This window comes from Streptomyces sp. NPDC005435 (assembly GCF_040703155.1).
Taxonomy (GTDB): domain Bacteria; phylum Actinomycetota; class Actinomycetes; order Streptomycetales; family Streptomycetaceae; genus Streptomyces.
This window is the reverse complement of sequence record NZ_JBEXEQ010000005.1, coordinates 136,894-252,236: the sequence shown is the minus strand read 5'-3', so window position 1 is coordinate 252,236 and position 115,343 is coordinate 136,894. Positions and strand designations below refer to the sequence as shown.

Sequence of the window (115,343 nt, the reverse complement as noted above, 5' to 3'; positions counted from 1 at the left end):
TTTTGAGAGTTACTCTCATTTCATGGCTACTGTCACTCCCGCACAGGAAGCGCGCCCCGATCCCCGGCGCTGGTGGGCCCTCGGGGCCCTGGTCGCGAGCATGCTCACGCTCGGTTTCGACACGACGATCCTCAACGTGGCGCTGCCGACCATGGCCGCCGACCTGGGCGCGACGACGGGTCAGCAGCAATGGATGGCGGACGCCTACGTCGTCGTCTTCGCCGCGCTGATGCTCCCGGCCGGGCTCATCGGCGACCGGTTCGGGCGGCGCCGGATGCTGATCACCGGGCTCACGCTCTTCCTCGCCGGCTCCCTGGCGGGCGCGTTGGCGGAAGACGTGCACTGGGTCGTCGCGGCACGGGCGTTCATGGGCGTCGGCGGCGCGCTGGTCACCCCGCTGGCGCTCTCGGTGCTGCCCTCGCTGTTCGGCCCCGGTGAGCGCACCCGGGCCGTCGGCGTCATCTCCGCCGCCTCCGCGCTCGGCCTGCCGCTCGGCCCGGTCATCGGCGGCTGGCTGCTGAACCACTTCTGGTGGGGCTCGGTCTTCCTGGTCAACGTGCCCATGGCCGCGCTCGGCATCGCCGCCTGCGTCCTCCTGCTCCCCGAGACCCGCGACCCCGCCTCCCCGAAGGTGGACGTCCTGTCCGCCGCGCTCACCGCCGCCGGGCTCGGCGCGCTGGTCTACGCGATCATCGAGGCCCCCGGCCGGGGCTGGACCGACGCGCTCGTGCTCGCCATGTCCGGCGCGGCCGTCGTCCTGCTCGGCGCCCTCGTCCTGCGCGAACGGCGGGTCGCGCGCCCCATGCTCGACATGACCCTGCTCGCGCACCCCGGCTTCCTGTTCAACACGCTCGCCGCGACCCTGGTGATGTTCGTCCTGTCGGGCCTGCTGTTCCTGCTGCCCCCGTATCTCCAGGCCGTCCTCGGCCACGACGCCCTGGGCACCGGCGTACGGCTGCTGCCGATGATGGGCGGCCTGATCGTCGCCGCGCGGGCGGGCCAGCCGGTCGTCGCCCGGTTCGGGCCGCGCGCCGTGGTCAGCGCGGGCCTGGTGGTGCTGGCCTTCGCCGCGCTGCTCGGCAGCCGTACGACGGTCCACTCCGGCTACGGCTTCACCGCGCTGTGGCTCTCCATCGCCGGAGTCGGCTTCGGCTTCTCCGTGGTGCCCGCGATGGACGGCGCCCTCGGCGCGCTGCCCCGCGACCGGGCGGGCAGCGGCTCCGGGCTCATGATGACACTGCGCCAGGTCGGCGCCGCGATCGGCATCGCCCTCCTCGGCAGCCTGCTGGCCGGCACCTTCCGCGACCGCCTCGACGTCACGGGGCTGCCCGCGCGCCTGGCCGACACCGCCGGGGACTCCGTCGTCGCCGCGCATCTGATCGGCGAGAAGCTCGGCTCGGCCCCGCTGGTGGCCTCCGCCGACAGCGCGTATGTCCACGGCATGAGCGTCGTCCTGCTGGTGTGCGGGATCGCCGCCCTCGTCGCGGCCCTGCTGGCAGCCGCCTTCCTGCCGAGGCCGGCGGCCGCGCCGGGCCCGGACGGCGACGCCCCCGGCCTGGCCGCCCCCGTGGCGGATGCCCGACAATGAACCCCATGACGGCCGCACGCTCCCCTCTCTCCCCCGCCGAAGGCCCCCGGCTCGGCCTGCGCGAACGCAAGAAGATCAAGACCCGCGAGGCGATCCGCACCGCGACGTACGGGCTGATCAGGGAGCAGGGGTACGACGCCACGACGGTCGAGCAGATCGCCGAGCGGGCCGAGGTGTCGCCGTCGACCGTCTTCCGGTACTTCCCCACCAAGGAGGACATCGTCCTCACGGACGAGTACGACCCGCTGATGCTGGAGGAGCTGCGCGCGCGGCCCGCCGACGAGCCGCTGATCGACTCGCTGCGCCATGTGATGCGCCGGGCCCTCACGGCGAGCGAGGCGGAGGACCCCGAGGTGCTGCGCCTGCGCACCCACCTCGGGGCACGGGTCCCGGCGGTCCGCTCCCGGATGTTCGAGAGCATGTCGGAGACGGGACGGCTGCTGCGCCAGGCCCTCGCCGAGCGCCTCGGGCTCGACCCGGACGGCCTGGAGGTGCGCGTCTACGCGATGTCCCTGATCGGCGGTCTGATGGAGGCGTCCCTGTACTGGGCGGAGGGCGGCTGCGAGGGCGATCTCCACGCTCTGGTGGAGCGGGCGCTTGACGTGCTGGAACAGGGTCTGCCCAGCGGAAATCCCTGAGCCGAGGGCGCCCCGGCCGTGTCATTCTGGCGGGGTGAACGCCTCTGGGATCCACGTCGAAGTCGCGCCGGAACTGCGCCTGTTCCTCCCCTCGGGACGGCGCGAGGGCCTGGCCGAGGTCGCCGTCGACGGGGTCTCGACCCTCGGGCATCTCGTCGAGTCCCTCGGCGTCCCGCTGACCGAGGTCGGCGCGCTGGTCGCGGACGGCCGCGAGGTGCCGCGCTCGTACCTCCCGGCGCCGGGCGAGCCGGTGCGCGTACGTCCGGTCGTACGCCCCCAGCGGGTGCCCGGCGCCCCGCTGCGCTTCCTGCTCGACGTGCACCTCGGCACCCTGGCGCGGCGGCTGCGGCTGCTCGGCGTCGACGCGGCGTACGAGTCGACGGACATCGGCGACCCCGCCCTCGCCACCCGCTCCGCCACCGAGCAGCGGGTCCTGCTCAGCCGCGACCGGGGCCTGCTGCGCCGCCGCGAGCTGTGGGCGGGCGCGTACGTCTACAGCACCCGCCCCGAGGACCAACTCCGCGACATCCTGGACCGGTTCGCCCCCGAACTGCGCCCCTGGACCCGCTGCACCGCCTGCAACGGCCCGCTCCACCCGGCCACCAAGGACCAGGTCGCCGACCGCCTGGAGTCCGGCACCCGCCGTACGTACGACGTCTTCGCCGCGTGCGGGGAGTGCGGGCGGGCGTACTGGAAGGGGGCGCACCACGAGCAGCTGGAGGCGATCGTGGCCGAGGCGATGGGCGGGCGCGCGCCTGAGTACCCCGGGAGTCCCGGCTGAGTATCCGCGCCGATACGGCGGACCCGGCCCGCGCGGTGTGATCGGTGCATGGACCTCACGCCCGCACAGGAGCCGGCCGCCGCGCGGAACACCCCGGCGGCCCGGCAGGACTCGCCGGACCCCGTCCTGACGGGGTTCACCGTCACCGGACTGATCGGCCTGCTGCCGACGGTCGTGGTGAGCTGGCTGCTCGTGCTCTCCACCGACCGCGGCACCAGCTGCCTCATGTACGGCGAGCAGTGCTCGCCCGTCCCCGGCTGGGCCCTCTACGACGCCTTCGCCCTGGCCCTGGTCGCCGGGATGGCGGCGCTGGTGTGGCCGAGGGGACGGCGGACCGGCGGCAGGGGCTTCACCGTGCTGGTGCAGTGGGGGGCGCAGTGCGCGCTGGCGGGGATGATTCTGAGCGGGGCGTGAGGGGCGGAGGGATCACCGGGGGACGCGGGCACCCCGGACCGGTGGTGGTGATCCGGTCCGGGACGCCCGCGTCCCCCTCGGTTCTCCGTCTTACGCCTGGCCGGACTTGAGTTCCGTCCGCAGCCGGGCCGGGTCCGTCGTGGGGGCGTCGCAGGTGAAGTGCCGGCAGACGTAGGCCGCCGCCGCGCCGTCCACGAGCGGCCGGCCGGCCAGGAGCGGCAACTCCTCGCTGCCCACGGTGCCCACCGCCACGACCGTGCCGGGCAGCGTGCCGAGGAGCGCCGCGCGGCGCAGCGCGGTCGTGCCCGCGTCGGTGGGCGAGGGGCCGACGACGGCGACCTCGCGGGGCCCGTCGAGCAGCGCCTCGGCGGCGGCGAGCCCCCAGCCGATGAACCTCGGCACGCGGGGCCCGAGGGTCGTGACGATGCCCAACGCCCGTTCGGCGGCGGTGCGATGGGGCTCGGAGCCGGTGTGGGCGGCGTAGCTGAGCAGGGCGGCGGCCGCGGCGGACCAGCCGGAGGGGGTGGCGTTGTCGGTGGGGTCCTGCGGGCGGCGGATGAGCTGCTCGGCGTCGGAGGCGGTGTCGTACAGCGCGCCGGTCTCCGGGTCGGTGAAGCGGGCGAGCACCTGGTCGAGGAGCAGGCCCGCGAAGTCCAGCCAGACGCCCTCGCCGGTGACGGAGGCGAGCGCGAGAAAGCCCTCGGCGACGTCGGCGTAGTCCTCGAGGACCCCGGCGTTGGCGCCGGCCCGGCCGTCGCGGCTGGTGCGGGTGAGGTGGCCGTGCTCGTCGAGGTGCAGCCGGACCAGCAGGTCGGCGGCGGCCACGGCGGCCTCGATCAGGTCGGGGCGGCCGAAGTAGGCGCCGGTCTCGGCGAGCGCGGCGATGGCGAGCCCGTTCCAGGCGGCGACGACCTTGTCGTCCCGGCCGGGCGCGGGGCGCAGCGCGCGCTCGGCGAGCAGCCGCTCCCGTACGGAGGCGACCTGGTCGGCGTCGAACACGCCCTCCGTCTGCGGGAGTTGAAGCACCGACCGGCCGTGCTCGAAGGTGCCCTCCTCGGTCACGCCGTAGTAGCGGGCGGCGAGTTCACCGCCCTCGTCCCCGAGGACCGCGCGCAGCTGCTCGGGTGACCAGACGTAGTACGCCCCCTCGACGGAGCGGCCGGTGCCGTCGTCGCTGTCGGCGTCCAGCGCGGAGGCGAACCCGCCCTGTTCGGTGCGCAGTTCACGGACGAGGAAGTCGGCGGTCTCCAGCGCGACGCGGCGCGCGAGGGAGGAGCCGGTGCCGCGCCACAGATGGGCGTAGACCCGGCAGAGCAGCGCGTTGTCGTAGAGCATCTTCTCGAAGTGCGGCACCACCCAGTCGCGGTCGACGGAGTAGCGGGCGAAGCCGCCGGCGAGCTGGTCGTAGATGCCGCCGCGCGCCATGCGCTCGCAGGTGTCCTGCGCCATCTGCAGGGCGCCCTCGGAGCCGGTGCGGGCGTGGTGGCGCAGCAGGAACTCCAGCGCCATGGACGGCGGGAACTTGGGCGCCCCGCCGAATCCGCCGCGCTGCGGGTCGTACTCCCGGGTGAGCCCGAGCAGCGCCTGCGCCTGCTCCGCCTCCCCCGGCGGCTCGGTCCCCTGCTGGACGATCTCGCGCTGCGCGAGATCCCGCACGATCTTCCCGGCGACCTCCCCGACCTCGTCCCGCCGGTCGTCCCACGCCAGCCGCACCCCCTCCAGCACCTGCCGGAAGGACGGCATCCCGCCGCGGGCCCGGGGCGGGAAGTACGTCCCGAAGTAGAACGGCTCGGCATCCGGCGTCAGGAACACGGTCATCGGCCACCCGCCCTGCCCGGTCGCCGCCTGCACGGCCTCCATGTACACGGCGTCGATGTCCGGCCGCTCCTCCCGGTCGACCTTGACACTCACGAAGTTCTCGTTGAGAAAGTCGGCGGTGTCCTGATCCTCGAAGGACTCGTGGGCCATGACGTGGCACCAGTGGCACGCCGAATACCCGACACTCAGCAGGATCGGCACATCCCGCCGCCGCGCCTCCTCGAACGCCTCCGGCGTCCACGGCCACCAGTCGACCGGGTTGTCAGCGTGCTGCAGCAGATAAGGGGAGGTCACACCAGCGAGCCGGTTCATGCGATCCAGCCTCTCACAAGGGCCGGTACCGCCGGTGGGAGCGCACAGGCCCTGTCTCGGCCGGTTCCGGCGTCCGGGGGTGGCCGGTGGGCCGGCGCCGGAGGCGCCGGAAGCGGGCGGCCGGAAGGGCCGGAGGCGGGTGACGGGAAGGGCTCCGGACGGTCACCGGCTGACGGGCTGCCGTTCGCCGTCCGGCTTCCGGCCGGCCGGGGCGGGTTCGCCGGTTCGCGCCGTGGGGATCGCCGTGGCCACCAGCGCGGCGACGCCCGCCACGGCCAGGCCGATGATCAGGGCGGTGCGGAAGCCGCTTTCGGACGTCAGCGCGGCGCCCTGGGCCGTCGTGGTCATGTGCGCGAGGACGACACCGATGACGGCCGCGCCCACGGAGGTGCCGAGGGATCGCATGAGGGCGTTGAACCCGTTGGCGGCGGCCGTCTCCGAGAGGGGGACGGCACCCATGATCAAGGCCGGGACGGCGCCGTAGACGAGGCCCACCCCGCCGTTGATCACGAGTACGGCGATCATGATGCCCCAGGTCGAGCCCATCAGGGCCAGGGAGGCCGCGTAGCCGAGCGCGATGACCAACGCCCCGCAGATCAGCGTGGTTTTCGGGCCCCGGGCGTCGCTGAGCTTTCCGCCGTAGGGCGAGATCAGCATCATCACGATGCCGCCCGGGGCCATCCACAGGCCCGCGGCGAGCATCGACTGCCCGAGCCCGTAGCCGGTGGCGGCGGGGAACTGGAGCAGCTGCGGGAGGACCAGCATGCTGGCGTACATCGCGAAGCCGGCGAACACCGACGCGGTGTTGGTGATGAGCACGGGCCGCCTGGCGGTGGAGCGGAGGTCGACCAGGGGGTCCTCGGTCCGCAGTTCCCAGGCGCCCCAGGCGGTGAGGAGGACGGCCGCGCCGGCGAAGAGGGCGACGGTCACGGTGGAGCCCCAGCCCCAGTCGGCTCCCTTGGACACGGCGAGCAGCAGGCAGACCAGACCGGCGCCCAGTCCGAGGGCTCCGGGCAGGTCGAAGCGCTGCCCGCGCGCGGTGGGGGGCACAGGGGGGATCAGGAGGTGGACGAGGAGGGCGATCAGGGCGGCGAGGACGGCCGAGCCCCAGAAGAGGGCCCGCCAGCTCGCGTACTGGGCGACCGCGGCGGCCAGGGGAAGGCCGAGGGCGCCGCCGATGCCCATGGAGGCGCTGACGAGGGCGATGGAGGAACTGAGCCGTTCCACCGGGACGACGTCGCGCAGGAGGGCGATGCCGAGCGGCACCATGCCCATCCCCATGCCCTGGAGTCCTCTGCCGACGACCATCGGCACCAGGGAGGAGGACAGCGCGCACAGCACCGACCCGGCGATCAGGGGGACGGAGCAGACGAGGAGCATGCGCTGCTTGCCGAGCATGTCGCCGAGCCGTCCGGTCACCGGTACGCAGACGGCCGAGACGAGCAGGGTGGCGGTGACGACCCAGGCGGCGTTCGACGGGGTGGTGGACAGCAGGTCCGGCAGGCGCGGCAGGAGCGGGGTGACCAGGGTCTGCATGACCGCCGCGGTGGTTCCCGCGAGGGCGAGGACGGCGATCACCGCTGTCGCGCCCGAGGCGGGTTCCGCCTGTTGCCGTGTCACTTCTTGCTGTCGCATCACTTCTCCTGAAGGTGGAGGGATCGCCGGCCATGGCGATCCCTCGTCCGGCTGACGGGGGCGGGGCTTGCACGGACGGCGGGACGACGGGGCGGCGGGGCGGCGGGGTGTGTGCGGGTGCCCTGCCGCCCCGCCGTCCGCCGGGGTCACCAGGTGACCGGCAGCTCGTGCAGGCCGTAGATCACCGCGTCGTACTTGAACTTGACGTCTTCGAGGGGGACGGCCGCGCGGAGGGTGGGGATGCGGCGCAGCAGCGTCGGGTAGAGGACCTGGAGTTCCAGGCGGGCCAGCGGCTGGCCCACACAGTGGTGGGTGCCGCCGCCGAAGGCCTGGTGCTGGCGGGCGTTGCGGGTGATGTCGAGGGTGTCCGGGTCGTCGAAGACCAGGGGATCGCGGTTGGCCAGTTCCCCCAGGAGGATGACGCCGTCCCCGGCGGGGATGGTGCGGCCCGCGATGCTGATGTCCTCCAGGGCGGTGCGCCGTCGCCCCAGGTGCACGATGGAGAGGAACCTCAGCAGTTCCTCGACCGCGTCGACGACGACCTGGGGATCGTCGGTGTCGCGGATCGTCTTCAGCTGCTCGGGATGCCGGAGCAGCGCGAGGGTGCCGAGGCTGATCATGTTGGCGGTGGTCTCGTGACCGCCGAGCAGCAGGAGGACGCCCATGGTGGCCGCCTCACGGGCGGTGAGTTCGCCCGCCTTCACATGGCTGCCGAGTTTCGAGATCAGGTCGGGCCCGGGTGCGGCGATCTTGCGGGCCACCAGGTCGTCCAGGTAGTCGGCCAGCGCGTTGTGCGCCGTGGTCCGGTCGGCCCGGTCGGCCGTGGCGGACACGATGACCTTGCTGTTGGCCTGGAAGAACGCGTGGTCCTCGTAGGGGACTCCGAGCATCTCGGAGATCACCAGGGAGGGCAGCGGCAGCGCGAGCGCCTGCACGAGGTCGACCGGCTTGGGGCCGGCCAGCATGCGGTCGATGAAGTCGTCGGTCATGCGCTGAACGGACGGGCGCATGGCTTCGACTCGTCTGATCGTGAACGTGCCGCTGATCATGCGGCGCAGCCGCAGGTGCTCGGGGTCGTCCATGCCGACGAAGCTGAAGTCGGAGGCCGCTCCGTGGCCGTGCCGGGGGTCGATGGGGCTCGGGAAGTTGGGGGCGGCGAAGTCGACGCTCAGCCTGGGGTCGCCCAGGAGCTGCCGCTGCTCGGCGTGGCCGGTGACGACCCAGGGCGTCGAACCGCCCCACGAACGCACCTGGGTGACGGGGCCGTACGCGGCCAGCGCCTGCATCTCGGGCGACGGGGCGAAGGGACACGCGGCGGAGCGGGCCGGGGGGAAGTCGGGGACGGTTTCCTTCGATGCGCTCGTGGCGTTCACGGGGGGGGTCTCCTCGTCGGGTGGGGGGCCGCGGGTTCGTGGGCGGGCGGGGGTGCCGGCGGCGGGGCGGGTGCCGGCGGCGGGGCGGGTGCCGCCGTGGGCGGGTGCCGCCGTGGGCGGGTGCCGCCGTGGGCGGGTGCCGCCGTGGGCGCGGGTGCCGAACGGGCCTGCGGGCGAGGATCAGGCGGTCGCGGTGACGGTGACAGTGGCGGTCGCGGTCGCGGTGGACGGCTGGTGCGTGTAGTGGTCGAGCAGCGACGTGCGCCGGAGCCGGGCCTGCTTGGGCATGTTCCAGCCGACGACGCACTCGGGCCCCGACGGGCCGTCCAGACGTACGACGAACCGCCCGGTCCCGGCGTCGCCGTCCACCACCGTGGCCTCGGCTTCGGGCGGGACGAGGCCGTGGACCTGGATCTTCGTGTCGAACTGGTCGGTCCAGAAGTACGGCACGGGGGTGTACGGCCTGCCCTGGCCGAGGATGCCGGCGGCGACGGCGAGGGCCTGCTCGGACGCGTTCGTCCGGTTCTCCAGGCGCAACAGCCGTCCCAGTCCCGGGTGGTACCAGCGGGCCACGTCTCCCACGGCCCAGACGCCGGGAGCCGCGCGGCAGTGGGCGTCGCAGACGACACCGTCGTCCACGGTGAGGCCGCTCCCGTCCAGCCAGCCGGTGGCCGGAAGGCTGCCGATCGCGGTGATGACGACGTCGGCCTCCGGTTCCGTCCCGTCGCTGAGCCGCACTCCGGTGACGCGTCCGTCCCGCGTGTGCAGGTGCTCGGGGAGGACGCCGCCGCGCAGGTTCACCCCGTTGTTCCGGTGCAGTGCGGCGAGGTGCCGGGCGGCCGTCGGGCCGAGCTGCCGGGTCAGGGGCGCGGGCTGCGGGCCCGCCAGGGTGACCTCGGCTCCCGACTGCCGCGCGGTGGCGGCGGCTTCGGCTCCGAGCACTCCGTCGCCGAGGACGACGACCCGCCGGGCCGCGACAAGTTCGGCGCGCAGGGCCAGGGAGTCCGCGAGGGTCCGTACGGCATGCACCCCGCGTATCCCGCGCTGACCGGGCAGCAGCCGTGCGCCGACACCGGTGGCGATGACGACGGCGTCGGCCGCGAGGGCCCGGCCCGCCTCGGTGGTCACCTGGAGACGGTCCGCGTCGAGGGCGACGGCCTGGTCCCCGAGGACGAACTCGGCATCGAGCCGTGCCAGCGCCTCCGGGGAGCGCAGCCGGGCACGCTGCGGTTCCCAGGCGCCGCTGAGCACTTGCTTCGACAACGGCGGTCTGTCGTACGGCGTTTCGGCTTCGGCGTCCACCAGGGTGAGGGCTCCGTCGAAGCCTTTGCGTCGCAGCGCCTCGGCGGTCGCCAGCCCCGAGGCCGAGGCCCCGACGACGAGGACGCTCCGCACGTGGCTCACGCGGTCTCGTCCAGGTGGATGCACGCGCCCGGGCACACACCCGCGGCTTCGCGCACCTGCTCGTGCAGTTCCCGGGACGGTGTCTCGTCGAGCAGCACCACGATCCCGTCGTCGTCGCGCTGGTCGAAGACCTCCGGAGCGAGCACCACGCACTGACCGGCACCGCAGCACTTGTCTTCCTCGACAGCGATCTTCATCGGGTTCCTCGGATTCCGTGAGGGTGGGGGGAGGGTAAGCGCGGGGCGGGGGCGTGCACGGCCCCGGTGGGCTCGGTGGACTCGGTGGACTCGGTGGGTGCGTTCACGCGTCGTCCCGGCGCGTGGTGGGGGCGGTGAGCAGGCCGATGAGCGCGTCTTCGAGGTCGGTCGCCGTGCGCTGCCACGAAGCGTCGGGGTGGGACGTCCCGTCGGCGATCGCGCGCTCGTGGTCGGCGCAGGTGTGGATGAGCAGTTGCCGCGTCATGTCACCGCGTGCGCGCCGTATTCCGGCGGAGACGGCCGGCTCCAGGCACCGGCCCAGACTGCCGAGCGTCTGCTGCAGGCTGTCCCGGGTCAGCGCGTCCCTGACGACCAGCTCCCGCATCTGCGGGTCGGCGAGCACCTGGCCCGCGAACCGCGCCTGCCAGGACGGGACACCCAGGGACGCGAGGTGATCGGTGACCGGCCGGACCAGACACCGGACCCAGTCCCGGACGTCCTCACTGCCCTCGGCCTCGGCCACATACGTCCGCCGGATCGCCTCGACCGCCTCCCCGTGCCGCGCCATGACCGCCTGCACGAGCTCCGTCTTGCTCCCGAAGTGATAGCTGACCGCCGTCGTATTGCCCTGCCCGGCCGCCTCCCCGATCTGCCGGTTCGACACGGAGGACAGCCCGTGCTCCGCGTACAGCCGCTCGGCAGCCGCCATGATCGCCTCACGCGTCCCGGCCCCCCGGCCCCCCTTCCGCGCCCGGGCCTGCGCAACACCGCTCTCCATCCCACCGCTCCCTTCACACCGCACCACTCCTGCGGCAGCGCACATGCTCCAGTGAACCCGATCACCCGAATTAAATCAACCGACTGACTTAAATGGCCCTGCCGGCGGTGCCGGGTTCGACAGGACGGCAGCAGGACCGCCGAAGACCGAGCCACCCGACGAAGCCCACCGCCGACGCGCCCGCGCAGCCCCTGTCTCACTCTTCGAATCGGACGCCGCAGCATCACGGGCCAGTACCCTGAGCCCAGCAGTGCTGGAACTTTCGAGGCCCCTCGAAGGAGGTCCGCCATGACCGCCGAGATGGTGGCGCCCGCCTGGATGCATACGCAGATCAGCGCGGAGGAGTACGACACCTGGTCCGAGGAGCAGTGCGCCGGCATCGAGATCGTCGACGGGATGGTCGTGGTGAGCCCGAGCGCGTCCAAGCGACACAACCGACTGGCCCGAATCCTGGCCAATGCCCTGGACGCCGCCGCAGGCCCGGACTGGAACGCCGACACGGACTTCGACGTCCGTCTGCAGGACGTTCCGCTCAACAACCGCCGTCCGGACGTCATCGTCTACCGCGCGGAGACCATCGACCTCACCCCCACCCGCCCCGAGCATGTACTCCTGGTCGCGGAGGTCGTGTCGCCCGGCTCGGAAACCACCGACCGGATCGTGAAGGTGGACCAGTACGCCAAAGCCGGCATCCCCTTCTACTGGCGGATCGAGCAGGCCGCCACCGGCGTACCCATCACCTACACGCACGTCCTCGACCCCGCCACCGGGTCCTACCGGGACGGCGAGATGTTCACCGGCGCGATCAAGACTGCCGTGCCTTTCTCCGTCGTTGTCGACCTGGGAGCCATCTGACGGTGCCGCAAGATCGCTCCCTCGGGACCGGACACAAGGGAAAGCGGAAGTTCCAGGAGCACCTGGACGCGCTTTTCGCTGCGGCCGGATCTCCCAAGCCGGCCGCTGTCTGCGCTGCGAGCAGGGATCGCCTCGGGAAGACCACTCTGTCCGTCCAGCGCATCAGCGACTGGCGAAGCGGGAAACATGTCCCGTCGAACAAGCTCTTTCGAGAGTTTTTCCATTCAATCAATACCTTGGCCCGGCAGCGAAGCATCGCCCTGCCCGCCACACTGGCCGACCCGGCAGTGTGGGATCGCCTACTGCGCGCGGCACGGGCCAGGACTCCTCCTCCGGCGCAGGAAGAATCGCGTCATATAACGGTGGGAGCAACCCGGATCCCGATCCGTCCGGTGGCAGACGCCAACCCCCTGGAACTGGGTGTCCACCGAACCAGTCGCTTGGAGGGTGCTCCTCCGCTACCGGCTTATGTGCCACGAGACGCGGACGAATCGGTCTCGGCCCAACTGGTGAAGGCCAAGGAGAAAGGTGGCCTCGTCCTGCTGGTCGGCGAGTCCACGGCCGGAAAATCACGCTGCGCCTTCGAGGCCGTACGACGCGAAGTGCCGGACCACTGGATCATTGCACCGCCTGCGGCGAGCGAGCTGAGCCCCGTGTTGTCGCACATATCGCTAGCCGGTTCCGGCCGACGGAAGTTCGTGCTCTGGCTGGACGACCTCGACCGCTTCCTCCTCCCTGGCGGCCTCGACCAAGGCATGCTGTCCACGCTCCTCGAGCAACGAGTTGTGGTGATGGCCACCATGCGTGCCGAGGCCTACGGCAATTACAGCGAACGTGCGCTCAGAGGCGCGGAAACCGCAGTGGCATCTGTGCGACGTCTCGGGTCGAGCGTCCTGAATCTCATCGAGCCGGTCCTCCTGGGACGGCAGTGGTCCGAGGCAGAAATGGGCAGGCTCCGCGCGCACCTTGCCGAGCCGCAGCCCGACACACGTCTCGTCGACGCCGCTCACCACCACGGCGTTCACGGCATCGGAGAATACCTCGCAGCCGGGCCGAAACTGCTCGCCGAGTTCCTGACGACGAGGCGTCAGCCGAAGGGGCACCCCCGGGGTGCGGCCTTGGTCCAGGCAGCCATTGACCTTGCGCGAGCGGGTATCTCCACTCCTCTGCCCGCCGAGACTCTGCTGGAGCTGTCTACGTGTTATCTCACCAGCGGGGATGCCTCCCGTCTCCGAGCCGAAAGCCCCGAGCAGGCTCTGATGTGGGCGACCGAGATCCAGTTCGGTGTCGCGGGGATGCTGGTCGCCACAGAGACCGCGGAAGCCTGGCGGCCGTTCGACTACCTCGTGGATGCCACTGCTCGCGCCGCCGAAGTGGCGGACATCCCTGACGAAGTGTGGGAGGCGGCAGTCGCACACGCCGATGGCGGTGGCGAACTACTCGCTGTCGGACGGTCCGCCTTTCGCTTCGGTCGTCTGGCCCTCGCTGAGCGCTGCTTCTCTCCTCTGGCAGCCAGAGGGAACCAGGCCGCCATGCACGACCTCGGGTTCGTGCAACGCGAACGACGCCCGGAGCGCACGTGGCCCTCGTGGTACCGAACGGTTTCCGAAACAGGAACTCCCTTGCAAGCCCGCGCGCTTGGCGCCCTGCACGACATCGAAAGACGATGGGACGAAGCAGCGGCTTGCTACGAGCGGGCCGCGGCCCAGGGGGACGCTCTCGCCATGCGCCTCCGGGGCGTGATCGCACAGCGGCACCGGCAATACGACGAAGCACACGAGTGGTACGTCCGCGCCGCAGAAGGCGGAGACGCGGTAGCGATCGCATGCTTCAACGAACCAAGAATCTGTCAACCCGAAGAGGGTCACGAGCTAGGTTCGAAAACCTGGCATCCGGACGCCGAATGGGATGAAGAGGAGGAGGAGCCGTGGCAGATGACGGCACGTACGTCGCGCATCCTCAGCTGCAACCTGGAGATCCTCGCCGATATGGCGCATGCAGAGCTGAATGAACTGGGTGATCAACCAGTATCACCGGACAGCTTTGGAGTCTTCTTCGCGTGCTTGCCGGCATCCACTTGGAGCCAGCCACGATCTTGGCGGCGCAGGATGCTGAGAGCGTTGGACGATCTCAACGAAGACATCGCTCTCGGCCGTGCTCCCGAACCACGCTGCGCGGCAGAAGAGCTGGCCCTCCACTTCGCCCTGGAAAGCGCCTCGGCAATGACTTGCGACCAACCGGAGCTGGTGGCTGAGTTCACCGAAGGGATTCCTGAGCAGCAGGGCGACTACGACTGGTCCGTTTGCTCGGATCTGCTCTTTCAGGACCACGATGTGCTTTTCCTGTACGACCCGATAATGCGGGGATTGGAACATCCTGATGACCCCAACAACCAAAGGGTGGGCATCGGAGATCCGCAGTCCGAGAGATGGTTCAAGGAGTTCGGGAACGTGCCGCCTCGCGATCCGACCCGCGGGTTCGTCCATTGATACGGCTCCGGCGGCAGCCCTCCGGACCGGAACTCCGGACATCATCCTCCTGACCAGGCACTTTGAAGTGTCCTGGTACACAACGCGCCTCGGAGTTCCCGCACCACGCAGCCTTGTATGAGCGTCAGCGCACCAGCCGGTGCGCCGTCACTCCGAAGGGCTCTCATCGTGACCGTTCCCCTGCTGACTACCGTGATCTGCGCCGGTGTGCTCACCCTTCAGCGAGTCATCTACCCGCTGGTCCTTCTCGCCGGCTTCTTGTCAGCGCTGCGCGGCCTGAGCAACCGTGAGCGGGTGGCGACCTTCCGCGCTTTTTCCCAAGCAGTCGCAGCCGTGAGCCGAGACGCCACGCGCTATCCCGCACGCTCGACTCCACGCTCTCCTGTGGCTTCCCCGCATCGGTAGAGCAGCCACTCGCTTTCGACCTCGTCGGACACCGCTCCAGCAGCGCACGCACCTCGTCCACGGCCGTACCTCCAATGCGCCGGCCTTCAGGCGCCGCGTTGTGTCCCTCTTGATCCAGAGGGACACAACGCGGCGCCTGAAGCTCGGTCAGGGGTGACCCCGTGGGTGCGGCGGATGTGCGGGCGTTCGCGGGGGCCGGGTGGGCGATGATCGCGTCGGACCACTGCGGGCGTTCGGGCGCCCGGCGGGTGGGCCTCGGTCACGATGAGGTCGGACGGGTGCGCGGATTCCGGCTCGTGGGCGGGCTGGCCCGGGACGGTGTCGGGGAGGACACCCGGGTGGCGCTTCCGGCGGACGCGCCGCGAACATACGTGGGGTTCTCCGATGGCGGCCACCTCGGCATCGTCGCCGCGACTCGTGTCCGGCGGCTGGGCGATCGGCGGCGGCATCCTCCTGGCCCCCTGAGCAAAGGCGGCGCCACCGCGATCGGTCGCCACGGCACCCGCGTACTCACCCTCGTCGGCGCCCGCGACCACCTGATCGACGCCGACGAACGCGGTGGCATCGACCGGTGCCTGAAGGCGGCCAAAGTGCCCCATGAACTGCGCGTCTACGAAGACGCCCCCACGGATTCCTCTGCGAGGAGCGGCCGGAGACGTGCGACGCGTTCGGGCGTTGGAGGGGGCCGTTTCCGCGTCAGGCGTGCGGCCGCCTCGCGACAGCGCTGGCGAGGCTGTGCGGACCTGGGAGTCGTCCGCCAAGTACCGCGCCGTTCAGATCAGTTCGGCCACCCTTCGCCCCGGACGGTTCCGGCGCCAGCCCACGGTGAGGAAGGTGAGCATCGCCACGGGCGGGACGGCGCAGACGGTCCAGCTGGCGGCCAGTGGGGGGCCGGGCTGGTGCAGTACGTCGATGGCGTGGAGCGTGCCGCGGCCGTGGCCGGCGGGGCCGTCGAGGGCGAAGGTGAAGTCCCATTTCCCGGGTTCCGGGAGTGCCGCGACGTCCAGTCCCCAGACGTCCAGTTTGCGGGGGTGGCGGGAGAGGGGGGAGGTGCGGTCGTCCGGGTCGAGGCCGGGGCCGTCGATGGTGAGGGTGCCGGACTTGTTCGCGATGCCGCCCTCGGGGGCGAACGTGAAGTCGAGGGACTGCATGGCGCGCAACGGCCACTGGGAGAAGCCGACCGTGACCTGGTAGGGACCGGCCTGCACCCGCTCGGTGTGGACGATGCCGACGGGGGCGTAGGCCGAGGCCGGGGCGACCGGGACGAAGAGGAACGCGAGGACGGCGGTCGCGGCGGTCGCGGCGGCACGGAGGTGTGAGCGTACGGAGCGCATGGGTCAGCGGCCCTTCGTGGTGGCTGTCGTGATGGCTGTCGTGGACTGCTCGCGCAGCAGGACGGCGAGGCGTGCGGCGAGGAAACCGGCGAGAGCTCCGGTGACCAGTCCCGTGACGGCCATCGCCGGCAGACCGGCGGGGGCCGGGCCCGCGTCGCCGAGCAGGGCCTCCTGGACGGGCATGGACACGGCGATCACGGCACCCCCCGACGCGCCCATGAGCTGCGGCGCGATACGGCCGGACCAGCCCCGCCGCCGGCTCAGCCACAGGACCCCGGTCAGCGCCGCCGCGCCGAGAATCGCGAACACCGGTATGTCTGAAGGCAGTTCGGGCGGGCTGTCGCCCAGGTTGTCGCGCAGCGGGAGGCCGACCGCGGCGGCGTAGACATGGGCCGCCCACGGGGAGAACCACCACAGGACGCCCTGCATACCGCCGAGGACCACCGCGATGACCAGGGCGGAGCGTGGCCGGCCGAGGAGGAACTGGCCCAGGATCAGCAGGAGGGTGGCGAAGAAGACGGTGCCGACGACCTCGGGATCGACCGGCAGCGGAAGGGCGGAGAAGGCGTTCGCCGTGATCGGGCTGAAGACGATGAGCACGGGGACGCCGAGGACGAGGCCCACCCTCCCCCACCGGGTCTCCCGCGCGGCGGCGAAGACGATGACACTGCCCGCCATGGTGAGGGAGATGGCCACGAAGAGCCCGATGTGGGGCGGCGAGTCCAGCACGGCGTCGAAGCCGTAGAGGGAGTGCCACCACAGGTCCAGGAGTCCGAAGAGCAGGAACAGGGCCGCTCCCGTACCGGTGACCAGATAGCCCAGCGGGGCGCGGAACATCCCGCCGAAGACGCGTACGGGCCTGCCTCCGACGACCTGGTCCACGGGCTGTCCCGCGCGCTGGGCGGCGGTCGCGAGCAGCACCACGACGAGGCTGGTGACACCGGCGATGGCGCTGCCGGAGTACAGCATGAGGTGCGAGAGCGTGAAGAAGGTGTCCGGGCCCACGTCGACATGCCACTGGATGTCCCAGCTGAGGCCGAGCAGCGAGGTCAGGGTGCCGGCCAGGACGAGGTGAGCCGCGAGCGGCCCGGCCCGCCCGCTGCGGGACAGCCGGGCGGCGGGGGACGACGGAACCGGCTGAGGAGCCGTGATTCCGGGGAGGGGCAGTCCTGTGCTGCTCATGACGATGCCTTTCTCGTGGGGGCGTTGGTTCTCATGGCGCGTTGGTCTCATGGGTGCGTTGGGGTCATGGGTGCGTTGGGGTCATGGGTGCGTTGGGGTCGTGGGTGCGTTGGGGTCGTGGGTGCGTTGGGGTCATGAGTGCGGTCGGCGGTGCGGGCGCGGGAGTCGGTCCGGGTCAGCCGGAGACCGCCAGCGGGAAGTCGAGCCGGTCGCCGCGCCTGCCGTCGTCGACGCCGACGCGCAGGACCCAGCGGCCCGGCGTCATGAGGTGGACGGAGGCGGAGTACCGGCCGGAGCCCAGGAACCGCGCGTACACCGTCGGCGTCGTGTGTCCGGCGGTGGGCAGCACGGCCTGGAGCGTGACGGCGGGAGGGGGAACGCCTTCGGTCTTCCGGCGCGGGGTCACACGGATGGCGGCCGTCACGGCACCGGCACGCGGACCGGTCACCGTCAGCGTCACCACCTCGGTGGCGCTGCCCCCGGTCAGTGAGACGGAGTCGTCCGTCCAGCGGGGCGCGAGGCCGACGGCCACGAGAGCGACGGTCACCGCCAGCAGGGTCGCGGCCCCCGCGTACAGGAACCGGACCGCCGGGACGCGGGCGCTCACCGCGCCCCTCCCGTCGGCGGTGCGACGCGGAGGAGGTACGGGACCGTCAGGACGGCGTCGTCCCGCTCCGCCTGGATCCACACCCGGTAGTAGCCGGCGGCGGGGAAGGTGTACACGAAGGAGACGTCCGGTCCGTAGGCGGCGACCGTCTCGTCGGCGGGGCTGTCACCGTTGACCGGCATCAGGCCGCTCATGGAGCCGGAGTCCATGGTGTCCATATCGTGGGTGGGTGTGTCCCCCATGTCGTGCGCCGACCCCATGTGCCCCTCCATTTCCATGGGGGCGGAGCCCATAGAGGCGGAGCCCATGGGGGCGGAGCCCATAGAGGCGGAGCCCATAGAGGTTGAGCCCATGGGGGCGGAGCCCATAGAGGCGGAGCCCATAGAGGTTGAGCCCATAGAAGCCGAGCCCATAGCGGCAGCCCCCATGGATGCCGCCCCCATCTCCCCACCCATGGAATGCGCATGGGCCCACACAGGCGCCCCCTGTGCCGCCTCCCCGAAACGCGTCCGGCTCGTCGCGGCCCCCTTGCCCAGCGGTCCGACCACGATCATGTGCCCGACCATGCCGAGCCACGGCTGCAGCGTCGCGGTGTCGCCGATCCGCGCGTTCAGCACGCTCGCCGCGCCCGCTCTGGCCGACCCGGCCGACAACCGCACCCGTACGCCGTCGACGGTCCGCGTACCCGGCCCCTGCGGGACGAGCGAGGCAGACCGGTCCGGGACCGCCCCCGCACCCGCGCCCGCCCGGGCCGCCCCCGTGGCCGCCCCCGCCGTGCCCGCCCCCGCCGTGCCCGCCCCCCTGACCGTCAGCCCGCTCGCCGAGCGGAGCTGCTGCACCCCGCCGCCCCGGCGGGCGACCTCGGCGGCCACCGCGTAGTGGCCCGCGGCAGCCGGCCGCAGCCGGACCTCGTAGGCCCCGGGGGCGGTACGTACGGGGTGCAGATGCCAGAGGCGCCCCGTGGGCCCGATCACCACCAGGTGCATCAGCGCCCCGTCGTGCACGACCAGGTCGTCCGCCGGGAGGCCGGTGGAGCCGTCGCTCACGTGCAGCCGGAGCGTGACCGGTCCCCCCGCGGCGGCCGTGGCCGGCGTCAGCGTGAGCGCGGCGGGCGGCCGGGAGTGGTCGCCCGACACCGGCCGGACGACCGCGTAGGGGTCTGCGGCGTTGTCCTGGGTGGCGTCCACCTCGCGGCCCGGTTCGGGCGGGGCGGGCAGGGAGGCGGAGAGCAGCGCGGCGGTGACGGCGGTCGCCAGCGCGGCCACGACACCGGCGGCGGGCATCAGCACCCAGCCGCCGCGCCGGGCCCGCACGGCGACGAGCAGGGTGACCAGGATGAGCACTCCGGCGGCCACGAAGCCCGCGAACACGGTGAGTTCGGGCGGCGAGGTGCGCTGGGCGGGCACCACGAAGGGGATGCGCGCCGTACGGTTCCCGTCGTCCACGACCAGTTCCCAGGGCCCCGCCCGGTCGATGCGCAGGGCGCCGCCGTACGAGCCCGGTGCGGCGCCGAGTGCGACCGAGGTGCTGCTCGTGGTCGTCCCCGCCGAGGCACCGGCCGCCCGGTCCGTCGAGACGCCCGTCGGGACGGTGCCGAGGCGCAGGGTGCCCGGGGCGGTGCCCCGATGGGTGAGGACGTCGACGCGCAGGGGGCCCGGCAGTCCGGTGACGCGGCGCAGGACGAAGGTCAGGTCGCGGTCGCCGAGCGTCTGCGCGACCTGGAGGTCGCCTCCGGCGGAGGAGTCCGCCCGCGCCGGGCCGGGTACGGCGAGGGAGATGCCCAGCGCGCAGAGCACGGCGACGAGTGCGCCGACGGCGCGCGAGCCGCCCGGCGCGGTGGTCCCGGCCCCGGGCGCACCCCGGACGGCGTGTGCCCGACGGGCGGGTAGGGAAGGTGCGTTGACTTTCACGCGGCAGACAGTAGGAACCGCGCCCGCACCGCGTCGTCACGCGGCCGGGGCACTCGTGGTCCCCCGCGCGGGGGACCTTCCCTCCTCCGGCAGCAGGAGCTGCCGCCCCCGTGCGGCCCATGAGAATGGTGCGGGACATGTGTGCGTCCAACATGGCGGGCCGTCGGCCGGGCCGGCACGACGAGGGAGGGGCGGTGTCCGCTCGTACGGGTGGCGTGAGCGGGTCCCTGACCCGCCAGTCGATCATGGTGGCGGGGTTCTGCCTGCTCGCGGACGTGTTCGCGTTCTGCTACGAGGCCCGGGACGTGTACTCCCCCGTGGCCTTCTGGTGTCTGCTGACGGGGGTGGTCCTCGCGGACGCGGCCCTCGCGAGTCCGGCCCGGCTCTCGGGAGTCGTGGCCTTCGCGCAGGGGGCGCTGGCGGTCGCCGGCGCGCTGGCGCTGCCCGGCGGCACCCCGGTGCCGGACGTCAACGACGCGGGCCTCCTCATCGCGGCCTACCGGGCCGGGGCGTGGCTGCACGGGCCGTCCGCCGTAGGGGCCCTGCTGTCCCTGACCGCCGGATCGCTCACCGCGCGGGTGCTCGGCGGAACCGACGTCACCGAATGGCGTCTCCTGCTGCTGCACGCGGTGAAGGACACCCTGCTCGCCTGGCTGGTCGGCCGCTACACCACCGCCCGGGGCGCGCACATCGCCGAGCTGCGGCAGCGAGCCGTACGGGAGCGGGAGCGGGCGCGGCAGGACCTCGCGGACGCGATCGCCGGGGAGCGCAGCGCCATCGCCCGCGACCTGCACGATGTCATCGCCCACCATGTGAGCGCGATCGGCGTCCACGCGGGCGCCGCCCGGCTGGGACTCGGCACCCAGGAGAAGTCCCCCGTGTCGACGGCGCTGACGGCGGTGGAGACCTCCAGCCGCGCGGCCCTGCTGGATCTGCGCCGTCTGCTCGACTTCCTGCACGACCGTCCCGTGGAGGGCGCGCGGCAGCCGGGCCTGGACAACCTCGACGAGCTGACGGAGGCCGTGTCCGCCGCCGGGCTCCGGACGAGGGTGACCGTGGAGGGCGTCCGGCGGGAGCTGGCGGACTCCCTCGACATCGCCGCCTACCGCGTGGTGCAGGAGATGCTGACCAACGCCCTGCGGCACGGCGACGGCAGGGTGGAGGTCGCGCTGCGTTTCGAGCCCGCGTCCCTCACGATCGCGGCCGTCAACCCGGTGTCCTCCCCGGCGCGGCTCGTGACCGGCTCCCCGCACCGGGGGCTCGACGGCATCGGCAGCCGCGCCCGGATGTTCGACGGCTTCGCGGCCTACGGTCCCGTGGCGGGCGGCGCCGCCTGGAAGACCACCGTCACCTTTCCCCTGGACGGCACATGAGCCTGCGCATCCTCCTGGCCGACGACCACGTCGTGTTCCGTTCGGGGCTCAAGGCGGTCCTGAGCACCCAGCCCGACCTGTGCTGTGTCGCCGAGGCGGACGACGGTGTGGCGGCCGTCGAGGAGGCGGCCCGGCTGGCGCCCGACGTCGCCATCCTGGACATCCGCATGCCGCGCCTGGACGGCCTGCGCGCGGCCGAGCGCATCCTCGCCCGGCCGGGGAACACCACCCGGGTCATCGTGCTCACCACGTACGACGACGACGGTTACGTCCACCGGGCCCTGCAGCTGGGAGCCGGCGGTTTCCTGCTGAAGAGCGCCTCGCCGGAGGAGACCATCGCGGCCGTGCGCATCGCCGCGCGGGGCGACGCCCTGATCGACCCCTCGGTCACGCGCCGTCTGCTCTCCCGCTTCGCCGGGAGCATCGCGCCGCCCGAGTCCTCCGCCGAACTGGACCGGCTGACGGCCCGGGAACACGACGTCCTGCTGCTCCTGGCCCGGGCGCACAGCAACGGGGAGATCGCCCGCAGGCTGGGCATCGGCGACGAGACGGTCAAGACCCACGTCTCCCGCATCCTGGCGAAGCTGGGGCTGCGCGACCGTACCCAGGCCGTCGTGTACGCGGCCTCCCACCGGCTGACGGACCCGCCTCCCGGTACGGGCGACACCGCCCGGCCCTGGGGAAGGGGCGGGCGCCGCGCGCGGTGACCGCTCGCCGCGCGAGACCCCGCCGCTCGCCGCGCGAGACCCCGTCCCCGGCCTCCGCCCCCTCGCGCCAACTCCCCCGCCGAAGGACACTCATACGCGACGGAGTTGTCGCCGGAGGGGGACGGGACGTGCGGGACGGGCATCGGGTGGAGGCGGAGCGGCTGTTGGTGCGGGCCGTGGAGGAAGAGGTGCGGAGGTCGGCGGGACGGGCCGACGGACAGGTGCTGTTGGCGCGGGCGCGGGACGGGCTGGACTCGATGGCGGGCGCGGCGCAGGAGGAGTACGCGGCGTACACGCGGGCGCTGGACGCGTACGAGGCCGGGGTCAGTTTCCGACAGCGGTACGCGAAAGAGGGGGCCGGAACTCCCTTGGTGGTGGCGTCCGTTGCCGCCGTCGCGGCCGCCGTGGCCGATCTGTCGCTGGGTACCGGCGCGGGTACGGCGCTCGGCGCGGGGGTCGTCGTGGGGGTGGCCGGGGCCGCCGCGACCGTGGTGAAGGTGGCCGGTGTGCATCTGCCGGCCGCGCATCACCGCAAGGGCGCGGCCGGACAGCCGGGCGGACCAGAGCAGTTGCGGCTGCAGTGGCTGACGGCGCTGGAGGTGCGCGGCATCCGGCCCTTCCTGGATCAGCAGCGGATGCTCAGCGCGGCCCAGGGCGCGCGGAAGCCGAAGCAGGGCGCCCCCTCGCTGCGCGGCGCGGACAAGAGCGCGGCGGCCAGGCGGCGTACGGTCCTTGAGCAGTCGTTCGGACAACTCCCCGAGAAAGAGGGCGTGTTCGCGGGGCGGCGGCAGGAGCTGGCGCGGATCGCGCAGTGGGCGCAGGCCGCCCGCGCGGCCACGGAGACCCGGCCGACGGTGGTCGTGCTGCACGGGGAGCCCGGTTCGGGCCGCAGCGCGCTCGCGGTGCGCGCGGCGCACGAGTTGCGCGACCACTTCCGGGGCGCGGTCGTGGTGGGCCTGCGCGGCGACGGCCGCCAGACTCCCCCGCTGTCCACCCGGGACGCCCTGCTGCACCTGCTCAACCGACTGGGCGCGCCCCGCGAGCAGTTGCTGTTCCGCGAGCACGCCTCCACCGAGCAACAGGTCAGACGGCTGGCCGAGTTGTACCACCGGCACCTGACCGGTCTGCCCGTCACGATCGTCCTGGACGACGCCTCGGACCCCGGGCAGGTGGCCGCGCTGCTGCCGGAGCGCTCCGACAGCCTGGTCCTGGTCACCTCCCGCACCCCGCTCACGCTCTCGGACGAACTCCCCGCCTGGGTCCATCAGTTGCCGGTGCGGGCACTGGACACCGCTGCCTCCGAAGAGCTGCTGAACGCGGCCGCACAGAACGGCACGCAGCCCTACGACGCCGAATCCATCGAAAAGATCGGGGAGTTGTGCGGCGGCCTCCCCCTGGCCCTGCGCTGCGCGGGCTCCGCCCTCGGCCCCCGCACCCCGCATCAACTGGCCGCGGATCTGGGGGCGTACGGCCCGGTCGAGCCGGTGGAGCGGGCGCTCTGGCTGCGCTACGCCGACCAGTCCGAGGACGCCCGCAAGCTGCTGCGCCGTCTCGCACTCGCGGGGCGCGCCTCGCTGGGCGCGGCGGCGGCCGCCGCGCTGCTCGCCACCGACGAGGAGGAGGCCGGACGGCAGCTGGCCGCGCTCACCCGCGCGGGCCTGATCGACCATGTGCGCGGCAGCCGCTACCGGCTGCACGACCTGGTGCGCGCCTTCGCACAGGCCCGCCTGCTCGACGAGGAGGACCCGGCGGAGCGTACGGCGGCCCAGGAGCGGCTGATCGTGAACTACGCGGAGCTGGCCGACTCGGTGCTGCGCCTGGTCGACGGCAACATGTCGACCCGCTCGGACCGCTTCGGCTCGCACGGCTTCACCTCGCTGGAGGAGGCCCTGCGCTGGCTGGACGACGAGTCCAGCTTCATCACGGCCACCTTGCGCCGCGCCGAGGGCGTCGACCAGGGCGCCGTCCTGAACCTGCTCGGCGCCCTGTGCGACTACTGCCTGCTGCGCGGCGACCTCTACCGCCTCGGCGAGATCAACGACCTCGCGCAGGCCGTCGACGAGGGCCTGCTCGTGCGCTCGGTGCAGTGGCGCACCGGCATCGCGGCCCGTCAGCTCGGCGAGCTGGACAAGGCGCGCACCACGCTGGCCTCGGTCGTGGACCTGTACCGGGAGGCCCACCACGACGCGGGCGCCGCCCGTGCCCTGTGCTCGCTCGGCATCACCCTGCACCACCAGGGCAACCTGGCCGAGGCGGCGGCCCGGCTCCAGGAGGCCCTCGACCTCCAGGCGGCTCCGCAGCTGGCGACGGACCGCGCCTGGACGATGCACGCGCTCGGCGCCGTACAGCGCGACCGCGCCCGGCTGCCCGAGGCCCTGGACCTGCTGGAACGCTCCCTGGTGCTGCACCGCGCGGGCGGCTCCCTGCACGGCGAGGCCTGGGCCCACTACCAGCTCGGCCAGCTCGCGCTGCGCCTGGGCGACGTACCGCGCGCGGAGCGGGAGCTGCGGGCCGCCCTGGAGCGCTACGGCCGGACCCGCGACGCGCGCGGCGAGGCGTGGGCGCTGACCCAGCTGGGCCGGGTCCGGCTGTTCGACGGGGACGCCTCGGCGGCCGTGGAGGCGCTGCGCCGGGCCGCCGCGCGGCACGTGGAGAACGAGGACGCGCGCGGTGAGGCGTGGACGCTCTTCCACCTCGGCCAGGCCCTGGAGGAGACCGGCGACCTGGACCGGGCGGTCCGCGAGCTGGAGCGCTCGCGCACGATGTTCTCCCGGATGCGGGACGTGTACGGCCTGGCCTGCGCCCGGCATCACTCGGCCCGGGTCACCCGGGACCAGCGCGCCGCGCAGACCGGCTCGCTGCGCAACTCCGGCTTCGCCCGGCAGCTCCTGATGGACGCCCGCGCCGACTTCCAGCGCATCGGGGTCGCCCACGGCGAGGCGTGGACCTGCCTGGAGCTGGCGGTGGTGGACGCGGGCAACGGGCGTACCCAGCAGGCGCTGACGCTGTGCGACGAGGCGCTGACCCTGTTCACGTCGTACGGCGACCGGCGCGGCGAGGACTGGGCGCGCTTCCTGCGCTGCACCCTGCTGCCGTACGCGGCGCCGGGCGGCGTGGAGGTGGGTACGGCGGTGGCGCAGGAGGAGCTGTCACGCCTGATCGGCGCCGCGCACCCGCTGCGCGACGCCAAGCTGGCCGAGTGCGCCCCGGCCTACGCCCTGCTGCTGGAGCGCGGGGTCACCCTGGAGACGGGCTGGCAGGCGTGGCCGCTGCGCATGACCCCGGACCGCCACGCCCGGGAGGTGATGGGGGTGACGGTGCCGGAGAAGAGGCGCTAAGCGGCGCTGCCGCCCTCGACGCCGCGCTTGACGCCGCCCTTGCCGGATTCCTCCGGCGCGGGGGCCTCCTTGAAGTCGACCTTGCCCATGTGCTTGCTCATGGACTTCATCAGGCCCCACACGGCCAGGGCCATCACCGCGAACACGATGAAGCCGAGGACACCGGGGGTGACCTTGTTCTCGTCGACCTCCTTGGCGAGGGGGACGAGATGCGCCACTGCCAGGCTCACGCTTGCACTCATGTCAGGCATTGTCGCGGATGCCCGCGAAGAGGTCGTCCTCGGGGAGGGAGGTGTCCACGAGCGACTTCGCGAGCTCGTACTCCTCCGTCGGCCAGACCTCCCGCTGGAGCTCCATCGGGACCTTGAACCAGCCGCCGTCGGGGTCGATCTGCGTGGCGTGGGCGATCAGCGCCTTGTCGCGCACCTCGAAGAAGTCCGCGCACGGAACATGCGTGGTCAGCGTGCGCTCGACCCGCTCGAACTCCTTCCAGCGCTTGAGCCAGTCCCCGTACGGCGACTCCAGGCCGCGGTCCAGCATGGCCTCGTGCAGGGCCTCGGTGCGGGGGCGGTTGAAGCCCTGGTTGTAGTAGAGCTTCAGCGGCTGCCAGGCGGGGCCGAACTCGGCCTCGGGGTACTTCTCGGTGTCCGCCGCGCCCTCGAACGCCACCATGGTGATCTTGTGCGTCATGATGTGGTCGGGGTGCGGGTAGCCGCCGTTCTCGTCGTAGGTGGTGATCACCTGCGGACGGAAGGCGCGGATCCTGCGCACCAGCTCGCCGGCCGCCTTGTCGACGTCCTCCAGGGCGAAGCAGCCCTCCGGCAGCGGGGGCAGCGGGTCGCCCTCGGGCAGACCGGAGTCGACGAAGCCGAGCCAGTCCTGGCCCACGCCGAGGATCTCGCGGGCCTCGTCCATCTCCTTCTTGCGGACCTCGTGGATGTGCTCCTCGATGTACGCGTCGCCCTGGAGCTTGGGGTTGAGGATGGAGCCGCGCTCTCCACCGGTGCAGGTCACCACCAGCACGTCCACCCCCTCGGACACGTACTTCGCCATGGTGGCCGCGCCCTTGCTCGACTCGTCGTCGGGGTGCGCGTGGACGGCCATCAGTCGCAGCTGGTCAGTCAAGACTCGTTCCTTGTTAAGTCGGCGCCCCGCGTCATGGGGGCTGTCAACAGGTGCCGTCCCCCCGGGGGACGACGGCCGGGGGCGGCGGTCGGTCGGCGTGCGGGCGGCTTCTATAGTGACCGAATCGGGGGACGAATAATTCCGCGGAGAGGACGAACATGGGTACGGCGAGCGCGGGGCTCCCCCAGGGCCGCTACGGCCGCTCCTCGGACGAGCGCGCCGACCGCACGCTCAAGGTCGTCGGCGCGGTCCTCGGCGCGCTGGTGCTCGCCCTGGTCGGCTATTTCGCGTACCACTATGTCGCGCAGAACGAGATCAGCGCCCAGGTGATCACCTTCAGGACCGAGGGCGACACGGTCAAGGTGCATCTGGAGGTTCACAAGAACTCCGGCGTCGACGGCTACTGCACCCTGCGCTCCCAGTCGGCGGACGGCGCCGAGGTGGGCCGGGCGGACTTCCCCTTCACGGGTCCGGACACACGCGTCGACAAGGTCGTCACCCTGCGTACGACGGCGAAGGGCACCACGGCGGAGCTGCTGGGCTGCCACGTCCGCTGAGGGACGTCCCGCTTCCGGTCGTTCACCCGGAATGAGTACGGGCTGAGCTGGGGCGACGCGATTCTGATGGCTTATGTCCTCCCCCTTTCGCCCCTGAATTGTTAGGCTCGTGGTTTCGCCCATCCAACAGGGAACATTCTTCTGGGTAGGGCGATGCTTTGTATTCCCAGTACCGACGAGGAGCACCCTGTGACCCAGACCAGCGAGAACGTCACCTGGCTGACCCAGGAGGCGTACAACAAGCTCAGGAGCGAGCTTGAGTACCTTACTGGTCCTGCGCGCACGGAGATCGCGGCCAAGATCGCGGCGGCGCGCGAGGAGGGCGACCTGCGCGAGAACGGCGGGTACCACGCGGCCAAGGAGGAACAGGGCAAGCAGGAGCTGCGCGTCCGCCAGCTGACCCAGCTCCTGGAGAACGCCCAGGTGGGCGAGGCCCCCGTCTCCGCCGACGGTACCGTCGCGCCGGGCATGGTCGTCACGATCGCCTTCGACGGCGACGAGGACGACACCCTGGAGTTCCTGCTCGCTTCGCGCGAGTACGCCAGCTCGGACATCGAGACATACTCCCCGCAGTCCCCGCTGGGCTCCGCGGTGACCGGCCACAAGGTCGGCGAGGACGCCCAGTACGAGCTGCCGAACGGCAAGAAGGCCTCGGTGAAGATCCTGAAGGCCGAGCCGTACACGAGCTGACCCCGGCCACTTTCCGACCGGCCCCCGGCGCCTGATCGCGCCGGGGGCCCTGTCGTGTCCGGGGCGGGGACGCGGCCTACTTCAGGTAGACGATCCCGTCCGTGGTGACGGTGGGCCGGCCGGCCGTGGCCTTCACGACGATCTTGAGGGTGTGCTGCGCGGAGGCGGACCAGGACCTGGTCCACACCGCGTTGCGGTAGGCCGTCACCGACGCCTTGAGGTCGGCGGTGGTGACCTTCTTGCCGTCCACGTAGACGTCCGCCTGGCCGGAGGCCGCCGCCCGGGAGACCACCCAGGACACGGAACGCCCGGTGAACGTCCAGGTCAGCGAGGCGTTCTTGGTGCCGCTGGACAAGGACTTGCCGCCGAGGTAGCTGCCGGAGGACTTGGCGGTCCAGGTGCCGGTCCGCTTGGCCGAGGTCTCCTGGAGGATCACCGGGGTTCCCGAGGCCGAGGCGGCGGCGGAGTTGCCGACCGTGTCGTACGCCCGCAGCGTCCAGGTCGTGGCGGTGCCGGACTTGGCGGTCTGCGCGGCGCTGGTCACCGTCGGGCCGTAGGTCTTCGTCAGCGGTGCGGTGAGCCGGGTCTCCTTCAGGGAGACGTTGTCGGCGGCCTTCCAGCCCAGCGTCAGCGGCACGGCCGTGGTGCTCACCGTGCCGGTGCGCAGGGAGAGGTTCGGCTTGGTGGTGAAGGTGGGTGCGGTGGTGTCGGCGACGACGGTCCGCGCGGCGCTGGTGACGGTACGGCCGGACTGGTGCACGGCCTTGACCTGCACCTTGTGCGTCCCGGCCGGCAGGGTCACCTTGGCCGAGGCCGCGCCGCCCGCGACGGTCGCGGCCGTCTTGCCGTCCACGAGCACCTGGAACGACGAGATCAGCGCGGCCGGGGTCGCGGCGGACCAGTTCACCGTGAGCGGGCCGTTGGTGTACGGCGTCGTGCCGACCGTGCCCGTGCCGGTGACCGTGCCGAGGGTGAGGCCCGTGACGGGGCCGGCGGCCAGGGCGCGGACGGTGCCGAGCGCGGCGTAGAAGGCGTCGCCGGGGCACAGGGTGTTGTAGCCGTCGCGGTGGCCGTGGATCGCGGGGAGGGTCATCTCCTCGCCCGGCTCCCAGGTCCGGCCGGCGAGGTTCTGCCCCGCGAGGGCGGTGGTGAGGGTGACGGTCGCGTCCGGCTGGACCCCGTACTGGCCCAGCTTCCACGCGGCCAGGCGCGCGACCGAGGTCATGGCGGCCAGCGGGGGCGGGGAGTCGACGTAGGTGCCGAGGACGGCGATGCCGGTGGTCTGCGAGTTGAAGCCGTACGCGTGCGCGCCGACGACCGGGAGATCGACCCCGCCCTTGCGGCCCTCGTAGATCGTGCCGCACTTGTCGACGACGAAGTTGTAGCCGAGGTCCTTCCAGCCCAGGCCCGTCACGTCGTACGTGTAGATCGCGTTGATGATCGACGGCGCCTCGGCGCAGGTGTAGTCGTTGGTCGAGGCGGTGTGGTGGACGACCACCGCCTTGATCTTGCCGTCGATGTACGCCGGCGCCTCGGGGCTGATCGATTCGTCCGCGTTCCAGCCCGAGCGGGGGACGATCGGCGGCCGGGGGACGGTGGAGGTCGGGGCGGTGGGCACGGCCTGCGAGGGGGAGGCGGACTCCGGCGCCGACTCGCCGGGCGAGGTGCTTTCGGTGGCGGAGGGCGCCTCGGAGGGCTGCTCCGACGGCTCCTCGGGCGTGGATGCGGAGTCGGTGGGCGAGGGCTCGGCGGGGCTCTCCTCGGCCGGTGCGGACTCCGTAGGAGTGTCCGTCGGCTCGTCGGACGCCGGTGCCGGCGGGTCGGATACGACGGGCTCCTGCGTGTCGTCGGGGCCGTCCGCGACATAGGCGGCGGGCTCGGTGTCGTCGCCGCCCGCGTGCGTGCTCGTCTTGCCGCCGGGCGAGATCATGTCGAGGCGGAGCCCTGCGGGGAGCTTCGCGGAGGTCTTCCCGTCGACGCGTGCTTCCACGCCGTCGGAGAGGCCGACCCACGCGGGTTCGGTGCCGCCCCGCGTGGCGCTCTGCGCGCCCGCGCCCCGGTCGCTGTCGAGGAGCAGCCAGTCCGACCACTTCTCGGACCCCACGGCCCGGGACCGCACCTCCACCTTGCCGGCCAGCCTGGCGGAAGGTTTCTCCCAGCTGACTCCCAGCATGCTGAACGGCTCGGCGTCGCGCCGGGCGAGCGCCGCGGCCTCCCCGCCCCGGCTCACCTCCAGCGCGGCCGACCGGATGTGATCGCGTACGGGTCTGACGCCGCCGCTCTTCCCGCTCTGCCCGGAGGTACCGCCCACCCCCTGCACGACCAGCGTCCCGCACACGGCCGCCGCGACGACCGCGCCCGTCCCCCACCAACGACGCGCCTTCACTGGCTCCCCGCCCCCTTGTGAATGAAATGTAAAGGCCAACCTTTACCCCACCTGAAGCGCGCATGCCATCAATGTCGGGTAAAGGCCGTCTTCGGCGCCGTCGCGTCCCGCGGGTCCCCGTGCCGCGTCAGTCGAGGATCTCGTACCCCGACTCCCGCAGGACGTGGGCGACTTCGGCGCAGTGCTCCGGCCCCTTCGTCTCCAGGTGGAGTTCCACCTCCGCCTCGCTGAGGCCGAGCCGGGGGTCGGTGCGGATGTGGCTCACGTCGAGCACGTTGGCGTCGGCCTCGGACAGGACGGCGAGCAGGGTGGCGAGGGCGCCGGGGCGGTCGGTGAGGCGGAGCCGGACGGCGAGGTAGCGGCCCTGCGCGGCCATGCCGTGCCGCAGCACCCGTTGCATCAGCACCGGGTCCACGTTGCCGCCGGAGAGCACCGCGACGACCGGCCCGGGGAAGCCGCCGGGCTCGCCGAGCAGCGCGGCGACCGGGCTGGCCCCGGCCGGTTCCACGACCAGCTTGGCCCGCTCCAGGCACAGCAGCAGGGCGGCGGAGAGCTGGTCCTCGCCGACCGTGCGCACCTCGTCGACCAGTTCGCGGACGATCTCGAACGGCACCTCGCCGGGCGTGCCCACCTTGATGCCGTCGGCCATGGTGGCCGGGTGCGGCACGGTCACCGGGTGCCCGGCGCTCAGCGAGGGCGGATAGGCGGCCGCGCCCTCCGCCTGGACGCCGATGATCCTGACGTCGGGGCGCAGCGACTTCACCGCGACCGCGATCCCGGCCGCGAGTCCGCCGCCGCCCATGCCGACGACGATCGTGCCGACCTCGGGGCACTGCTCCAGGATCTCCAGGCCGACCGTGCCCTGGCCGGCGATGATGTCCGGGTGGTCGAAGGGGTGGATGAACACCGCGCCGGTCTCGGCCGCGTACTCCTGCGCGGCGGCCAGCGTCTCGTCCACGACCTGGCCGTGCAGGCGCACCTCGGCGCCGTACTCCCGGGTGGCGCTGATCTTGGGCAGCGGGGCGCCCTTCGGCATGAACACCGTGGAGTGCACGCCGAGCAGCGAGGAGGCCAGCGCGACGCCCTGGGCGTGGTTGCCCGCGCTCGCGGCCACCACTCCGGCGGCGCGTTCCTCGGGCAGGAGTCCGGCGATGCGGACGTAGGCGCCGCGCAGCTTGAACGAGCCGGTGCGCTGGAGGTTCTCGCACTTGAGGTGGACCGGGGCGCCGACCTGGCGGGACAGATGACGGCTGCCCTCCATGGCGGTCACGCGGGCCACACCCGAGAGCATCTTCTGGGCTCCGCGCACGTCGTCGAGGGTGACGGAGCGCAAGGAGCCGGCCGTGCCGTAGCTCATGCCTCCAGTCTCGCAGTTCACACCCGCACACGGTGGCACCGCCCGGCCCCGAAAACCGGTTTCCCCAGGGCCCGTACGGGCCGGGGCCGGGCCGCGTACCCTGTCCCCCAACCCGCCCAGCCCTTCATGAAGCGAGCCTCCGGCCATGCCCACAACACCTGACATGTCGATGGACATGACGACCGTCGGTGACACCGGCCTCCTCGACACGCTCCAGCACCAGGTGGCGATCTTCGCCCGGCGCGCCGAACAGACCCGGCTCGGTGGGGTCGGCCAGGTCCGCAACTCCCTGGACCGGGCCGCGTATCTGCTGCTCAACCGACTCGACAACGAGGGGCCCATGGGGGTCAAGGCGCTCGCCGCGAGCATGGGCATCGACTCCTCGACGGTGACCCGGCAGGTGGCGCCGCTCGTGGAGGCGGGACTCGTCAAGCGCACCTCGCACCCCGAGGACGGGCGGGCGGTCGTCCTCCAGCTCTCCCCGCGCGGCGCCGCGCGGCTCACCGAGGTGCGCACCTCGCGGCGGCAGTGGATGGCCGAGCTGACCGGGGACTGGACGGCACGGGAGCGCGAGGAGTTCTGCGCGCTCCTCACGCGCTTCAACTCCGCGCTCTCCGCCCGGATGACGCCTCCGGCGCAGCCGCCCGCCGTCTCCTGAGCTCTGCCGGGCATCTCCTGGGCTCTGCCGGGCGTCTCCTGGGCTCTGCCGGGCGCCAGGGCTTCGAGTGAGCCCTGCCGGGCGCCGGGGCTTCGAGCCGTTGGCGTCGGGGCTCTTGACCCCGGGCCGTGCCGGGCATCGGATGAGACCGGGCCCATGACGGCGGGCCGGACCGGGCCTCGGGTGCCGGACCGGCCAGGGGGGAGGCACGGTGCGTGATCGGCAGCCGGTGCGGGACGCCCAACGGGACGCGGAGTTCGCCGCCTTCACCAGACAGGCCGGGGTACGGCTGCTGCGCACGGCGACCCTGCTCACCGCCGAGCCCCCGGACGCCTGCCCCCGCGCGCGGCGCCTGCTGACCCTGGCCCTCGCCCATCTCTACGCCCACTGGGACCGGCCGCCCGGCGAGGACCCGTACGAGCGGGCGCGCGGATATCTGGCGGTGCGCTTCGCGCGCGGGAGCTGGTACCGCCGCGCCCGTCCCGTGGGCCCGCTGGCGGGCCTCACCCCGCCGGAGCGGCTGGTGCTGGTGCTGCGGCTGTACGAGGGGGTCGGCGAGGAGCAGACGGCGGCGCTGCTCGGGCTGTCCGCCGAGCGGGTGTACCGGATCTGCGAGCGCGCGACGATCCGGCTGCTGCGGCCGCCGCCTTTGGCCACCGGGTGCGCGGCGGCGCGCCGGGCGCCGTCGTGGGCGCGGGGTGCGGGGCGGCTCTCGTGAGCCGGGCCGACCAGCAGGCCGCCGTACGACGGCTCATGGAGTGCGTCCCGGTCGTCGTGCCGCCGGGGCTGTACGCGGAGGCGGCGCGGCGGGGTGCCCGGGCGCTGCGGCGCGGGCGGCTGGCGCGGCGGGTGCTGGGGCTGCTGCTGTGCGCGGCGGCGGTGGCGTTCGTGGTGTGGGCGGTACGGACACAGCCGTGGGTGGAGCCGCCGTCGCGGACGACTCCACCCGTGAGCGGCTGGTGACCGGCCCGGGTGTCCCGGGCTACTTGCCGAGGGCCTGCTTCAGGTCCTCCACCAGGTCGTCGGCGTTCTCGATGCCGACGGAGAGGCGCACCAGGTCGCCGGGGACCTCCAGGGCGGAACCGGCGACCGAGGCGTGGGTCATACGGCCCGGGTGCTCGATCAGGGACTCGACACCGCCGAGGGACTCGCCGAGGGTGAAGATCCGGGCGCGGTTGCAGACCTCGACCGCCGCCTCCTCGCCGCCCTCGACGCGGAAGGAGATCATGCCGCCGAAGGCGCGCATCTGCTTGGCGGCGACCTCGTGGCCGGGGTGCTCGGGCAGGCCCGGGTAGAGCACGCTGCTCACGCGCGGGTGCCGGGAGAGCATGTCGGCGATCTTCGTGGCGTTCTCGCTGTGGCGGTCCATGCGCACGGCGAGGGTCTTGGTGCCGCGCAGCACCAGCCAGGAGTCGAAGGGGCCGGCGACGGCGCCCATCGCGTTCTGGTGGTAGCCGATCTCCTCGCCCAGGCCCTCGTCGGCGACGATCAGCGCACCGCCGACGACGTCCGAGTGACCGCCCATGTACTTGGTCAGGGAGTGCAGGACGACGTCCGCGCCCAGCGCCAGCGGCTGCTGGAGGTAGGGCGTGGCGAAGGTGTTGTCGACGACCAGCCTGGCCCCGGCGGCGTGCGCGACCTGGGCCACGGCGGCGATGTCGGTGATGCCGAGCAGCGGGTTGGAGGGGGTCTCCACCCAGACGGCCTTGGTCTTCGGGGTGATCGCGGCGCGCACGGCGGCCGGGTCGCTGGTGTCGGCGACGGACCACTCCACGCCCCAGCGGGTGGCGACCTTGGCGAAGAGGCGGAAGGTGCCGCCGTAGGCGTCGTTCGGGATCACCACGTGGTCGCCCGGGACGAGCAGCGTGCGCAGCAGGGTGTCCTCGGCCGCGAGACCGGAGGCGAACGCGAAGGCGCGCCGGCCGCCCTCCAGCGCGGCGAGGTTCTCCTCCAGTGCCGTCCTGGTGGGGTTGGCGCTGCGGCTGTACTCGTACCCGCCGCGCAGCCCGCCGACGCCGTCCTGCTTGTAGGTCGAGACCTGGTAGATGGGCGGGACGACCGCGCCGGTGAGGGGATCGGCGGTGTTGCCCGCGTGGATCGCCAGAGTCTCGAAGTGCTCGCTGATGTGCCTGTCGCTCATGTGCACCGAGCGTAATGCGCTCGCGGGGGTGATGCCGGACGCGAGGGGCCGCGGCCTGTTGCGGGAAGATGTCAACATGCGGCCGCGGGAGTTTTCCACAGGGTGCGGCCGGAGGTTTTCCACAGGTTGCCCGAGGGGGGTTGGCCAAGTGCCGGGCGGGTCTGGTTCGCTTGTGGCATGGCGATTCTCTGGCTGCTGATGGCGCTGCTCATGCTGTGCTTCGTGCTGCTCCCGTTCCGGCGGCGCAGGCGCGGCATCGAGCAGGTGCACCCCGGGCACCCGGACGCCGCCGACCCGGCGCGGTACGGCTTCGCGCGCCAGGAGGAGCTGGACGTGCGGATGCCGGGCCCCGACCAGGACCTGCTGGAGGTCCTCGACCTGGTGCAGCGCACCGGGGACCACCGGGCGGCGGCCCAGCTGCTGGCCGGCACCGAGGCGGAGAGCGAGACGCGCTGGCAGCGGGTGCAGGCGTTCGCGGGCGCGGCGGCGCTGGAGCTGCGGCACCGGCCCGGCGGGATACACGAGACGCCGGGCGGCCAGTGGCTCAGGGTGTGGCGGGCCGAGCAGCCGAAGGACGCGGGCGGTGCGGCGGTGCACGCGGAGTTCCTGGTGCAGCAGGCGTGGCGCACGTCGGTGCCGGGCACGGACGACTTCCGGATCATCATGGAGGAGGCCCGGGACGCGTGCGCGCAGGCGGCGCTGCTCGCCCCCGGCGACCCGGTGCCGTACATCGTCGAGCTGTCCGTGGCGCGTGGTCTCGGCTACTCGCGCGAGGAGTTCGACCAGCTCTGGCTGAAGATCCTGGACCGCGCCCCGCACCACATGGGCGCGTATCTGGCCGCGCTGCACTACTGCTGCGAGAAGTGGCACGGCTCCCGCGAGGAGGCGTACGCGTTCGCGGAGGCCGCCGCGGCCCGCGCGCCGGAGGGCTCGCTGCTGCCCGCGCTGCCGCTCTTCGCGGTCTTCGAGCACCTGCCCGAGGTCAACCTGGTCATGGGCTTCTACCAGAGCGAGGTCGTCACCAAGGCGGTGCACGGCGCGCTGCACGCGGTGTCCACCGCCCGCGCGGACGACCCGGTGCGCGCGCACGTGCGGCATCTGCTGACCTTCTTCCTGGTGCGCGCCGAGCGCTGGGCGGAGGCCATGGACCAGCTGGTGCACGTGGACGGCCATGTCGGGGCGCTGCCGTGGACGCTGTCGGCCGACCCGGCGGCGGAGTTCGCGCTGTACCGCGCGGTGGCGGTCGCGGGGTACGAGGCCAACGGCGGCAGCCCGGCGACCCTGCCGGGCTGACACCGCCCCGGAGCGGCACCACGGGACCTCGGGTCACCTCCGAGTTGACCTGAGCCCTGATCAGGATTGCCGCGCTGACCTGCGGTAAGGCATACTCCGCTTGCCCCGGTCTTTGCTCCCGCTTTGCCGTGGGCCGCTCCGAGTCCCCCCACACTCACCGGCGGCGCCGCTCACCCGGCACCGCCATGTCCGCGTCTGTCCCCGGTTCGTTCTCTCGGCTTCCCGAGCCTTCCGGGTCCTGTGGGGGGATCTGCCCGATGTTCGCAACCCTGCGCGCGCTGCGTGCCCTCGTCCTGCTCCTCGGCTTCTACCTGCTGAGCCTCCTCGTGCTCGCGGGGCTGGCCGCCCTCGACGTCTCCCTGCTGGAGTACGTCCACGGGTACGCCGCCTTCAAGCTCGTCGGCCTCACCGTGCTGCTCGCCGTTCCCGTCGTGCGCGGCCTGCTGATGCTGCGCACGCCCAGGGGCGAGGACCCGCCCGGCATCGAGGTCACCGAGGCCGACGAGCCCCGGCTGTGGGCGCTGGTGCGCGAGGTCGCCGCCGAGGCGGGCACCCGGGCCCCCGGCCGCATCCTGCTCACCGACGAGGTCAACGCCGCCGTGGGTGAGGAGGCGCGCCTGCTCGGGCTGCTTCCGGGGCCGCGCCGGCTGGTCCTCGGCGTACCGCTGCTGACCGGGCTGAGCGAGGCGCGGCTGCGGGCGGTGCTCGGCCATGAGTACGGCCACTTCACCGGTGGCGACACCCGGCTGTCCGCGCTCGTGGTGCGGGGCCGGGTGCAGATCGGCCGGGTGGTCGGGCGGTTCCATGAGAGCGCGCGGAAGAAGGCGGCGGAGGAACACGACCGCCAGGAGGAGGCCGCGGCCAAGCGGATCGCCAAGGGCAAGCAGCCCCACGCGATCGACACGGGCCGGGCGGGGGCGACGTACCGCGCGATGGCCTGGCTCTACACCCAGTACGGCAAGCTCTATCTGCGCGCCTCGCTGGCCACGGCCCGCGAGCAGGAGTTCGCGGCGGACCGCACGGCCGTCCGGATCGCCGGGCGCGACGCGACCGCCTCGGCGCTGCGCGAACTGCCGGTCCTGGCGGACCGCCACCAGTTCTACCTCGCCTGCTACGCCACTCTCGGCCTGTCGGCGGGCACCATGCCGCCGCGCGGTGAGTTCTTCGGCGGCTTCGGCCGGATGCTGGCCGCCCGCGAGGAGCAACTCGCCGAGATGCGCGCCGAGTTGCCGGTCCGGGAGGTGTCGCCGTACGACTCCCACCCGCCCATCGCCGAGCGCGTCCGCCGGATCGAGGCGCTGCCCGCCGACGGCCGCCCGGCCGGGGCGGGCGGCTCGGCGCTGGCCCTGCTGAGCGACCCGGAGCGCACGCTGGCCCGGCTGGAGGACGTGTGCCTGGAGGACTGGGTGCTGGAGCTGCCGCGCGCGGCGGACTGGTCCGGGCTGCTGGACGCGGCGATGGCCGAGCGGACGTCGGCGGCGCGGACGCCGTTGCAGCAGGCGCTCGGTGAGTACACCGGGCAGCCGCCGACCGTGGAGACGCTGCTCGGGATCATGGACGACGGGCGGCTGTGGCGGGTGGCCGAGCGGCTCCCGCTGTCCGAGGAGGCGTCGGCGGCGACGGGGCGGGCGTTCCACGCGTTCGTGCGGCCCCTGCTGACGGAGTCGCTGCGGACGATGGTGCTGGCCGAGCTGAGCGCGCGGTCGCTGCTGCGGTGGGAGTTCTCCTGGTCGCAGCCGGCGTCGGTACGGCTGCCCGCGCTGACGGCGGACACCGACGCGGACCCGGCCCCCGTACTGGCCGCGGCGCTGTCCGCCGCGGTCGCGGACCGCCCGGACACGGCGCCGCTGCGGGCGCTGCTGGAACGGGCGGCGACGCAGCCGGTGTGAGGCGAGAGCCTCCCGAAGACGCCTTGAACCCCTGAGCCCCTCCCCCGATCTGAACGGACCCACCTCCCGATGACCGTCCTGCTCTGGATACTCGCCGTCCTGGCCATCCCCCTCGTGCTCCTCGGCGGGTGGCTGGCCTGGGTGTTCCTGAAGGAGTTCTTCTCCACGGACGCCGAGGCCGAGATCGCCGCCGAGGAGGCCGCCACGGCGTCCGCCGAGGCGGCAGCGGCGGCCGGGCGGCTCGGGCTGCTGCCCGCCGAGCGGCAGAACACCGACCTCGCGGGACCGCTGCCCGCCGACTGGTCCGCCGCGCTCGCCGAGGTGAGCCGGGGGGAGTGGCGGCCCGCCGCCGAGGTGTTCGGCGGGATCGGCCGGGACGGGGAGCGGCGCTCGGCGTTCACCTCGCTGCTGGGCGACAAGGCGGCCGAGGCCGACGAGTGGCTGCTGAGCTGGGAGGAGGCGCGCCCCGACGACCCGGACGCGGCGCTGGTCCGGGCGAGCGCCTCGGTGACCCTGGCCTGGAAGGTGCGGGGCGGGCAGCGGGCCTCGAACACCACGCACGAGCAGTTCGAGGGCTTCCGCCGGACGCTGGAGGCCGCCCGCGAGGACGTGGCCCGCGCGGCCGCGCTGAACCCGGACGACCCGACGCCGTACGTCAAGGAGATCTGGGTCGCGCTCGGCCTCGGGTATCCGAACGCCGAGATGGACGCCCTGTGGGCCAGGCTCACCGAGCGGGCTCCGCACCACTACGAGGCGCACTTCTCGGCCCTGCAGTACTGGTGCGCCAAGTGGCGCGGCTCCGAGCGGCTGGCGGCCGGCTTCGCCGAGCGGGCGGCGGCGGGTGCGCCGGCGGGCAGCCTGCTGTCGGCGCTGCCGCTGATCGCCCACCTCGAACACGACGAGTCGGACGACACGGCGGCCGAGAACACCCCGGAGATGATCGACCGCGTGAACGCGGTCCTCGCGGACGTCGCCGCCTCCGACCCGTCCCACCCCCGCCTGCCGGAGGTACGCCACCTGCTCGCGTACTACCTCCGCCTCCAGGACCGCGACCAGGAGGCGCTGGAGCAGTTCCGCCTGGTGGACGGGTACGTCGCGGCACTCCCCTGGCGCTACCGGGCGAACCCGGCGGCGTACTTCTGCGACGTGCGCGACGGTACGGCGAAGACGGTGGAGGAGGCGGAGGCGGCAAAGGCCGGGGCGGGGGCGTAACCGGGCCGGAGCGGGGGGCGGGCGGTCCGGAATGCCGGGCCGTCCCGGGCCGTTGCACTAATCGGTGGCATCACGCACCACGAACCACCCCCGAACCACCCACAGGGAGACCCCATGCTCTTCGGCCGCACACCACAGCTGCCCACCCCTGAGCAGGCGCTGGGGGGCCGGGCCGTGCCCGCCTTCGAGGTCCCCGGCCACCACACCGTGCTCGGCACCCCGCTGCTCGGCCCGTACCCGGAGGGCCTGGAGGTCGCGGACTTCGGCCTCGGCTGCTTCTGGGGCGCGGAGCGCAAGTTCTGGCAGCTCCCGGCGGGTGTCCACACCACGCTGGTGGGCTACGAGGGCGGCTACACCGAGAACCCGACGTACGAAGAGGTCTGCTCGGGCCTGACCGGCCACACGGAGGCGGTCCGCGTGGTCTACGACCCGGCGGTGATCTCCTACGACCGCCTCCTGAAGACCTTCTGGGAGTCCCACGACCCCACGCAGGGCTTCCGCCAGGGCAACGACGTCGGCACCCAGTACCGCTCCGCCATCTACACCCACTCCCCCGCCCAGGCAGCCGCCGCCGAGGCGTCCCGCGAGGCCTACCAGAAGGTCCTCACCGCCTCCGGCCTCGGCACGATCACCACAGAAATCCTCCCGGCCGAAGGCCGCCCCTTCTACCCCGCCGAGCCCTACCACCAGCAGTACCTCGACAAGAACCCGGCCGGCTACTGCGGCATCGGCGGCACAGGCGTCTCCTGCCCGATCGGCGTAGCCCCGGCAGAGGGCTGACGAGCGGCTTCCACCCCCGAACGTGTTGGCCTGAACGCGGGTTCCGGCCAATGCGTTCTGCCCCGGCACGTCCTCTCCGGGATCGCGACGGGACATGACCCTCGCCGTACCCCCTCCGACCTCGGCCGGCCCTGCCTCCGCTGTTACGCTCGGCGGTTCGTTGCCGAGCGTCGGCAGAAGGGGGCGGGGAGTGCCATGGCCGTCGAGCTCATCCACCGGAACCTCGGGGCGCACGACCTGAGCAGGCGGGGGCTCACCCCCGGGACGGCACCCGCGCATGTGCTGCTGGTCGACCTGGAGGCCGACTTCGTCGTACGCGACGGAGAGCGCGTGGTGCTGGAAGAGGGGCTGTTCCCCGTGGCCGAGCTGGCGCGGGAGCTGGTGTTCTGGCTCCGGGCGGGGGAAGACGGGTGCGGGGACTTCGTGTTCGAGTCGATGTCGTACGACGAGGCCGGCGTGGTGCGGATCGTGCGCGGGGACGGTGGGTGGCGGGTCGGCGGTGTGTACGACCCCGGGGTGTGGAGCGACCCGGTGGGGTGGGACCTGCTGGTGGAAGCGGTGCGGGGGTTCGTGGCCGGGGTCCGCGACGACGTCACCGCGCTCGGAGCGGGCCCCGGCCTGATCCCCCTCGGGTGAGGACCGGCCGGGGCCCGTCGGCTGAGGACCAGCCGGGGTTCCCTCGGGTGAGGACCAGTCGGAGCCCCTCCGGGTGAGGACCAGCCGAAGCCCCTCCGGTGAGGACCAGGCGGGCCCCCCTCCGGCGAGGACCAGCCCCCGCCGTCAGATCGTCGCCGTGTCGATCACGAAGCGGTAGCGGACGTCGCTGGCGAGGACGCGCTCGTAGGCGTCGTTGATCTCCTCCGCGGCGATGAGTTCGATTTCCGCGCCGATCCCGTGCGCCGCACAGAAGTCCAGCATCTCCTGGGTCTCGGCGATGCCGCCGATGCCGGAGCTGGAGAGGCTGCGGCGGTGGCCGAAGAGGGACTGGAGGGTGATCTGGACCGGCTCCTCGGGGAGGCCGACGTTGACGAGGGTGCCGTCGGTGCGGAGCAGGGACGCGTAGGCGGCGAAGTCCAGCGGCGCGGAGACCGTGTTGAGGATGAGGTCGAAGGTGCCGGCCAGTTCCTCGAAGGTCTTGGGGTCGCCGGTGGCGTAGTAGTGGTCGGCGCCGAGGCGGAGGCCGTCGTCCTGCTTGCGCAGGGACTGCGAGAGGACGGTGACCTCGGCACCCAGGGCGTGCGCGATCTTGACGGCGACATGGCCGAGCCCGCCGAGGCCCACGATCGCGACCTTCTTGCCGGGACCCGCGCCCCAGTGCCGCAGCGGCGAGTACGTGGTGATGCCCGCGCACAGCAGCGGCGCGGCCACGTCCAGGGACAGCCCGTCGGGGACGCGGACGACGAAGTCCTCGTTCACGACGATGTTCTGCGCGTAGCCGCCGTAGGTGGGCTCGCCGTCCTTGCCGACCGCGTTGTACGTCCAGACGGGCCCGCCGCCGGTGCAGTACTGCTCCAGGCCCGCCTCGCAGTTCTCGCACACGCGGCAGGAGTCGACCATGCAGCCGACGCCCACCCGGTCGCCGACCGCGAATTTCGTCACCTCGGGGCCGGCCTCCGCGACCACGCCCGCGATCTCGTGGCCGGGCACCATCGGGAAGATGCCCTCGCGCCAGCCGTCGCGGGCCTGGTGGATGTCGGAATGGCAGATGCCGGTGAACTGGATGTCGATGAGTACGTCGTGATCGCCGACCGGCCGTCGCTCGATGGTGGTCCGCTCCAGCGGAGCCTTGGCGGCGGGTGCGGCGTACGCGGCAACAGTGGTCATGCCGGGACTCTCCTGGTGGGGGTGGTGGTACACGCCCGGCCGGGGTCCGGTCCGGGCACTCTTCCAGCCTGCCTCCGCACACACCGGGCCGCCCAGTCCTCCCCTTTGCGTACGACCGCCGTGCCTACCACTGGCAAGGTCAGGCTCCCGTGCCGCCGCACAGGCACGGACCCGGATACTTGCGGTATGGACGAACAGCCGGAGGACGGCGGCGGCCCGGCCCTGGACCGGCGGGCCGAGCTGAGCGAGTTCCTGCGCAGCAGACGGGCCCGGCTGAAGCCGGACGACGTGGGCCTCTCGGGCTTCGGCAGGCAGCGCCGGGTGCCGGGGCTGCGCCGCGAGGAGCTGGCCCAGCTGGCCGGGGTCTCGGTCGCGTACTACACCCGCCTGGAACAGGGCAACGGCCGCAACGTCTCGGCGGAGGTGCTGGACTCCATCGCCCGCGCGCTGCGGCTGACCGACGCCGAGCACGCCCACCTGATCCACCTGGCCCGGCCGAAGGCGCACAAGAAGCGGCCCGCCGCCCGGCAGCCGCAGGTACGGCCCGCGCTGCGCGAGCTGCTCGGCGCGATGGACTCGGTGCCCGCGTACGTCGTGGGGCGCCGCTCGGAGATCCTCGCCTGGAACCGGATGGCGGCGGCCCTGTTCGGCGACTGGGCCCGGCTGGCCCCCGCCGACCGCACCTGGGCCCGGCTGGTGTTCCTGCACCCGCCCTACCGCGAGCTGTTCGTGAACTGGGAGCAGAAGGCGATCGACGTCGTGTGCGGGCTGCGCATGGACGCGGGCCGCTTCCCGGACGATCCCCGGCTGTCGGCGCTGGTGGGCGAACTCTCGGTGAAGAGCGAGGAGTTCCGCAGGCTCTGGGCCACGCACGACGTCAAGGAACAGTGCCACGGCGTCAAGCAGCTGCACCATCCGCTGGTCGGCCCGCTCGCCCTCAGCTTCGAGAGCTTCCGCGCCACCGGCGACCCGGACCTCTCCCTGGTCACCTATCACGCCGAGCCGGGCTCGCCGTCGGCCGAGTCCCTGCGCCTGCTGTCCAGTTGGGGCACGGACGCGGCCCGCGCCACGCTGTAGAACACGGAAAAGGCACCCGGAGCCGCGGCTCCGGGTGCCTCTGCTTCCGTGGGGTCACTTCCCCCGGTAGGCGTCGCGCACGGTGATCCGCGCGGTGTTGCCCTTCTTGTCGGCGACCACGGCGCGGAACGAGACGCTCTTGTTCTTCGCCGGGTTCTTCACGGTGATCCGCCCGCTGTGCACGGTGACCTTCTTGAAGGTCTTGCCGTCGTACGAGACGTACACCGCGAGGGACTTGAGGTTGCGGCCCGCCGCCGCGCCCTCGACGGTGACCGGGAAGGTGACCTTCCTGCCCGCCGCGACCCGGCCGTCCAGCCCCACCGTGGCGCCGAAGCGGACCGAGGAGGTGGGCAGCACGGTGAGATCGGCGGACTTCTTCTTCGAGCGGAAGGTCCAGGACGCGTCGATCCGCGAGGTGGCCCCGGCGACCTTGGCCGGGCGCTCGACCGAGGTCGTCAGCAGGTAGGCGGCGTCGCCGGCCGGGACCGTGAACTGCCCGTCGCCGTCGAGCGGGTCCTTGTGGGAGCCGACCTTGACGCCGTCGCGGTACAGCGTCGTACGCGCCGAGCCGACGGACGAGCCGCCGAGGTGGCCCGCGCCGTCCGCGAAGAGGGCGACGCGGCCGTAGAGGGTGTTGCCCTCGCGGAAGATGCCGGAGACGTCGCTGACGCGCGGGGCGAAGACGGCGGTGTTGAGCTTCACGCTGTAGCTCTTGCCCGCCTTGTAGCCGCGCGGCTCGGCGTAGTAGCCCGCGTCCACGACCGGGAAGCCGTCCGCGTCCTTGCCGCCGTACTGCTGGAAGTCCAGCTCCCACGTGACCCCGCCGCCGGTGGACAGGTGCAGGGTGCGGGTGCCGGGGAGCTGCTGCGTGACGGCGATGGACGAGGTGCTGTCGCCGCTGTCGGGGCGCCAGCCCACGGCCGCCACGGCGCCGGTCTTGTGCGCGGCGCTCGCGCCCAGGCCGGCCTTGACCGTGGCGAGTTCGCCCGCCTTGTAGTGCTTGGTGTAGCCGGTGGCGAGGCGGGAGACCCGCGCGGCCGCGGTGGTGTCGTACTCCTCCGTCTTGCCCTTGATCCACTGGCTGTCCCACTGCTGGGTCAGCGTGCCGGCGGAGATCTTCGGACCGAGGTGGGCGACACCGACGCCCTTGAAGCTGTCGAGGTACCAGCCGGATCCGAAGCCGTAGTCGCCGGCCTCGATGTCGTAACTGCCGAAGGCACCGGCCGCCTTGGCGCCCGGGGCGGGCACCGTGATGTCCACCGGCCGCGCGGTGCGCGCGTCGAGGGTGACCGTCGTGTTCCTGGTGAGGGTCAGGTCCGGCTGGGCGATCCAGTCCATGCCCTTGGCGCTGACGATGGTGCCGTCCAGGACGTACTTGCCCTTGGGCAGGCGCACCTTCGTGGTGCCGGAGGTGTCGTACGGCGTCGTCAGGCTGCCCGCGCCGACGCCCGTGAGGGCGTAGAGGGCGGCGCCGTAGTCCGCGGTCGCCCGGCCGTCGCGGCCGATGACCTTGAGCGTCACCTCGTACGACTCGACCTCGCGCTGGACGGCGGCGGCGGTACGGACGCTCTGGCCGCCGCCCGTCGCCGTCACGTACGCGGAGTAGGCGCCGTCGAGGGTGCCGCCGAGGCGGGTGTCGACGGTGAGGCCGACGGCGGCCTTGCCGTGCGCGGGGACGGTGACCTGGCCGGCGTCGAGCTGGAAGAACCCGGCCGGGGCGGCCTTGCCGTTGGGCGCGGTGGCGGTGGCGGCGAGGTCGAGGGTGACGTCCTTGTCGCCGAGGTTGCGGTAGGTCAGCTCCCGGGTCACCGGCTTGTCGTCGGTGTGCGGCCACTGCTGCGGGGGGAAGCTGAGCGAGACCGGGTCGGCGATGACGGACTGTCCGATGGCCTTGTCGACCTGGACGCGGCCCGAACCCTGCTGGAACGGCGTGTAGGCGCCGCCCTTGGTGGAGCCGGTGAGCGCGCCCTTCAGCTCGGCGTAGCCCCAGTCGGGGTGCTCCTGCTTGAGGATCGCGGCGGCGCCGGCGACGTGCGGGGTGGCCATGGAGGTGCCGGAGATGGTCAGGTAGCCCGGCGGGTTCTCGCCGACCTCGTCGTCGATGACGCTGCCCTTGGCGGCCGCGGCGGTGATGTCGACGCCGGGCGCGGTGAGGTCGGGCTTGATGGCGCCGTCGCCGTTGCGGGGGCCGGTGGAGGAGAAGTCCGCGAGCTTGTCCTTGCCGTTCACGGCGCCGACGGTGAGCGCGGCGTCCGCGCTGCCGGGCGAACCGACGGAGTGGGGGCCCTCGTTGCCCGCCGCGATGGCGAACAGGATGCCCTTCTCCTTGGACAGCTTGTTCACCTCGGCTTCGAGCGGGTCGATGCCGGGGCTGTCCTCGCCGCCGAGGCTGAGGTTGACGACGTCGGCGCCCTGCTTGGCGGCCCACTCCATGCCCGCGAGGATGCCGGAGTCGTCGCCGAAGCCGTCGTCGTCGAGGACCTTGCCGCTCAGGAGCCGGGCGTCGGGCGCGACGCCCTTGTACTTCCCGCCCGACTTGGCGCCGGTGCCCGCGACGATGGAGGCGACATGGGTGCCGTGCCCGAAGTGGTCGGCGGCGGTGGCGGCGTCGGAGAAGTTCTTGGCCGCGATCACCTGGTTCTTCAGGTCCGGGTGGCTGGTGTCCACGCCGGTGTCGAGCACGGCGACCTTGACGCCCTTGCCGGTGTAGCCGGCGGCCCACGCGGTGGGGGCGCCGATCTGCGGCACGGACTTGTCGAGGGCGGCCTCGCGGACGCCGTCGAGCCAGACGTGCGCGATGCCGGAGGCGGCCCGGTCGCCGTCGGTGACGGCGTGCCACAGGGCGGCGGCGTCCTTGGCCGGGGTGCGTACGGCGTCGGCGTCGAGGGCGCCGAGGCTGCGGCGCAGGATGCCCGCCTCGCGGACGTCGTCGCGGGTGGCGCCCGCGGCGCCCCGGTAGCCGACGATGACCTTCAGGCCGGCGCGCTGGGCCTTGCGGGTCGCGGGCTTGTTCAGCTCGGTGACGTCGAACAGTCGCTGGTCGAGGGTGCCGGAGGCCAGCAGCCGGGCCGCGTCGGCCGGGACGACCAGCGTGTGCGTGCCGGCCCTGCGGACCTGGACGGGTATGTGCTCGCGGCCCTTGGCCCGGTCGAGGCCGACGACGCGGCCCTTGGCGTCGAGGACGACGCGGTCGCCGGTGATGAGGGTGACGTGGTGGCGCCCAGTGCCGGTCGTGCTGCCGGGCGCGCTCTTGGCGGCCGCCGAGGCGGGCCGCACGGGGTTCGCCGACGCGGGGCTGGTCATTCCCGCTGCGAGGGCGACGGCCGCGGCGGTGGCCACGGTGGCCGCCGCCGCGTTCTTCACTTGTCTGCGCAAGACTCTCCCCCTGGAGATGAAGTGACGGATGAATCCCGGATTCATCCGTTCGGGGGATTGTTCGCACGTATGCGCCACCACCCCCGGATCATGGAGTATGCCGGGGGTGGTCAAGGGGCTCAAGAGGGCTGATCGGGCCGACAAGCCCTTGTGACACGGGTGTGACGGGGAATCAAGAACTCCGGGACACCGCCGCTCAGGCGTCCGCGTTCTCCCGTACCGTGATCTTCCCCTTGCGGATGGTCGCCAGGCGCGGGGCCCTGCGGGCGATCGCGGAGTCGTGGGTGACCATGACGAAGGTCAGCCCCTGTTCCTTCCACAGCCGTTCGAGCACGTCCATGATCTCGTCGCGCATGCTCTCGTCGAGGTTGCCGGTGGGCTCGTCGGCGAGCAGCACCTTGGGCTTCTTGACCAGCGCGCGGGCGATGGCGACGCGCTGCTGCTGGCCGCCGGACATCTCCGAGGGCAGATGGCCGAGCCGCTCGCCGAGACCGACCGACTCCAGCGCCTCGGCGGCCAGTTCGCGCCGCTGCTTCGCCTTGATGCCGAGGGGGACGAGGGCGGTCTCGACGTTCTCCTGGGCGGTGAGCGTCGGTATCAGGTTGAAGGACTGGAAGACGAAGCCGATGCTCTCGCTGCGCACCTTCGTCAGCCGGGCCTCCGACAGTCTGGCCAGGTCGGTGCCGTCGAGGACGACCTCGCCGGAGGTGGGCCGGTCCAGCGCGCCCAGCATCTGGAGCAGCGTGGACTTGCCGCCGCCGGTCGGCCCCTGGATGACCAGCCGGTCACCGGCGCCGATGGTGAGGTCGACGCCGTCGAGGGCCAGGACGGTGTCCTTGCCGCGGGTGTAGCGCTTGGTGACGTTTCTCAGTTCGTACATGGGGGCTCCTGGGAGGGGTTCGGGGTGGGCGGGGCGCGCGGCCGCTACTCCACGCGGCGCAGGGCGTCCGCCGGGCGCAGCCGGGAGGCGCGCCAGCCGCCGAAGGCGCCGGCGACCAGGCCGCCGGCCACCGCGAGGCCCACCGCCAGCGCGATGGTGGTGACGCTGACCGGGGCGGTGAGGGCGACCTCCAGCGTCTTGGCCGCCTGCCGGCCGCGGCCGCCGAAGCCACCGCCGCCGCCGAACCCGCCGCCCCCGAAACCGCCGCCGCCCCCGCCGAAGCCGCCGCCCGTGCCGCCGAGCTGCGCCTGGAGGGTGGGGCTGATCGCGGTGACCGCGTACGCCCCGGCCAGGCCGAGCGCGATGCCGAGGGCGCCGCCGACCAGGCCGTTGACCATGGCCTCACCGGCCACCTGGCGCACCACCCGGCCCGACTTCCAGCCGAGCGCCTTCAGCGTGCCGAACTCGCGCACCCGGCGGGAGACGGCGGCCGAGGTGAGCAGCCCCGCGACCAGGAACGCGGCGATCAGCACGGCGATGGACAGCCAGCGGCCGACCTTGGTGGCGAGCGAGGACGCGGTGGACAGCGAGCCGGAGACCGTCTTGGCGAGGTCGGCGGAGGTGGTGACCGTCGTACCGGAGACGTTCTTCTGGATGGCGCTCTTGACGGCCGAGATCTGCTGGGAGTCGGTCGCCCGGACGTAGACCGTGGTGACCTTGTCCTTCTCGTCCGCGAGGGTCTGGGCGCGCTGGAGCGGGATGTAGAGGTTGGCCGCCGCGTCGCCGCTGTCGGCGGTGGCGATGCCGATCACCGTGAACTTGGTGCCCTTGACGGTGACGGTCGAACCGGTCTTGTACTTCTTGGTCTTGGCGTAGGCCGAGTCGACGACGGCCACCTTGGCGTCGGTCTCGGACGCCTTGAAGGTACGGCCGCTGGTCAGTTTGGAGGAGGACAGCGGGCCGAGCGCGGTGCGGGTGACGTCGGTGCCGAAGACGGTGTACTGGTTGATGTCGAAGTCGGCGCCGCCGCCCCGGACTTCGCCCTGCGGCTGGCCGTAGCCGCGCGAACGGCCGCCGCCGGAGCCGCCGTTCTGCTGGAACTGGCCCCGGGTGAACTGCCCGTTCACCTTGAACACGTTGAGGCTGAGGCCGCCGGTGGCCGCCGAAACCCCCTTCTGCGCCGCGACCTTGGAGACGGTCGAGGAGGAGAGGGTGGTGAAGCCCTGGACCATGACGCGGTCGCTGCTCTGCTTGGAGTCGTCGCTGCCGCGCGCGTCGAACTTGAAGCGGGGGCGCCCGGAGCCGCTGGAGTCGGGCGTCGACGCCTTGGTGACGGTCATGTCCGTGCCCAGGCCGTACAGCGACTGGAGCACCTTGTCCTGGGCCGTACTCATGCCGCTGGAGACGGAGTTGACCACGATGACCAGGGCTATGCCCAGCGCGAGACCGGAGGCGACGACGAGGGCCGCCCTTCTACGGCGGCGCAGTTCGCGCCTCAGGTAGGTGAAGAACATGGCGGCACGCTAGGAAAGTTGCCTGATGGCTTGCTGAGGCCGCCATAAGAGGGGGATGAGAAGCGCCGGGAACGCCGATGCCGCCCCGGAGAGGGGCGGCATCGGTGCGCTCGGGTCTGCCGGGAGGCGGTGGGGTCAGACCGCCGAACCGGCCTTCCACTGGGCCCAGTCCATGTTCCAGCCGTTGAGGCCGTTGTCCGGGGCCACCGTCTTGTCGCCGGTGTTCTTCAGGACCACCACGTCACCGACGAGGGAGTTGTTGAACATCCAGGCGGCCGGGGTGTTCGGGTCGCCCGCGCCCTTGGTGTCCGACAGGCCCACGCAGCCGTGGCTGGTGTTCACGCTGCCGAAGACGGACTTCGCGCCCCAGTAGTTGCCGTGCAGGAAGGTGCCGGAACTGGTGAGGCGGATGGCGTGCGGCACGTCCTTGATGTCGTACTCGCCCTTGCCGTCGTCGTCCGTGAAGCCGACCGTCGCGCCGTTCATGCGGGTCTGCTTGAACTTCTCGGACATGACCATGATGCCGGCGTAGGTCTTGTGCTCCGGCGAACCGGCCGAGATCGGGATCTGCTTGATGACCTTGCCGTCGTGCGTGACCTTCATCTGCTTGGTCGCCGCGTCGACGTAGGAGACCTGGTTGCGGCCGATGTGGAAGGTGATCGTCTTCTGCTGGACGCCGTAGACGCCGTTGGCGCCCTCGACACCGTCGAGCGCCAGCTTCAGCGTGACGGTGGAGTTCTCCTTCCAGTACGTCTCCGGGCGGAAGTCGATGCGGTTGGCCCCGAACCAGTGGCCGACGACCTCCTGGCCGCTGCTGGAGGAGACCGTGATCCCCTTCTGCACGGCGGACTTGTTGGTGATCGCCTTGTCGAAGTTGATCGACACCGGCATGCCCACGCCGACGGTGCTGCCGTTGTCGGGGGTGAAGTTGCCTATGAAGCTGTTCGCCGGGGCGACCGTGGTGAAGGAGGCGTTCTCGTGGGCGACACGGCCCTTGGAGTCCTTCGCCTCGGCCGCGACCTTGTAGGTGGTCGAGCGCTCCAGCTGGGCGCTGGGCTTCCAGCTCAGCTTGTCCGCGGACAGGGCGCCCGCCACGTCGTGACCGTCCGAGGTGGTCATGTGCACCTCGGTCAGCTCGCCCTTGGCCACCTTGACGGTGGCCGAGTTGTTGATGGAGGCGTTGTTCGAGCCGTCCTTCGGCGTGATCGTGATCTGAGCCTCGGACGACTTCGCCGCCGCGGCCTCGTCGGCCTTGGCCTGCGAGCTGTCGCCGCCGTCCGCCGCGCTGGCGTTGCCGCCGCCGGAGCAGCCGGTCAGAACGAGCACACCACCGAGCAGTGCGGACGCGGCCGTGAGGCCCTTGCGCCGCTTACTGTCCGTCATCACACGCTTCTCCATCGTTGCCGAATCCGAAAACCCCGAGAGTCCCCGCTGGAAGATTTCAACGTCGCGGCCACACCGTCCCGTTCCCCGTCGGGGGGATGTGTGGGACACGCCACCCTCGACCGAGGGGGCCCGATGTGCCGCGCTCTTCTGTACAGACGAGAGAACCCGGACGGTGGTTGCCGTCCGGGTTCACGGATGCCCCGGGACGCTCAGCCGATGCCGTCTTCCTCGTCGTCGTCCGCCCCATCATCCTCGCCGAGGTCCCACTCCGGCGAATCCGGGTCGTAGTCGATCTGCTCGCTGGACCAGGAGGCCTGCTGGAGCTCGACTCCGGGTACCCCGCTGACCAGCCCGAACGGGTCGGCGAGATACGCGAGAGCCTCTTCGGTGTCTTCCGTCACAGCGGACTCGGCGTGCGCCCGCTCGGCCTCCGGCACGTCCGGATCGCCCGCCAGGCGGTTCACCGCGGCCTGCGTCAGCTCGTCCGCGTCGGTCACCTCCAGGATCAGCTCCACCTGAAGTCGTACAAAACGTGATGTCTTTTCAGCGTCCATGCTGTGAGCCTAGGGCCGAAACCTGTCGTGACTTTCCTGTGACCCGCGATTTTCACTAACATCGCTCCACACGGCCAATTCGCCAGTGCCGCAAGGGGGATCGATATTCCGTGTCATCCGCTCGCCGTCCGCTGCTGACCGCCACCGCCGCGGGCACGCTGCTGTGCGCTCTGTGGTTCGTCCCGTCCGCGAACGCGTCCCAGGACGGCCTTCCGAGAAACGTGGTGGCGCAGTCGGCCGTCACGGGCCCCTCGACCCAGATCACCCAGCAGACAGTCATGGTCTCGGGTGACACCGGGCGGCAGGTGACGGAGGAGACCGAACTCGCCGACACCGGAAGCTTCGACACCACGCCGTACGTCGTCACCGGCACCCTGCTCCTCGCCGTGGGCGCCGGATTCGTGGTGTATTCGGTACGCCGGGAACGGCTGGGTTTCTGAGGTTTCCGGGATTTTCGGGACTCCCGGGGCTTGTGTGGCTTTCGGGGGTCCTGAGGCTTCTGGCGCTTTCGGGGTTCCCGGGCTTTCGGGGGTTCCTTTTCCGGGGCGGCAATTCCCGCTCCGGGCCCGCCCCGCGTTTTCCGGCCGGCGGACCTACCCGCGCTGTCAGCCGTGCGCCGACTGTGCGTGCCGGGGCAGCAGGCCCACCAGCAGCAGGGTGAGGACGTTCAGCGCGGCCGCGATGCCGAAGACCAGCTCGGCCGCGTCCAGGTACGACGACACCGGCCCGCTCCCGGCCCGCGCGAAGAACACCGTGCCGAGCGCGGCGACACCGATCGCGCCCGCGAACTGCTGCACGGCGTTGAGCAGGCCCGCGCCGGTGCCGACCTCCTCGGGGGTGGCGTCGCCGATGATGAAGTCGACCAGCGGGACGAACACCAGCCCCGAGCCGAAGCCGGTGATCAGCAGCGCGGGCGCCAGCGTCCAGACGGTGACGTCCGCACCCCAGTGGGCGACGGACCACCACAGGGACAGCAGGCCCACCACCGCGACGGACAGCCCGAGGCGCAGGCTCGCGCGCCCCAGCTTCTCGGCCAGTACGGCGCCCGCGAGCAGGACGGCGACGGCGGTGCCGAGCGCCCAGGGGATCAGCGTGAGCCCGGTGCGCAGCGGGGTCCAGCCCAGGCCCTGCTGGAGCAGCAGGTTGACGACCAGGACGAACGCGCTGAGCGAGGCGTAGAACCCGGCCACGACCGTGAGCCCGACGACGAAGCTGCGCTTGCGCAGGAGCGAGGGCGTGACGACCGGGTGGTCGCTGCGCCGCTGGGAGACGGCGAAGAGGGCGAACAGGACGACCGCGCCCGCCATCATGACGTAGGTCCAGGCGGGCCAGCCGAGGTCGCGGCCCTCGATGAGCGGGACGATCAGCAGGGCGGAGGCGGCGGTGAGCAGGGCGACGCCGGTGAGATCGAGCCGGGCGGTGCGGTCCTCGCCGCCGTGGTGGGGCAGGACGCGGTGGCCGAGGGCGAGGGCGGCGAGGCCGAACGGCACGTTGATCAGGAAAATCGAGCGCCACTGGCTGCCGAACAGGTTCAGATGGAGCAGCCAGCCCGCCAGGATGGGGCCGCCGACCATGGTCAGCCCCATCAGCGGGCCGACCGGGGCGAGCGCGCGGCGCAGGTGCTTCGGCGGGAACACCACCTTCATCAGGGCGAGGCCCTGCGGGATCATCACCGACCCGAACAGGCCCTGGAGCGTGCGGGCGACGATCAGGAAGACCGCGTCCGGCGCGAGACCGCAGGCCAGCGAGGCCAGGGTGAAGCCGGTCATGCCGAGCAGGAAGAGCCGCCGCCGGCCGAGCAGGTCCCCGAGCCGCCCCGAGGTGACGAGGCCGAGCGCGAAGGCGGCGGTGTAGGCGCTCAGCACCCACTGGACGGTGACCTGTCCTGCGCCGAGATCGGCGCGGATGGCGGGTCCGGCGAGGTTGGCGACGCTGGAGTCGATCAGATCCATGACGTCCGCCAGGACCACGACGACGAGAACGAGCCACGCGGTGCGCAACGGCAGCGTGGTGGTGGGAGGCGCTTCGGAGGCGCGCTGATTGATGGACACGAACGGTGTTCTACTCCGGAACAGTGTTCGTATCAAAACGAATGGCGTTCCAAGTGATGCAGAACACTGTTCGCCCGTTCGCTAGACTGCCCCCATGTCACCGACTCCGCAGCAACGGCGCGCAGCACGGCACGGCGCCGGCTCCAGCACCTCCGCGACGCGGCGCGGACCGTCCGGCGGGCGCAAGAAGCCGATCACGGTCGACGCCATCATCGACACCGCGTTCGGCATCGTGGAGCGGGAGGGCTACGCGGCCCTGACCATGCGGCGCGTGGCCACGGCCCTGGAGACGGGACCGTCCTCGCTCTACGCCCACGTGGTCAACAAGGAGGACCTGGACGAGCTGCTCATCGGCCGGCTGTGCGCGGAGATCGAGCTGCCCGAGCCGGACCCCGCCCACTGGCGGCGGCAGATCACCGACGTCTGCGTCCGGCTGCGCGACCAGTACCTGCGCTACCCGGGCATCTCCCAGGCCGCCTTCGCCGCCGCCCCGTCCCACCTGGACACCCTGCGCGTCGGCGAGGGCATGCTCGCCATCCTGCTCGCCGGGGGCATCGCACCGCAGGCCGCCGCGTGGGCCATCGACTCCCTGATGCTCTACGTCAACGCCTACAGCCTCGAAGTCTCCCTGGCGGACACCCGCCGGGGCCGCGCGGAAGACGGCACCGACGGCGAGGGCTGGGTGGTCGGCCGTGACGAACTGCTGCGCCGCTTCGCCGCGTTGCCCGACACGTTCCCGCAGACCAAGCGCCACGCGGCCGAGTTGACCGCCGGAACCGTCCACGACCGCTTCGACTTCACCATCGGCCTGATGCTCGACGGGCTGGGGGCCTCGGAGGGGTGAACATCACGTACGTCCGTTTGACGATCCTTTGACCGAGCGCGCATAGTCCGCCCCATGAGGAGATCACCGGGCGTACGGCTGTGCGCCACCGCCGCCGTGAGCACGCTGTCCGTCGCCCTCGTCACGGGCTGCTCCGGATCGGGCCCGGGATCGGGCTCCGGTTCCGGCACACGCGGCCGGGCGCCGAACGCCGCCGCGCTGGCCCGGCTGGTGATAGCCGAGGGCGAGCTGCCCGGGTACGAGATACGGCCCACCGACCCCGGTACGACCGCCGGTGACCCGCCGGAATCCGCCGGGGCCGCGTGCCGCCCCCTGCTCCCGCTCCTCGCCGGCACCGCGCCGGGCACCCCGAAGGCCCAGGTCAGCCGCACGGCGGCGGAGAAGCGCGACCCGGGGACCCCCGCGACGGCCCTGGACGGCCTGTCCGAGGACGAGGCGGAGGACGCCGTGCGCCGGAGCATGGACCGGGACGTCACGGTGGTCACCCTCGCCTCCTACACCGGCAACGGCGCCCACCGCGCGCTGCGTTCGGTCTCCGGCGCGGTACGGGCCTGCGCGGACGGCTTCGGCGGCACCGGCCCCGGCGCGCGGCGGACGTTCACCGCGTTCACCCGCGAACACGCCTCGGACACGGGCGAGGAGTCGGTGGCGTTCGCGGCGGCGGCCGGTGACACGGCGGGGGGTTCGGCGGGCGCGGGCTCGACGGCCGAGGGCTCGACGGATGGCGGCTCGGCGGGCGGGAGTTCGGCGGGCGCGGGCTCGACGGATGGCGGCTCGGCGGGCGAGAGTTCGGCGGGCGCGGGCTCGGCGGGCGGCGGCTCGGTCCACTTCCAGGTGGTCCGGCACGGCAGCACGCTCGCGACATACATGACGGTGAACGTCGGCGCGATGATGGCGCGTCGGGCCTACGCGGTCCCGGCCCGGGTGATGGGCGCGCAGGCGGCCAAGCTGCGCTGACGGGAAGGGGCCCCGCCCGGACGGACGGAGCCCCCGCTTCCCGACTGCCTTACCGCAACGGCCCGGTGACCGTCTCGGCGGCCGCGACGACCCCGCCCGCGCGGACGAACGCCTCGGCGGCCGCCAGGTCGGGCGCGAGGAAGCGGTCCGGACCCGGACCCTGGACCCCGGCGGCCCGCGCCGCGTCGATCACGGCCCGCGAGGCGGGCGCCGCCTCCAGACCCTCGCGCAGCTCGACGGCGCGCGAGGCGGCGTACAGCTCGACGGCGACGATCCGCGTCAGGTTGTCCACGGCCGTCCGCAGCTTGCGCGCGGCCGACCAGCCCATGGAGACGTGGTCCTCCTGCATCGCGGAGGACGGGATCGAGTCGGCGGAGGCCGGTACGGCCAGCCGCTTCATCTCGCTGACCAGCGCGGCCTGCGTGTACTGGGCGATCATCAGCCCCGAGTCCACACCCGCGTCGTCCGCCAGGAAGGGCGGCAGGCCATGGCTGCGGTTCTTGTCGAGCAGCCGGTCGGTACGCCGCTCGGCGATGGAGCCGAGGTCGGCGGCGGCGATGGCGAGGAAGTCCAGGACGTAGGCGACCGGGGCGCCGTGGAAGTTGCCGTTGGACTCCACGCGTCCGTCGGGCAGCACGACGGGGTTGTCGACGGCGGCGGCCAGCTCGCGCTCGGCGACCAGGCGGGCGTGCGCCATGGTGTCGCGTCCGGCACCGGCGACCTGCGGCGCGCACCGCACCGAGTAGGCGTCCTGGACGCGGGGGGCGTCGTCCTGGTGGTGCCCGGTGAGCTGGGAACCCTTCAGCACCGCGAGCATGTTGGCGGCGGAGTCGGCCTGGCCCGGGTGCGGGCGGATGGCGTGCAGCTCGGGCGCGAGCACCTTGTCCGTGCCGAGCAGCGCCTCCAGGCTGAGGGCGGCGGTGACATCGGCGGACTTGTAGAGCGTGTCGAGGTCCGCGAGGGCCATGACCAGCATGCCGAGCATGCCGTCGGTGCCGTTGAGAAGGGCGAGCCCCTCCTTCTCGCGCAGCTCGACGGGCTGGATGCCGTGCGCGCGCAGCAGCTCGCCGGCGGGACGCACCGTGCCCTCGGCGTCCTCGGCGTCACCCTCGCCCATCAGGGTCAGCGCACAGTGGGACAGCGGCGCGAGGTCACCGGAGCAGCCGAGCGAGCCGTACTCGTGCACGACCGGGGTGATACCGGCGTTCAGCACGTCCGCCATGGTCTGCGCGACCTCGGGCCGGACACCGGTGTGCCCGGAGCAGACGGTCTTCAGCCGCAGGAACATCAGCGCCCGCACGACCTCGCGCTCGACCCTCGGCCCCATGCCGGCGGCGTGCGAGCGGACGATGTTGCGCTGGAGCTGGGCCCGCAGCTCCGGGCTGATGTGCCGGGTCGCCAGGGCGCCGAAGCCGGTGGAGACGCCGTAGACCGGGTCGGGCTTCGCGGCGAGCGCTTCCACGATCTCGCGGGCGGCCGCGAGGGCCGCCACCGCCTCGGCCGACAGCTCGACGCGGGCGCCGCCGCGCGCCACGGCGAGCACGTCGGACGCGGTCACGCCGGAGGTCCCCACCACCACAGTGTGCATATCCATATTCAGGAGCGTACGCATTGAATTCGGCGCTGTCACCAGTGGATTGCCCCCTCACCCCTTACTTCTCCTGTGCTCCCGCTCACGAACACCCGCCCACGGAGATCACCCGCGGGGACCGCCCGTGGAGACGGCCTCCGCCCTCACGGCAGCCGCCCCCGGAAGCGGCGGCGCTCGGGCCGGGCGGGCGACGCCTCGTCCGCCAGCCGGACCACCGGGTCGTCCGGCCCCTCCCGCCCCGCCACCACCGGCCGGTCGGCCCGCTCGGCCTTGGCCCGGTACTGCGCCGCGTCCGCCAGCCGGAACAGCCGCCGCGCGTCGTACACCGGCCCGATCGCCTCCTCCGTCGAGGCCACCCCGCACGCCACGCCCTCGCCCAGCTCCAGCTCACCGGCCCTGCGGCACAGCTCGTCGGCCGCCTTCACCACGTCGTCGGCGGGCGCCCCCACCGCGAGCAGACAGAACTCGTCGCCGCCGAGCCGCGCCACGAGCGCCCCCGGCACCATCGCCCCGCACAGCGACAGCACCGACCCGAACCGCTCCAGCAACCGGTCCCCGACCGCGTGCCCGTGCGTGTCGTTGACCCGCTTGAGCCCGTTCAGATCGCACACCACGAGACTGACGGGCACACCCTCCGCGCGGTGCTGCTCGACGGCCTCCTCAAGGCGTACGTCCACGGCCCGCCGGTTGGCGAGACCGGTCAGTGCGTCGGTGAACGCGAGCCGGTTCGCCTCTTCGAGCCGCTCGGTCTGCGCGAGCCCCGCCGCCACGACCGCCGCGAGCACGGTGGCGAAGTCGGCGTCGGCCCGGCCGAACACCGGCGCGCCGTCCGCCCGCGCCACATACAGCTCGCCCCATGCCCTGCCGTGCAGCACGACCGGCGCGACGACACAGCAGCCCCGGCCCCTGCGGCGCAGGGCGGCGACCCGCTGGTGGAAGTAGCCCGGCGTACCGGCGGCCGGCCCTCGCGCCGTCTCCACCCACGCGTTCGGCTCCCCGCCCCCGGCCCACCGCTCGTGCAGAAACTCGGTGATCTCCGGGAACTGGTGCACCGGATACGCCTCCGCCTCCGGAAACTCCTCCTCGTCCGCCGCCCGCTCCCCCACGTTCACCAGCACCCGCAGCCGTCCCCGCTCCCGCTCCCACACCGACAGCGCGGCGAAACTCCCGTCCAGCGCCCGGCACGCCCCGGCCGCCGCCGCCCGCCACGACTCCGGCCCGGTACGCGCCGCCGCCATCCCCTGAGCCAGCGCCACCACAGCGGCAAGCCGCTTGTCCTCACCCATTACTCCAGGTTAGGCACCAATTGCTCCGCCGGTATCGCAGGCAGGGCGCTCAGGTGGGTTGTGCAGAGCGGGCCGACTTGTAAAGCACCGACCAGGGGCAGCTTCCTTGCTTTCAGCTTTCAGGAGCGCGGAGAACTACGCGAGTGGCCACAACGACACGAAAGCCGAACCCACCCAGCCCAGCCCAGCCCACCCAGGGGCGCGAGGAACTGCGCGAGTGGCCACAACGGACGCGAAAGCCGAACCCACACAGCCCAGCCACCCCAGGGGCGCGGGGAACTGCGCGACCAGCCCCAACGAACCCGCACCCCTCACTCACCAGGCCACACAGGCCTCCGCTTGTCGTTGAACGCCGCCACCCCCTCCGCCCGGTCCCCCGAGAACGCCGTCGTCCGCCACGCCGCGTCCTCCACCTCAAGACCCGCCCGCAGATCCAGCCCGACACCCAGCCGCATCGCCCGCTTCGCCGCCCGCAGCCCCACCGGCGAGTTCCCGGCGATCCGCGCGGCCAGCGCCAACGCCTCGTCGCGATCACGGCCCGGCTCCACCACCTGGTCCACCAGCCCCAGCCGCCCCGCCTCGTCCGCCTCCACCCGCCGGGCCGTGAAAATCAGCTCGGCCGCGCGCGCCGCGCCGACCCGCCGGGGCAGCAGCTGCGTACCGCCGCCGCCCGGGATCACGCCCACCGACACCTCCGGCAGCCCCACCACCGCCGTACCGTCCGCGACGATCAGGTCGCAGGCGAGCGCCAGCTCGAAGCCGCCACCCAGCGCGAAGCCGTGCACCGCCGCGATGGTGGGCATGGGCAGCTCAAGCACCCCGGTGTAGGCGGCCCGCGCCACCGGCCGCTGGCGCATCAGGTCCGCGTCCGTGAAGGAGTTCCGCTCCTTGAGGTCCGCGCCGACGCAGAACGCCCGTTCGTGCGAGGAGGTCAGGACGACCACGCGCGCCTCCCGGTCAGCGGCCAGCGCCGCGCACGCCGCCGTGAGCGAGCGGGCCATCTCCGTGGAGACCGCGTTCATGGCCTTGGGCCGGTCCAGCACCAGTTCCGCCACCTGCCCGTGCCGCCGCACCAGCACGAACTCCCCGAACCGCTCCTCGCTCATGACACCCTCCGGTTAACGCGGGTTAACTGAATCCGCCTCGATCATCGCAGCCCCGCCGGCCCCAGGGGAAGGCCGGCCGACCCTGACGTTCCCCTGGCTCGACCCTGAGGCCGCCCTACACCCGTTCGAGTGACATCCCGTTCGACTCCTCCCACACCGCCCACAGCAGCGCATAACGTGCGCGGCGGGGAGGGATGACATGACGCCGAAGACTTCGAAGACGCCGGGGACATCGCGGGACGGCGGTTCCGGCACGCCGTCGAACGCCCCCGCCCCCGGCCGCGCTCCCAGCAACACCCCCAGCCGCACGCCCGGGCGCGCCCCCAGCAACACCTCCGGCCAGACTCCCGCGCGCACCCCCAGCCACACCCCCGACCGCGCTCCCACCAAACCGATCGCGATCACCCTGGCCGACCTGCCCGACTCGGCCGAGGCCGAGGACGCCGTCGTACCCCCGCCGCGCCGGGGCCGGCACCGCCGTCCCCGTCCCCGCAAGGTGCTCCTCGCCGCCGGTGGCCTCGCGCTCGCGGCCGGGGTCCTGAGCCTCGTACGCGTCGCCCCGGAGTCCGGCCTCGCCGGGCCCGCCACCGCCGAGGCCGAGCCCCGGCACGCCTGGGGTGCCGAGGGGACCGGCGAGTCACCCGCCGCGTCCGCCACGCTCGCCGCCGCACCCAAGGCACTCCCGTCGGCCGCGACGGCCCTGGACGGCAGGCACCCCGCGCCGACCGGTACGCCGACCGCCACCACGGCGTCTTCGCGCGCGGCCGACGGCAAGGCTTCTGAAGAAACGGTCGGCCAGGACACCTCCGGGACCGACACCCCACGCGGCCCGAACACCGGAACCGGCACCGGAACCCGTACCGACACCGACCCCGGCACCCAGCCCCACGACGCCCCGCACACCACCGCCCCCGGCCCCGCACCCGCGCCGGAACCCGCCACCACGGACCCCGCACCCGCGCCGTCCCACACCGCGGCCCCCGCACCGGAACCGGCCCACAGCACGCCCCCGCCGAAACAGAGCGGAGTCTGCCTGCTCGGGCTGTGCCTGCGACTGGGCGGCTCGTGAGGCGCCGTACCGTCCGTACGGTACGGACCGTCCGTACGACCGGTCAGGAAGGGCGGCGCGAGAGCAGCCAGGGCTCGACCACGCCGAGGCCACGTACCGGCCGCTGCCACATCGGCTGGAGCGCGAAGCGGTAGGCGGGCGGCTCCTCGCCCTCCTTCTCGGCGGCGGCCACGGCTTCGGCGGCATCCGCCTCCGAGGCGGGCGCGACGCCGGAACGGATCAGTTCCTCGGCGAAGGCGCTGTCCACCAGTACGGCGTCGCGCGGGGCTATCGAGGTCAGCCGGGAGGCGAGGTTCACGGTCGTACCGAACACATCGCCCATCCGGGTGGTCACCGTGCCGAACGCCATGCCGACGCGCAGCTCGGGCATCGTCTCGTCGTTCGCCAGCGTCTCCACCAGGCGCAGCGCGATGTCGGCGGCGAGGGGGGCGTCGTCCGCGACGTACAGCACCTCGTCGCCCAGGGTCTTGATCAGCCGGCCGCCGCGCGCGGCCACCAGGTCGGCGGCGGTCGTCTCGAACGCCTCGACCAGCTCGCCCAGCTCCTCCTCCTCCATCCGCCGGGTCAGGCGGGTGAAGCCGACGAGGTCCGCGAAGGCGACGGCGAGACGGCGGTCGACCATCTCGGCGTCGTCCACGGTCTGCATGACGCGGCCGGCCGAGGCGGCGAGCTGGCGCCGCCAGACGTAGACGAGGAACTCCTCCAGCTCGGGCAGGAGCAGCTCGATGATCGGGTACGTCACCTCGGTACGGGTCATGCCCGGCTCGGGGGGCTCGGTCAGGCCCTCCAGGAAGGAGTCGATCTGCCATTCGGCCAGCCGGGCGGTGGTCTGTCCGGTGGACCGGGCGACCTGTACGGCCATCGCCTCGCTGAGCAGGCCCGCCTCGACGAGACCGGCGAGCCGTCGCAGGGCGAGTACATCGGCCTCGGTGAGCGCCTTGGCCTGGCCGATGTCGGCGAAGCCCATGGCCCGCCAGAATCGGGAGGCCAGCTCCATGGAGACACCGGCGCTGCGGGCGGCCTGGAAGGGGGTGTAGCGGCGCTCGGCGCCGAGGATCAGCTGTTCGAGGCGGAGGGCGAGCGGGTCGTCGCCGGGATCGGGGGCATCGGGGTCCACCCGGCCCTCCGCGCCCGCGCCGGAGCCCGTGTCGTCGACGCTCACGCCTGCTGCCCTTCCGATCTGCCGCGGTCAGGTCCGACCGGCCTCAACTCTACGGCAGGTGTGCGCCAGCTCACTCCGCTGGGACCGGCCGACCGGACGAACCCCGCTCCGCTGGTGAAGCACCCAGGTCGCACGGGGCGCGGGCCGCCACCGGCGGTTGAGCTGTCGCACGCCGCCCGGCGCTTCCCTGGCGACACGCGCCCCCCTGCTACCCGCCGAGAGCACTCCGAGCCGCCATGCCCCGGCTGGGCGCCCCCAAGACGCCTCGACCTCCCAGACCGGGCGCTCCGGGCCGGCCCGGCATACGGGCATACGGGCATACGGGCATACGGGCATACGGGCATACGGGCATACGGCAGCGGAGCACGACCACAGCCCCAGCTTCTTCAGCCGGGAGCACCCTCTGAGCCGATCCGACGCCCCCCGCCCGGGCCCCACCCGATCCAGCCCGACCCCCTGGCCGGGGCCCTACTCCGGCCGCACATGCACGATGTCCCCCGCCCCCACAGCCTCCCGCTCCCCCTCCGCCGTCACGATGACCAGCCGCCCGTCCCCGTCGATGGCCGTCGCCTCGCCGCGCAGGACCCGGTCGCCCGGGAGTTCCGCGCGGACCTGGCGGCCGAGGGTGGCGCAGCCGGCCGCGTAGGTGGCCTGGAGGCCGCTCGCGGTGGGGTCGCCGGAGGCCGCGCGCCAGCGGTCGTACCACTCCTCAAGTGAGCGCAGGACCGCGCGCAGCAGGGGGTCGCGGTCGGTGTTCGCGGCGCCGGCCAGGAGAAGGGAGCCCGCCTGGGGGACCGGCAGCTCGTCGGCGCGCAGGGTGACGTTGAGGCCGACGCCGATGACCACCCCGTCCGCACCGGCCCGCTCGGCGAGGATGCCGCCGGCCTTGCGCTCCTCGCCGCCGACGGTGACCAGGAGGTCGTTGGGCCACTTCAGGGCCGTGTCGACACCCGCCGTACGGGACAGCGCGGTGGCCACCGCGACCCCGGTGAGCAGCGGCAGCCAGCCCCACCGCTCCATCGGCACCTCGGCGGGCCGCAGCAGGACGGAGAAGAACAGCCCCGAGCGCGCCGGAGCCGTCCACCGCCGGTCGAGCCGCCCCCGCGCCGCCGTCTGCGCCTCGGCGACCAGCACCGCCCCCTCGTCCGCCTCCCCCGCGTTCGCCCGCGCGACCAGATCGGAGTTGGTCGACCCCGTACTCCGCACCACCTCGACCCCCGACCACAGCCCGCCCTCCCGCACCAGCGCCCGCCGCAACGCGGCGGCGTTCAGGGGCGGACGGTCCAGATCGGACCAACGGCTGTTCTCTGCTGCATCGCGGGGCGTCATGCAAGTAACCCTAGGTGTGGGAAAGACCGCACTGCCGACCCCCGGGCACCCCACTACGCTACGGATGACTTGACCGTCCCCCTTTTGAGCAGGCAGGGAGCCGCATCCCGATGTCCGAGCCGGAAGAGCGTCACGAGATCGACATTCACACGACCGCGGGGAAGCTCGCGGATCTCACGCGGCGGATCGATGAGGCGACGCACGCCGGGTCGGCGCGGGCCGTGGAGAAGCAGCACGCGAAGGGCAAGCTGACGGCTCGTGAGCGGGTGGAACTCCTGCTGGACGAGGGGTCGTTCGTGGAGCTGGACGAGTTCGCCCGGCACCGGTCGACCAATTTCGGGCTTGCGGCGAACCGGCCGTACGGCGACGGGGTCGTGACCGGGTACGGCACGGTGGACGGGCGTCCGGTGGCTGTGTTCTCGCAGGACTTCACCGTGTTCGGCGGGGCGCTCGGCGAGGTGTACGGGCAGAAGATCGTCAAGGTGATGGACTTCGCGCTCAAGACGGGCTGTCCCATCATCGGCATCAACGACTCCGGCGGCGCCCGCATCCAGGAGGGGGTCGCCTCGCTCGGGGCGTACGGCGAGATCTTCCGCCGCAACACGCACGCGTCCGGGGTGATTCCGCAGATCAGCCTGGTGGTCGGGCCCTGCGCCGGCGGTGCCGTCTACTCCCCCGCGATCACCGACTTCACCGTCATGGTCGACCGGACCAGCCACATGTTCATCACCGGGCCCGACGTGATCAAGACCGTCACCGGAGAGGACGTCGGCTTCGAGGAGCTGGGCGGCGCCCGTACGCACAACACCGCCTCCGGCGTGGCCCACCACATGGCGGGCGACGAGAAGGACGCGATCGAGTACATCAAGCAGCTGCTGTCCTACCTGCCGTCGAACAACCTCAGCGAGGCCCCGGTCTTCGCCGAGGAGGCCGACCTCGCCGTCACCGACGAGGACCGCGAGCTGGACACCCTGGTGCCGGACAGCGCGAACCAGCCGTACGACATGCACACGGTGCTCGAACACGTCCTGGACGACGGGGAGTTCTTCGAGACGCAGGCGCTGTTCGCGCCGAACATCCTCACCGGGTTCGGCCGGGTCGAGGGGCACCCGGTGGGGCTCGTCGCCAACCAGCCGATGCAGTTCGCGGGGTGCCTGGACATCAAGGCGAGCGAGAAGGCCGCCCGCTTCGTGCGCACCTGCGACGCCTTCAACATCCCCGTGCTCACCTTCGTGGACGTCCCCGGCTTCCTGCCCGGCGTCGGCCAGGAGCACGACGGCATCATCCGCCGGGGCGCGAAGCTGATCTACGCCTACGCCGAGGCCACCGTCCCGCTGATCACCGTCATCACCCGCAAGGCGTTCGGCGGGGCGTACGACGTGATGGGCTCCAAGCACCTGGGCGCCGACCTCAACCTCGCCTGGCCCACCGCGCAGATCGCGGTCATGGGCGCACAGGGCGCCGTCAACATCCTGCACCGCCGCACCATCGCGGAGGCGGAGGCGGCCGGCGAGGGCGAGGCCACGCGGGCGCGGCTGATCCAGGAGTACGAGGACACGCTGCTCAACCCGTACGTCGCGGCCGAGCGCGGCTACGTCGACGCGGTGATCATGCCGTCCGACACCCGCTCCCACATCGTGCGGGGTCTGCGTCAACTGCGTACGAAGCGGGAATCCCTGCCTCCGAAGAAGCACGGCAACATCCCCCTGTAGGACCGCCCAGCCGTAGACCGGGAGCCGTCATGAACATCAAGGTCGTACGAGGCAATCCGACCCCGGAGGAGCTGGCCGCCGCACTGGCGGTGGTCCGGGCCCGCGCCGTGGCGGCCGCCGAGGCGCCGTCCGGCGCGGCGGGCGTACGGGACGCGTGGTCCGACCCGGCCCGGATCGCGGACCGCCGGCTGCCGCGGCCGGGCCCGGCGTCCTGGGGCCGCACCTACTGGCCGGGCTGACCCGCGGGGCACGGCCGGGATGCGGAAGAGCCGCCTCAGCTGAGTACGCGTACTCAGGCGCCGGACCCGGCCGCCCCCGCACGCTGGGGAGCATGCTGTGGTCAGACCCCGATGACGAGCCGCCCGAGGAACTCCGCCGGATGGAGGAGAGACTCAGGCGGCTCGGCCTCTTCGTGGCCCTGGCGATGGTGCTGACGATGATCGTGATCGGCCTGAGGTGAGCCGCCCGGCGGCGCTACGCTGACGGCATGACCGACCAGCAGCGCCGCCGTCTCGTTCTCGCCTCCCAGTCCCCCGCCCGGCTGGGCCTGCTGCGGCAGGCCGGGCTCGCGCCGGAGGTGATCGTCAGCGGGGTCGACGAGGACGCCGTCACGGCGCCGACCCCGGCCGAGCTGGCGCTCGCGCTGGCCGAGGCGAAGGCGTCCGTGGTCGCGGCGAAGCCCGAGGTGCAAGGGGCGCTGGTGATCGGCTGCGACTCGGTGCTCGAACTGGACGGGCAGGCGCTCGGCAAGCCCGCCGACGCCGAGGAGGCCACCGCCCGCTGGAAGGCGATGCGCGGCCGGGCCGGGGTGCTCCAGACCGGCCACTGTGTGTGGGACACGACGGCGAAGCGGTACGTGTCCGCGACCGCCTCCACGGTGGTCCGCTTCGGCGAGCCCTCGGACGAGGAGATCGCCGCCTACGTCGCCTCGGGCGAGCCGCTGCACGTCGCCGGGGCGTTCACGCTGGACGGCCGTTCGGCGCCGTTCATCGAGGGCATCGACGGCGACCACGGCAACGTGATCGGCATCAGCCTGCCCCTGGTCCGCAAGCTCCTCGCCGAACTGGGCGTGGGCATCACGGAGTTGTGGGCGCCGTCCGAGTGAAGGGGGCGCGGCCCGGCTTGTCCTCGCTGCGGGGCGCCGGTATCCCGGCGGCTCGGGGCGCGGCCTCGGCAGCCGCCGTACCGTCGCCGCCCTTGCCGGGGGCGCCGCCGTCCACCGCCTGCGGTGCGGGCTCCGCGTCGTAGGTCATCAGGAGCAGGACGAGCAGGGCGAAGGCCACCATCAGGGTGATGAACACCGCCGGGTCCGTGAGGGCCAGGGCGGCGGCGCCCAGTACCGCGTTCACCACGGCGGCGCTGATCAGCAGGATGCGGCCGAACCCGGCCGGGGCGCGGTCGCGCACCGCGACCAGCAGGGAGACGAGCGCGCAGAGCGCGAAGTAGAGCCCGAAGACCACGCCGCCGGCCTTCGAGGACACGGACATCAGATCGGGGTCGACTCCGGCCAGCGACATGTGCTGGCGGTCGGCGATCATGCCGAGGAACCAGTTGAACGCCGCGATGACGCAGCCCTCGGCCAGCAGGACGAACGTCACGATCCATGCCACCGGTCTGCGCACCACCGGCCCCCACCCACTCTCGACCCGAGTCCGAACAGAACTGCTGTTACCCGAAGTACGTTCGGGTCAACCGCGAACGGTACATCCGGTCGCGGCCGGCCGGGAGGGGCCGGCGGAGGGTAAAGCGGAGGACAAGGGGCGGCCCGGCCGCAAAGAATCATTGGGCCATTCGTAGGGACTCCACAAAGAAACCGCGTGGCCCGCAGCACGCTTTCACAGAGACCTTGGCCACATGGCAGGGCTAGGGTTTTCCGGTGGAGTCCTGCGCACCCAGGTGCGACATGGGCTTTCGTGGAACGAGTGGGCCTCGCATCACGCTCCGTGTGGGCAAGCTCACCATTGGGGACGGGTCGTAGTGCCGTGTCGGCAGTCCCTAAACTCGGCTTGTTTCAAGGAGGGAGCCTCAATCGTGCGCAAGGTGCTCATCGCCAACCGTGGCGAAATCGCTGTCCGCGTAGCCCGGGCCTGCCGGGACGCCGGGATCGCGAGCGTGGCCGTATACGCCGACCCGGACCGGGACGCTCTGCACGTCCGGGCCGCGGATGAGGCGTTCGCCCTGGGCGGTGACACTCCGGCCACCAGTTACCTGGACATCGAGAAGGTCCTGAACGCCGCCCGGGAGTCCGGCGCGGACGCCATCCACCCGGGCTACGGCTTCCTCTCGGAGAACGCCGAGTTCGCGCAGGCCGTGCTGGACGCGGGCCTGATCTGGATCGGCCCGCCGCCGCAGGCGATCCGGGACCTGGGTGACAAGGTCGCCGCGCGGCACATCGCGCAGCGCGCCGGTGCCCCGCTGGTCGCCGGTACGCCGGACCCGGTCTCCGGGGCCGACGAGGTCGTGGCCTTCGCCAAGGAGCACGGCCTGCCGATCGCGATCAAGGCCGCCTTCGGCGGTGGCGGTCGCGGTCTGAAGGTCGCCCGCACCCTCGAAGAGGTGCCGGAGCTGTACGACTCGGCGGTCCGCGAGGCGGTCGCGGCCTTCGGCCGGGGCGAGTGCTTCGTCGAGCGCTACCTGGACCGTCCGCGGCACGTGGAGACCCAGTGCCTGGCCGACAAGCACGGCAACGTGGTCGTCGTCTCCACCCGTGACTGCTCGCTCCAGCGCCGGCACCAGAAGCTGGTGGAGGAGGCCCCCGCGCCGTTCCTCTCCAAGAAGCAGGTCGCGGAGCTGTACCGCGCGTCCAAGGCCATCCTCAAGGAGGCCCGGTACGAGGGCGCCGGCACCTGTGAGTTCCTGGTCGGCCAGGACGGCACGATCTCCTTCCTGGAGGTCAACACCCGGCTCCAGGTCGAGCACCCGGTGACCGAGGAAGTCGCGGGCATCGACCTGGTGCGCGAGATGTTCCGCATCGCCGACGGCGAGGAACTGGGCTACGACGACCCGAAGCTGCGCGGCCATTCCTTCGAGTTCCGCATCAACGGCGAGGACCCGGGCCGGGGCTTCCTCCCCGCCCCCGGTACGGTCACCCGCTTCGACGCGCCGTCCGGTCCCGGTGTCCGCCTGGACGCGGGCGTGGAGTCCGGCTCGGTCATCGGCCCGGCGTGGGACTCGCTGCTGGCCAAGCTGATCGTCACCGGCCGTACCCGCAAGGAGGCCCTGGAGCGGGCCGCCCGCGCGCTGGACGAGTTCCAGGTCGAGGGCATGGCCACGGCGATCCCGTTCCACCGCGTGGTCGTCCGCGACCCCGCCTTCGCCCCCGAGCTGACGGGCTCCGCGGACCCCTTCCAGGTCCACACCCGCTGGATCGAGACCGAGTTCGTCAACGACATCAAGCCCTTCACCGCCCCCGCCGACGCGGACGCGGACGAGGAGCTGGGCCGCGAGACGGTCGTGGTCGAGGTCGGCGGCAAGCGCCTTGAGGTCTCCCTCCCGTCCTCCCTCGGCATGTCCCTGGCCCGCACCGGCCTCGCCGCCGGCGCCAAGCCGAAGCGCCGCGCCGCCAAGAAGTCCGGCCCCGTCGCCTCCGGCGACACCCTCGCCTCCCCCATGCAGGGCACGATCGTCAAAATCGCGGTCGAGGAGGGCCAGGAGGTCAAGGAGGGCGACCTCGTAGTCGTCCTGGAGGCCATGAAGATGGAACAACCCCTCAACGCCCACCGCTCCGGCACCATCAAGGGCCTGACAGCCGAGGTCGGCGCGTCGATCACCTCGGGCGCATCCATCTGCGAAATCAAGGACTGACCAAGCGGCCCCCCCCCAGGACGCCCGGCCCCGGCCGGGCGTCCCCCGTTTCCCCCCAAAGGGGCGCGAGGAACTACGCGACCAGCCCAAACGGCCCCGCACAAGCAACTCAACCCAAGCCACCCCAAGGGGCGCGAGGAACTGCGCGACCGGCCACAACGAACCCGCACAGGCCCCTCAACGCAAGCCACCCCAAGGGGCGCGGGGAACTGCGCGATCAACCACCACGAACCCGCACAAGCAACTCAACGCAAGCCACCCCCAAGGGGCGCGGGGAACTGCGCGACCGGCCACAACGGCCCCACACACCCCCACACCGCACCCCCAACGGCACCCTACCTACGCCGCAAATCCGCGACGCGCCCCTCACTCATCCCAGCCGCCGACCGCAACGCAGCCGGCGGGATCTGAGCCCGACGAGGCCCGGGAAGAGGCCGTTGCCGGGGAGCCGCAGAGGCCCCCTCGGCCCCCGCCCCGCTCCCCCCACCCGCCCCGGCGACAACGATCTGCACCCCCTGATCGGCAAGAGCCTGCAGCTCCGTAGCCGCGCGATCATCGTGCGGAGGCGGATCATCGGTGACCAGACGGGTGATGAGCTCGGTCGGAACGGTCTGGAACATGGTGTCGGTGCCAAGCTTGGTGTGGTCCGCGAGGACCACGACCTCGGCGGCCGCCTGGACGAGCGCCCGGTCGACGGAGGACGACAGCATGTTGGACGTGGACAGCCCGCGCTCGGCGGTGAGCCCGCTCCCGGAGAGGAACGCCTTGGAGACGCGCAGCCCTTGGAGGGACTGCTCGGCCCCGGAGCCCACGAGGGCGTAGTTGGAGCCCCGCAGCGTGCCCCCGGTCATGACGACCTCCACCCGGTTGGCATGGGCCAACGCCTGGGCCACCAGCAGGGAGTTGGTGACCACGGTCAGCCCGGGCACCCGGGCCAGTCTGCGGGCCAGCTCCTGCGTGGTCGTACCGGCGCCGACCACGATGGCCTCGCCCTCTTCGACGAGTCCCGCCGCGGTATCGGCGATGGCCGTTTTCTCGGCGGTCGCGAGATGGGACTTCTGCGGGAAGCCGGACTCTCGCGTGAACCCGCCCGGCAACACCGCACCGCCGTGCCGGCGGTCGAGGAGTCCTTCTGCCTCCAGCGCGCGCACGTCCCGCCGTACGGTCACTTCGGAGGTCTGGACGACACGGGCGAGTTCACGGAGCGACACGGCCCCGTTCGCTCGCACCATTTCGAGGATCAATTGACGACGTTCTGCAGCGAACACGAAACTGACAGTAACCCCAACGACCGTCTGCTTTCAGCAGTTTGCGCCGAATAGCAGAAGTTGTTCGCAGTGTGGTGCCCGAGGTGGTATAGGAACCACCGCGTACTGCCGTACACCGCAGTGCCGCCGGAAACACGAGAACTCCCCGCGCCCGGCGGGGAGTTCGGTGTTCGGCGAAGAGCGAAGGAGCGGAAAGACCCGCTCAGCCCTCCACGCCCGCCTTCCGCGTGTGCAGCTGCCGCGCCACCTCCGCGATCGAGCCCGACAGGGACGGGTAGACCGTGAACGCCTTCGCGATCTGTTCGACCGTCAGGTTGTTGTCCACGGCGATCGAGATCGGGTGGATGAGTTCCGAGGCGCGCGGCGCGACGACCACACCGCCGACGACGATCCCCGTGCCCGGACGGCAGAAGATCTTGACGAAGCCGTCCCGGATGCCCTGCATCTTGGCGCGCGGGTTGCGCAGCAGCGGCAGCTTGACCACGCGCGCGTCGATCTTGCCCGCGTCCACGTCGGCCTGGGTGTAGCCGACGGTGGCGATCTCGGGGTCGGTGAAGACGTTCGAGGAGACCGTCTTGAGGTTCAGCGGGGCCACCGAGTCGCCGAGGAAGTGGTACATCGCGATACGGCCCTGCATCGCGGCCACCGAGGCGAGCGCGAAGACACCGGTGACGTCACCGGCGGCGTACACGCCCGGCGCGGTCGTACGCGACACCCGGTCGGTCCAGATGTGGCCCGACTCGCGCAGCTTGACGCCGGCCTCCTCCAGGCCGAGCCCGGCGCTGTTGGGGATCGCGCCGACCGCCATCAGACAGTGCGTACCGGTGATGACGCGGCCGTCCGCGAGCGTGACCTCGACCCGGTCGCCGACCCGCTTGGCGGACTGGGCGCGGGAGCGGGCCATGACGTTCATGCCCCGGCGGCGGAAGACGTCCTCCAGGACGGCGGCGGCGTCCGGGTCCTCGCCGGGCAGCACGCGGTCGCGGGAGGAGACGAGGGTGACCTTGGAGCCGAGCGCCTGGTACGCGCCGGCGAACTCGGCACCGGTGACGCCGGAGCCGACCACGATCAGCTCTTCGGGCAGCTCGTCGAGGTCGTAGACCTGGGTCCAGTTCAGGATGCGCTCGCCGTCGGGCTGCGCGTCGGGGACCTCGCGGGGGTGGCCGCCGGTCGCGATGAGGACGGCGTCGGCGGTGAGGGTCTCCTCGGAGCCGTCGGCGGCGGTGACGACGACCTTGCGGGAGCCGTCGAGCGCCTGCATGCCCTCCAGGCGGCCCCGGCCGCGCATGACGCGGGCGCCGGCGCGCGTGACGGAGGCGGTGATGTCGTGCGACTGGGCGAGCGCGAGCCGCTTCACCCGGCGGTTGACCTTGCCGAGGTCCACGCCGACGACGCGGGCGGCCTGCTCGATGTGCGGGGTGTCGTCGGCGACGATGATCCCCAGCTCCTCGTAGGAGGAGTCGAACGTGGTCATCACCTCCGCCGTGGCGATGAGCGTCTTCGACGGTACGCAGTCGGTCAGCACCGACGCCCCGCCCAGACCGTCGCAGTCCACGACGGTCACCTCCGCGCCGAGCTGCGCCGCCGTCAGCGCCGCCTCGTACCCGCCGGGTCCACCACCGATGATCACGATCCGAGTCACGTACCCCATTCTCCCGCACGCGGGTCTCCGACGGTTCGGCGGGGGCGAGATGTCTCCGACGGTTCGACGGGGACGGCACGGGAAGTCTCCGACGGCTCGACGGGAGCGGCACGGGAAGTGCCCCAGGGATCGACGGGAGCGGCACGGGAAGTGTCCGACGGCTCGGCGGGGCACCCACCGGGACGTACGGGCGGCTCGAAGGGCTACGCGCCGCGTCTACGACGACTCGGCCGGGGCAGGGGCCCGGTGTCCCAACGGATCTACGGGGGGCATGCGCCCGGCTTACCGAGACCTGGCAGGGTCGCCCGCCGGTACATCCGGGCAGTTCAGAGGGCCACTCGCCGCGTCTACGACGGCTCGGTGGGGGCACGAGGCCGGTGTCCCGACAGGTCGGCAGGGGCATGCGCCGGGCTTCCCGAGAGCCGACAGGGGAGCCCGCCGGGGCGCCTGGCCGGCTCGGAGGGCCGCGCGCCGCGTCTCCGACGGATCGGTCGGGGCAGGGAGCCGGTGCCCCGACCGGATCGACGGGGGCATGCGCCCGGCTTTCCGAGGCCCGGCAGGGGTATCCGCCGCGACGTCCAGGCAGCTCGGAGCGCCGCGTCTACGACGGAGCGGTGGAGGCAGGGGCCCGGTGTCCCGACCGGATCGACGGGGCAGGGGCCCGGCTTCCCCAAGCCCAGCGGGGGCGCACGCCGGGGCATCCGGGCGGCTCGGAAGACCGCCGCGTCTCCGACGGTTCGGCCGGGGCTCGGGGCCGGTGTCCCGGCTGGTCGGCATAGGCCGACTACCCGACCACCCCGCCTCCCGGCGAATCCGCAGCGGTGCACACCGGGCGTTCCCGGCGGGTCGTAGGGCCACGCACCGCGTCTCCGACGGATCGGCGGGGGCCGGCGGCCGGTCTTCCGGCGATTCGGGGAGGGCATGCGTCCGGCTTGCCGAGGTCCGACAGGTGGGGGTACCGGCATCCCGGAGCCCGGCAGGGAGGGGCACCACACCGGGGGCCGGCCCCGGCACCCGGAAGGAACGCGCCCCGAGCCGTCCCGGCTGCCCGAAGGGGCACACGCCGACTCCCCCCAGTGACCATGGAGCGGTACCCCTCCGGCTTCAGGAGCCCCCCTCACCCCTGCCGTACCCTCTGTCCATGTCGCTCTACGCCGCCTACGCCGGCAACCTCGACGCGCGGCTGATGTCGCGCCGCGCCCCGCATTCACCGCTGCGCGCGACCGGCTGGCTGAACGGCTGGCGGCTGACCTTCGGCGGGGAGCAGCTCGGGTGGGAGGGCGCGCTGGCGACGCTGGTGGAGGAGCCCGGGGCGCAGGTCTTCGTCGGGCTGTACGACATCGCGCCGATGGACGAGGAGTCGCTGGACCGCTGGGAGGGCGTAGGCCTCGGCGTCTACCGGCGCCTGAAGGTCCGCGTACACACCCTGGACGGCGAGGAGCCCGCCTGGGTGTACGTCCTCAACGGCTACGAGGGCGGTCTCCCCTCCGCCCGCTACCTCGGCGAACTCGCAGACGCCGCCGAGTCCGCAGGCGCCCCGCACGACTACGTGATGGAACTGCGCAAGCGCCCCTGCTGAGCCGCGCCAAGAGCCCCGCCCCAAGCCGCCGCCCGAGGGACCCCCGCCCCTTCACCAACGGTTTGCCCACCCTTCCCCGAAATCTCCCTGACAACGATCGCATTCCCGTGAGCCCCGTCATCTACGCGCGTAGGCGAAGACCGGCTACCCTCGTGCCGTGAACGCATCTCTCCTTCCGGACGACCCCCACGCCGCCGCCGACGCCGCCGCCGCGCGCCTGCGCGAACTCACGGGTGCCGAGACCCACGACGTCGCCCTCGTGATGGGCTCCGGCTGGGCCCCGGCCGTGGACGCGCTGGGCGCGCCCGACGCCGAGTTCGCGGTGACCGAGCTGCCCGGCTTCCCGCCGCCCGCCGTCGAGGGCCACGGCGGCAAGATCCGCTCGTACACCTTCGGGGCCAAGCGCGCCCTGGTGTTCCTGGGCCGTACGCACTACTACGAGGGCCGTGGCGTCGCCGCCGTCGCGCACGGTGTGCGTACCGCCGTCGCCGCCGGCTGCAAGACCATCGTGCTGACCAACGGCTGCGGCGGTCTGCGCGAGGGCATGCGCCCCGGCCAGCCGGTGCTGATCAGCGACCACCTGAACCTGACGGCCACCTCCCCGATCGTCGGCGCCAACTTCGTCGACCTCACGGACCTGTACTCGCCGCGCCTGCGCGCCCTGTGCAAGGAGATCGACCCCTCCCTGGAGGAGGGCGTCTACGCGCAGTTCCCCGGCCCGCACTACGAGACCCCGGCCGAGATCCGCATGGCTCGTACCATCGGCGCCGACCTGGTCGGCATGTCCACGGTGCTGGAGGCCATCGCCGCACGCGAGGCCGGCGCCGAGGTGCTCGGCATCTCCCTGGTCACCAACCTCGCCGCGGGCATGACCGGCGAGCCCCTGAACCACGAGGAGGTCCTCCAGGCGGGCCGCGACTCGGCGGCGCACATGGGCGAGCTGCTGGGACAGGTGCTGAACCGGCTGTAGCAACGGCCCGCAGCGGACAGATCGAGAGAGAGGTTCACCCGAGGTGCAGGACGTGCAGGACGACGTGCAGGACGAACTCATCGCGCGGGCCCGGGCGTGGCTGGCCGAGGACCCCGACCCCGAGACCCGCGCGGAACTGGCCGCGCTCCTCGACGCCGGGGACACCGACGAGCTGGCGGCGCGCTTCAGCGGCACCCTCCAGTTCGGTACGGCCGGACTGCGCGGCGAGCTGGGCGCGGGCCCGATGCGGATGAACCGCGCGGTCGTGATCCGCGCCGCCGCCGGTCTCGCCGCGTACCTCAAGGCGAAGGGGCAGCCGGACGGCCTGGTCGTCATCGGCTACGACGCCCGGCACAAGTCGGCCGACTTCGCGCGGGACACCGCCGCCGTGATCACCGGCGCCGGACTGCGCGCGGCCGTACTGCCCCGTCCGCTGCCCACCCCCGTCCTCGCGTACGCCATACGGCACCTCGGCGCGGCCGCGGGCGTGGAGGTCACCGCGAGCCACAACCCGCCCCGGGACAACGGCTACAAGGTGTACCTCGGCGACGGCTCCCAGATCGTCCCGCCCGCCGACGCGGAGATCGCGGCGGAGATCGACGCGGTGGCGGCGCTCGCCGGCGTACCGCGCCCGGAGTCCGGCTGGGAGATCCTCGGCGACGAGGTCCTGGACGCGTATCTGGCCCGTACGGACGCGGTCCTCGCGAAGGACTCGGCGCGTACGGCCCGTACCGTCTACACGGCGATGCACGGCGTCGGCAAGGACGTGCTGCTCGCGGCGTTCGCGCGGGCGGGCTTCCCGGAGCCGGTGCTGGTGGCCGAACAGGCCGAGCCCGACCCGGACTTCCCCACCGTGGCCTTCCCCAACCCGGAGGAGCCCGGCGCGATGGACCTCGCCTTCGCGGCGGCCCGCGCGACGGACCCCGACCTCGTGATCGCCAACGACCCCGACGCCGACCGGTGTGCGGTGGCCGTGCGCGACGGCGCCGGCTGGCGCATGCTGCGCGGCGACGAGGTGGGCGCGCTGCTCGCCGAGCACCTGGTGCGCCGGGGTGCGCGGGGCACGTTCGCGGAGTCCATCGTCTCGTCCTCGCTGCTGGGCCGGATCGCGGAGCGGGCCGGTGTCCCCTACGAGGAGACCCTTACGGGCTTCAAGTGGATCGCCCGCGTGGAGGGCCTGCGCTTCGGGTACGAGGAGGCGCTCGGCTACTGCGTCGACCCCGAGGGCGTACGCGACAAGGACGGCATCACGGCCGCGCTGCTGATCACCGAGCTGGCGTCGGAGCTGAAGGAACAGGGCCGGACCCTGACCGACCTCCTGGACGACATCGCGGTGACGTACGGACTGCACGCCACCGACCAGCTCTCGGTCCGTGTGGAGGACCTGTCGGTCATCGCGGACGCGATGCGCCGCCTGCGCGAGCACCCGCCGACGCGGCTCGCGGGCCTGCCGGTCACCTCGGCGGAGGACCTCACCCGGGGCACGGCCACCCTCCCGCCCACGGACGGCCTCCGCTACACCCTGGACGGCGCCCGCGTCATCGTCCGCCCCAGCGGCACCGAACCCAAGCTCAAGTGCTACCTGGAGGTCGTCCTCCCGGTCCCCACCCACCGCGACCTCCCGTCGGCCCGTGCGAAGGCGACAGACCTCCTGACAGCGATCAAGCGAGACCTGTCGGAGGCAGCGGGCATCTGACCCCGCCGGTACGACACCGAGGGCCCGTCTCCTTGAGGAGGCGGGCCCTCGTCAAATACGAGGTGAATTCGCCGGGTTGCCACAGGACAGGCGGCTACAACCCCACGACGGAGACCTCGTCCAGGGCCTGTTCCTCGTCAGCCACGAGATCGACGGCACGGCCGAGTGGCAGATCCGGGACGGCCGGCTCTTCGTCACTCCGGCGGACGCCAGGTACCGGTACCTCGACACGTAGCGGGGCGGGGAGCGACCCGCACCCGGCCCGGCCCCGCCCGCGCTCGCCGGCCGCCGTGTCGGTGGTGACGGCTAGGGTGCGCTGTCGTGGACGCTGATGATCTCGACTACCGGGCCCGGACGTTGACGGGCTGCATACCTCCGCCGCTGGTGGCGCGGCTTGTCGAACTCGGGCATGAGCGGGAGGTGGAGTTCCAGGCCGGCCGGGGTGAGTGGTTCTGCGCGCTGGAGTGGGCGCGGCTGCTCGGGCACCGGGGGCGGCGCGAGCAGGCGTTGGAGGTGCTCGCGCCGTACGTCGCCACGAACTGGTGGCCGGCGGCGCGGGCCCGGGCGGAGCTGCTGGAGGGCTGGGGCCGGGCGGCGGAGGCGATCGCGCTGTCCCGCCCGTACGCGGAGGCCGGTGACCGGCTCGCGCTGGACTTCTTCGCGCGCCTGCTGGCCCGCCACGGCCGTGGCGGCGAGGCGTTCGCGCTGCTGCGCGACGGGATCGAGGACTGGTTCCTCGCCCAGTGCCTGGTGGACGTCGCCGAAGCGGCGGGCATGGACGAGGAGGCGGCGGCCCTGCTGGAGGCCCGGATCGCGGCGGCGGTCCCCGCCTGCGACGACCCCGGCTGCGACCGCCTCCGGAGGGAGCCGTCCAACGCGGTCGGCCTGCTCGCCACGGTCAGGGAGCGCCAGGGCCGGACCGAGGAGGCGATCGCCCTGCTGCGCACCCGCGAGGTCACTTCCGTCAACGACCGTGACCAGCTGGCCGACCTGCTGGCCAGGCACGGCCGGATCACGGAACTGCGCGCGTACGCGGCGTCCGAGCACCACGGGCACGCCGTGCGATGCCTTGCCGAGGTGCTGGAGGAACGCGGCGACGTGGAAGGCGCGATCGCCGCCTACCGCGCGTACGCTGCCACGCCGGACGGAATGTGGCACGCGGCCGTCCCGCTGTCCGAGCTCCTGGTCCGGCACGGGCGGGCCGGCGAGGCGATCGAGGTGCTGCGCGCGCTCGCCGAACGGCCGGGCGGCGCGGAGGACTGGGTGGTCCACACCCTGTGCACCCTGTACACCGAACACGGCCTGGCGCAGGACGGCCTGGCCTTCCTCGACGCCCTCAGAGCTCGCCATGGCGGCGCGGAGGACTGGGAATTCTTCCGGCTGAGGCTCCCGCTCATGGCCGACCGCGGCCGGCTCGACGAAGCGGTCGAGCAGACGCGGGCTCACCCCGAGGGCGACACCTGGTACGCGGCCTGGGCCCTGTCCGAGCTGCTCGCCGGGGCCGGCCGCACCGAGGAAGCCGTAGCGGTCCTCGAACAGCACCCGGCGTTCAACGGCTCTCTCCGTGCCGGGCACCTCATCGGCCTCGGCCGCGTCGCGGAAGCCGTACGAGTCCTCCAGCAGCCGGGGCCCACACCGGCCGCACCCGCCTGGAGCGGCGCCCACTCCACCGAACCACCGTTCTGACGGGCGGCCGGGAGCCGGACACCGACGCGGTCAGGCCGCCCCGCTCGCCCGGAAGCGCCCGAGCAGCTCGCGGGCCGGACCGCTGCCGGCGTCGAAGCCGTGAATCCCCGTCCGGCCGGCGGGAACGGCCGGGCCCCGGAGGCGGGCGCCGTGGCAGAAGGCCATCCGGTAGCGGGAACCCTCGCCGCCGTGGACGTCGATGCCCCAGCCCGGGAAGAAGCAGCGCTGGAGGCCGCCGGGCGGAGGGCGCGGATCAGGGCGAGTGCGCTGTCGTCCTCCCAGAGGGCGACGAGGTCACCGGTGAGGCCGTCCGCGCGGGACTGCCAGCGGGTCGGTGATGCGGACGACCTCGATCTGTACGGGCGCCTCGGCCGGGAGCCACATGCCGCGGAGGTCAGCCCGTCGCCAGCAGCACCGCGAGCGCGACCGCCCCCACCAGCACCGGCCCCAGGATCTCGTACGCCCAGCGGACCGCGACCTCGCCGCCGGCGGTGCCCTTGTGGTCCTCGTGGAGTTCGCGGAGGTCGCTCATGACGCTGTCGGTCGCGGCGCGGGCGGGCTCGTCCGGGGTGGGCCCGGAGCCGCCGACGCGCGGCCCGGCGAAGGCGGCGAGGAAGCCGTTGGTGCGCCGGCCGGTCCCGGCGGCCGAGGCGGCGGCCTGGGTCTGCCGGCGGGCGGCGCGCTTGCGGGCGCGCAGGGAGACCGGGATCGCCCAGAGCTGGTACTTGGCGCCGGAGCCGGTGAAGACCTCGTTGGAGTAGCTGGAGCGCAGCCCCGAGACCTGCCCCCAGGGCAGGGTGATCACGCGGAAGGGGTTGCGCACCCGCAGCCGGTGCTCGTTCACGAACACGGCGGGCCGCAGCGTGAAGGCGATCACGAGCGGCAGCACCAGCGCCATCGCGGCGAGCGCGAGCCAGGGGGTGCGCCCCGCACCGCGCAGCAGCGCGTCGACGCCCAGCCAGCCGATGAGCGCGCACAGCAGAACCCCGCCGGCGATACCCATCGGCGAACGGTGCACCCGGTCCGAGGGGGCGGGCGCCGGGGGCGCGGTCTGCTGCTGCGGGCTCGTCATGGCCCCGATTCTGCACGACATGTCCGCCTCGCCCGCGACCGGTGCCGAAACCGGCGCCCAACCGTGATCTGCACCGGGGTCTTTACGTCCCGCTCCGGGGGTATACAGCCGCTACGCGCGTAGATATGCTCGTCTGGTGACCATGCCCACCACATCTGCTCCCGCGACAGCTTTCGCCGACGTCACCGCGTCCGACAGCACGCTGCGCCGCTTCCTCCACGGGCTGCCCGGCGTCGACGCGGTCGGCCTGGAGGCGCGCGCCGCCGCCCTCGGCACCCGATCCATCAAGACCACCGCGAAGGCGTACGCCATCGACCTCGCCATCTCGATGGTCGACCTGACGACGCTGGAAGGCGCGGACACCCCCGGCAAGGTCCGGGCGCTCGGCGCCAAGGCGGTCCATCCGGACCCGACGGACCGGACGGCCCCGGCGACCGCCGCCGTCTGCGTCTATCCCGACATGGTGGCCGTCGCCAAGGAGGCCGTCGCCGGGTCCGGCGTCAAGGTCGCCTCGGTCGCCACCGCCTTCCCGGCCGGCCGCGCCGCGCTCCCCGTGAAGCTGGCCGACGTGCGTGACGCCGTCGCCGCGGGCGCCGACGAAATCGACATGGTCATCGACCGGGGCGCGTTCCTCGCGGGCGATTACCTGAAGGTCCACGACGAGATCACCGCCGTGAAGGAGGCCTGCGGGACCAGCGCCCGGCTGAAGGTCATCTTCGAGACCGGCGAGCTGTCCACGTACGACAACATCCGCCGCGCCAGCTGGCTCGGCATGATGGCGGGCGCGGACTTCATCAAGACCTCCACCGGCAAGGTGGCCGTCAACGCCACCCCCGCCAACACCCTGCTCATGCTGGAGGCGGTGCGCGACTTCCGCGCCCAGACCGGCGTGCAGGTCGGCGTGAAGCCCGCGGGCGGCATCAGGACGACCAAGGACGCGATCAAGTTCCTCGTCCTGGTCAACGAGACCGCGGGCGAGGACTGGCTGGACAACCACTGGTTCCGCTTCGGCGCCTCCTCGCTCCTGAACGACCTGCTGATGCAGCGTCAGAAGCTGGCCACCGGCCGCTACTCCGGCCCCGACTACGTGACGGTGGACTGATCACCATGGGTTCCCTTTTCGAGTACGCACCGGCGCCCGAGTCCCGCTCGGTCGTCGACATCGCCCCCTCCTACGGCCTGTTCATCGACGGCGAGTTCACCGAGGCGGCCGACGGCAAGGTCTTCAAGACCGTCTCCCCGTCCACCGAGGAGGTCCTCTCCGAGGTCGCGCAGGCCGGCGAGGCCGACGTGGACCGCGCGGTGAAGGCCGCGCGCAAGGCGTTCGCGAAGTGGTCGGCGCTGCCCGGCTCCGAGCGCGCCAAGTACCTGTTCCGCATCGCCCGGATCATCCAGGAGCGCAGCCGCGAACTGGCCGTCCTGGAGACCCTGGACAACGGCAAGCCGATCAAGGAGACCCGCGACGCGGACCTCCCGCTGGTCGCCGCGCACTTCTTCTACTACGCGGGCTGGGCCGACAAGCTCGACCACGCGGGCTTCGGCGCCAACCCTCGTCCGCTGGGCGTCGCGGGCCAGGTCATCCCGTGGAACTTCCCGCTGCTGATGCTGGCGTGGAAGATCGCCCCCGCGCTCGCGGCGGGCAACACGGTCGTCCTCAAGCCCGCCGAGACCACCCCGCTGTCCGCCCTGTTCTTCGCGGACATCTGCCGCCAGGCGGGCCTGCCCAAGGGTGTCGTCAACATCCTTCCCGGGTACGGCGACGCGGGCGCCGCGCTGGTCGCGCACCCCGACGTGAACAAGGTCGCCTTCACCGGCTCCACGGCCGTCGGCAAGGAGATCGCGCGCACGGTCGCGGGCACGGACAAGAAGCTCACGCTGGAACTGGGCGGCAAGGGCGCCAACATCGTCTTCGACGACGCGCCCATCGACCAGGCCGTCGAGGGCATCGTCACCGGCATCTTCTTCAACCAGGGCCAGGTCTGCTGCGCGGGCTCGCGTCTGCTGGTCCAGGAGTCGATCCAGGACGAGCTGCTCGACGCCCTCAAGCGCCGTCTGTCCACGCTGCGCCTCGGTGACCCGCTGGACAAGAACACCGACATCGGCGCGATCAACTCCGCCGAGCAGTTGGCCCGGATCACCGCGCTCGCGGAGAAGGGCGAGGCGGAGGGCGCCGAGCGCTGGTCCCCTGCCTGTGAACTCCCCTCCACCGGCTACTGGTTCGCCCCGACGCTCTTCACGAACGTCACCCAGGCGCACACCATCGCCCGCGACGAGATCTTCGGTCCCGTCCTGTCGGTGCTCACCTTCCGCACCCCGGACGAGGCGGTCGCCAAGGCGAACAACACGCAGTACGGCCTCTCGGCGGGCATCTGGACCGAGAAGGGCTCGCGGATCCTCGCCGTCGCCAACAAGCTGCGCGCGGGCGTGATCTGGTCCAACACGTTCAACAAGTTCGACCCGACCTCGCCGTTCGGCGGTTACAAGGAGTCGGGCTTCGGCCGCGAGGGCGGCCGCCACGGCCTGGAGGCGTACCTCGCCCCGTCGAGCCCGGAGGGCGAGCGCTAAATGAGCACAGTTGAGAAGACGGAGAAGACCGAGCCGCGGCTGTCGGTCTTCAAGACCTACAAGCTGTACGTCGGCGGGAAGTTCCCGCGTTCCGAGAGCGGCCGGGTGTACGAGGTGACCGACACGAAGGGCAACTGGCTCGCGAACGCGCCGCAGTCGTCCCGTAAGGACGCCCGTGACGCGGTCGTCGCCGCGCGCAAGGCGTTCGGCGGCTGGTCCGGCGCGACCGCGTACAACCGAGGCCAGGTCCTCTACCGCGTCGCGGAGATGCTGGAGGGCCGCAAGGACCAGTTCGTCCGCGAGGTCGCCGAGGCCGAGGGCCTGTCGAAGGCGAAGGCGGCGGCGGTCGTGGACGCGGCCATCGACCGCTGGGTCTGGTACGCGGGCTGGACGGACAAGATCGCCCAGGTGGTCGGCGGCGCCAACCCGGTCGCGGGCCCGTACTTCAACCTGTCCTCCCCCGAGCCCACCGGCGTCGTCGCCGTGCTGGCCCCGCAGGAGTCGTCCTTCCTCGGCCTGGTCTCGGTGATCGCCCCGGTGATCGCGACGGGCAACACCGCGGTGGTGATCGCGAGCGAGAAGTCCCCGCTCCCGGCCCTCTCCCTCGGCGAGGTCCTGGCCACCTCCGACGTGCCCGGCGGTGTCGTCAACATCCTGTCCGGCGACACGGCGGAGATCGCCGCGCCCCTCGCCGCGCACCAGGACGTCAACGCGATCGACCTCGCGGGCGCCGGCGCCGGCCTGGCGAAGGACCTGGAGATCGCGGCGGCGGACAACCTCAAGCGCGTCCTGCGTCCACAGCCTGTGGACTACACCGCGACCCCGGGCATCGACCGCATGACGGCGTTCCTGGAGACGAAGACGGTCTGGCACCCCACCGGGGCGCTGGGCGCGGCGGGTTCGTCGTACTGACCCCCGCCTGACCCCCGCCCGACCTCCGTACGTTCCTTACGCGCACGAGCCGCGTCGCCCCCGTCCACGAGGCGGGGGCGGCGCGGCTCGCCGCGTGAGGGGGGTCCGGTCAGCTCTGCGGGGTGCCCGCGCCGAGCAGGCCGAGCACCTGGCCGACGACGGGAATGTGGCCGAACGACCGAGCCTCGGCGATGGGCGCGGTGAGGGCCTGGGAGGTGAGCGGCTTGAAGTCGGCGAGCTGGGTGCCGATGCCGTTGTTCAGGGGGTCCACGCCCGTGCCCGCGAGGGGGTTGGGCTTGAGGCCGGCGATGGGGCCCGTGGCGTAGCCGAGGGTGGTGGTGAGGGCGGAGAGGCCCGCCTGGGGGTCCACCTTGCCGAGGGAGGTCGGGCGGGAGGGGAGGTCCACGAGGGGCGCGGACGCGTCGGCGTGGGCCGTCGCCGCGCCCGCGCCGAGGGCCGCTCCGGCCGTCGCGAGGGCGATCAGGGCGCGCCGGGCCGGGTTCCGGGGAGTCCGGGGTGCGGAGTGTCGGGCCATCGCTGGTGCCACCTTCGGGTGCGCGGGGTAATGCTGTCGACACGTAGGGTAGTTGAGGTGTGACGCACGTTCCAAAGCCAACCCGCGTGGTCGGCAACGGCGCCGCCATGCGTCAAACTGGTGTTCCGTGAGCATCCATCCCCCGTACCCCGCCCGTGTGGTGCTGCTGTGCGGCCCGTCGGGTTCGGGCAAGTCACTCGTCGCCGCCCTCTGCGGGCTGCCCGTCCTGCGCCTCGACGACTTCTACAAGGAGGGCGACGACCCGACACTGCCGCTGGTGGACGGGAGCTCGGACATCGACTGGGACCATCCGCTGTCCTGGGACGCGGACGTGGCGGTGGCCGCCATCACCCGCCTGTGCGCGACGGGTTCGACGCCGGTGCCGGTGTACGACATCTCGCGCAGCGCCCGTACCGGCGAGGACACCCTCGGCATCGGCGACAGCCCGCTGTTCGTCGCCGAGGGCATCTTCGCGGCGGAGATCGTGGAGCGCTGCCGTGAACTGGGCGTGCTGGCGGACGCGCTGTGTCTGACCCGGGGCCCGCTCACCACCTTCCGGCGCCGCTTCCTGCGCGACCTGAAGGAGGGCCGCAAGTCGGTGCCCTTCCTGCTGCGGCGCGGCTGGCGCCTGATGCGTACGGAGCGCGCGATCGTCACCCGCCAGGTCGCCCTGGGCGCCCACCCCTGCGGGCGTGACGAGGCGCTGAACCGGCTGGCCGCGGCCGGGGCGGGGCACCTGCCGGCGCAGGGGGCGGCGGCGTAACCGCACCCGGCGCGCACCCCGCGTACACCACGCACCGCGCGCACCCGCCCGCATGACGAAGGGGCGGGACTGGTGGCCCCCCGGCCCGCCAGTCCCGCCCCTTTTCGCGCTCCCCCGTGATCCCCCCTGGTCCCCCGTACTTCCCGTGGGACCGCCCCCCAGCGGCCCCACGGTTTCCCCCGTTCCCCCGTTGGCCCCCCTCGGGCCTCGCCCCAGGGCTTCTCCCCCATAGCCCCGGGGCTTTCCCCGTCGGCCCGCCGGACTCCGGCGACCCTACGGAAACTCTCAGGCGACCAGTTCGCCGAAGGCGCTCTGTTCGTCGCGGCCGAGGCTGAGCACCTCGTCGTCGCGCAGCCGGCGCAGCGAGCGCCAGATGCTGGACTTCACCGTGCCGACGCTGATGCCGAGTATGTCGGCGATCTCCGGGTCGGTACGGCCCTCGTAGTAGCGCAGGACGAGCATCGTGCGCTGGAGTTCGGGCAGCCGGGCCAGCGCCTGCCACAGGACCGCGCGCAGTTCGGTGCCGCGCATCGCGTCCGTGCCGGCGGGCGTCTCCGGCAGTTCCTCGGTCGGGTACTCGTTCAGCTTGCGGCGGCGCCACGCGCTGATGTGCAGGTTGGTCATGGTCCGGCGGAGGTACCCGCCGACCGCGGCCTTGTCGCTGATCCGGTCCCAGGCCCGGTAGGTCGAGAACAGCGCGCTCTGCAGCAGGTCCTCGGCCTCGAACCGGTCACCGGTGAGGTGATAGGCGGTCGCGTAGAGGGAGGCGCGGCGCTCCTGCACGTAGGCGGTGAACTCCGCCTCCGTCAGGGAGCGCCGCTCCCCCTGCTCCTCCCCGTACGCGGCCGCCCCGTACGCCTCCCCCTGGCGTGCGTCGACCACCGTCATGTACCCGGTGTGCTGACGCCCGGTGCCGCGCGCGCACCCCCGTACGCTCCCGGGCTCCCGGCCGCGTTCCAGCAGCGCGGTGCCCGTGCCGGCACCGGACTTCTCGATCCCCCGGTGCACGTCGTGCAGACGTGTGACCACTGCGCTGGTGCTCATGCCGTGCGGCGTGTTCATCTCGCGCTCCCCGTCGTGGACTTCCGGTGTTCGGGCTGTTCGGTGCTGTTTCCCCCGTGCCGAAAAGCTTGCCGAACGACCTTCATGGCCGTGTCCGCCGACTGTCACAGGCCTGTCACAGGGGGCCCGCCCGGCGGGTCGTTCCCCTCCGCCGGGGATTCCGGATGGCAGGGCCATACGCCCTCTGACCTCGCCGTACCCGCCTCCTGCCGTAGTGCGCGGTGCGGCACGGGTCGTACGGGAGCCGGTGCATGGGCCAGAATGAGCCCGTGCCTTCCCTGTTGCTGATCGAGGACGACGACGCCATCCGTACGGCCCTGGAGCTCTCCCTGACGCGCCAGGGGCACCGGGTCGCCACCGCAGCCAGCGGCGAGGACGGTCTGAAGCTGCTGCGAGAACAGCGGCCGGACCTGATCGTGCTGGACGTGATGCTGCCCGGCATCGACGGGTTCGAGGTGTGCCGGCGCATCCGCCGCACCGACCAGTTGCCGATCATTCTGCTGACCGCGCGCAGCGACGACATCGACGTGGTGGTCGGCCTGGAGTCCGGCGCCGACGACTACGTGGTGAAACCGGTGCAGGGCCGCGTCCTCGACGCCCGGATCCGTGCCGTACTGCGGCGCGGGGAACGTGAGTCCAGCGACTCGGCGACCTTCGGCAACGTCGTCATCGACCGCTCGGCGATGACCGTGACGAAGAACGGCGAGGACCTCCAGCTCACCCCGACCGAGCTGCGGCTGCTCCTGGAGCTGAGCCGCCGGCCCGGCCAGGCCCTGTCCCGGCAGCAGTTGCTGCGCCTGGTGTGGGAGCACGACTACCTGGGCGACTCGCGCCTGGTGGACGCGTGTGTGCAGCGGCTGCGCGCCAAGGTGGAGGACGTGCCGTCCTCCCCGACCCTCATCCGCACGGTCCGTGGGGTCGGCTACCGCCTGGACGCGCCGCAGTGAGAAATCGAGGGGGACTCGGCCGCTGGCTGGCCGAGCGGGGGAGAAAGCCGGCCGGACTGCGGTTCACGAGCCTCAGACTGCGCCTCGTCCTGGTCTTCGGCCTGGTCGCGCTGACCGCCGCGGTGTCCGCGTCGGGCATCGCCTACTGGCTCAACCGCGAGGCGGTGCTCACCCGCGCCCAGGACGCGGTGCTGCGCGACTTCCGGCTGGAGATGCAGAACCGCGCGGGCGCGCTGCCCACGCATCCCACCCAGGACGAACTCCAGATCGCCGCCGGGCAGATGGCGGGCAGCAGCCAGCGCTTCAGCGTGCTCCTGGTCGCCCAGGACGCCGACCGCCGCACGGTGTACGGCAGTTCGGAGGGGCTGAACGGCTTCTCCCTGAAGGACGTGCCCGCTTCACTGTCGGCGGCCGTCAACAAGCAGCAGAAGACGAGCGGTTCGGGCGAGGCGCCGTACCACCTGTACTGGCAGCGGGTCACCGAGCACGGCACGCCGTACCTCATCGCGGGCACGAAGGTGATCGGCGGCGGCGCGACCGGCTACATGGCCAAGTCCCTCGAACCGGAGGCCAAGGACCTCAACTCCCTTGCCTGGTCGCTCGGTATCGCCACCGGCCTCGCGCTGATCGGCTCCGCACTGCTCGCGCAGGCCGCCGCGACGACCGTGCTGAAGCCGGTGCACCGGCTCGGGGTGGCCGCGCGCCGGCTCGGCGAGGGACACCTCGACACCCGCCTCCGGGTCTCCGGCACGGACGAACTCGCCGACCTGTCACGGACGTTCAACAACGCGGCCGCCGCACTGGAGAAGCGCGTCGCGGACATGGCCGCGCGCGACGAGGCGTCCCGGCGCTTCGTCGCCGACATGTCGCACGAGCTGCGCACCCCGCTGACCGCGATCACCGCCGTCACCGAAGTCCTGGAAGAGGAGCTGGAGTTCGAGGGCGGGGGCATAGACCCGATGATCGAGCCCGCGGTACGGCTCGTGGTCAGCGAGACCCGGCGGCTGAACGACCTCGTGGAGAACCTGATGGAGGTCACCCGCTTCGACGCGGGCACCGCCCGGCTGGTCCTGGACGACGTCGACCTCGCCGACCAGATCACCGCCTGCATCGACGCCCGCGCCTGGCTGGACGCGGTCGACCTGGACGCCGAACGCGGCATCCACTCCCGGCTCGACCCGCGCCGCCTGGACGTCATCCTCGCCAACCTCATCGGCAACGCCCTCAAGCACGGCGGTTCACCGGTGCGGGTCTCGGTACGCATCGACGGCGACGACCTGGTCATCGCCGTACGGGACCACGGGCCCGGCATCCCCGAGGACGTCCTCCCGCACGTCTTCGACCGCTTCTACAAGGCCAGCGCCTCCCGCCCCCGCTCCGAGGGCAGCGGGCTCGGCCTGTCCATCGCGCTGGAGAACGCCCACATCCACGGCGGCGAGATCACGGCCGCCAACTCCCCCGACGGAGGCGCCGTGTTCACCCTGCGGCTGCCCCGGGACGCCTCGGACCTGACCGAGGAGGAGGGCGAGGACGGCAAGGACGACACGGGCGGCGGCGTGGTCGGGGACGGGCCTGTGGGGAGTGGTCCCAACTCCGGTTCAGGCGGCCGGGGTTCCGGCTCCAGTGGCTCGGGCTCCGGCTCCGGCTCCGGCTCCGGCGGGGAGGGGCGCGCATGAGGGTCCGTACGCTGCGGCCGCTGCTCGCGCTGCCCCTGCTGGGCGTGCTGCTCGCCGGGTGCGGCATCCGGCCCACCGAGGTGCCGACCGACTTCGGGCGGGCGCCCTCACGGGTGCCCTGCTCGCTCACCGGCTCCGGCCTGCCGGACGGGTCCGCGCACGGCGTGCCCGTCCAGGTCTTCCTGCTGTGCGAGTCGTCGCTGGTCGCGGTGGACCGTACGGTACGGGTGCCCGAGGGCACCCCGGACGCGCGGCGGCGGATCATGGTCGCCGAGGGCCTGCTCGACCAGCTCGCCGCCGCCCCCTCCACCGGGGAGCGCGCGGCGGGCTACGCGACCCGGGTGCCGGGCGCCCTCGGTGTGTCCGGGCCGGGCCACGACGACCCCGAGGACGCGCTCCGGCTGAGCACCCCGCCCTCCCGGCTCTCCTCCTACGCCCTCGCCCAGGTCGTGTGCACCCTCTCCGACTCCACGGCGACCGAGGAGGACGGCGCGGTGGTGCTCGGCGGCCCCGGCACCGGCGCCCTGCGCCGCTACGAGTGCACCGACGACGTACGCGACCGGCCGGGCCGTACGGAACCGCCGTCCAGCGCGGTGGACCGGGACTGAGCCGGGCCGCCGCCCGGGGTGGCGCGGGTGCCGCGGTGGGCGGCGAGCGGCGAGCGGCGAGCGGCGGCGTGCCGTACGGCGGTGTGGCGCATGCCTCACGGGGGCGTGCGTGGTGCGTGCGGAACCGATCGTGCGGGGTGGCGCGTCTTGGGGGACGTGCAGCGTCAAGGCTCCATCGGCGGCAATGCCGTGATCCGCATCCGTGTGACAGGGGGCGTCCTCCTCGTCGCGCACCTCGCCCTCGTCGCCTGGCTGACGCTGCGTCCACTGGACGTGCCCTGGGTACGGCCCGCCAATCTGCGCCCGCTGGCCGGCATCCGCGCCGATCTGGCGCTGGGCTGGCCCGACGCGGCCGCCCGCATCGGCGCCGGACTGGCCCTGCTGGCGCCGCTCGGCTTCCTCCTGCCCATGGCCGACGGCCGACTCACCGTCTCCCTGCTCGGCTCCCTCTTCCGCACGGCCGCGACGGGCGCCCTGATCTCCCTGGGCATCGTGCTGGCACAGACCGGCGTACCGGGTCGCGTCGCGGACGTGGACGCACTGCTGCTGAACACCGCCGGAGTGATCCTCGCCCACCTGGCCTTCGTCCCGACAGGACGCGCCTGGCTGCGACGACGGGCCCGAGGCGGCGAGCAGGAACCGGTCACGGCCGAGACGCCTCAGGGCCGGACCCCGACGATTCCGCGGGTGGGGATCGTGCCGTAGCGGACGGCTCCGTCAGAGCCGGCGGGATTCCTCGGCCGGCGCCGTGTCCCCGTCCTCCCCCGCCGTCGCCGGCCGGCCGGCGAGGAGCCGGAGGCCCTCCTCGGCGGGCGTGCCCGGGGCCGCGCTGCAGACCAGGACGTTCAGGCCGCTGTCGTCGGGCAGGCTCATGGTCTCCTGGTCGAGTTCCAGGTCGCCGACGAGCGGATGGTTGACGCGCTTGGTGCTGTCGCGGAGGACATGCACGTCCTGCGAACCCCACAGCACACGGAACTCGTCGCTGCGGGCGGACAGTTCACCGATGAGCTGGGACAGCTCCCGGTCGTAGGGGTTGCGTCCCGCCTCGACACGCAGCGCGCCCACGGTGAAGCGGGCCATGCGCTCCCAGTCGACGTAGAAGCGCCGGGCGGCGGAGGTGAGGAACGTGAACCGGGCGACGTTCCCCCCGCAGGCCGCGTCGGCGAACATCTCCGTGTACAGCACACGCCCCAGGGCGTTGGAGGCCAGCGTGTCGAGCCGGTTGTTCATGACGAACGCGGGCATCCCCGGCATCCCCGTGACGATCCGTGCCACGCTCGGCCGCACCGTCGCCGAGGTCCGCCGCTGCCGGGCCCGCGCACCGGGCGCGGGACCGGCGGCGCGGGCGAGGTCGTAGAGGTACATCCGCTCGGTCGCGTCGAGCCGCAGCGCCCGGGCGAGGGCGTCCAGCACGCTGTCGGAGACGCCCTGGAGGTTGCCGCGCTCCAGGCGCGTGTAGTACTCGACGCTCACCCCGGCGAGCGTCGCGACCTCACCCCGGCGCAGCCCGGGCACCCGCCGCCGCCCGTACACCGGCAGCCCCGCCCGGTCGGGGGTGATCCTGTCGCGCCGGGACCGCAGGAAGGCGCCGACCGCGTCCCGGTTGTCCATGGGGACAGCGTAGGCAGCGCGCACCGGCCGTGAGGGGTCCTGCCATTACCCCTCACGGCGGGGACTCCCGTGGCGCGGCCGTGTCCCGTTGCATGGTGGGTGAGCGCTGACGACAGGCTCGTACGTGTACGGGACGGCGATGACGGATCCCGTACGGCACCCCCCTACTGGACGGCGAGGGAAGCACCATGACCACCACCTGGTTCATCACCGGCACCTCCTCGGGCTTCGGCCGGCTGCTCACCGAACGGCTGCTGGCCCGGGGCGACCGGGTCGCGGCCACGCTCCGCAGGCCAGGGGCGCTGGACGAGCTCCGCGCGGAGTACGGTGACCGGCTCTGGACCGCCCGGCTCGACGTCACCGACACCGAGGAGGTGCGCCGGGTCGTGGACGAGGCGTTCCGGGACCTCGGCAGGATCGACGTCGTCGTCAACAACGCCGGTTACGGCGTGGTCGCGTCCGTGGAGGAGGCGTCCGACGAGCAGATCCGCCGCGTGGTCGACACCAACCTGATCGGCTCCGTCCAGGTCATCCGCGCCGCGCTCCCCCACCTGCGTGCCCAGGGCGGGGGCCGTGTCCTCCAGGTGTCGACCGCGGGCGGGCAGACGACCTATCCGGGGTTCGGGTACTACCACGCGTCCAAGTGGGGCATCGAGGGGTTCTGCGAGACCGCCGCGCGGGAGATCGCGCCGTTCGGCGTGGCCCTGACCATCGTGGAGCCGGGCGCGACCCCGACCAACTTCGGTGCCGCCCTCGACACCGCACCCCCGCTGACCGCGTACACGCACACCCCGGCGGGCGAGACCCGGCAGGCGCTCGCCGACGGGCGGTTCCCGGTGCCCAACAGCGCGGAGAAGATCGCGGACGCGATGATCGGCCTGGTGGACTCCGGCGCGACACCGCTCCGGCTGCCGCTCGGCCCGGACACCTACGACGACGTACGGGCGGCGCTGGCGGCGCGGCTGGCGGAGCACGAGGCGCACAAGGAGGTGGCGTACTCGGTGGCGGCGGGTTAGGCGGCGGGCCGGAGGTCGCCCGGAGGGCCCCCTCAGGGGTGGACCCTGAGGAATTCCAGGGTTGTTGTCGCTCGTCGGGGTGATGAATTCGCCCCCTTTGCCCTCGTACCGTGGAATCACAGACGGGGGCGGCGCATCGGCCGCCGACCGGCCACCGGCCCGCTCACGGGCCGCCGACGACGACGGAGGAACCGCCATGACCGCCCTTGCCCGCCCCACCGACGGCCGCATGATCGGCGGAGTGTGCGCAGCGCTGGCGCGCCGCTTCGGCACCTCGGCGACGACGATGCGGGTGATCTTCCTGCTGTCCTGTCTGCTGCCCGGCCCGCAGTTCCTGCTCTACATAGCCCTGTGGATCCTGCTGCCGTCCGAGGACAGGGCGCGTACGAACGCCTGGTGACCCCATGCGCGAGCCGCCGGCGCGTCCCGGACACCTCCGGGCGCGACGACGGCTCGCGGGTACTGCGGTATCAGCCGAGCGGGATGCCGTTGACGGGCAGACCGTGGGTGGGCAGGCCCTTGAGCGGCAGACCGCCGAGCAGCCCGGCGACCGGCGCGGCCGGACCCTGGGCGAGGACCTTCTGGACGGCCGGCTGCGCGGCGGCGAGCCCGCTGCCGACGGCACCCTGGCCCTGGGTGAGGGCCCCGGTGGCGCCCGGGAGCGTCTTGGTGACGGAGTCCAGGCCCTGCGGAGCGGCCGGGGCCGCGTTGGCGGCACCGGCGCCGACGGCGGCGAAAGCGGCACCGAGCGCGGCGACACCGAGGGTCTTGACGGCAGACTGCTTCATGGTGAATGGCGTCCTTGAATGCGAGAAACGGGGATCTCATTCGATGAGCGGCCTCCGACCGTAAACGCGCCGAACCGTCCCCCGCAAACACCGAAATGCGGACGACCTGTGAATGCGTGTCCGCATTCACTGCCCCAACCAGCCTCACCCGGCCGCCCGTTCGAAAGATAACCCCTGCTAGACGCCCCACCCCTGAACAGGCATTCGCCCCACCCTCCCTCGCATCCGCATTCGAGGGCGTCATTCCCCACCGCACCCCGTTCATCGAAAGGAATGAACCCTGTTTTCATCGCATTGACGGAGAAGCGACCCCGGTAAATCACACTCCCGCCCGAACACCCGTCCCCGGCACACCGCCACGCCGTCCCACCCTCCCCCGCCCGCCATCGGCCACACGTTCGGTCGATACGCAACGGTGACCGCCGTGAAGGGTTTGGTTCCCTGCCGCTTCTGACACTGTTCTGGCATGGGACAGCAAGCGGCGCCGGTCCGAACGGCCAGGCTGGGGAAGGCGGTCGGCTCCGGGCCGGGCGCGGTGAGTGGGGTGGTCCTGCTGCTCGCCGGGGGCGCGGAGGTGTCCGAGCGTCAACCGTTCCCCCTTTCCGCGGGGCTGGTCCGGGCGCTGGGGCGCCGGCTCGCCCGTACCGGCCGGAGCGACGGGCTCGCCGTCCATACGGTGCGGTACCGGTATCGAGGGTGGAACGGCACCGAGGCCCACCTCGCGGCGGACGCCTCCTGGGCGGCCGACGAGGTGGTGCGGCGGTACGGCGATGTGCCGGTGTGCCTGGTCGGGCTGCACATGGGCGGACGGGCGGCGCTGCGCGCCGGGGGCCATGAGGCCGTCAACTCCGTGGTCGCGCTGGCGCCCTGGCTGCCCGAGGAGGACGTGGCGATGCCTCCCGAGCCGGTGAAGCAGCTGGTGGGGCGCCGGGTGCTGATCGCACACGGCACCAATGACGAGCGGTCCGACCCGGAGCTGTCCTTCCGTCTCGCGGCCCGCGCCAAGAAGGTGAACCGGGACGTGTGCCGCTTCGAAGTGCACGCCGACGGCCACGGCTTGCACCAGTACCGGGACGAAGTGGTCGCCCTCACCGAGGACTTCGTCCTGGGCGCCCTCTTCGGGCACACGGTGTCCCGCCCGGTGGAGGACGCCCTCGCGGCACCGCCGCCGATAGGGCTGCGGATGCCGCTGGCGTCCGGCTTCGGCCGCTCGCTGCGTAAGTAGGGGATGCGGAAAGCTCAGTTGGGCAGCAGGCTGCCCCGACGGGAGAGGAGGAACTTCTTGAAGGCGGCCACCGGTGGGGTGTCCGGCCGGTCGGCCAGCCAGGCGACGCCGATCTCGCGTACCGCGCGCGGTGCCGTCACGGTCAGCTCGACCACGCCCGGCCTCGGCACGGTGGGCGGCGGCAGCAGCGCGACCCCGAGCCCGGCCGCGACCAGACCGCGCAGGGTCTCGGTCTCCTCGCCCTCGAAGGCGACCCTCGGCCGGAACCCGGCCTCGCGGCACAGGTCGTCGGTGATCCGGCGCAGCCCGTAGCCGGGCTCCAGGGTCACGAAGGTCTCCTCGGCGGCCTCGGCGAGCCGGATGCGGCGGCGCGCGGCGAGGTGGTGGTCGGCCGGTACGACCAGGCGCAGCTTCTGCTCGTCCAGCCGGCGGGCGACCAGGTCCGGCGCGTCCGGCACCGGCGAGGTCAGACACAGGTCCAGTTCGCCGGCGCGCAGCCGCTCCAGCATGGCCTCGCCGTAGTTCTGCACGAGGCTGAAGCGGATGCGGGGGTGGTCGGCGCGGAAGGCCTGGAGCAGGCCGGGCACGGTCTCCGGGCCCATGGTGTGCAGGAAGCCGAAGGCGACCTTGCCGGTGGCGGGGTCGGCGTCGGCGCGGACCTCCTCGGCGGCGCGTTCGACCTCGGCGAGGGCGCGCTCGACGGAGGTGAGGAAGGTGTGGCCGGCGGGGGTGAGGGAGACGGTGCGGCCGTGCCGGGCGAACAGGCCGACCCCGAGGTCCTGCTCCAGGCGGACCATCGCGCGGGACAGGGTGGACTGGGGGACGTTCATCTCCCGCGCGGCCCGGGTGACGTGCTCGGTGCGGGCCACCCCGGCGAAGTAGGCGAGGCGGGGCGCGAGCAGCATCGCCATGTCTTCTGTGTCACCGGACGGTGACAGGCGCGGCTGTGACCTGTGCTGATGCTCCATGGGAACGATTATGGCGATTCCATGCATTGGACGGATGAGCGGGAGCGTACGTAGCGTCGAAGCATGTCTCCCGCCAGTACCGGGGCGTCCATCCGCGTGGACGCCGGCACGCCCGTCCCCTCCTCCGAAGCCGTAGCGGCAGCCCAGGCTCCCGAGGCCGCGAAAGCCGCAGTGGCCGCCGAGGCCGCAGTAGCCGTAGACGCCCCCGCGACCGCGGTGGCCGCAGAGGCCGCAGACTCGCGCATGACGCCCGGCGGTCCCGGCTACCGCCGTATGAGCCTCGCCCTCTTCCTCGCCGGAGTCGCGACCTTCGCGCTGCTCTACTCCACCCAGGCCCTGCTCCCGCTGATCTCCGACGACCTCGGGGTCGCGGCGGGCGAGGCGAGCTGGACCGTGGCCGCCGCGACCGGCGGGCTCGCACTGTTCGTGCTGCCGATGAGCGCGCTGTCCGAGCGCTTCGGGCGCCGTACGGTCATGACGGCCTCCCTGGCGGTCGCGGTCGGCGTCGGCATGCTGGTGCCGTTCGCGCCGTCGATCGGCGCGCTGGTCGCGCTGCGCGCGGTGCAGGGCGCGGCGCTGGCCGGGCTGCCCGCCTCCGCGACGGCGTATCTGGCCGAGGAGGTCCGCCCGAAGGCGCTGGTCACGGCGATCGGTCTGTTCGTGGCGGGCAACAGCGTGGGCGGCATGAGCGGCCGGGTGATCACCGGCTGGGTCGCGCAGGAGTGGGGCTGGCGGACGGCCGTCGGCGTGATCGGCGTGGTGGCGGTGGCGTGCGCGGTGGCGTTCCGGCTGCTGCTGCCCGCGCCGCGCCACTTCCGGACGGGTTCGCTGCGCCCGCGCGTGCTGGCCGGCACGGTCCGCGACCACCTTTCGAACCCGCTGCTGCGCCGCCTGTACGCGATCGGCGCGCTGTTCATGATGGTGTTCGGCGGGGTGTACACGGTGATCGGCTACCGCCTGACGGAGGCGCCGTTCTCGCTGCCGCAGGGCATCATCGGCTCGATCTTCCTGGTGTACCTGGTCGGCACGGTCTCCGCGTCCACCTCGGGCCGCCTGGTGGGCCGCCTCGGCCGCCGGGGCGCGCTGTACACGGCGGCGGGGACCACGGCGGCGGGCCTGCTGCTCTCCCTGGCCCCGGCGGTGCCGCTGGTGCTGCTCGGCCTGGTGCTGATCACGGCCGGTTTCTTCGCGGGCCACGCGGTCGCGTCCTCCGCGGTCGGCCGTACGGCCACGCACGGCCGGGCGCAGGCCTCCGCGCTGTACCAGTCGGCGTACTACATCGGCTCCAGCGTGGGCAGCACGGTCGGCGCGCTGGCGTTCCACTCGGACGGCTGGGCGGGCACGGTGTCGGTCGGGCTCCTGGCGGTGCTGGGCGTCGTCACGATCACGCTGCTGGGTACGCGGGCGGCGCGGCGGGAGGCGGTTCTCGCGTAGCCGGACGCACGCCGGTCTCTGCCCGGTCCGGGCCCGCGATCCAGCGGCCCCGGACCGGGCATTTCCGTACTCCGGGGGTGATTGTCAGTGGGCTGCGATAGCTTCCGGAGTACTGGGGCGCGACGAGGCGCGATCAGGACGGCCACGGGGGTGGACCATGGGCGAGGGTACGGCGACGGCGGAGCTGGACACCGCGCTGGAGAAGCACAGGACCGAGCTGACCGGGTACTGCTACCGGATGCTGGGCTCGTCCTTCGAGGCCGAGGACGCGGTGCAGGACACCCTGGTGCGCGCCTGGCGGGGGTACGAGAAGTTCGAGGGCCGCTCCAGTCTGCGCTCGTGGCTGTACCGGATCGCGACGAACGTGTGCCTGGACATGCTGGCGGCGAGCGGCAAGCGGGCCCGGCCGATGGACCTGACGGAAGCGACGCCCCTGGCCCGGGCCGCCCTGTCACCGCGCCCGGACCACACCTGGCTGGAGCCGGTGCCGGACGCGCGGGTGCTGCCCTCGGTGGAGGACCCGGCGGAGGCGGCGGTCGCGCGGGAGTCGATCCGGCTGGCGTTCATGGCCGCGCTCCAGCAGCTCCCGCCCAAGCAGCGGGCGGTGCTGATCCTGCGCGAGGTACTGGCCTGGCGGGCGAGCGAGGTCGCGGAACTCCTCGGCACGACGGTCGCCTCCGTGAACAGCGCCCTCCAGCGCGCCCGCGCCACCCTCGCCGACCGCGCGGACACCGGGGCCGACGCGGCGGTCTCCGACCCCCTGGACGAGGACCAGAAACGGCTCCTGGAGCGCTACGTGACGGCGTTCGAGGGGTACGACATGACAGCCCTCACCGCGCTGCTCCACGAGGACGCGGTGATGACGATGCCCCCGTTCGACCTCTGGCTGCGCGGCCCGGCCGACATCACGGGCTTCATGTCGACGATCGGCGCCTCCTGCGCGGGCTCGCGCCTGCTCCCGGTCGAGGTCAACGGTCTCCCCGGCTTCGCCCACTACAAACCCGACCCCGAAAAGGGCGGCTTCAGCCCCTGGGCGATCCAGACACTGGAGATCTCAGAAGGCCGCATCACCGGTTTCCACTGCTTCCTGGACACCCCCCGCTGGTTCCCCCTCTTCGACCTCCCCCTCCACCTCCACCTGGAGCCCGACGAGCCCGAGAAGCGCGACTAGAGCGGGCACGGCACCACGCAGCCGTATCCGCCCGCCTGCACGACACGCGGCGAGCTCGAGCCGGGCAAGCAGCTCGATATGGACCAGTGACGGGGGCCGGCCCAGCCCGCCCACGTCACACACGACCACCCCACTCCCCCCGGCCAGCCTCCGCACCTCATCGGACAGCCCCGTCACCTCATCACGAGTGACGGGGCCACGCAGCACGAGCACGGGGTGATCGGTCCTGGGGTCCACCTCCGGTAGACCGGGCGGACGGGAACGACTCATCGCACGGGGTCCGCAGTGGTCCCGGATTCCGGCGGTCCCCTTGTCCTGCCGCAGCGCGGTTTCCCACCCGCCCGGGAACTGGCGCCGTCAGTCCGCCCGGAGTTCCTCGATGACCTGATCCGCCATACGCCGCGCGGGCACCCGACGGGGGTCCTGTGGGTGGGCGTGCGGTCCGAGGAGCCGTACTAGATACACCGCAGGCGGGCGCCGCACCGCTCGCGTACGCATCACATGAGTGCCGCCCCAGTCCTACCCTGGCTGGGGCGGCACTCCCTTCTCTCCGAGCCCCATGAGGAACCGCGCGTGTCCATGTCTCGCATGCCTTTCGATCAACTCCCCGCCGACGTCCGCCAAGCTGTCACCGACAAGACCGGCGCCGTGCATCGAGCGGTGACCATGACCGGCGGCATGAACTCCGGTGTCGCCTCCGTCCTGGAGACCGAGAGCGGAAGCGTTTTCGTGAAGGGCATCGCGAGTGATCATCCGCAGGTCGCAGCACAGCGGCGCGAGGCGGAGATCGCCCCCCACCTGCCCACGTCCTGTCCCCGCCTGTACTGGCACCTGGAAGTCGGTGGATGGAGCCTTCTCGGATACGAGGTCCTCAGCGGTCGCCACGCCGACTACAGGCCCGGCTCAACCGACTTGGTGCTCGTAGAAGCCGCGCTCACCGAACTGCAACGGGTCACCGCTCCGGCCGACATCGAGATCAAGGACGCGGTGGACCGCTGGGCGGATTACGCTCCGCCCGGAACGCTCCAGCACTTCAGTGGCAACACCCTGCTGCACACCGACTTCGCACCGCACAACGTCCTGATCGCCGACAGGCGTGCTCGCCTCATCGACTGGGCGTGGCCTACGCGCGGGGCGGCGTGGATCGATCCAGGCGCCTTGGCGCTGAGGCTCATGGAGGCTGGCCACCCGGCGGAGGACGCGATCGTGTTCGCAGGCCGCTTCCCGTCGTGGCGGAACACCGATCCGGAGGCACTGGCGGCATTCGGTTCCGCATCTGCGGCGCTGTGGCGAGAGATCGCCGAGGAGGATCCAACGCCGTGGAAGCAGCGGATGGCCGAGCGGGCCGCTGCGTTCAGGCTCATACTCCACAGAGGGTCCACGCCCGCCGTCGGACCTACCTCGTCTTGAACTCGATCTTTCCGGTACTCATACGGAAGTTCCCACTCGAGTACAGCGTGGGTCGGGCCTCAACGTGGTTTCCGCTGTACTTCTCCACGTGCCGGATCTCCACACCGCCTGGAAATTGAAGTCGATCAGGGCAATGGCGACCCCGTATGACAGGTCTCGCCCGCCTCATCCATCGCGAGATCGACCACCACCTCGATGGGTGCTCTACACGGCCCGCATGAAGACCGGGCTCATCCCGATCCCGGTCGAGGACTACCGCCAGACCGGTCAGGCGTGAGCCTACGAGTGATCCTGAGGTCCTACAACGACGCGGGCTTCACCAGTTCAGCAGAGGAGGAACGTGCGAACCGTGGCGCCAAGAGAACGCCAGGCATAGGGGCGTTCAGCGCTACTGCGCGGAGTCGGCAGGGACGGATGTTGCTTCCAGGGCCTTTTCGATGGCCGTTATGGCGTCAGTAAGCCGACGGTAGATGGGCGTCGAACGTCCCATGCGCCTCAGGCCGTGCTGCAACGGATCGCGCATGTGCTTCTCGCAGACGACGAAGTCCGCGTATCCGGCCGCGCAGGAAAGGTAGATCATGTCAGTCAGGTCATTAGGGCGCCACCTCGTCCCCTTATTGAGGTGCCGACTCTGAAGCATCTCCCGGAAGAGGCCGACAGCAGGAGACTCGCCAATGGCCCGCACCCAGCCTTTGAAGCCCCAGCGCCGGAAGAGTTCCTTCGAAACGTCCGCCGCCGCTGCCTCCTCGGCCAGTTCCCGCTGCAGATCTGTCACGAGATGGATGTCAATGGCCCTGCGTTTCTGTTGTGAGTCCTGATCAAGCTCATCCAGCCAGTCACTGAACCGCTGGCTTGCCGCGGTCCACCCGGTGTCCGGCCCCTCCCCGACCCTCTGGGTGTCGAGCATGGCATCGATGGAGCCGGAGGCAGCGACTAGCGCCTCCGGCTGGAAAACAAAGTGGTTCTGGAACGTAGACGGCATCTCAGCACCAGCCCCGGCCCAGCGGGTAGGGGAGTGAAGAGCATCCGGGTCGAGAGTGAAAACCGGGGCATCACGCACGTTGCCGGGTCGATCTAGTCGGTGGCAAAAGGCATCGTGAATCTCGTTTCGTCGGACCTGCAGCGGATCACGCATCTGCCAGCCCCGGCTGTACTGAAGGATCGTCAACCCGAGATCGTAGCGCTTATCCGTGCTGAACCGTTTGCCGGTCTCGTAGTAATGGCCGGCAGAAGCAGGCAAGACGATCCGGCGTTGGTCCACCCATTCTTTGAGTCTCAGGGCAGCGGCTCGATCTGCCTCGCTGCTCGTCGGCGCACCGTGGGAAGCGTTGTTCAGCAAGCTCCACTGGTTCTGGTCGAGGTACACGACGAGCCGTCCTGCCAACTGATCAGGGGCCCCTGCCAGTGGCATTTCGAAGAGGACCTGATCACCGCTCAGGGTGGTGGCGAGGAGGGCTGCCAAGGCTGGACTGAAGTCCAGTCTGGCTATGACGCTCGTGTCCTCGAACGGGGAGGGGTCCAGGGGGAACCGGGCCTGCTTCCCATCCGAGCGGGTGAAGATGGTGCACGATGCCGCGCGATCCATCGTGACGAGCTTGATGGCGGGGGTGCTTTCGTCTTCCACAGCACCCATCTTGCGGCGCTTCTCCGAGAACGTGAACAGTATTAATTTCGCATACGTCTCCTTCAGCACGATCCGGATTCCGCCAGGGCACACATTGCTGCTCGGCGTTGGAGCGCCCTCCGCGCAGCGTGGCAATGCTGCGGTTGAGGTCAGGTGCCTGCCCCGCACACCAGGTCGGATCCCTACGTTGTTTCTAGGGCCAATTTGGGCGCCAAGCGCGGAACACAGCTCCCCACAGGCTTCGAGCAGGCGCTCCCGGGTTCAGCTCAGCAGCCCACTCACGGCATGCGCGAGAGCCTCTCCGCTCTGCTGGACAACGGTCCCGAGAACGAGTGCCGGCAGCGCCTGCGCGACCCCCCTCAACGTGGTCGCGCTCTCGGCCGGGGCCGTGAGCGAGCCGTCTACCGTGCCCGCCATGGCCCTCAGCGCCTCTGCGTGCTGTAGACCCGCCGCGTTGCGGTCCAGATCCTCGCGGAACGCGATGAGGAGATCCCGTACGGCCTCGACGTCGGTGGTCCCGTCTGCCGATGCAGCCTGGTACACGCGTGAAATGTTCTGCCCGACGACATTCTGGAGTGGGGCGATGTTGTTGCCGCCGATACTGATGCCCGACCCGTGCCCCGGTTCGGATGTGGGGTCCGGTCGGCGTCGTCCGATGGCCATTACTTTCCTCCTTATTTAGCGGGGCCTTGCCCAATGTTGCTGTTGCCGTTGCCGACGACGTTCTGGATGGGCGCATTGTTGTCGCCATAGATCTGGATGTTGTTGGTCACGGCGGCTACTTGCTGGTCGTATGCGGTGGTGTCGATGCCCCGGTCGCGCAGGTAGGAGGCAACCGTGCGGAAGACGCAGGTCTCTATGAGGACGACGTGGCGCTTGGCGTCGTCGCTCTGGTGCATATCAGTGACTTCCTCGGTCGAGTACCGGTCCCTGATGCTCACCGGGTCCTCTTCCTCTACGTGACTCTCGATGCTCTCGCCGAGACCGATACGGGCCACCCTTCGCCACAGAGTGAGCGGACCGACAACTGCATCCAGGAGAGCCTGCACCGTTACCCATCTCCACAGCCGCATGCCGCGCTGCCTGGCAGAGGCAGCCGTCACTTTCAGCTCGTTGTAGAGCGGGGTCATCACGTGCGGTCGCACGGTCAGCCTCAACTCACCCGCTTCCAGGGCAGCGTGCACGAAAACGCTGACCACGACCTGGCCGTTCCAGGTGATGCACTGCGCGCGTAGGTAGAGGCGTTCTGGCTCACTGGAGGGCGACTTACGGCCCCTGCCCGCCAGGTCTGGGGCTTCCCCGTTTCCCTCCCGGGTCCGCTGTAGCCAGAGGTGGGACGGTAGCCCGAGCACCCGCTCCATGGAGAACCCTGGCAGCGGGTCCGTGATCTCCCTTACGCCACGGCCCAATTCGTCAAGTGCGGCACCTACACGCCGCAGTAGTTCGGCTTCACCGAAGGACTTGACCGGCTCCTCAGGATCTTTAGGCTTCAGAGGGATGTTGATGTGGGCGGCTCCCCAATGATCACGGCCGGCACCGATGAAGTGCTGCGAAGCGTCGTAGGGCAGGAGACGCCCCTCCTGCTCCTCTCCGAGCACGGATACCCTCCGGGCGGCCTTCGGCGTCGCCCACGGCAATGCATCGCGGGAGACCTTCTCGCGGCTCAACACGGACAGCGCGGATCTCGCAAGGAGCCGGTCCCCGGCATACACCACCACCATCCCGGCGAGAATGCCGAACGGCACTACGGCTAGGCCAAGACGAGTCGTCGACACCACGTCCCCACCCGAGTGGTAGGGCACCAGCGCAAGCAGCCATGGGATGACGAGAGGTAGGTATGCCAGACGTGGGCGACGGGCCAATCGACTGTTGCGCCTCTGTTTGCGCTGGGCTCGAAACGCTGCCCACCTCATGGTGAGAGCGATCGTGATTGCCCCCAGCCAGATCGCTGTCGCCCAAGGAGTGACGTACCCGACTCCTGCCAGAAGCAGCAGGAAGCACAGACGCCGTAGGCGCTTCCCTCGGTGCGCACGCACACTGTGCCTCACCACAGGGACAAGATCGAACCCATAGGACGGCACGGGAGCCGACGGGCCATTCAGTACATGGTCGACAACCCACTGAGCCGTCGGTTCACCCAGCGGAGGGCAGTCGTCGCTACCCTCCAGGTATATGGGCCGACGAGTGCTACGACGCGGCCTCTTCGCGGGCGCGTTTTTGCCCCGGAACTTCCGCCACCAGCCCTTGAGTTCCTTCACTCGGTCCGGACGCGCGTACACCGCCTGACACAGAAGCCTCGTCACCTCGGTGGCCGTCGGCTCCACCTCGGCAGGCCGAGGGGTATCAGCTAGGTGCGGTGCCCGCTGCGTGGGGACACCCGGCCATTGGCCGGCTCCCGACTCCTCGTGCCTCTTCCTCCCCCGGGCCTTGGTACCCCAGGCAGCTCCCATATGTTCCCCCGTTCTCACTTACGGCGGGCATCTTCACGGCGAATGGCGGAGACCGCCAGACCGCAAAAGCGACATTGTGCACAACAGGCCGCAGCGCGCGGATGAATGGCCGAAATATGTTCAGCTGCGACAGACCGAGGCCCTGCGAAGATCCACCAGTGAACGAGAGGGAATGAAAGCGGAACTCAGCCCACCGAACGGATCTCGCGGAAGGTGTGCATCCACTTACCCAGGAGATTAGGTTCTGCCAACAGATCGGTTTCGATGCACGACCTGAAGGTTTTCCCTATCTAACTGAACCACTGACATCCGTCGCCGACCACCAGCGCGTAGCTGGCCACGGAGCAGACGGCGCTCACGAACTGGGGCTCACCTTGGGGCGCGCTCGTGAACTGGGCTTCAGCTCCGTGATTGGATGGCGCGTTGCCGGCCGCGACGACCGCACATCCGGCTCGTAATGGAACATCTCATCGATACGTTCGAGATCATTTTCGGTAAAGTACACAAACTTGCCGATCTTCCCATGCGGCAGCTCCATGATGTGGGCCCGCAGCCAGTTCTCACTGACGCGCAATTCTCGGGCCACCTCGGGGTATGTCATCCGCCCTTTACGCTTAGGGTCGCAAGGCTTCTTTTTTGAACGGCCGCCGATCAGGCAGCGACTGTAGGCCACCTTGGGTCCCTCAGAACTCATGCTTGCACCGCGCAATCTCCGAGCAGGCGAGGCAATGCCGACGAGCTCAGCTCTCACCCGCCCAGTGTGACACCAGTTAGGCCGTCGCTAGGCAGCACCGTTCTGACGCCCACCCACCGCAAGGACGTTCCGTCGAACCATCAACCTCGTCAGACAGGCAGAAGCTCGATGATGCGCGTAACGCGACCCCAGCCCGCTACCAGAGTCGCAGCGAGGACACTCGCTCCCAGAGTTAGCCACGGGCGCAGATCGTCGCCCACACCGATGACCGGCAGTACGCGTGCCGTGAGCACCGCCGCAACCATGGCTGCGACGATTGCCAGCGCGATATGAGCCGACTCGAGCCAGGTGTTGCGCAAGCGGGACACAGGCCGTACCTCCTGTAGCCGCTCGCTAGACAGAAGGGCTGCCTGCTGACCACACAAGTGATTCTCAGCGATGGCCAACTGCAGACGCGCAAGCTCGGTGAGCGCACGCGCCGGAGCCACATCCACTTGATGCAGCGCGACCCGTTGCGCACCGGCGACGAGCGCGGCATGCCGCTTGATCGGTCGAAGTCTGGAAGAACGCCGCGGGACCGAACGCGCGATGGTGTGCACCTGAAAGAGGCGCTGCTCGACAAGTCTGCAGCTTCGGTCTACATTCCGGAGCGCTTTGGCCTTCGCCCTTCCCCGAGGCGCTGCGCTTGCCTCGGCGCCGGCGATGACAGCGTCGATCACCGCTCGGACCAATCGATATTGCGCAGTCGAACTCCACCGCATCGCATGCAATACAGGCACGAAAATCACCCCGAACATGATCACCAGAATGACCATCCAGTCACTAAAACTCATGGCCACTTGGTTCTCCGGTTTACCCATCCACCGGTAGTGCTCCACTGCCTTGATGCCCCATGCCCAGTGCAGCCACGCAACTCCAGATTCCACTAGCGCGAGCGAGACTCGGACGGCTGCCCATACGGCGAACCAACCGCATATGACGGCCAGCGCACAAGCTCCATAACGAGGGCGCCAGGATCCAAGAACGCCGTGTACTCCCGGTGCCTCAGCAACCGGAATGCCCAACGACTCCATGGCCGCATCCAGCTCGCTCCTCCGAGTCCCGGCCCAGCCCCACCTCTGGCTGGATCTCCTCTGCCAGAGCCTGTGGCGAGCCCAGAGCCGGATGGCCCAATGCTCCAGTCGTACGTCCCACGCCGCCATAGAAGTCCCCCAGCCCAGTCCGCTTCAAATGGTGTGGAGCCGCATTATGGGGCATCCGATGCCCTCGCCACTGCGAGTTTCTACAGCACGGTCTAGCGCGCGCTTGGTTGCATCTCGGGTTGCGTTCACCGATGTACGACGCCGTTCGCGGACCACACCAGTCACGGTCGTACCGCAGGTACGGACGCTCCCGCACACCCCAGAACCCCTAAATGGACATTTAGGAAAGCGTGCTGGGCCCCCACGAAGAGCCAGCGCATGCCGGACGTAACGTGCGCGAGATCAGGGCGGTGGGGCGCGAGTCCCGGTGGAACGGGACGACGACGCACTCTCGGCGCCCGCCGCAACAGGCTCACCCGACACGCAAACTTGCTGCTGCAACCACAGCGGTCCGCGCCGATCCTGCAGGTAGCCGCTCCCCATTGGGAGAAATCCGGGAGATGATCTTCCAGCCGAGGCCCACCGAGCCCACGCGAGGCCACTCCGCACCATGCGTCTGACCAGCACAGATACCCATCGCTACCGGTCGTGATCCTTTCCGAACCTCATTCGGGACGAAGAAATCCCCGGATCAGGCGATCCGCCCCAGCACCACAGGCGAAGCCGCAAACTCCGTGCCGGACGGCGCGATGTCGAACGACCCCTCCGTCGCTTCCAGGGCGTACTCGAAGCGGTCCGGGGTGTCGGTGTGGAGGGTGAGGAGGGGCTGGCCGGCGGTGACCTGGTCGCCGGGCTTGGCGTGCATCTCCACGCCCGCGCCTGCCTGGACCGGGTCCTCCTTGCGGGCGCGGCCCGCGCCGAGGCGCCAGGCGGCGAGGCCGATGTCGTAGGCGTCGAGGCGGGTGAGGGTGCCGGAGGCGGGGGCCAGAACCACGTGCTGTTCGCGGGCGACGGGGAGGGTCGCGTCCGGGTCGCCGCCCTGGGCGGCGATCATGCGGCGCCAGACGTCCATCGCGGAGCCGTCGGCGAGGGCCTTGGCCGGGTCGGCGTCCTTCAGGCCGGCCGCGTCGAGCATCTCGCGGGCCAGGGCGAGGGTCAGTTCGACGACGTCCGCCGGACCGCCGCCCGCGAGGACCTCCACGGACTCGCGGACCTCCAGGGCGTTGCCCGCGGTGAGGCCGAGCGGGGTGGACATGTCGGTCAGCAGGGCGACCGTCTTCACGCCGTGGTCGGTGCCGAGGCCCACCATGGTGGAGGCCAGCTCACGGGCGTCGTCCAGGGTCTTCATGAAGGCGCCGGAGCCGACCTTCACGTCCAGGACCAGGGAACCGGTGCCCTCGGCGATCTTCTTGGACATGATGGAGGAGGCGATCAGCGGAATCGCCTCCACCGTGCCCGTCACGTCGCGCAGGGCGTACAGCTTCTTGTCGGCGGGGGCCAGGCCGTCGCCCGCCGCGCAGATCACCGCGCCGACGCCGTCCAGCACCGACAGCATCTCCTCGTTGGAGAGCAGCGCGCGCCAGCCGGGGATGGACTCCAGCTTGTCGAGGGTGCCGCCGGTGTGGCCGAGGCCGCGGCCGGAGAGCTGCGGTACGGCCGCGCCGCAGGCCGCCACGAGGGGCGCCAGCGGCAGCGTGATCTTGTCGCCGACGCCACCCGTGGAGTGCTTGTCGGCGGTCGGGCGGGACAGCGAGGAGAAGTCCATGCGCTCGCCGGAGGCGATCATCGCGGCGGTCCAGCGGGCGATCTCCCGGCGGTCCATGCCGTTGAGCAGGATGGCCATGTTGAGGGCGGCCATCTGGTAATCGGCGACCTCGCCGCGGGTGTACGCGTCGATGACCCAGTCAATCTGTTCGTCGGTCAGTGCGGCGCGGTCCCGCTTGGTGCGGATGACGGAGATGGCGTCCATGGGCAGGGTGTTCCTTCCGGGAGGTGCAGGTGTACGGCCCCCCTGCTCGCGAGCGGGCAGAGGGGCCGTACGGACTTACTTGGTGAGATGGTCCGGGCCGAAGGCCTGGGGCAGCATCTCGGAGAGCGGGAGGACGCCCTCGGGGGTGTCAAGGAGCAGTCCGGGACCGCCGAACTCGTACAGCAGCTGACGGCAGCGGCCGCACGGCACGAGGAGGGCGCCGGTGCCGTCCACACAGGTGAAGTGTGTCAAACGTCCGCCGCCGGTGCGCTGGAGCTGGGAGACGAGCCCGCACTCGGCGCACAGGCCGAGCCCGTAGGAGGCGTTCTCCACGTTGCAGCCGGTGACCGTGCGGCCGTCGTCCACCTGGGCCGCCACGCCGACCGGATAGCCGGAGTAGGGGGCGTAGGCGTGGGCCATGGCCTCGCGGGCCTCGGCGCGCAGCGCCTCCCAGTCGAACGCGGTCGCGGTGGTCACTTGCCCTGTCCCTTCCGGTACCGCATGCCGTCCGCCTTCGGCATCCGCAGCCGCTGCGCGGACAGGGAGAGCACGAGCAGCGTGACGACGTACGGCGTGGCGCCCACGAAGTCGCTCGGGACCTCGTCGGTGAGCGTGTACCAGGCCAGGACGACGAGGGCCACGACGGCGCTGACGATGCCCTGCCACAGGGCCTTGCGGTACACCTTCCAGGCCGCGAGGGCGGCGAGCAGCACGACCAGCAGGAGCAGCAGGGCGTGCACGGTGACGCCGCCGTTGCGCAGCTGGAGCGCGTCGGAGTAGCCGAACAGGGCCGCGCCCATGGCCAGGCCGCCGGGCCGCCAGTTGCCGAAGATCATTGCCGCGAGGCCGATGTAGCCGCGGCCACCGGTCTGGCCCTCCAGGTAGGTGTGCGAGGTGACCAGCGCGAGGAAGGCGCCGCCGAGTCCGGCGAGACCGCCGGAGATGGCGACGGCGGCGTACTTGTAGCGGTAGACGTTGACGCCGAGGGACTCGGCCGCGACCGGGTTCTCGCCGCAGGAGCGCAGCCGCAGGCCGAACGCGGTGCGCCACAGCACCCACCAGCTGCCCACGAAGAGCAGCGCAGCCAGGATCGTCACCACGGACACGTCGGTGACGATACCGCCGAGGATGCCCGCGATGTCGGAGATGAGGAACCAGTGGTGTTGCTCGACCGAGTGCAGCGCGTCGGACAGTCCGGGCACGGTGATGTCGCCGAGCGAGTCGACCGGCGGGGACTGCTTGGGGTTGCCGCCCGCCTCGGAGGCCTTGCCGCCGGCGAAGAAGAGCTTGGCGAGGTACTGCGTGGCACCGAGCGCGAGCAGGTTGACCGCGACACCGGAGACGATGTGGTCGACGCCGAAGGTGACCGTGGCGACCGCGTGCACGAGGCCGCCGAGGACGCCGAAGCCGATGCCGCACAGCAGGCCGAGCCAGGGGCTGGACTGCCAGCCGATCCAGCCGGCGCCGAAGGTGCCGAGGATCATCATGCCTTCGAGGCCGATGTTGACGACGCCGGCCCGCTCGGACCACAGACCGGCCAGACCGGCGAGGCCGATCGGCACGGCGAGCCCGAGGGCGGCGTTGACCTGGCCCTCGGAGGTGAGCTGGTGGGCGCCGGTGATCAGACGGACCACGGCGACGAGCAGCAGGGCTCCGGCGATGATCAGGAAGAGCCGGGTGGTGGAGCGGCCCTGGCGCTTGTCGGCGCCGCCCGGGGCCTTGGGCGCCGCGGGCGGCGGCGCGTCCGTCATCGTGGCGGTCATCACGCCACCTCCTGCATCTCGGTCGGCTTGGCGGCCTGGGCGGCGAGTTCGGCGCCGACGCGCTGCTGCTGGCGCTTGAGGCCGTAGCGGCGGACGACCTCGTAGGCGATCACGACGCACAGGACGATGACGCCCTGGATCACGCCGAGGATCTCCTTGTCGTAGCCCTGGAACTCCAGGTGGTTGGTGGTGCGCTCCAGGAAGCCCCACAGGAGGGCGCCGAGCGCGATGCCGATCGGGTGGTTGCGGCCGAGCAGCGCGATGGCGATACCGGTGAAGCCGATGCCCACCGGGAAGCTGTTGTCGTACTGGTGGCCCTCGTTCAGCAGCGTCGGCATGCCGATGAGACCGGCCACCGCACCGGAGATGATCATGCTGGTGGCGACCATCTTCTTGACGCTGACGCCGCTCGCGGCGGCGGCCGACTCGGACTGGCCGACCGTGCGCAGGTCGTAGCCGAAGCGGGTGCGGCCGAGGATGAACCAGTACGCCACGCCGACGACCACGGCGAGCACGATGAGGCTGTCGAGGACGCCGGCCGGGCCGGTGTCGATGTTCGGCAGGAAGGACGAGGAGGGCAGCGGCTTGGTGGAGACCAGGGTGCCGCCGTCGTCGAGCTGGCCGAGCTTGCCCGGCTGGAGGAGGTAGCCGATGACCGCGGTCGCGATCGCGTTCAGCATGATCGTCGCGATGACCTCGCTGACGCCCCGGGTCACCTTGAGGACGCCCGCGATGGCCGCCCACAGGGCGCCGGTGCCCATGGCACACAGGAGGATCAGCGGGATGGCGAGCCAGCCCGGCACGGTGAGCGCGCCGCCGACGGCGGCGGCGACGAACGCGGCGAGGCGGTACTGGCCGTCGACACCGATGTTGAACAGGTTCATGCGGAAGCCGATGGCCACCGCGACGCCCGCGAGGTAGTACGTCGTCGCCTTGTTCAGGATGTAGACCTGGCTGTCGCTGGCGAAGCCGTAGGTCACCATGTCGCTGAACGCGGCGCCCGGGTTCTTGCCGGTCGCGAGGATCACCAGCGCGGTGACCACGAGCGCGGCGACGACGGCGAGCAGCGGCGCGGCTATGCCGAGGAACAGCCGCTCCTTGTCGATCCGTGAGGTGAGCTTGTTCATCGGTCGGCGTCCTCTGTGTGCTCCAGGTGGCCGGAGGCGGCACCGGTCATGGCGGAGCCCAGCTCCTCGGGGGTGATCGTGGCGGGGTCGGCGTCGGCGACCAGACGGCCGCGGAACATCACCCGCAGGGTGTCGGAGAGGCCGATCAGCTCGTCCAGGTCGGCGGAGATCAGCAGGACCGCCAGACCCGCGCGGCGGGCCTCGCGGATGTAGTCCCAGATGGCCGCCTGGGCGCCGACGTCCACACCGCGGGTGGGGTGGGCGGCGATGAGCAGCTTGGGGTCGTGGCTCATCTCGCGGCCGACGATCAGCTTCTGCTGGTTGCCGCCGGACAGCGAGGCCGCGGTCACGTCGATGCCGGGCGTGCGCACGTCGTAGTCGGCGACGATCCGCTCGGTGTCCGCGCGGGCGGCCTTCGGGTCGAGCAGGCCGCGGCGGGAGTTGGGGCGCTCGGTGACGTGGCCGAGGATGCGGTTCTCCCACAGCGGCGCTTCCAGGAGCAGGCCGTGGCGGTGGCGGTCCTCGGGGACGTAGCCGATGCCGGCCTCGCGGCGGCGGCGGGTGGGCGCGGCGGAGATGTCCTTGCCGTCGAGCACGACGACGCCGGCGTCCGGGGAGCGCATGCCCATGATCGCCTCGACCAGCTCGGACTGGCCGTTGCCCTCCACGCCCGCGATGCCGAGGACCTCGCCCTTGTGGATGGTGAGGGAGACTTCGCCGAGGATGATCCGCTCCACGCCGTCGAGGTCCTTCTGGGCGAGGTGCAGCCCGGTGACCTCCAGCATGGGTACGTCCGTGACCGTGGACTCCTCGGTCTCGGGCGTGGGCAGTTCGCTGCCGACCATCAGCTCGGCGAGCTGCTTGGGGGTGGTGCTGCTCGGCTCGGCCGTGCCCACGGTCGTGCCGCGCCGGATGACGGTGATCTCGTCGGCGACCGACAGCACCTCGCCCAGCTTGTGGGAGATGAAGATGACGGTCAGGCCCTCGGCCTTGAGCTCGCGCAGGTTGTCGAAGAGGGCGTCGACCTCCTGGGGCACCAGGACGGCGGTGGGCTCGTCCAGGATCAGGGTCTTGGCGCCGCGGTAGAGGACCTTGAGAATCTCCACGCGCTGGCGGTCGGCGACGCCGAGCTGCTCGACGACGACGTCGGGGCGGACGTTCAGGCCGTAGGCGTCGGAAATCTCCCTGATCCTGGCGCGCGCCTTGCCGCCGATGCCGTACAGCTTCTCGGCGCCGAGGACGACGTTCTCCAGGACGGTGAGGTTGTCGGCGAGCATGAAGTGCTGGTGCACCATGCCGATACCGCGCGCGATGGCGTCACCGGGATTGCTGAGGACGACCTGTTCGCCGGCCACGGTGATGGTGCCCTCGTCCGGCTGCTGCATGCCGTAGAGGATCTTCATCAGGGTGGACTTGCCGGCGCCGTTCTCGCCGCACAGGGCATGAACCGTGCCGGTGCGGACCGTGATGTCGATGTCGCGGTTGGCGACGACGCCGGGGAAACGCTTGGTGATGCCGCGCAGTTCGACGGCAGCGGGAGGGCTGGACGCGTTGATGGCGCACTCTCCTCGGGGGAAGGGGCTGCGTTGGGGAGGGAGGGCAGGCGTCGGCGACGCTAGCGCGGCAACTCGGCGCTACACGCGTAGAGTTGACACATTGTTATGGCCCGGCGGGGAGCACCGGGTCCTGTCGTCAACCTCCCGTCGCACCGCGGGCGGGAGGTTGACGACAGGGCCCAGGCGCCCCCACGCCGAGCCATGGTCCTGGTGGACCGGGTCAGATCACGGAGTGGTCTTGACCTTGACCGAGCCGTCGACGATCTTCTTCTTCGCGGCGTCCAGCTTGGGCTGGATGTCGTCGATGAAGCCGCCACTGGTGGCCAGCGAAACGCCGTTCTTGGCCAGCGAGTAGACGTTGTTGCCGGTCAGCGGCTTGCCGTCGTGGACGGACTTGATGAAGTCGTAGACGCCGACGTCGACGTTCTTGACGACCGAGGTCAGGATCGAGCTCTTGTACTTGGCCAGACCCGGGATGTTGTACTGGTCCGAGTCGACGCCGATCGCCCAGGCGCCCTTCTTGCCGTTGACGGCCTCGATGGCGCCGTTGCCGGAGGAGCCGGCCGCCGAGTAGACGATGTCGGCGCCGTTGTCCAGCATGCCCTGGGCGGCTTCCTTGCCCTTGTCGGGGCTGGCGAAACCGGAGGTGTCCGAGCCGTGGCTCAGGTACTGGACGTCGACCTTGATCTTCGGGTTGGTGTCCTTGACGCCCTGGACGTAGCCCGCCTGGAACTTCTTGATCAGCGGGACGTCGACGCCGCCGATGAAGCCGACGTGCTTGGTCTTGGTCTTCAGCGCCGCGGCGACACCGGCCAGGTACGAGCCCTGCTCCTCGGTGAAGGTGATGCTGTCGGCGTTCGGGGCCTTCACGACCGAGTCGACGATGCCGAAGTTGGTCTTCGGGTACTTCGCGGCGACCTTGGTCACGGAGGTGGCGTAGGCGTAACCGACGGCGACGATCGGGTTGTAGCCCGCGTCGGCCAGGTCGGACAGGCGCTGCTCGCGGTCGGCCTCGGTGTCGGTGGCCTTGGCGGTCAGGTCCTTGACCGAGCCGTCGAACTCCTTCGACGCCTTGTCGGTGCCGCGCGCGGCGGAGTCGTTGAAGGAGTGGTCACCGCGGCCGCCGACGTCGAAGGCGAGACCGATCTTGACACCCTTGCCGTCGCCCGACGAGCCGGAGGAGGCCTTGTCGTTCTCGGAGGAGGTGCTGCCACAGGCGGTGGCAGAGAGGGCGAGGGCTGCGGTCGCTATACACGCAGCGGAAAGCTTGGCTACCCGGCGCACGGGAAGGCTCCTTCACCTGACCTGAGCGCCACGATGGCGCTTGATGTGAGCACCGAGGAGCGGTGCTCCGGCCGAGCGCCCCGGCGGCGTCGGCTCGCGGCATCGTAACGCGCGTAGATGTCAGAAAAACACCTCTCGGGCGGCCGTTATCGAACCGAGGCAAACGGGGCCTGAACTCGGCCTGGCAGGTGCGTCCTGCCTTTGTTTCGGGGGCGGAACAAATGGCTTGCGGGTGTGTTGCGGGGGCGGACGGGGTGTGCGTGACGGCGGGCGGCGCGGGCGCGAGACGGCGGGTGCGGCGAGCCGTCCGGCGGTCTGTCGGGCGGGCCGTCCGTCGGGCCGTCCGTCGGCCCGTTCGGCGGCCGGGTGTGGCGGCCGCACGACGGTCCGCGTGACGCCCGCACGACGGACCACATGACGGGCCACACGACGGTCTGAGTGACGGCCTCGCGCCAGCCTGCGGGGCAGCTCGCACGACGGGTCTGCGTGACGGCCGCAGGGCTGCTCGCGCTACGGCCCGTAGGGCGGCCCGCACGACAGCCTGCCGGCAACTCGCGCTATGACCCGTGGGGCCCGCCCGCCCGACGGGCCCGCGTGATAGCCGCGCGGCAGCTCGCACGAAGTCCGCAGGGCCGACCCACACGACAGGCCCGCGTGACGGCCGCGCGACAACCTGCGGGGCAGCTCGCACTACGACCCACAGGGCCGACCCACACGACAGGCCCGCGTAACAGCTGGCGCGGCAGCTCGCGCTACGGCCCGTGGGGTGGCCCACACGACAGGTCTGCGTGACGGCCGCGCGCCCACTCGCGCGACGACCTGCGCGGCAGCTCGCACGACGGGGCCGCTGGCCAGCTCGCGCCATCACCTGCGGGGCAGCCCGCACGACAGGTCTGCGTGACGGCCGCAGGGCAGCTCGCGCCACGACCGGCGGGGCCCACCCGCCCGACGGGCCCACGTGATAGCCGTGCGGCAGCTCGCACGAAAACCGCAGGGCAGCTCGCGCCACGACCCGCAGGGCGCCCCACACGACAGCCTGCGGGGCAACTCGCGCTATGACCCGTGGGGCCCGCCCGCACGACGGCCCCGCGTGACGGCCGCACTACGACCCGGACGACGGGCCCGCGCGACAGCTGGCGCGGCGGCTCGCGCTGCGGCCCGTGGGGCGGCCCACACGATAGGTCTGCGTGACAGCCCGCGCAGCGCCCGCGCTACGACCCGTAGGGCGGCCCGCGTAACGGGCCGGCCGCCCTCGCGTCAGAGTTCCGGGGTGCCCATCAGGGCGGCGGCGGTGAACAGTTCCACTCCGACCGTGATCGCGTTCTCGTCGGCGTCGAAGTCGCCCTGGTGCAGGTCGCGTACGGTGCGCTCGCCGGGGCGGCGGACGCCGAGGCGGGCCATGGCGCCGGGGACGTGTTCCAGGTACCAGGAGAAGTCCTCGCCGCCGAGGCTCTGTTCGGTGGTCTCGACGGAGTCCAGACCCCGGCGGGCGACCATCGCGCGGCGCAACAGGTCGGCGGATTCCTGGTCGTTGACGACCGGGGGCACCCCGCGCACGTACGTGATCTCGGACTTGGCGCCGTGCAGGGTGGCGACCTCGTCGATGGCGGCGTGCACGATGTCGGGGGCGTCGCGCCAGGCGTCGAGGTCCAGGCAACGGACGGTGCCGGAGAGTTCGGCGTGCTGCGGGATGACGTTCGGCGCGTGGCCCGACTCGATACGGCCCCAGGTCAGGGCGAGGCCGCTGCGGGTGTCGACGCGGCGGCTGATCACCGCGGGCACGTCGGTGACGACGCGGGCGGCCGCCGTGACCAGGTCGGTGGTCAGGTGCGGGCGAGCGGTGTGGCCGCCGGGGCCGTCCAGGGCGACGTCCAGCTTGTCGCAGGCGCTGGTGATGGGGCCGTGGCGCAGGCCGATGCGGCCGGTCTCGACCTTGGGGTCGCAGTGCAGCGCGAGGATGCGGCCGACGCCTTCCAGCGCGCCGTCCGCGATGGCGGTGAGCGCGCCGCCGGGGAGCTGCTCCTCGGCCGGCTGGAAGATCAGCCGTACGGGGCGGGACAGCAGGCCCTTGGCGTGCAGGTCGGCGAGGACCAGGCCGGTGCCGAGGACCACGGTGGTGTGCACGTCGTGGCCGCAGGCGTGGGCGCGGCCGGGGACGGTGGAGCGGTAGCCGCAGTCGCTCTTGGTGTCCGGGATGGGCAGCGCGTCGATGTCGGCCCGCAGGGCCAGCAGGGGTACGGCGGGGCGGCCGTCGTCGGTGATGCGGGTGCCGTGGCCGTCGATGCGGGTGCCGTGGCCGTCGGTGAGCCCGATGTCGCAGATGAGACCCGTTCCGGTGGACAGGACGCGGGGGGTGAGCCCGGCCCGCTCCAGCCGCTCCTTGATCGCGGCGGTGGTACGGAACTCCTGGTTGCCCAGTTCGGGGTGCATGTGCAAGTCGCGGCGGAACTCGACGAGTTCCGCGTGCAGGGACGCGCTGAGCGCGCCGGGGAGCACATCCCCGGGCAGGTCGGCCTCGGTCTCTCGGAGCATCAATCGGTTCACCCTCTGAAGGGTAGGACGCCCGGCCGGTCAACTGACCCTCGATCAACAAAAGTTCAACCCGTGAGAGGGAAGAAAATTCGACTGGCGGACGCATGGCGGTGGGCTGGGGTGGGTAAAACCTTTCTTTCTCCTTCCACGGATACCACGCCTGACGCGCCCCCGCGCGCTTTGTCCACGAACCGGACCAGCGTGCCGCGTGCGCGGGGCTTGGGCGGGGTTGGGGGGTGGCCTGGACGGGGTTGGGCCGCGGGCCGGGGACAGCTCCCGTGCGGGGCGGGCGCCGGCTGCGAGCGAGAATCCCGGGCGCGGCTTGGACGAGGTTCGGCGTGGGCCGGGAACGGGCCCCGGGCGGGATGGGCGTGGGCTGCGAACTTGGGCGAGGATTCCGGGCGCGGTCCGGACGAGGTCGGGCGGCGGGCCGGAGGCGGGCCCCGGGCGGGACTGGGCGTGGGCGGCTGCGAGCACGGGCTTGGGCGAGGCAGAGGACGGGCCCCCGGTGCGGGATGAAACGCGAGCGCGGGGCTCGGAGCGGGGTCGGGCGGCGGCCCGGACGGGGTTGGGCCGCGGGCCGGGGACAGCTCCCGTGCGGGGCGGGCGCCGGCTGCGAGCGAGGATTCCGGGCGCGGGTCCGGACGGGGTTGGGCGGCGGGCCGGAGGCGGGCCCCGGGCGGGACTGGGTGCGGGCCGCGAGCACGGGCTTGGGCGAGGCAGAGGACGGCCCCCGGTGCGGGATGGGGCGCGAGCGCGGGGCGCGGAGCGGGGTCGGGCGGCGGACCGGGGCCCGGGCGGGGTGGGTGCGAGGCCGTGAGTCGAGTGGGGAGCCGGAGTCGGGCGGCCGGCAGCTGTGGGGAGCGGGCGCGAGGCCGTGGGTGTGGGGTCTGGGCGGAGTTGGGGGTGGGGGGCGGCGGTCGTGTCGGGTGGGGTGGGGGACGGGTAGGGTGCGGGGGCGTGAACGACACGCGCGCTGGGTTTTTGCAGGCCACCCGTTCCTCCTACGACGCGATCGCCAAGGAGTACACCGCCGAGCACCCGTCCTCGCTGACGTATCCGCTGGACCAGGCGCTGGTGGCGTCGTTCGTGCGGCTGGTGGTGGCGAACGGGCCGGAGCCGGTGGCCGATGTGGGGAGCGGGCCGGGGTATGTCACCGCGTATCTGCACGAGCTGGGGGTGCCGGCCTTCGGGGTGGACGTCTCCCCCGAGATGGTCGCGCTCGCGCGCGGCGCGCATCCTCAACTCCGGTTCCACGTCGGCTCGATGACCGCCCTGGACCTGCCGGACGGCACGCTGGGCGGAATCCTCGCGCTCTACTCCACGATCCACGTCCCCGACGCGCAGCTGCCCGCCGTCTTCGCCGGGTTCCGCCGCACGCTGGTCCCCGGCGGGCACGTACTGCTGGCCTTCCAGACCCGTACGGACACCGGCCACCTCCATCTGACCGAACGCTTCGGGCACGCCATCGACCTCGACTACTACTGGCGCACCCCGGAGCAGATGGCGGGGCTGCTGTCCGAGGCGGGGCTCACCCCCGTGGCGACGATTCTGCGGGAGCCGCAGGAGGACGAGCGGCGGGCGCGGGGGTTCGTACTGGCGCGGAAGTAGCCCACCCGGGCGGGCCGGCGGCTCAGCCCGGCTCCGGCAGCGGGCCGAGCCGCGCCGCGACCCGCTCGCGCAGCAGCAGGTACTCGGCCCAGCGGCGCGGCGCCGGGCCCGGCGGACGCTCTACGGCACGGAGCGTGGTGATGGTCTGGCCGCGCCGGAACTGCTCGCGGGTCAGGTCGAGTTCGATGCCGTTGGGCAGCCGGTTCCACCAGTGGTAGCCGTGCGGGGCGCCGTCCAGGCGCACCTCGCCGCACACCAGCTCGCCGCCGAAGAGGTCGTGGACGAGCAGCGCGGTGATGTCGCAGTGCCCCCGGGCCGGATTGCCGGGGCGCCAGTCGTCCAGGTCGTCGGGCGAGCACGTGTCGGCGGCCCAGCTCGTCCGCAGGGCCCGGTCGAGTTCCAGCAGGTTCCAGGGGGTCATCCCCGCAGCATCGCAGCCCCCACTGACACCACCCCTACACCGTCCGCACCGACGCCAGCCGGTGCACGTCACGCGCCGTTCCCGTCACGCCGGACAGGAAGCCCTGGGCGCGCGGTGAGGCGTTCTGGGTGAGCCAGTCGGGGTCCACGTCGCAGACGGCCACGCGGACGCCGGTGCCCTTGAGGGCCAGGGGGAGGGTGTGGACGACGGTGGAGGGGAAGCTGAGGACCGTACGGCCGATGGGGCCGCGGCGGGCGGTCAGCTCCAGGGGGAGGTCGGGGCGGACGATCTCCAGCCCGGTCTCGCCGGCCAGGCGGTGCAGCTTGGCGGTGCTTTCGCGACGGTGGGCGAAGTAGCGGGTGGCGCCATGCGTCTTGGCCAGGGTGTGTACGGCCTCCACATAGCGGTCGGCGTCCACCACGCCGGTCTCCACCAGGGAGGTGCCCACCAGGTCGGCGCCCCTGGTGATGCGGGGCGGGCCGAAGCGGGCGCGGGTCCAGGCGAAGTCGTTCGCGGTGACCGTCACGCCGTCCGGGGTCTCGGTCACCGGCATGGCGGAGAAGACCTCGACGCGACGGCCCGCGGCCGGGGTGAGCCGGCGGCGGGCGGTGGCCGACACGGGGGCGAGGAGCAGGTCGCGGGGGCCGGGGCGGCCGCCCTTGCGGTGCCAGCGCACCAGCCGTTCGCCCCGGGCCAGTTGGGTGACGAACTCCATCGTGGCCGTCCCGTCGTCCACGACGACCAGGTCACGGGCACGGGTGATGGTCAGCAGGAGCTGTACGTACCGGGAGAACGGGTCGCCCATGACGATCCGCTCCGCCCGCCGCAACGGCCCCGCCAGCGCCCCCACCGTCCGCAACGGCGCGCTCGCCCCGCCCCGCGCCTCCTCCCACCGCACCCGGTACCCCTCCTCCCGCGCCAGCTCCGCCATCCGCCGCAGCTGGCCCCGGGTCATGGGGTCGGTGGGCGCGAGCACGACGAGGGTCAGCGCGGGTACGGATTGCTCGCGCGCGGCGCCTTCCGAAGCCGGGGGTACGGATTCCCCGCGCACGTCACCCTCCGAGGCCAGGGGTACGGCTTCCTCGCGCACCTCGTCCCTCGAAGCCCGGGGTACGGATTGCTCACGCACGTCGCCCCTCGGGGGCTGGGGTACGGCTTCCCCGCGCACCTCGTCCCTCGAAGTCCGGGGTACGGATTGCTCACGCACGTCGCCCCTCGGGGGCTGGGGTACGGCTTCCTCACGTACCTCGTCCCCCGAAGCCGGGGGCACGGCTTCCCCACGCACGTCACCCTCCGAGGCCAGGGGTACGGCTTCCCCGCGCACCTCATCCCTCGAAGCCCGGGGTACGGCTTCCCCGCCCACCTCGCCCCCCGAAGCCCCGGGCACGACGTCCCCGTACTCCCCGCCCCCCGAAGACCGCCGCCCCCGCCCCGCCGGGGACGGCTGGACCGGCGTGGGCCGGGGCGGACGGTCGGTTTCGGGGGCGGAGGACGGCTCCCCGCCGGTGGCCCGGCGCGAGAACCCCCCGGAGAACGGCCCCGGGCCGGAACCCTGGACCGGAGCCGCCCCGAAGGACAGCCCCGCACCAGAGATCCCGGACGGAGCCGCCCCGGAAGACAGCCCCACACCAGAACCCGGGACCGGAGCCGCCCCGGAGGACAGCCCCGCACCAGAGACCCCGGACGAAGCTGCCTCAGAGGACAGCCCCGCTTCGGAACCCGGCACCGGGACCGCCCCGAAGGACAGCCCCAAACCAGAGACCCCGGACGAAGCCGCCCCGGAGGACAGCCCCGCTTCGGAACCCGGCATCGCGACCGCCCCGAAGGACAGCCCCGCTTCAGGACCCTGAACCGGGACCGGTCCGGAGGACAGCCCCGCA

The 115,343-nt window shown here is 72.0% G+C and carries 100 protein-coding genes; 49 read left to right on the top strand and 51 right to left on the bottom strand.

The window, feature by feature from the left end; genetic code table 11:
• Positions 1-22 precede the first annotated feature (22 nt).
• From AB0898_RS08945 to AB0898_RS08930, 4 genes are read left to right on the top strand one after another with little or no spacing between them, the layout of a single operon-like run.
• The gene (locus AB0898_RS08945) at positions 23-1,588 is read left to right on the top strand and encodes an MFS transporter (protein WP_366802158.1); all 1,566 of its coding nucleotides are present in this window, start codon (positions 23-25) and stop codon (positions 1,586-1,588) included.
• The gene (locus AB0898_RS08940) at positions 1,585-2,226 is read left to right on the top strand and encodes a TetR family transcriptional regulator (protein WP_366802157.1); all 642 of its coding nucleotides are present in this window, start codon (positions 1,585-1,587) and stop codon (positions 2,224-2,226) included. Before AB0898_RS08945 ends, AB0898_RS08940 begins: the two co-directional genes overlap by 4 nt.
• Positions 2,227-2,260: 34 nt before the next feature.
• On the top strand, positions 2,261-3,007 hold the full coding sequence (locus AB0898_RS08935) for a Mut7-C RNAse domain-containing protein (RefSeq protein ID WP_366802155.1): 747 nt from the start codon (positions 2,261-2,263) through the stop codon (positions 3,005-3,007).
• Between the two features lie 48 nt (positions 3,008-3,055).
• The gene (locus AB0898_RS08930) at positions 3,056-3,421 is read left to right on the top strand and encodes a hypothetical protein (protein ID WP_366802154.1); all 366 of its coding nucleotides are present in this window, start codon (positions 3,056-3,058) and stop codon (positions 3,419-3,421) included.
• Positions 3,422-3,511: 90 nt separating this feature from the next.
• On the opposite strand, the gene AB0898_RS08925 is transcribed toward AB0898_RS08930, so the two are convergent.
• The 6 genes from AB0898_RS08925 to AB0898_RS08900 form a co-directional block, all read right to left on the bottom strand.
• Positions 3,512-5,551, bottom strand: coding sequence for a thioredoxin domain-containing protein (locus AB0898_RS08925; protein ID WP_366802153.1), 2,040 nt, complete (start codon positions 5,549-5,551; stop codon positions 3,512-3,514).
• Between the two features lie 162 nt (positions 5,552-5,713).
• Positions 5,714-7,186, bottom strand: coding sequence for an MFS transporter (locus AB0898_RS08920; RefSeq protein ID WP_366802152.1), 1,473 nt, complete (start codon positions 7,184-7,186; stop codon positions 5,714-5,716).
• Between the two features lie 146 nt (positions 7,187-7,332).
• Positions 7,333-8,559 (bottom strand): cytochrome P450, encoded by a 1,227-nt coding sequence (locus tag AB0898_RS08915; protein WP_366802151.1) that lies wholly within the window; start codon positions 8,557-8,559, stop codon positions 7,333-7,335.
• 180 nt (positions 8,560-8,739) lie between these two features.
• The gene (locus AB0898_RS08910; RefSeq protein WP_366802150.1) at positions 8,740-9,963 is read right to left on the bottom strand and encodes an FAD-dependent oxidoreductase; all 1,224 of its coding nucleotides are present in this window, start codon (positions 9,961-9,963) and stop codon (positions 8,740-8,742) included.
• Positions 9,960-10,160, bottom strand: a complete 201-nt coding sequence (locus AB0898_RS08905; protein WP_366802149.1) for a ferredoxin — start codon at positions 10,158-10,160, stop codon at positions 9,960-9,962. Before AB0898_RS08905 ends, AB0898_RS08910 begins: the two co-directional genes overlap by 4 nt.
• Before the next feature lie 103 nt (positions 10,161-10,263).
• On the bottom strand, positions 10,264-10,869 hold the full coding sequence (locus AB0898_RS08900; RefSeq protein ID WP_366802148.1) for a helix-turn-helix domain-containing protein: 606 nt from the start codon (positions 10,867-10,869) through the stop codon (positions 10,264-10,266).
• A 357-nt stretch (positions 10,870-11,226) separates the two neighbouring features.
• Here AB0898_RS08900 and AB0898_RS08895 point away from each other — a divergent pair, with 357 nt between their 5' ends.
• Together AB0898_RS08895 and AB0898_RS08890 are read left to right on the top strand one after the other, a co-directional pair.
• Positions 11,227-11,793, top strand: coding sequence for a Uma2 family endonuclease (locus AB0898_RS08895; protein WP_366802147.1), 567 nt, complete (start codon positions 11,227-11,229; stop codon positions 11,791-11,793).
• A 392-nt stretch (positions 11,794-12,185) separates the two neighbouring features.
• A complete protein-coding gene (locus AB0898_RS08890) occupies positions 12,186-14,282 on the top strand; it encodes a hypothetical protein (protein WP_366802145.1) in 2,097 nt (698 codons plus the stop codon).
• A gap of 1,178 nt (positions 14,283-15,460) precedes the next feature.
• On the opposite strand, the gene AB0898_RS08885 is transcribed toward AB0898_RS08890, so the two are convergent.
• The 4 genes from AB0898_RS08885 to AB0898_RS08870 form a co-directional block, all read right to left on the bottom strand.
• Entirely contained in the window at positions 15,461-16,021 is a 561-nt protein-coding gene (locus AB0898_RS08885; protein ID WP_366802144.1) for a hypothetical protein, read from the bottom strand.
• A gap of 3 nt (positions 16,022-16,024) precedes the next feature.
• Complete coding sequence (locus AB0898_RS08880; protein WP_366802143.1) at positions 16,025-17,203, bottom strand: hypothetical protein; 1,179 nt, start codon at positions 17,201-17,203, stop codon at positions 16,025-16,027.
• A gap of 175 nt (positions 17,204-17,378) precedes the next feature.
• Positions 17,379-17,810 (bottom strand): hypothetical protein, encoded by a 432-nt coding sequence (locus AB0898_RS08875; RefSeq protein ID WP_366802142.1) that lies wholly within the window; start codon positions 17,808-17,810, stop codon positions 17,379-17,381.
• Positions 17,807-19,720, bottom strand: a complete 1,914-nt coding sequence (locus tag AB0898_RS08870; protein ID WP_366802140.1) for a hypothetical protein — start codon at positions 19,718-19,720, stop codon at positions 17,807-17,809. Before AB0898_RS08870 ends, AB0898_RS08875 begins: the two co-directional genes overlap by 4 nt.
• A gap of 194 nt (positions 19,721-19,914) precedes the next feature.
• Here AB0898_RS08870 and AB0898_RS08865 point away from each other — a divergent pair, with 194 nt between their 5' ends.
• From AB0898_RS08865 to AB0898_RS08855, 3 genes are all read left to right on the top strand, one after another.
• Positions 19,915-21,093: a histidine kinase gene (locus AB0898_RS08865; protein WP_366802139.1), complete on the top strand. Its 1,179-nt coding sequence runs from the start codon at positions 19,915-19,917 to the stop codon at positions 21,091-21,093.
• Entirely contained in the window at positions 21,090-21,800 is a 711-nt protein-coding gene (locus AB0898_RS08860; protein WP_366802137.1) for a response regulator transcription factor, read from the top strand. Before AB0898_RS08865 ends, AB0898_RS08860 begins: the two co-directional genes overlap by 4 nt.
• Positions 21,801-21,928: 128 nt before the next feature.
• On the top strand, positions 21,929-25,138 hold the full coding sequence (locus AB0898_RS08855; protein WP_366802136.1) for a tetratricopeptide repeat protein: 3,210 nt from the start codon (positions 21,929-21,931) through the stop codon (positions 25,136-25,138).
• Here AB0898_RS08855 and AB0898_RS08850 read toward each other — a convergent pair.
• A complete protein-coding gene (locus AB0898_RS08850; RefSeq protein WP_366802135.1) occupies positions 25,135-25,389 on the bottom strand; it encodes a hypothetical protein in 255 nt (84 codons plus the stop codon). The two genes, AB0898_RS08855 and AB0898_RS08850, sit on opposite strands and share 4 nt — an antisense overlap.
• Positions 25,382-26,263, bottom strand: coding sequence for a mycothiol conjugate amidase Mca (gene mca / locus AB0898_RS08845; RefSeq protein WP_366802134.1), 882 nt, complete (start codon positions 26,261-26,263; stop codon positions 25,382-25,384). Before mca ends, AB0898_RS08850 begins: the two co-directional genes overlap by 8 nt.
• 158 nt (positions 26,264-26,421) lie before the next feature.
• Between mca and AB0898_RS08840 the strand changes: the two genes are divergently transcribed.
• Positions 26,422-26,820, top strand: a complete 399-nt coding sequence (locus tag AB0898_RS08840; RefSeq protein WP_366802133.1) for a DUF4307 domain-containing protein — start codon at positions 26,422-26,424, stop codon at positions 26,818-26,820.
• A 189-nt stretch (positions 26,821-27,009) separates the two neighbouring features.
• Positions 27,010-27,510, top strand: a complete 501-nt coding sequence (gene greA / locus AB0898_RS08835) for a transcription elongation factor GreA (protein ID WP_366802132.1) — start codon at positions 27,010-27,012, stop codon at positions 27,508-27,510.
• Between the two features lie 76 nt (positions 27,511-27,586).
• Here the strand turns inward: greA and AB0898_RS08830 are convergent, their stop codons facing one another.
• Positions 27,587-29,896, bottom strand: coding sequence for an N-acetylmuramoyl-L-alanine amidase (locus AB0898_RS08830; protein ID WP_366802131.1), 2,310 nt, complete (start codon positions 29,894-29,896; stop codon positions 27,587-27,589).
• A gap of 127 nt (positions 29,897-30,023) precedes the next feature.
• Complete coding sequence (gene ilvA / locus AB0898_RS08825; protein WP_366802130.1) at positions 30,024-31,253, bottom strand: threonine ammonia-lyase; 1,230 nt, start codon at positions 31,251-31,253, stop codon at positions 30,024-30,026.
• A gap of 145 nt (positions 31,254-31,398) precedes the next feature.
• Here ilvA and AB0898_RS08820 point away from each other — a divergent pair, with 145 nt between their 5' ends.
• The 3 genes from AB0898_RS08820 (at position 31,399) to AB0898_RS08810 (ending at position 32,874) form a co-directional block, all read left to right on the top strand.
• Positions 31,399-31,911: a MarR family transcriptional regulator gene (locus AB0898_RS08820; RefSeq protein ID WP_366802129.1), complete on the top strand. Its 513-nt coding sequence runs from the start codon at positions 31,399-31,401 to the stop codon at positions 31,909-31,911.
• A 211-nt stretch (positions 31,912-32,122) separates the two neighbouring features.
• Positions 32,123-32,629 carry a sigma factor-like helix-turn-helix DNA-binding protein gene (locus AB0898_RS08815; RefSeq protein ID WP_366802128.1) on the top strand — a complete coding sequence of 169 codons (507 nt, stop codon included), beginning with the start codon at positions 32,123-32,125 and terminating at the stop codon, positions 32,627-32,629.
• Positions 32,630-32,664: 35 nt separating this feature from the next.
• Positions 32,665-32,874 carry a hypothetical protein gene (locus tag AB0898_RS08810; protein ID WP_407078310.1) on the top strand — a complete coding sequence of 70 codons (210 nt, stop codon included), beginning with the start codon at positions 32,665-32,667 and terminating at the stop codon, positions 32,872-32,874.
• Between the two features lie 19 nt (positions 32,875-32,893).
• Here the strand turns inward: AB0898_RS08810 and AB0898_RS08805 are convergent, their stop codons facing one another.
• Complete coding sequence (locus AB0898_RS08805) at positions 32,894-34,051, bottom strand: cystathionine gamma-synthase (RefSeq protein WP_366802126.1); 1,158 nt, start codon at positions 34,049-34,051, stop codon at positions 32,894-32,896.
• Between the two features lie 177 nt (positions 34,052-34,228).
• On the opposite strand from AB0898_RS08805, the gene AB0898_RS08800 reads away from it, so the two are divergent.
• From AB0898_RS08800 to AB0898_RS08780, 5 genes are all read left to right on the top strand, one after another.
• A complete protein-coding gene (locus tag AB0898_RS08800; RefSeq protein ID WP_366802125.1) occupies positions 34,229-35,344 on the top strand; it encodes a hypothetical protein in 1,116 nt (371 codons plus the stop codon).
• 257 nt (positions 35,345-35,601) lie between these two features.
• On the top strand, positions 35,602-37,233 hold the full coding sequence (locus AB0898_RS08795) for a M48 family metalloprotease (RefSeq protein ID WP_366802124.1): 1,632 nt from the start codon (positions 35,602-35,604) through the stop codon (positions 37,231-37,233).
• Between the two features lie 69 nt (positions 37,234-37,302).
• On the top strand, positions 37,303-38,445 hold the full coding sequence (locus AB0898_RS08790; protein WP_366802123.1) for a hypothetical protein: 1,143 nt from the start codon (positions 37,303-37,305) through the stop codon (positions 38,443-38,445).
• A 114-nt stretch (positions 38,446-38,559) separates the two neighbouring features.
• On the top strand, positions 38,560-39,225 hold the full coding sequence (gene msrA, locus AB0898_RS08785) for a peptide-methionine (S)-S-oxide reductase MsrA (RefSeq protein WP_366802122.1): 666 nt from the start codon (positions 38,560-38,562) through the stop codon (positions 39,223-39,225).
• A gap of 195 nt (positions 39,226-39,420) precedes the next feature.
• Entirely contained in the window at positions 39,421-39,861 is a 441-nt protein-coding gene (locus AB0898_RS08780; RefSeq protein WP_366802121.1) for a hypothetical protein, read from the top strand.
• Between the two features lie 144 nt (positions 39,862-40,005).
• On the opposite strand, the gene AB0898_RS08775 is transcribed toward AB0898_RS08780, so the two are convergent.
• On the bottom strand, positions 40,006-41,049 hold the full coding sequence (locus AB0898_RS08775; protein ID WP_366802120.1) for an NAD(P)-dependent alcohol dehydrogenase: 1,044 nt from the start codon (positions 41,047-41,049) through the stop codon (positions 40,006-40,008).
• 186 nt (positions 41,050-41,235) lie between these two features.
• Between AB0898_RS08775 and AB0898_RS08770 the strand changes: the two genes are divergently transcribed.
• On the top strand, positions 41,236-42,126 hold the full coding sequence (locus tag AB0898_RS08770) for a helix-turn-helix transcriptional regulator (RefSeq protein WP_366802119.1): 891 nt from the start codon (positions 41,236-41,238) through the stop codon (positions 42,124-42,126).
• Between the two features lie 54 nt (positions 42,127-42,180).
• Here the strand turns inward: AB0898_RS08770 and AB0898_RS08765 are convergent, their stop codons facing one another.
• The 5 genes from AB0898_RS08765 to AB0898_RS08745 form a co-directional block, all read right to left on the bottom strand.
• Positions 42,181-45,489: a S8 family peptidase gene (locus tag AB0898_RS08765; protein WP_407078309.1), complete on the bottom strand. Its 3,309-nt coding sequence runs from the start codon at positions 45,487-45,489 to the stop codon at positions 42,181-42,183.
• A gap of 208 nt (positions 45,490-45,697) precedes the next feature.
• Entirely contained in the window at positions 45,698-46,381 is a 684-nt protein-coding gene (locus AB0898_RS08760; protein ID WP_366802117.1) for an ABC transporter ATP-binding protein, read from the bottom strand.
• Between the two features lie 44 nt (positions 46,382-46,425).
• A complete protein-coding gene (locus tag AB0898_RS08755; protein WP_366802116.1) occupies positions 46,426-47,895 on the bottom strand; it encodes an ABC transporter permease in 1,470 nt (489 codons plus the stop codon).
• Between the two features lie 135 nt (positions 47,896-48,030).
• Complete coding sequence (locus AB0898_RS08750; protein WP_366802115.1) at positions 48,031-49,278, bottom strand: Ig-like domain-containing protein; 1,248 nt, start codon at positions 49,276-49,278, stop codon at positions 48,031-48,033.
• A gap of 212 nt (positions 49,279-49,490) precedes the next feature.
• On the bottom strand, positions 49,491-49,835 hold the full coding sequence (locus AB0898_RS08745) for a hypothetical protein (RefSeq protein WP_366802114.1): 345 nt from the start codon (positions 49,833-49,835) through the stop codon (positions 49,491-49,493).
• Positions 49,836-49,945: 110 nt separating this feature from the next.
• Between AB0898_RS08745 and AB0898_RS08740 the strand changes: the two genes are divergently transcribed.
• On the top strand, positions 49,946-50,275 hold the full coding sequence (locus AB0898_RS08740; RefSeq protein ID WP_366802112.1) for a hypothetical protein: 330 nt from the start codon (positions 49,946-49,948) through the stop codon (positions 50,273-50,275).
• Positions 50,276-50,440: 165 nt separating this feature from the next.
• On the opposite strand, the gene AB0898_RS08735 is transcribed toward AB0898_RS08740, so the two are convergent.
• Complete coding sequence (locus AB0898_RS08735; protein WP_366802111.1) at positions 50,441-51,886, bottom strand: DHA2 family efflux MFS transporter permease subunit; 1,446 nt, start codon at positions 51,884-51,886, stop codon at positions 50,441-50,443.
• A gap of 94 nt (positions 51,887-51,980) precedes the next feature.
• Here AB0898_RS08735 and AB0898_RS08730 point away from each other — a divergent pair, with 94 nt between their 5' ends.
• Both AB0898_RS08730 and AB0898_RS08725 read left to right on the top strand, forming a co-directional pair.
• The gene (locus AB0898_RS08730; protein WP_366802110.1) at positions 51,981-52,730 is read left to right on the top strand and encodes a TetR/AcrR family transcriptional regulator; all 750 of its coding nucleotides are present in this window, start codon (positions 51,981-51,983) and stop codon (positions 52,728-52,730) included.
• A gap of 54 nt (positions 52,731-52,784) precedes the next feature.
• Positions 52,785-53,687, top strand: coding sequence for a hypothetical protein (locus tag AB0898_RS08725; RefSeq protein WP_366802109.1), 903 nt, complete (start codon positions 52,785-52,787; stop codon positions 53,685-53,687).
• 49 nt (positions 53,688-53,736) lie between these two features.
• Here AB0898_RS08725 and hutH read toward each other — a convergent pair whose 3' ends face one another.
• The 3 genes from hutH to AB0898_RS08710 all read right to left on the bottom strand — a co-directional run bounded on the left by hutH (position 53,737) and on the right by AB0898_RS08710 (position 57,670).
• Positions 53,737-55,275, bottom strand: a complete 1,539-nt coding sequence (gene hutH / locus AB0898_RS08720) for a histidine ammonia-lyase (RefSeq protein ID WP_366802215.1) — start codon at positions 55,273-55,275, stop codon at positions 53,737-53,739.
• 146 nt (positions 55,276-55,421) lie between these two features.
• Positions 55,422-56,564, bottom strand: a complete 1,143-nt coding sequence (locus AB0898_RS08715) for a GGDEF domain-containing protein (protein WP_366802108.1) — start codon at positions 56,562-56,564, stop codon at positions 55,422-55,424.
• A gap of 311 nt (positions 56,565-56,875) precedes the next feature.
• Entirely contained in the window at positions 56,876-57,670 is a 795-nt protein-coding gene (locus tag AB0898_RS08710; protein ID WP_366802107.1) for an enoyl-CoA hydratase-related protein, read from the bottom strand.
• A 199-nt stretch (positions 57,671-57,869) separates the two neighbouring features.
• Between AB0898_RS08710 and AB0898_RS08705 the strand changes: the two genes are divergently transcribed.
• The gene (locus AB0898_RS08705; protein ID WP_366802106.1) at positions 57,870-58,739 is read left to right on the top strand and encodes a hypothetical protein; all 870 of its coding nucleotides are present in this window, start codon (positions 57,870-57,872) and stop codon (positions 58,737-58,739) included.
• Between the two features lie 43 nt (positions 58,740-58,782).
• Here AB0898_RS08705 and AB0898_RS08700 read toward each other — a convergent pair whose 3' ends face one another.
• Entirely contained in the window at positions 58,783-59,901 is a 1,119-nt protein-coding gene (locus AB0898_RS08700; RefSeq protein ID WP_366802105.1) for an adenylate/guanylate cyclase domain-containing protein, read from the bottom strand.
• A 468-nt stretch (positions 59,902-60,369) separates the two neighbouring features.
• Complete coding sequence (locus tag AB0898_RS08695; RefSeq protein WP_366802104.1) at positions 60,370-61,230, bottom strand: biotin--[acetyl-CoA-carboxylase] ligase; 861 nt, start codon at positions 61,228-61,230, stop codon at positions 60,370-60,372.
• A 110-nt stretch (positions 61,231-61,340) separates the two neighbouring features.
• Here AB0898_RS08695 and AB0898_RS08690 point away from each other — a divergent pair, with 110 nt between their 5' ends.
• From AB0898_RS08690 to AB0898_RS08675, 4 genes are all read left to right on the top strand, one after another.
• Complete coding sequence (locus AB0898_RS08690; protein WP_366802103.1) at positions 61,341-62,942, top strand: acyl-CoA carboxylase subunit beta; 1,602 nt, start codon at positions 61,341-61,343, stop codon at positions 62,940-62,942.
• 29 nt (positions 62,943-62,971) lie between these two features.
• A complete protein-coding gene (locus AB0898_RS08685) occupies positions 62,972-63,181 on the top strand; it encodes an acyl-CoA carboxylase epsilon subunit (protein ID WP_366802101.1) in 210 nt (69 codons plus the stop codon).
• A 92-nt stretch (positions 63,182-63,273) separates the two neighbouring features.
• Positions 63,274-63,402, top strand: coding sequence for a morphogenic membrane protein MmpB (mmpB, locus tag AB0898_RS08680; protein WP_366802100.1), 129 nt, complete (start codon positions 63,274-63,276; stop codon positions 63,400-63,402).
• Positions 63,403-63,429: 27 nt separating this feature from the next.
• Positions 63,430-64,047 carry a nucleoside triphosphate pyrophosphatase gene (locus AB0898_RS08675; RefSeq protein WP_361776264.1) on the top strand — a complete coding sequence of 206 codons (618 nt, stop codon included), beginning with the start codon at positions 63,430-63,432 and terminating at the stop codon, positions 64,045-64,047.
• On the opposite strand, the gene AB0898_RS08670 is transcribed toward AB0898_RS08675, so the two are convergent.
• Entirely contained in the window at positions 64,019-64,552 is a 534-nt protein-coding gene (locus AB0898_RS08670; RefSeq protein WP_366802099.1) for a hypothetical protein, read from the bottom strand. The genes AB0898_RS08675 and AB0898_RS08670 overlap by 29 nt on opposite strands.
• Positions 64,553-64,973: 421 nt before the next feature.
• On the opposite strand from AB0898_RS08670, the gene AB0898_RS08665 reads away from it, so the two are divergent.
• Positions 64,974-66,746: a biotin carboxylase N-terminal domain-containing protein gene (locus tag AB0898_RS08665; RefSeq protein WP_366802098.1), complete on the top strand. Its 1,773-nt coding sequence runs from the start codon at positions 64,974-64,976 to the stop codon at positions 66,744-66,746.
• Between the two features lie 335 nt (positions 66,747-67,081).
• Here the strand turns inward: AB0898_RS08665 and AB0898_RS08660 are convergent, their stop codons facing one another.
• Both AB0898_RS08660 and AB0898_RS08655 read right to left on the bottom strand, forming a co-directional pair.
• Positions 67,082-68,014, bottom strand: coding sequence for a DeoR/GlpR family DNA-binding transcription regulator (locus tag AB0898_RS08660; protein WP_366802097.1), 933 nt, complete (start codon positions 68,012-68,014; stop codon positions 67,082-67,084).
• Between the two features lie 202 nt (positions 68,015-68,216).
• A complete protein-coding gene (locus AB0898_RS08655; RefSeq protein ID WP_366802095.1) occupies positions 68,217-69,665 on the bottom strand; it encodes an NAD(P)H-quinone dehydrogenase in 1,449 nt (482 codons plus the stop codon).
• Between the two features lie 1,132 nt (positions 69,666-70,797).
• Here AB0898_RS08655 and AB0898_RS08650 point away from each other — a divergent pair.
• The 5 genes from AB0898_RS08650 (at position 70,798) to AB0898_RS08630 (ending at position 75,587) form a co-directional block, all read left to right on the top strand.
• The gene (locus tag AB0898_RS08650) at positions 70,798-71,235 is read left to right on the top strand and encodes a gamma-glutamylcyclotransferase (RefSeq protein WP_366802094.1); all 438 of its coding nucleotides are present in this window, start codon (positions 70,798-70,800) and stop codon (positions 71,233-71,235) included.
• A gap of 157 nt (positions 71,236-71,392) precedes the next feature.
• The gene (locus tag AB0898_RS08645) at positions 71,393-72,205 is read left to right on the top strand and encodes a purine-nucleoside phosphorylase (RefSeq protein ID WP_199587853.1); all 813 of its coding nucleotides are present in this window, start codon (positions 71,393-71,395) and stop codon (positions 72,203-72,205) included.
• Between the two features lie 64 nt (positions 72,206-72,269).
• Positions 72,270-73,901, top strand: a complete 1,632-nt coding sequence (locus AB0898_RS08640; RefSeq protein ID WP_407078308.1) for a phospho-sugar mutase — start codon at positions 72,270-72,272, stop codon at positions 73,899-73,901.
• Between the two features lie 76 nt (positions 73,902-73,977).
• Positions 73,978-74,136: a hypothetical protein gene (locus AB0898_RS08635; RefSeq protein ID WP_366802093.1), complete on the top strand. Its 159-nt coding sequence runs from the start codon at positions 73,978-73,980 to the stop codon at positions 74,134-74,136.
• 86 nt (positions 74,137-74,222) lie between these two features.
• Positions 74,223-75,587, top strand: a complete 1,365-nt coding sequence (locus AB0898_RS08630) for a hypothetical protein (RefSeq protein WP_366802092.1) — start codon at positions 74,223-74,225, stop codon at positions 75,585-75,587.
• A gap of 394 nt (positions 75,588-75,981) precedes the next feature.
• Here AB0898_RS08630 and AB0898_RS08625 read toward each other — a convergent pair whose 3' ends face one another.
• The gene (locus AB0898_RS08625) at positions 75,982-76,659 is read right to left on the bottom strand and encodes a PH domain-containing protein (protein ID WP_366802091.1); all 678 of its coding nucleotides are present in this window, start codon (positions 76,657-76,659) and stop codon (positions 75,982-75,984) included.
• Positions 76,660-76,795: 136 nt separating this feature from the next.
• On the opposite strand from AB0898_RS08625, the gene deoC reads away from it, so the two are divergent.
• Genes deoC through AB0898_RS08610 form a run of 3 tightly spaced genes read left to right on the top strand, consistent with a single transcriptional unit; the run spans position 76,796 to position 80,136 of the window.
• Positions 76,796-77,761: a deoxyribose-phosphate aldolase gene (gene deoC, locus AB0898_RS08620; protein WP_407078304.1), complete on the top strand. Its 966-nt coding sequence runs from the start codon at positions 76,796-76,798 to the stop codon at positions 77,759-77,761.
• Between the two features lie 5 nt (positions 77,762-77,766).
• The gene (locus AB0898_RS08615) at positions 77,767-79,224 is read left to right on the top strand and encodes an aldehyde dehydrogenase family protein (RefSeq protein ID WP_366802089.1); all 1,458 of its coding nucleotides are present in this window, start codon (positions 77,767-77,769) and stop codon (positions 79,222-79,224) included.
• Positions 79,225-80,136: an aldehyde dehydrogenase family protein gene (locus tag AB0898_RS08610; RefSeq protein ID WP_366802088.1), complete on the top strand. Its 912-nt coding sequence runs from the start codon at positions 79,225-79,227 to the stop codon at positions 80,134-80,136.
• A 109-nt stretch (positions 80,137-80,245) separates the two neighbouring features.
• On the opposite strand, the gene AB0898_RS08605 is transcribed toward AB0898_RS08610, so the two are convergent.
• Positions 80,246-80,671, bottom strand: a complete 426-nt coding sequence (locus AB0898_RS08605; protein ID WP_366802087.1) for a hypothetical protein — start codon at positions 80,669-80,671, stop codon at positions 80,246-80,248.
• A gap of 160 nt (positions 80,672-80,831) precedes the next feature.
• Between AB0898_RS08605 and AB0898_RS08600 the strand changes: the two genes are divergently transcribed.
• Positions 80,832-81,434, top strand: a complete 603-nt coding sequence (locus AB0898_RS08600; protein ID WP_366802214.1) for a uridine kinase — start codon at positions 80,832-80,834, stop codon at positions 81,432-81,434.
• Between the two features lie 285 nt (positions 81,435-81,719).
• Here the strand turns inward: AB0898_RS08600 and AB0898_RS08595 are convergent, their stop codons facing one another.
• Entirely contained in the window at positions 81,720-82,496 is a 777-nt protein-coding gene (locus AB0898_RS08595) for a SigE family RNA polymerase sigma factor (protein WP_366802086.1), read from the bottom strand.
• Between the two features lie 269 nt (positions 82,497-82,765).
• Here AB0898_RS08595 and afsQ1 point away from each other — a divergent pair, with 269 nt between their 5' ends.
• The 4 genes from afsQ1 (at position 82,766) to AB0898_RS08575 (ending at position 86,432) form a co-directional block, all read left to right on the top strand.
• Positions 82,766-83,443: a two-component system response regulator AfsQ1 gene (gene afsQ1 / locus AB0898_RS08590; protein ID WP_026248263.1), complete on the top strand. Its 678-nt coding sequence runs from the start codon at positions 82,766-82,768 to the stop codon at positions 83,441-83,443.
• Positions 83,440-85,119: a HAMP domain-containing sensor histidine kinase gene (locus AB0898_RS08585; protein WP_366802085.1), complete on the top strand. Its 1,680-nt coding sequence runs from the start codon at positions 83,440-83,442 to the stop codon at positions 85,117-85,119. Before afsQ1 ends, AB0898_RS08585 begins: the two co-directional genes overlap by 4 nt.
• The gene (locus tag AB0898_RS08580) at positions 85,116-85,727 is read left to right on the top strand and encodes a hypothetical protein (protein WP_366802084.1); all 612 of its coding nucleotides are present in this window, start codon (positions 85,116-85,118) and stop codon (positions 85,725-85,727) included. The genes AB0898_RS08585 and AB0898_RS08580 overlap by 4 nt, the downstream gene beginning before the upstream one ends.
• Before the next feature lie 156 nt (positions 85,728-85,883).
• Complete coding sequence (locus tag AB0898_RS08575) at positions 85,884-86,432, top strand: VanZ family protein (RefSeq protein ID WP_366802213.1); 549 nt, start codon at positions 85,884-85,886, stop codon at positions 86,430-86,432.
• Positions 86,433-86,444: 12 nt separating this feature from the next.
• On the opposite strand, the gene AB0898_RS08570 is transcribed toward AB0898_RS08575, so the two are convergent.
• Entirely contained in the window at positions 86,445-87,338 is an 894-nt protein-coding gene (locus AB0898_RS08570; RefSeq protein ID WP_366802083.1) for a helix-turn-helix transcriptional regulator, read from the bottom strand.
• Positions 87,339-87,526: 188 nt separating this feature from the next.
• On the opposite strand from AB0898_RS08570, the gene AB0898_RS08565 reads away from it, so the two are divergent.
• Together AB0898_RS08565 and AB0898_RS08560 are read left to right on the top strand one after the other, a co-directional pair.
• On the top strand, positions 87,527-88,354 hold the full coding sequence (locus tag AB0898_RS08565; RefSeq protein ID WP_366802082.1) for an SDR family oxidoreductase: 828 nt from the start codon (positions 87,527-87,529) through the stop codon (positions 88,352-88,354).
• Between the two features lie 196 nt (positions 88,355-88,550).
• The gene (locus AB0898_RS08560) at positions 88,551-88,754 is read left to right on the top strand and encodes a PspC domain-containing protein (RefSeq protein ID WP_366802081.1); all 204 of its coding nucleotides are present in this window, start codon (positions 88,551-88,553) and stop codon (positions 88,752-88,754) included.
• Between the two features lie 70 nt (positions 88,755-88,824).
• Here AB0898_RS08560 and AB0898_RS08555 read toward each other — a convergent pair whose 3' ends face one another.
• Positions 88,825-89,142: an ATP-binding protein gene (locus tag AB0898_RS08555; protein WP_161178709.1), complete on the bottom strand. Its 318-nt coding sequence runs from the start codon at positions 89,140-89,142 to the stop codon at positions 88,825-88,827.
• A gap of 466 nt (positions 89,143-89,608) precedes the next feature.
• Here AB0898_RS08555 and AB0898_RS08550 point away from each other — a divergent pair, with 466 nt between their 5' ends.
• On the top strand, positions 89,609-90,367 hold the full coding sequence (locus AB0898_RS08550) for an alpha/beta hydrolase (RefSeq protein ID WP_366802080.1): 759 nt from the start codon (positions 89,609-89,611) through the stop codon (positions 90,365-90,367).
• A 14-nt stretch (positions 90,368-90,381) separates the two neighbouring features.
• On the opposite strand, the gene AB0898_RS08545 is transcribed toward AB0898_RS08550, so the two are convergent.
• The gene (locus tag AB0898_RS08545; protein WP_366802079.1) at positions 90,382-91,335 is read right to left on the bottom strand and encodes a LysR family transcriptional regulator; all 954 of its coding nucleotides are present in this window, start codon (positions 91,333-91,335) and stop codon (positions 90,382-90,384) included.
• A gap of 63 nt (positions 91,336-91,398) precedes the next feature.
• Here AB0898_RS08545 and AB0898_RS08540 point away from each other — a divergent pair, with 63 nt between their 5' ends.
• Together AB0898_RS08540 and AB0898_RS08535 are read left to right on the top strand one after the other, a co-directional pair.
• Positions 91,399-92,769, top strand: a complete 1,371-nt coding sequence (locus AB0898_RS08540) for an MFS transporter (RefSeq protein WP_366802078.1) — start codon at positions 91,399-91,401, stop codon at positions 92,767-92,769.
• 157 nt (positions 92,770-92,926) lie between these two features.
• Complete coding sequence (locus AB0898_RS08535; RefSeq protein ID WP_366802077.1) at positions 92,927-93,940, top strand: sigma-70 family RNA polymerase sigma factor; 1,014 nt, start codon at positions 92,927-92,929, stop codon at positions 93,938-93,940.
• On the opposite strand, the gene AB0898_RS08530 is transcribed toward AB0898_RS08535, so the two are convergent.
• Positions 93,824-94,210 (bottom strand): STAS domain-containing protein, encoded by a 387-nt coding sequence (locus AB0898_RS08530; protein WP_366802076.1) that lies wholly within the window; start codon positions 94,208-94,210, stop codon positions 93,824-93,826. The genes AB0898_RS08535 and AB0898_RS08530 overlap by 117 nt on opposite strands.
• Before the next feature lie 309 nt (positions 94,211-94,519).
• On the opposite strand from AB0898_RS08530, the gene AB0898_RS08525 reads away from it, so the two are divergent.
• Positions 94,520-95,350, top strand: a complete 831-nt coding sequence (locus tag AB0898_RS08525; protein ID WP_366802212.1) for an aminoglycoside phosphotransferase — start codon at positions 94,520-94,522, stop codon at positions 95,348-95,350.
• 388 nt (positions 95,351-95,738) lie between these two features.
• On the opposite strand, the gene AB0898_RS08520 is transcribed toward AB0898_RS08525, so the two are convergent.
• The 12 genes from AB0898_RS08520 to AB0898_RS08465 all read right to left on the bottom strand — a co-directional run bounded on the left by AB0898_RS08520 (position 95,739) and on the right by AB0898_RS08465 (position 111,431).
• Positions 95,739-97,043, bottom strand: a complete 1,305-nt coding sequence (locus AB0898_RS08520; RefSeq protein WP_366802075.1) for a hypothetical protein — start codon at positions 97,041-97,043, stop codon at positions 95,739-95,741.
• Between the two features lie 192 nt (positions 97,044-97,235).
• Positions 97,236-97,637 (bottom strand): hypothetical protein, encoded by a 402-nt coding sequence (locus tag AB0898_RS08515; protein ID WP_366802074.1) that lies wholly within the window; start codon positions 97,635-97,637, stop codon positions 97,236-97,238.
• A gap of 11 nt (positions 97,638-97,648) precedes the next feature.
• On the bottom strand, positions 97,649-98,752 hold the full coding sequence (locus AB0898_RS08510; protein WP_366802073.1) for a hypothetical protein: 1,104 nt from the start codon (positions 98,750-98,752) through the stop codon (positions 97,649-97,651).
• Positions 98,753-99,779: 1,027 nt separating this feature from the next.
• Positions 99,780-100,175, bottom strand: coding sequence for a helix-turn-helix domain-containing protein (locus AB0898_RS08505; RefSeq protein ID WP_366802072.1), 396 nt, complete (start codon positions 100,173-100,175; stop codon positions 99,780-99,782).
• 92 nt (positions 100,176-100,267) lie between these two features.
• Positions 100,268-100,996 carry a hypothetical protein gene (locus AB0898_RS08500; protein WP_366802071.1) on the bottom strand — a complete coding sequence of 243 codons (729 nt, stop codon included), beginning with the start codon at positions 100,994-100,996 and terminating at the stop codon, positions 100,268-100,270.
• An 895-nt stretch (positions 100,997-101,891) separates the two neighbouring features.
• Positions 101,892-103,175 (bottom strand): thymidine phosphorylase, encoded by a 1,284-nt coding sequence (locus AB0898_RS08495; protein ID WP_366802211.1) that lies wholly within the window; start codon positions 103,173-103,175, stop codon positions 101,892-101,894.
• A 69-nt stretch (positions 103,176-103,244) separates the two neighbouring features.
• Positions 103,245-103,646, bottom strand: coding sequence for a cytidine deaminase (locus AB0898_RS08490; RefSeq protein ID WP_161178717.1), 402 nt, complete (start codon positions 103,644-103,646; stop codon positions 103,245-103,247).
• The gene (locus AB0898_RS08485) at positions 103,643-104,932 is read right to left on the bottom strand and encodes an ABC transporter permease (RefSeq protein ID WP_366802069.1); all 1,290 of its coding nucleotides are present in this window, start codon (positions 104,930-104,932) and stop codon (positions 103,643-103,645) included. Before AB0898_RS08485 ends, AB0898_RS08490 begins: the two co-directional genes overlap by 4 nt.
• On the bottom strand, positions 104,932-106,059 hold the full coding sequence (locus AB0898_RS08480; protein ID WP_366802068.1) for an ABC transporter permease: 1,128 nt from the start codon (positions 106,057-106,059) through the stop codon (positions 104,932-104,934). The genes AB0898_RS08485 and AB0898_RS08480 overlap by 1 nt, the downstream gene beginning before the upstream one ends.
• Positions 106,056-107,582: an ABC transporter ATP-binding protein gene (locus tag AB0898_RS08475; protein ID WP_407078307.1), complete on the bottom strand. Its 1,527-nt coding sequence runs from the start codon at positions 107,580-107,582 to the stop codon at positions 106,056-106,058. Before AB0898_RS08475 ends, AB0898_RS08480 begins: the two co-directional genes overlap by 4 nt.
• A 258-nt stretch (positions 107,583-107,840) precedes the next feature.
• On the bottom strand, positions 107,841-108,899 hold the full coding sequence (locus tag AB0898_RS08470) for a BMP family ABC transporter substrate-binding protein (protein WP_366802067.1): 1,059 nt from the start codon (positions 108,897-108,899) through the stop codon (positions 107,841-107,843).
• Between the two features lie 1,257 nt (positions 108,900-110,156).
• Complete coding sequence (locus tag AB0898_RS08465; protein WP_366802066.1) at positions 110,157-111,431, bottom strand: amidohydrolase; 1,275 nt, start codon at positions 111,429-111,431, stop codon at positions 110,157-110,159.
• Positions 111,432-112,391: 960 nt separating this feature from the next.
• Between AB0898_RS08465 and AB0898_RS08460 the strand changes: the two genes are divergently transcribed.
• On the top strand, positions 112,392-113,042 hold the full coding sequence (locus AB0898_RS08460) for a class I SAM-dependent methyltransferase (protein ID WP_366802064.1): 651 nt from the start codon (positions 112,392-112,394) through the stop codon (positions 113,040-113,042).
• 22 nt (positions 113,043-113,064) lie between these two features.
• On the opposite strand, the gene AB0898_RS08455 is transcribed toward AB0898_RS08460, so the two are convergent.
• Both AB0898_RS08455 and AB0898_RS08450 read right to left on the bottom strand, forming a co-directional pair.
• Entirely contained in the window at positions 113,065-113,463 is a 399-nt protein-coding gene (locus tag AB0898_RS08455) for a hypothetical protein (protein ID WP_366802063.1), read from the bottom strand.
• 34 nt (positions 113,464-113,497) lie between these two features.
• Positions 113,498-114,514, bottom strand: coding sequence for a hypothetical protein (locus tag AB0898_RS08450; protein WP_366802209.1), 1,017 nt, complete (start codon positions 114,512-114,514; stop codon positions 113,498-113,500).
• Positions 114,515-115,343 lie beyond the last annotated feature (829 nt).

Coding starts and splice junctions, on each gene's coding strand:
- AB0898_RS08525 (WP_366802212.1), top strand. CDS start 94,520: ATGTCTCGCATGCCTTTCGATCAACTCCCCGCCGACGTCCGCCAAGCT.
- AB0898_RS08945 (WP_366802158.1), top strand. CDS start 23: ATGGCTACTGTCACTCCCGCACAGGAAGCGCGCCCCGATCCCCGGCGC.
- AB0898_RS08565 (WP_366802082.1), top strand. CDS start 87,527: ATGACCACCACCTGGTTCATCACCGGCACCTCCTCGGGCTTCGGCCGG.
- AB0898_RS08545 (WP_366802079.1), bottom strand. CDS start 91,335: ATGGAGCATCAGCACAGGTCACAGCCGCGCCTGTCACCGTCCGGTGAC.
- AB0898_RS08550 (WP_366802080.1), top strand. CDS start 89,609: ATGGGACAGCAAGCGGCGCCGGTCCGAACGGCCAGGCTGGGGAAGGCG.
- AB0898_RS08905 (WP_366802149.1), bottom strand. CDS start 10,160: ATGAAGATCGCTGTCGAGGAAGACAAGTGCTGCGGTGCCGGTCAGTGC.
- AB0898_RS08605 (WP_366802087.1), bottom strand. CDS start 80,671: ATGGCCCGACACTCCGCACCCCGGACTCCCCGGAACCCGGCCCGGCGC.
- AB0898_RS08775 (WP_366802120.1), bottom strand. CDS start 41,049: ATGACCACTGTTGCCGCGTACGCCGCACCCGCCGCCAAGGCTCCGCTG.
- AB0898_RS08760 (WP_366802117.1), bottom strand. CDS start 46,381: ATGTACGAACTGAGAAACGTCACCAAGCGCTACACCCGCGGCAAGGAC.
- AB0898_RS08540 (WP_366802078.1), top strand. CDS start 91,399: ATGTCTCCCGCCAGTACCGGGGCGTCCATCCGCGTGGACGCCGGCACG.
- AB0898_RS08730 (WP_366802110.1), top strand. CDS start 51,981: ATGTCACCGACTCCGCAGCAACGGCGCGCAGCACGGCACGGCGCCGGC.
- AB0898_RS08850 (WP_366802135.1), bottom strand. CDS start 25,389: ATGCCTGACATGAGTGCAAGCGTGAGCCTGGCAGTGGCGCATCTCGTC.
- AB0898_RS08560 (WP_366802081.1), top strand. CDS start 88,551: ATGACCGCCCTTGCCCGCCCCACCGACGGCCGCATGATCGGCGGAGTG.
- AB0898_RS08685 (WP_366802101.1), top strand. CDS start 62,972: ATGAACATCAAGGTCGTACGAGGCAATCCGACCCCGGAGGAGCTGGCC.
- AB0898_RS08805 (WP_366802126.1), bottom strand. CDS start 34,051: ATGAGCGACAGGCACATCAGCGAGCACTTCGAGACTCTGGCGATCCAC.
- mmpB (WP_366802100.1), top strand. CDS start 63,274: ATGCTGTGGTCAGACCCCGATGACGAGCCGCCCGAGGAACTCCGCCGG.
- AB0898_RS08705 (WP_366802106.1), top strand. CDS start 57,870: ATGACGCCGAAGACTTCGAAGACGCCGGGGACATCGCGGGACGGCGGT.
- AB0898_RS08930 (WP_366802154.1), top strand. CDS start 3,056: ATGGACCTCACGCCCGCACAGGAGCCGGCCGCCGCGCGGAACACCCCG.
- AB0898_RS08895 (WP_366802147.1), top strand. CDS start 11,227: ATGACCGCCGAGATGGTGGCGCCCGCCTGGATGCATACGCAGATCAGC.
- AB0898_RS08780 (WP_366802121.1), top strand. CDS start 39,421: ATGGCCGTCGAGCTCATCCACCGGAACCTCGGGGCGCACGACCTGAGC.
- AB0898_RS08790 (WP_366802123.1), top strand. CDS start 37,303: ATGACCGTCCTGCTCTGGATACTCGCCGTCCTGGCCATCCCCCTCGTG.
- AB0898_RS08625 (WP_366802091.1), bottom strand. CDS start 76,659: ATGACGAGCCCGCAGCAGCAGACCGCGCCCCCGGCGCCCGCCCCCTCG.
- AB0898_RS08820 (WP_366802129.1), top strand. CDS start 31,399: ATGCCCACAACACCTGACATGTCGATGGACATGACGACCGTCGGTGAC.
- AB0898_RS08940 (WP_366802157.1), top strand. CDS start 1,585: ATGAACCCCATGACGGCCGCACGCTCCCCTCTCTCCCCCGCCGAAGGC.
- AB0898_RS08530 (WP_366802076.1), bottom strand. CDS start 94,210: ATGAGTCGTTCCCGTCCGCCCGGTCTACCGGAGGTGGACCCCAGGACC.
- AB0898_RS08795 (WP_366802124.1), top strand. CDS start 35,602: ATGTTCGCAACCCTGCGCGCGCTGCGTGCCCTCGTCCTGCTCCTCGGC.
- AB0898_RS08555 (WP_161178709.1), bottom strand. CDS start 89,142: ATGAAGCAGTCTGCCGTCAAGACCCTCGGTGTCGCCGCGCTCGGTGCC.
- AB0898_RS08840 (WP_366802133.1), top strand. CDS start 26,422: ATGGGTACGGCGAGCGCGGGGCTCCCCCAGGGCCGCTACGGCCGCTCC.
- AB0898_RS08580 (WP_366802084.1), top strand. CDS start 85,116: ATGAGGGTCCGTACGCTGCGGCCGCTGCTCGCGCTGCCCCTGCTGGGC.
- AB0898_RS08745 (WP_366802114.1), bottom strand. CDS start 49,835: ATGGACGCTGAAAAGACATCACGTTTTGTACGACTTCAGGTGGAGCTG.
- AB0898_RS08810 (WP_407078310.1), top strand. CDS start 32,665: ATGGAGTGCGTCCCGGTCGTCGTGCCGCCGGGGCTGTACGCGGAGGCG.
- AB0898_RS08515 (WP_366802074.1), bottom strand. CDS start 97,637: ATGGCCATCGGACGACGCCGACCGGACCCCACATCCGAACCGGGGCAC.
- ilvA (WP_366802130.1), bottom strand. CDS start 31,253: ATGAGCTACGGCACGGCCGGCTCCTTGCGCTCCGTCACCCTCGACGAC.
- AB0898_RS08655 (WP_366802095.1), bottom strand. CDS start 69,665: ATGGGGTACGTGACTCGGATCGTGATCATCGGTGGTGGACCCGGCGGG.
- AB0898_RS08725 (WP_366802109.1), top strand. CDS start 52,785: ATGAGGAGATCACCGGGCGTACGGCTGTGCGCCACCGCCGCCGTGAGC.
- AB0898_RS08455 (WP_366802063.1), bottom strand. CDS start 113,463: ATGACCCCCTGGAACCTGCTGGAACTCGACCGGGCCCTGCGGACGAGC.
- AB0898_RS08880 (WP_366802143.1), bottom strand. CDS start 17,203: ATGAGCAGCACAGGACTGCCCCTCCCCGGAATCACGGCTCCTCAGCCG.
- AB0898_RS08535 (WP_366802077.1), top strand. CDS start 92,927: ATGGGCGAGGGTACGGCGACGGCGGAGCTGGACACCGCGCTGGAGAAG.
- AB0898_RS08610 (WP_366802088.1), top strand. CDS start 79,225: ATGAGCACAGTTGAGAAGACGGAGAAGACCGAGCCGCGGCTGTCGGTC.
- AB0898_RS08465 (WP_366802066.1), bottom strand. CDS start 111,431: ATGCTCCGAGAGACCGAGGCCGACCTGCCCGGGGATGTGCTCCCCGGC.
- AB0898_RS08770 (WP_366802119.1), top strand. CDS start 41,236: ATGGACGAACAGCCGGAGGACGGCGGCGGCCCGGCCCTGGACCGGCGG.
- AB0898_RS08485 (WP_366802069.1), bottom strand. CDS start 104,932: ATGACCGCCACGATGACGGACGCGCCGCCGCCCGCGGCGCCCAAGGCC.
- AB0898_RS08885 (WP_366802144.1), bottom strand. CDS start 16,021: ATGCGCTCCGTACGCTCACACCTCCGTGCCGCCGCGACCGCCGCGACC.
- AB0898_RS08615 (WP_366802089.1), top strand. CDS start 77,767: ATGGGTTCCCTTTTCGAGTACGCACCGGCGCCCGAGTCCCGCTCGGTC.
- AB0898_RS08925 (WP_366802153.1), bottom strand. CDS start 5,551: ATGAACCGGCTCGCTGGTGTGACCTCCCCTTATCTGCTGCAGCACGCT.
- AB0898_RS08480 (WP_366802068.1), bottom strand. CDS start 106,059: ATGAACAAGCTCACCTCACGGATCGACAAGGAGCGGCTGTTCCTCGGC.
- AB0898_RS08900 (WP_366802148.1), bottom strand. CDS start 10,869: ATGGCGGCTGCCGAGCGGCTGTACGCGGAGCACGGGCTGTCCTCCGTG.
- msrA (WP_366802122.1), top strand. CDS start 38,560: ATGCTCTTCGGCCGCACACCACAGCTGCCCACCCCTGAGCAGGCGCTG.
- hutH (WP_366802215.1), bottom strand. CDS start 55,275: ATGCACACTGTGGTGGTGGGGACCTCCGGCGTGACCGCGTCCGACGTG.
- AB0898_RS08800 (WP_366802125.1), top strand. CDS start 34,229: ATGGCGATTCTCTGGCTGCTGATGGCGCTGCTCATGCTGTGCTTCGTG.
- AB0898_RS08595 (WP_366802086.1), bottom strand. CDS start 82,496: ATGAACACGCCGCACGGCATGAGCACCAGCGCAGTGGTCACACGTCTG.
- AB0898_RS08690 (WP_366802103.1), top strand. CDS start 61,341: ATGTCCGAGCCGGAAGAGCGTCACGAGATCGACATTCACACGACCGCG.
- AB0898_RS08920 (WP_366802152.1), bottom strand. CDS start 7,186: ATGCGACAGCAAGAAGTGACACGGCAACAGGCGGAACCCGCCTCGGGC.
- AB0898_RS08750 (WP_366802115.1), bottom strand. CDS start 49,278: ATGACGGACAGTAAGCGGCGCAAGGGCCTCACGGCCGCGTCCGCACTG.
- AB0898_RS08755 (WP_366802116.1), bottom strand. CDS start 47,895: ATGTTCTTCACCTACCTGAGGCGCGAACTGCGCCGCCGTAGAAGGGCG.
- AB0898_RS08715 (WP_366802108.1), bottom strand. CDS start 56,564: ATGGGTGAGGACAAGCGGCTTGCCGCTGTGGTGGCGCTGGCTCAGGGG.
- AB0898_RS08695 (WP_366802104.1), bottom strand. CDS start 61,230: ATGACGCCCCGCGATGCAGCAGAGAACAGCCGTTGGTCCGATCTGGAC.
- AB0898_RS08860 (WP_366802137.1), top strand. CDS start 21,090: ATGAGCCTGCGCATCCTCCTGGCCGACGACCACGTCGTGTTCCGTTCG.
- AB0898_RS08650 (WP_366802094.1), top strand. CDS start 70,798: ATGTCGCTCTACGCCGCCTACGCCGGCAACCTCGACGCGCGGCTGATG.
- AB0898_RS08710 (WP_366802107.1), bottom strand. CDS start 57,670: ATGAGCGAGGAGCGGTTCGGGGAGTTCGTGCTGGTGCGGCGGCACGGG.
- AB0898_RS08675 (WP_361776264.1), top strand. CDS start 63,430: ATGACCGACCAGCAGCGCCGCCGTCTCGTTCTCGCCTCCCAGTCCCCC.
- AB0898_RS08570 (WP_366802083.1), bottom strand. CDS start 87,338: ATGGACAACCGGGACGCGGTCGGCGCCTTCCTGCGGTCCCGGCGCGAC.